The 95,251-nt window shown below is 68.5% G+C and carries 93 protein-coding genes, 1 tRNA gene and 1 riboswitch (1 of these 95 only partly in view); of the genes, 31 read left to right on the top strand and 63 right to left on the bottom strand.

The annotated features are described in order from the left end of the window. Window positions 1-391: 391 nt before the first annotated feature. The gene (locus tag QRN21_RS12820) at window positions 392-1,738 is read left to right on the top strand and encodes a CoA transferase (RefSeq protein ID WP_285364298.1); all 1,347 of its coding nucleotides are present in this window, start codon (window positions 392-394) and stop codon (window positions 1,736-1,738) included. Here the strand turns inward: QRN21_RS12820 and QRN21_RS12815 are convergent. From QRN21_RS12815 to QRN21_RS12800, 4 genes are all read right to left on the bottom strand, one after another. Continuing rightward, a complete protein-coding gene (locus QRN21_RS12815; RefSeq protein ID WP_285364297.1) occupies window positions 1,723-2,520 on the bottom strand; it encodes a DUF4184 family protein in 798 nt (265 codons plus the stop codon). The two genes, QRN21_RS12820 and QRN21_RS12815, sit on opposite strands and share 16 nt — an antisense overlap. Window positions 2,521-2,614: 94 nt before the next feature. Next, window positions 2,615-3,916, bottom strand: a complete 1,302-nt coding sequence (gene tyrS, locus QRN21_RS12810; protein ID WP_082586687.1) for a tyrosine--tRNA ligase — start codon at window positions 3,914-3,916, stop codon at window positions 2,615-2,617. 52 nt (window positions 3,917-3,968) lie between these two features. Next, a complete protein-coding gene (locus QRN21_RS12805) occupies window positions 3,969-4,817 on the bottom strand; it encodes a hypothetical protein (protein ID WP_285364295.1) in 849 nt (282 codons plus the stop codon). Continuing rightward, window positions 4,814-5,458, bottom strand: coding sequence for a SatD family protein (locus tag QRN21_RS12800; RefSeq protein WP_053096866.1), 645 nt, complete (start codon window positions 5,456-5,458; stop codon window positions 4,814-4,816). Before QRN21_RS12800 ends, QRN21_RS12805 begins: the two co-directional genes overlap by 4 nt. 59 nt (window positions 5,459-5,517) lie before the next feature. Between QRN21_RS12800 and QRN21_RS12795 the strand changes: the two genes are divergently transcribed. After that, a complete protein-coding gene (locus QRN21_RS12795; RefSeq protein WP_285364294.1) occupies window positions 5,518-6,117 on the top strand; it encodes a DUF1349 domain-containing protein in 600 nt (199 codons plus the stop codon). Window positions 6,118-6,167: 50 nt separating this feature from the next. Here QRN21_RS12795 and argH read toward each other — a convergent pair whose 3' ends face one another. From argH to infC, 23 genes are all read right to left on the bottom strand, one after another. Further along, the gene (gene argH, locus QRN21_RS12790; protein ID WP_056280181.1) at window positions 6,168-7,598 is read right to left on the bottom strand and encodes an argininosuccinate lyase; all 1,431 of its coding nucleotides are present in this window, start codon (window positions 7,596-7,598) and stop codon (window positions 6,168-6,170) included. Beyond that, window positions 7,598-8,527, bottom strand: coding sequence for an ornithine carbamoyltransferase (gene argF, locus QRN21_RS12785; protein ID WP_056280178.1), 930 nt, complete (start codon window positions 8,525-8,527; stop codon window positions 7,598-7,600). The genes argH and argF overlap by 1 nt, the downstream gene beginning before the upstream one ends. Further along, a complete protein-coding gene (locus tag QRN21_RS12780; RefSeq protein WP_285364293.1) occupies window positions 8,524-9,735 on the bottom strand; it encodes an acetylornithine transaminase in 1,212 nt (403 codons plus the stop codon). Before QRN21_RS12780 ends, argF begins: the two co-directional genes overlap by 4 nt. Continuing rightward, complete coding sequence (argB, locus tag QRN21_RS12775; RefSeq protein WP_053096875.1) at window positions 9,732-10,649, bottom strand: acetylglutamate kinase; 918 nt, start codon at window positions 10,647-10,649, stop codon at window positions 9,732-9,734. Before argB ends, QRN21_RS12780 begins: the two co-directional genes overlap by 4 nt. Beyond that, window positions 10,646-11,803, bottom strand: a complete 1,158-nt coding sequence (argJ, locus tag QRN21_RS12770; protein ID WP_285364292.1) for a bifunctional glutamate N-acetyltransferase/amino-acid acetyltransferase ArgJ — start codon at window positions 11,801-11,803, stop codon at window positions 10,646-10,648. The genes argB and argJ overlap by 4 nt, the downstream gene beginning before the upstream one ends. Then, window positions 11,800-12,852, bottom strand: a complete 1,053-nt coding sequence (gene argC, locus QRN21_RS12765; protein WP_285364291.1) for an N-acetyl-gamma-glutamyl-phosphate reductase — start codon at window positions 12,850-12,852, stop codon at window positions 11,800-11,802. Before argC ends, argJ begins: the two co-directional genes overlap by 4 nt. A 244-nt stretch (window positions 12,853-13,096) precedes the next feature. Continuing rightward, window positions 13,097-15,247: a bifunctional hydroxymethylpyrimidine kinase/phosphomethylpyrimidine kinase gene (thiD, locus tag QRN21_RS12760; protein ID WP_285364290.1), complete on the bottom strand. Its 2,151-nt coding sequence runs from the start codon at window positions 15,245-15,247 to the stop codon at window positions 13,097-13,099. Next, complete coding sequence (gene thiM / locus QRN21_RS12755) at window positions 15,244-16,092, bottom strand: hydroxyethylthiazole kinase (RefSeq protein WP_285364289.1); 849 nt, start codon at window positions 16,090-16,092, stop codon at window positions 15,244-15,246. Before thiM ends, thiD begins: the two co-directional genes overlap by 4 nt. Beyond that, window positions 16,083-16,176, bottom strand: a riboswitch (TPP riboswitch). It overlaps the preceding gene by 10 nt. Before the next feature lie 21 nt (window positions 16,177-16,197). Beyond that, the gene (locus tag QRN21_RS12750) at window positions 16,198-17,160 is read right to left on the bottom strand and encodes an NAD-dependent epimerase/dehydratase family protein (RefSeq protein WP_285364288.1); all 963 of its coding nucleotides are present in this window, start codon (window positions 17,158-17,160) and stop codon (window positions 16,198-16,200) included. Window positions 17,161-17,222: 62 nt separating this feature from the next. Then, on the bottom strand, window positions 17,223-17,939 hold the full coding sequence (locus QRN21_RS12745) for a DUF402 domain-containing protein (RefSeq protein ID WP_285364287.1): 717 nt from the start codon (window positions 17,937-17,939) through the stop codon (window positions 17,223-17,225). A 132-nt stretch (window positions 17,940-18,071) separates the two neighbouring features. After that, complete coding sequence (pheT, locus tag QRN21_RS12740; protein WP_285364286.1) at window positions 18,072-20,576, bottom strand: phenylalanine--tRNA ligase subunit beta; 2,505 nt, start codon at window positions 20,574-20,576, stop codon at window positions 18,072-18,074. Beyond that, entirely contained in the window at window positions 20,576-21,616 is a 1,041-nt protein-coding gene (gene pheS, locus QRN21_RS12735; protein WP_053096893.1) for a phenylalanine--tRNA ligase subunit alpha, read from the bottom strand. The genes pheT and pheS overlap by 1 nt, the downstream gene beginning before the upstream one ends. Window positions 21,617-21,664: 48 nt before the next feature. Further along, window positions 21,665-22,606, bottom strand: a complete 942-nt coding sequence (locus QRN21_RS12730; protein ID WP_285364284.1) for an amino acid ABC transporter permease — start codon at window positions 22,604-22,606, stop codon at window positions 21,665-21,667. Further along, window positions 22,603-23,259 carry an amino acid ABC transporter permease gene (locus QRN21_RS12725; protein ID WP_053096897.1) on the bottom strand — a complete coding sequence of 219 codons (657 nt, stop codon included), beginning with the start codon at window positions 23,257-23,259 and terminating at the stop codon, window positions 22,603-22,605. Before QRN21_RS12725 ends, QRN21_RS12730 begins: the two co-directional genes overlap by 4 nt. A 59-nt stretch (window positions 23,260-23,318) precedes the next feature. Continuing rightward, a complete protein-coding gene (locus QRN21_RS12720) occupies window positions 23,319-24,227 on the bottom strand; it encodes a glutamate ABC transporter substrate-binding protein (protein ID WP_053096898.1) in 909 nt (302 codons plus the stop codon). A gap of 46 nt (window positions 24,228-24,273) precedes the next feature. Next, complete coding sequence (locus QRN21_RS12715) at window positions 24,274-25,023, bottom strand: amino acid ABC transporter ATP-binding protein (protein WP_372984152.1); 750 nt, start codon at window positions 25,021-25,023, stop codon at window positions 24,274-24,276. Between the two features lie 352 nt (window positions 25,024-25,375). Next, entirely contained in the window at window positions 25,376-26,356 is a 981-nt protein-coding gene (locus tag QRN21_RS12710; protein WP_285364281.1) for a TAXI family TRAP transporter solute-binding subunit, read from the bottom strand. Further along, on the bottom strand, window positions 26,353-27,729 hold the full coding sequence (locus QRN21_RS12705) for a sensor histidine kinase (protein ID WP_053096902.1): 1,377 nt from the start codon (window positions 27,727-27,729) through the stop codon (window positions 26,353-26,355). Before QRN21_RS12705 ends, QRN21_RS12710 begins: the two co-directional genes overlap by 4 nt. A 6-nt stretch (window positions 27,730-27,735) precedes the next feature. Then, entirely contained in the window at window positions 27,736-28,404 is a 669-nt protein-coding gene (locus QRN21_RS12700) for a response regulator transcription factor (protein WP_053096904.1), read from the bottom strand. Window positions 28,405-28,480: 76 nt separating this feature from the next. Beyond that, window positions 28,481-29,293: a TrmH family RNA methyltransferase gene (locus QRN21_RS12695; protein ID WP_285364279.1), complete on the bottom strand. Its 813-nt coding sequence runs from the start codon at window positions 29,291-29,293 to the stop codon at window positions 28,481-28,483. Between the two features lie 102 nt (window positions 29,294-29,395). Next, window positions 29,396-29,782, bottom strand: a complete 387-nt coding sequence (gene rplT / locus QRN21_RS12690; RefSeq protein WP_045252681.1) for a 50S ribosomal protein L20 — start codon at window positions 29,780-29,782, stop codon at window positions 29,396-29,398. 32 nt (window positions 29,783-29,814) lie between these two features. Then, complete coding sequence (gene rpmI, locus QRN21_RS12685; RefSeq protein WP_017828564.1) at window positions 29,815-30,009, bottom strand: 50S ribosomal protein L35; 195 nt, start codon at window positions 30,007-30,009, stop codon at window positions 29,815-29,817. Window positions 30,010-30,081: 72 nt separating this feature from the next. Next, window positions 30,082-30,732 (bottom strand): translation initiation factor IF-3, encoded by a 651-nt coding sequence (gene infC, locus QRN21_RS12680; protein ID WP_072591506.1) that lies wholly within the window; start codon window positions 30,730-30,732, stop codon window positions 30,082-30,084. A gap of 231 nt (window positions 30,733-30,963) precedes the next feature. Between infC and QRN21_RS12675 the strand changes: the two genes are divergently transcribed. Next, the gene (locus tag QRN21_RS12675; protein WP_053096908.1) at window positions 30,964-31,362 is read left to right on the top strand and encodes a DUF1844 domain-containing protein; all 399 of its coding nucleotides are present in this window, start codon (window positions 30,964-30,966) and stop codon (window positions 31,360-31,362) included. 48 nt (window positions 31,363-31,410) lie between these two features. On the opposite strand, the gene QRN21_RS12670 is transcribed toward QRN21_RS12675, so the two are convergent. Both QRN21_RS12670 and priA read right to left on the bottom strand, forming a co-directional pair. Beyond that, window positions 31,411-32,238, bottom strand: coding sequence for an SseB family protein (locus QRN21_RS12670; RefSeq protein WP_285364277.1), 828 nt, complete (start codon window positions 32,236-32,238; stop codon window positions 31,411-31,413). Next, entirely contained in the window at window positions 32,222-32,968 is a 747-nt protein-coding gene (gene priA / locus QRN21_RS12665; RefSeq protein ID WP_053096912.1) for a bifunctional 1-(5-phosphoribosyl)-5-((5-phosphoribosylamino)methylideneamino)imidazole-4-carboxamide isomerase/phosphoribosylanthranilate isomerase PriA, read from the bottom strand. The genes QRN21_RS12670 and priA overlap by 17 nt, the downstream gene beginning before the upstream one ends. 591 nt (window positions 32,969-33,559) lie before the next feature. Here priA and QRN21_RS12660 point away from each other — a divergent pair. Further along, on the top strand, window positions 33,560-34,642 hold the full coding sequence (locus tag QRN21_RS12660; RefSeq protein ID WP_201778473.1) for a MinD/ParA family ATP-binding protein: 1,083 nt from the start codon (window positions 33,560-33,562) through the stop codon (window positions 34,640-34,642). Between the two features lie 75 nt (window positions 34,643-34,717). Here QRN21_RS12660 and hisH read toward each other — a convergent pair whose 3' ends face one another. The 4 genes from hisH to QRN21_RS12640 form a co-directional block, all read right to left on the bottom strand. Then, window positions 34,718-35,359 carry an imidazole glycerol phosphate synthase subunit HisH gene (hisH, locus tag QRN21_RS12655; protein WP_053096916.1) on the bottom strand — a complete coding sequence of 214 codons (642 nt, stop codon included), beginning with the start codon at window positions 35,357-35,359 and terminating at the stop codon, window positions 34,718-34,720. After that, window positions 35,356-35,973 (bottom strand): imidazoleglycerol-phosphate dehydratase HisB, encoded by a 618-nt coding sequence (hisB, locus tag QRN21_RS12650; RefSeq protein ID WP_053096918.1) that lies wholly within the window; start codon window positions 35,971-35,973, stop codon window positions 35,356-35,358. Before hisB ends, hisH begins: the two co-directional genes overlap by 4 nt. Then, window positions 35,970-37,064 (bottom strand): histidinol-phosphate transaminase, encoded by a 1,095-nt coding sequence (locus QRN21_RS12645; RefSeq protein WP_285364273.1) that lies wholly within the window; start codon window positions 37,062-37,064, stop codon window positions 35,970-35,972. The genes hisB and QRN21_RS12645 overlap by 4 nt, the downstream gene beginning before the upstream one ends. Before the next feature lie 91 nt (window positions 37,065-37,155). Beyond that, a complete protein-coding gene (locus QRN21_RS12640) occupies window positions 37,156-37,518 on the bottom strand; it encodes a LysM peptidoglycan-binding domain-containing protein (protein WP_053096921.1) in 363 nt (120 codons plus the stop codon). A gap of 282 nt (window positions 37,519-37,800) precedes the next feature. Between QRN21_RS12640 and lexA the strand changes: the two genes are divergently transcribed. Continuing rightward, on the top strand, window positions 37,801-38,487 hold the full coding sequence (gene lexA / locus QRN21_RS12635) for a transcriptional repressor LexA (protein WP_056280140.1): 687 nt from the start codon (window positions 37,801-37,803) through the stop codon (window positions 38,485-38,487). A 55-nt stretch (window positions 38,488-38,542) separates the two neighbouring features. After that, a complete protein-coding gene (locus QRN21_RS12630) occupies window positions 38,543-40,408 on the top strand; it encodes a prolyl oligopeptidase family serine peptidase (RefSeq protein WP_285364271.1) in 1,866 nt (621 codons plus the stop codon). Here QRN21_RS12630 and smpB read toward each other — a convergent pair whose 3' ends face one another. The 3 genes from smpB to ftsE all read right to left on the bottom strand — a co-directional run bounded on the left by smpB (window position 40,409) and on the right by ftsE (window position 42,934). Then, window positions 40,409-40,885, bottom strand: coding sequence for an SsrA-binding protein SmpB (smpB, locus tag QRN21_RS12625; RefSeq protein WP_053096927.1), 477 nt, complete (start codon window positions 40,883-40,885; stop codon window positions 40,409-40,411). It lies immediately after the preceding gene. Between the two features lie 85 nt (window positions 40,886-40,970). Continuing rightward, a complete protein-coding gene (gene ftsX / locus QRN21_RS12620) occupies window positions 40,971-41,885 on the bottom strand; it encodes a permease-like cell division protein FtsX (protein WP_056280135.1) in 915 nt (304 codons plus the stop codon). Beyond that, the gene (gene ftsE, locus QRN21_RS12615; RefSeq protein ID WP_053096931.1) at window positions 41,882-42,934 is read right to left on the bottom strand and encodes a cell division ATP-binding protein FtsE; all 1,053 of its coding nucleotides are present in this window, start codon (window positions 42,932-42,934) and stop codon (window positions 41,882-41,884) included. The genes ftsX and ftsE overlap by 4 nt, the downstream gene beginning before the upstream one ends. A 139-nt stretch (window positions 42,935-43,073) precedes the next feature. Between ftsE and QRN21_RS12610 the strand changes: the two genes are divergently transcribed. Both QRN21_RS12610 and QRN21_RS12605 read left to right on the top strand, forming a co-directional pair. Next, window positions 43,074-44,501, top strand: a complete 1,428-nt coding sequence (locus QRN21_RS12610; RefSeq protein WP_056280132.1) for a DUF2510 domain-containing protein — start codon at window positions 43,074-43,076, stop codon at window positions 44,499-44,501. A gap of 21 nt (window positions 44,502-44,522) precedes the next feature. Next, window positions 44,523-45,569 carry a DUF2510 domain-containing protein gene (locus tag QRN21_RS12605; protein WP_285364269.1) on the top strand — a complete coding sequence of 349 codons (1,047 nt, stop codon included), beginning with the start codon at window positions 44,523-44,525 and terminating at the stop codon, window positions 45,567-45,569. A gap of 12 nt (window positions 45,570-45,581) precedes the next feature. On the opposite strand, the gene prfB is transcribed toward QRN21_RS12605, so the two are convergent. Further along, window positions 45,582-46,691: a peptide chain release factor 2 gene (prfB, locus tag QRN21_RS12600; RefSeq protein WP_053096937.1), complete on the bottom strand. Its 1,110-nt coding sequence runs from the start codon at window positions 46,689-46,691 to the stop codon at window positions 45,582-45,584. A 108-nt stretch (window positions 46,692-46,799) separates the two neighbouring features. On the opposite strand from prfB, the gene QRN21_RS12595 reads away from it, so the two are divergent. Then, window positions 46,800-48,032: an MFS transporter gene (locus QRN21_RS12595; RefSeq protein ID WP_285364304.1), complete on the top strand. Its 1,233-nt coding sequence runs from the start codon at window positions 46,800-46,802 to the stop codon at window positions 48,030-48,032. After that, window positions 48,029-48,583 carry an NUDIX hydrolase gene (locus QRN21_RS12590; protein WP_053096941.1) on the top strand — a complete coding sequence of 185 codons (555 nt, stop codon included), beginning with the start codon at window positions 48,029-48,031 and terminating at the stop codon, window positions 48,581-48,583. Before QRN21_RS12595 ends, QRN21_RS12590 begins: the two co-directional genes overlap by 4 nt. 50 nt (window positions 48,584-48,633) lie before the next feature. On the opposite strand, the gene QRN21_RS12585 is transcribed toward QRN21_RS12590, so the two are convergent. From QRN21_RS12585 to QRN21_RS12555, 7 genes are read right to left on the bottom strand one after another with little or no spacing between them, the layout of a single operon-like run. Beyond that, window positions 48,634-49,044 carry a hypothetical protein gene (locus tag QRN21_RS12585; RefSeq protein WP_285364268.1) on the bottom strand — a complete coding sequence of 137 codons (411 nt, stop codon included), beginning with the start codon at window positions 49,042-49,044 and terminating at the stop codon, window positions 48,634-48,636. Next, window positions 49,041-49,475 carry a TadE family protein gene (locus QRN21_RS12580; protein ID WP_233277342.1) on the bottom strand — a complete coding sequence of 145 codons (435 nt, stop codon included), beginning with the start codon at window positions 49,473-49,475 and terminating at the stop codon, window positions 49,041-49,043. Before QRN21_RS12580 ends, QRN21_RS12585 begins: the two co-directional genes overlap by 4 nt. Further along, a complete protein-coding gene (locus tag QRN21_RS12575) occupies window positions 49,468-49,875 on the bottom strand; it encodes a TadE/TadG family type IV pilus assembly protein (RefSeq protein WP_285364266.1) in 408 nt (135 codons plus the stop codon). Before QRN21_RS12575 ends, QRN21_RS12580 begins: the two co-directional genes overlap by 8 nt. Window positions 49,876-49,887: 12 nt before the next feature. Further along, entirely contained in the window at window positions 49,888-50,100 is a 213-nt protein-coding gene (locus QRN21_RS12570; RefSeq protein WP_285364308.1) for a hypothetical protein, read from the bottom strand. A 19-nt stretch (window positions 50,101-50,119) separates the two neighbouring features. Beyond that, a complete protein-coding gene (locus tag QRN21_RS12565) occupies window positions 50,120-51,049 on the bottom strand; it encodes a type II secretion system F family protein (RefSeq protein WP_222839455.1) in 930 nt (309 codons plus the stop codon). A gap of 5 nt (window positions 51,050-51,054) precedes the next feature. Next, window positions 51,055-51,912, bottom strand: a complete 858-nt coding sequence (locus tag QRN21_RS12560) for a type II secretion system F family protein (protein ID WP_053096949.1) — start codon at window positions 51,910-51,912, stop codon at window positions 51,055-51,057. Beyond that, window positions 51,909-53,090, bottom strand: coding sequence for a TadA family conjugal transfer-associated ATPase (locus QRN21_RS12555; protein ID WP_285364264.1), 1,182 nt, complete (start codon window positions 53,088-53,090; stop codon window positions 51,909-51,911). The genes QRN21_RS12560 and QRN21_RS12555 overlap by 4 nt, the downstream gene beginning before the upstream one ends. A 120-nt stretch (window positions 53,091-53,210) precedes the next feature. Between QRN21_RS12555 and QRN21_RS12550 the strand changes: the two genes are divergently transcribed. Further along, window positions 53,211-53,292: transfer RNA gene (locus tag QRN21_RS12550), tRNA-Leu, on the top strand. Between the two features lie 66 nt (window positions 53,293-53,358). Continuing rightward, a complete protein-coding gene (locus QRN21_RS12545) occupies window positions 53,359-54,129 on the top strand; it encodes a DedA family protein (RefSeq protein WP_053096952.1) in 771 nt (256 codons plus the stop codon). A gap of 27 nt (window positions 54,130-54,156) precedes the next feature. Here QRN21_RS12545 and ku read toward each other — a convergent pair whose 3' ends face one another. After that, entirely contained in the window at window positions 54,157-55,011 is an 855-nt protein-coding gene (ku, locus tag QRN21_RS12540; protein ID WP_053096954.1) for a non-homologous end joining protein Ku, read from the bottom strand. Between the two features lie 58 nt (window positions 55,012-55,069). Here ku and ligD point away from each other — a divergent pair, with 58 nt between their 5' ends. Beyond that, entirely contained in the window at window positions 55,070-57,046 is a 1,977-nt protein-coding gene (ligD, locus tag QRN21_RS12535) for a non-homologous end-joining DNA ligase (protein WP_285364262.1), read from the top strand. 3 nt (window positions 57,047-57,049) lie between these two features. Here ligD and QRN21_RS12530 read toward each other — a convergent pair whose 3' ends face one another. The 5 genes from QRN21_RS12530 to murI form a co-directional block, all read right to left on the bottom strand. Next, on the bottom strand, window positions 57,050-57,970 hold the full coding sequence (locus QRN21_RS12530; protein WP_285364261.1) for a cation diffusion facilitator family transporter: 921 nt from the start codon (window positions 57,968-57,970) through the stop codon (window positions 57,050-57,052). An 86-nt stretch (window positions 57,971-58,056) separates the two neighbouring features. After that, the gene (locus QRN21_RS12525) at window positions 58,057-58,632 is read right to left on the bottom strand and encodes a dihydrofolate reductase family protein (protein WP_285364260.1); all 576 of its coding nucleotides are present in this window, start codon (window positions 58,630-58,632) and stop codon (window positions 58,057-58,059) included. A gap of 56 nt (window positions 58,633-58,688) precedes the next feature. Then, complete coding sequence (gene rdgB / locus QRN21_RS12520) at window positions 58,689-59,282, bottom strand: RdgB/HAM1 family non-canonical purine NTP pyrophosphatase (protein WP_053096959.1); 594 nt, start codon at window positions 59,280-59,282, stop codon at window positions 58,689-58,691. Continuing rightward, window positions 59,282-60,016: a ribonuclease PH gene (gene rph / locus QRN21_RS12515; protein WP_042536503.1), complete on the bottom strand. Its 735-nt coding sequence runs from the start codon at window positions 60,014-60,016 to the stop codon at window positions 59,282-59,284. The genes rdgB and rph overlap by 1 nt, the downstream gene beginning before the upstream one ends. 45 nt (window positions 60,017-60,061) lie before the next feature. Continuing rightward, a complete protein-coding gene (gene murI / locus QRN21_RS12510; protein WP_053096961.1) occupies window positions 60,062-60,895 on the bottom strand; it encodes a glutamate racemase in 834 nt (277 codons plus the stop codon). A gap of 75 nt (window positions 60,896-60,970) precedes the next feature. Between murI and QRN21_RS12505 the strand changes: the two genes are divergently transcribed. Beyond that, entirely contained in the window at window positions 60,971-62,296 is a 1,326-nt protein-coding gene (locus QRN21_RS12505; protein WP_285364258.1) for a nicotinate phosphoribosyltransferase, read from the top strand. 20 nt (window positions 62,297-62,316) lie between these two features. Here the strand turns inward: QRN21_RS12505 and QRN21_RS12500 are convergent, their stop codons facing one another. The 3 genes from QRN21_RS12500 to QRN21_RS18035 are packed head-to-tail and all read right to left on the bottom strand — an operon-like array spanning window position 62,317 to window position 65,922. Next, window positions 62,317-62,583 carry a DUF3039 domain-containing protein gene (locus tag QRN21_RS12500; RefSeq protein ID WP_053096965.1) on the bottom strand — a complete coding sequence of 89 codons (267 nt, stop codon included), beginning with the start codon at window positions 62,581-62,583 and terminating at the stop codon, window positions 62,317-62,319. A 40-nt stretch (window positions 62,584-62,623) separates the two neighbouring features. Beyond that, entirely contained in the window at window positions 62,624-64,189 is a 1,566-nt protein-coding gene (locus tag QRN21_RS12495; protein WP_053096967.1) for a hypothetical protein, read from the bottom strand. After that, a complete protein-coding gene (locus QRN21_RS18035) occupies window positions 64,165-65,922 on the bottom strand; it encodes an ABC transporter ATP-binding protein (RefSeq protein WP_350223954.1) in 1,758 nt (585 codons plus the stop codon). The genes QRN21_RS12495 and QRN21_RS18035 overlap by 25 nt, the downstream gene beginning before the upstream one ends. 251 nt (window positions 65,923-66,173) lie before the next feature. On the opposite strand from QRN21_RS18035, the gene QRN21_RS12485 reads away from it, so the two are divergent. From QRN21_RS12485 to QRN21_RS12470, 4 genes are all read left to right on the top strand, one after another. Beyond that, window positions 66,174-66,866 carry a phosphocholine cytidylyltransferase family protein gene (locus QRN21_RS12485; protein WP_053096968.1) on the top strand — a complete coding sequence of 231 codons (693 nt, stop codon included), beginning with the start codon at window positions 66,174-66,176 and terminating at the stop codon, window positions 66,864-66,866. A gap of 80 nt (window positions 66,867-66,946) precedes the next feature. Continuing rightward, the gene (locus QRN21_RS12480) at window positions 66,947-67,921 is read left to right on the top strand and encodes a hypothetical protein (RefSeq protein ID WP_285364257.1); all 975 of its coding nucleotides are present in this window, start codon (window positions 66,947-66,949) and stop codon (window positions 67,919-67,921) included. Between the two features lie 108 nt (window positions 67,922-68,029). After that, window positions 68,030-69,619 (top strand): acyl-CoA carboxylase subunit beta, encoded by a 1,590-nt coding sequence (locus QRN21_RS12475; protein ID WP_372984169.1) that lies wholly within the window; start codon window positions 68,030-68,032, stop codon window positions 69,617-69,619. After that, window positions 69,616-69,849, top strand: coding sequence for an acyl-CoA carboxylase subunit epsilon (locus tag QRN21_RS12470; RefSeq protein ID WP_308418038.1), 234 nt, complete (start codon window positions 69,616-69,618; stop codon window positions 69,847-69,849). Before QRN21_RS12475 ends, QRN21_RS12470 begins: the two co-directional genes overlap by 4 nt. A gap of 198 nt (window positions 69,850-70,047) precedes the next feature. On the opposite strand, the gene QRN21_RS12465 is transcribed toward QRN21_RS12470, so the two are convergent. The 5 genes from QRN21_RS12465 to QRN21_RS12445 all read right to left on the bottom strand — a co-directional run bounded on the left by QRN21_RS12465 (window position 70,048) and on the right by QRN21_RS12445 (window position 75,704). Beyond that, a complete protein-coding gene (locus tag QRN21_RS12465; protein WP_053096975.1) occupies window positions 70,048-71,247 on the bottom strand; it encodes an ROK family transcriptional regulator in 1,200 nt (399 codons plus the stop codon). Window positions 71,248-71,545: 298 nt separating this feature from the next. Further along, the gene (locus QRN21_RS12460; RefSeq protein ID WP_053096976.1) at window positions 71,546-72,556 is read right to left on the bottom strand and encodes a hypothetical protein; all 1,011 of its coding nucleotides are present in this window, start codon (window positions 72,554-72,556) and stop codon (window positions 71,546-71,548) included. After that, window positions 72,553-73,782: a sensor histidine kinase gene (locus QRN21_RS12455; RefSeq protein WP_056280093.1), complete on the bottom strand. Its 1,230-nt coding sequence runs from the start codon at window positions 73,780-73,782 to the stop codon at window positions 72,553-72,555. Before QRN21_RS12455 ends, QRN21_RS12460 begins: the two co-directional genes overlap by 4 nt. Beyond that, on the bottom strand, window positions 73,772-74,434 hold the full coding sequence (locus QRN21_RS12450) for a response regulator transcription factor (protein WP_053096978.1): 663 nt from the start codon (window positions 74,432-74,434) through the stop codon (window positions 73,772-73,774). The genes QRN21_RS12455 and QRN21_RS12450 overlap by 11 nt, the downstream gene beginning before the upstream one ends. Before the next feature lie 40 nt (window positions 74,435-74,474). After that, window positions 74,475-75,704 (bottom strand): class I SAM-dependent RNA methyltransferase, encoded by a 1,230-nt coding sequence (locus QRN21_RS12445; protein WP_285364256.1) that lies wholly within the window; start codon window positions 75,702-75,704, stop codon window positions 74,475-74,477. Window positions 75,705-75,727: 23 nt separating this feature from the next. On the opposite strand from QRN21_RS12445, the gene QRN21_RS12440 reads away from it, so the two are divergent. Next, window positions 75,728-76,366 (top strand): Maf family protein, encoded by a 639-nt coding sequence (locus QRN21_RS12440; protein WP_053099183.1) that lies wholly within the window; start codon window positions 75,728-75,730, stop codon window positions 76,364-76,366. Window positions 76,367-76,444: 78 nt separating this feature from the next. Continuing rightward, window positions 76,445-78,211, top strand: coding sequence for an acetyl/propionyl/methylcrotonyl-CoA carboxylase subunit alpha (locus QRN21_RS12435; protein ID WP_056280083.1), 1,767 nt, complete (start codon window positions 76,445-76,447; stop codon window positions 78,209-78,211). A gap of 72 nt (window positions 78,212-78,283) precedes the next feature. Here the strand turns inward: QRN21_RS12435 and QRN21_RS12430 are convergent, their stop codons facing one another. Then, complete coding sequence (locus tag QRN21_RS12430; protein ID WP_171821928.1) at window positions 78,284-79,738, bottom strand: NAD(P)H-quinone dehydrogenase; 1,455 nt, start codon at window positions 79,736-79,738, stop codon at window positions 78,284-78,286. Window positions 79,739-79,786: 48 nt separating this feature from the next. Here QRN21_RS12430 and QRN21_RS12425 point away from each other — a divergent pair, with 48 nt between their 5' ends. From QRN21_RS12425 to QRN21_RS12415, 3 genes are read left to right on the top strand one after another with little or no spacing between them, the layout of a single operon-like run. Then, complete coding sequence (locus QRN21_RS12425; RefSeq protein ID WP_285364255.1) at window positions 79,787-80,620, top strand: purine-nucleoside phosphorylase; 834 nt, start codon at window positions 79,787-79,789, stop codon at window positions 80,618-80,620. Next, window positions 80,617-82,287, top strand: a complete 1,671-nt coding sequence (locus QRN21_RS12420; RefSeq protein WP_285364254.1) for a phospho-sugar mutase — start codon at window positions 80,617-80,619, stop codon at window positions 82,285-82,287. The genes QRN21_RS12425 and QRN21_RS12420 overlap by 4 nt, the downstream gene beginning before the upstream one ends. Before the next feature lie 5 nt (window positions 82,288-82,292). After that, window positions 82,293-82,556, top strand: a complete 264-nt coding sequence (locus QRN21_RS12415) for an HPr family phosphocarrier protein (protein ID WP_072591532.1) — start codon at window positions 82,293-82,295, stop codon at window positions 82,554-82,556. An 8-nt stretch (window positions 82,557-82,564) separates the two neighbouring features. Here the strand turns inward: QRN21_RS12415 and QRN21_RS12410 are convergent, their stop codons facing one another. Next, window positions 82,565-84,487 carry a BglG family transcription antiterminator gene (locus QRN21_RS12410; protein ID WP_285364253.1) on the bottom strand — a complete coding sequence of 641 codons (1,923 nt, stop codon included), beginning with the start codon at window positions 84,485-84,487 and terminating at the stop codon, window positions 82,565-82,567. A 165-nt stretch (window positions 84,488-84,652) separates the two neighbouring features. Here QRN21_RS12410 and QRN21_RS12405 point away from each other — a divergent pair, with 165 nt between their 5' ends. From QRN21_RS12405 to QRN21_RS12370, 8 genes are all read left to right on the top strand, one after another. Continuing rightward, window positions 84,653-84,970: a PTS sugar transporter subunit IIB gene (locus QRN21_RS12405; protein WP_053096993.1), complete on the top strand. Its 318-nt coding sequence runs from the start codon at window positions 84,653-84,655 to the stop codon at window positions 84,968-84,970. Beyond that, complete coding sequence (locus QRN21_RS12400; RefSeq protein WP_053096995.1) at window positions 84,967-85,248, top strand: HPr family phosphocarrier protein; 282 nt, start codon at window positions 84,967-84,969, stop codon at window positions 85,246-85,248. The genes QRN21_RS12405 and QRN21_RS12400 overlap by 4 nt, the downstream gene beginning before the upstream one ends. Next, window positions 85,245-86,930: a phosphoenolpyruvate--protein phosphotransferase gene (gene ptsP, locus QRN21_RS12395; protein ID WP_072591533.1), complete on the top strand. Its 1,686-nt coding sequence runs from the start codon at window positions 85,245-85,247 to the stop codon at window positions 86,928-86,930. Before QRN21_RS12400 ends, ptsP begins: the two co-directional genes overlap by 4 nt. Further along, window positions 86,927-88,561, top strand: a complete 1,635-nt coding sequence (locus QRN21_RS12390; RefSeq protein ID WP_056280068.1) for a PTS mannitol transporter subunit IIBC — start codon at window positions 86,927-86,929, stop codon at window positions 88,559-88,561. The genes ptsP and QRN21_RS12390 overlap by 4 nt, the downstream gene beginning before the upstream one ends. Before the next feature lie 67 nt (window positions 88,562-88,628). Next, the gene (locus QRN21_RS12385; RefSeq protein WP_056280066.1) at window positions 88,629-89,060 is read left to right on the top strand and encodes a PTS mannitol transporter subunit IIA; all 432 of its coding nucleotides are present in this window, start codon (window positions 88,629-88,631) and stop codon (window positions 89,058-89,060) included. Beyond that, the gene (locus QRN21_RS12380) at window positions 89,060-90,217 is read left to right on the top strand and encodes a mannitol-1-phosphate 5-dehydrogenase (protein WP_056280064.1); all 1,158 of its coding nucleotides are present in this window, start codon (window positions 89,060-89,062) and stop codon (window positions 90,215-90,217) included. Before QRN21_RS12385 ends, QRN21_RS12380 begins: the two co-directional genes overlap by 1 nt. A gap of 85 nt (window positions 90,218-90,302) precedes the next feature. Beyond that, window positions 90,303-91,622, top strand: a complete 1,320-nt coding sequence (locus QRN21_RS12375; RefSeq protein WP_285364251.1) for a flavin-containing monooxygenase — start codon at window positions 90,303-90,305, stop codon at window positions 91,620-91,622. 10 nt (window positions 91,623-91,632) lie between these two features. After that, on the top strand, window positions 91,633-92,382 hold the full coding sequence (locus QRN21_RS12370; RefSeq protein WP_285364249.1) for an alpha/beta hydrolase: 750 nt from the start codon (window positions 91,633-91,635) through the stop codon (window positions 92,380-92,382). Window positions 92,383-92,401: 19 nt separating this feature from the next. Here the strand turns inward: QRN21_RS12370 and QRN21_RS12365 are convergent, their stop codons facing one another. The 3 genes in view from QRN21_RS12365 to QRN21_RS12355 are tightly spaced (at most 29 nt apart) and all read right to left on the bottom strand, a layout consistent with a single transcriptional unit that may run on beyond the window. Next, window positions 92,402-93,259: a carbohydrate kinase family protein gene (locus QRN21_RS12365; protein ID WP_053097007.1), complete on the bottom strand. Its 858-nt coding sequence runs from the start codon at window positions 93,257-93,259 to the stop codon at window positions 92,402-92,404. Between the two features lie 29 nt (window positions 93,260-93,288). Beyond that, window positions 93,289-94,392 (bottom strand): polysaccharide deacetylase family protein, encoded by a 1,104-nt coding sequence (locus QRN21_RS12360; RefSeq protein ID WP_285364248.1) that lies wholly within the window; start codon window positions 94,390-94,392, stop codon window positions 93,289-93,291. A 3-nt stretch (window positions 94,393-94,395) separates the two neighbouring features. After that, a protein-coding gene (locus tag QRN21_RS12355; protein WP_285364247.1) for an adenosine deaminase crosses the window boundary here: on the bottom strand, window positions 94,396-95,251 show its 3' portion. 260 nt of this gene lie beyond the right edge of the window; 856 of the gene's 1,116 nt are visible here — the last part of the coding sequence; its start codon lies beyond the right edge, outside the window; the stop codon is at window positions 94,396-94,398.

Below are 95,251 nucleotides of genomic sequence, written 5' to 3'. Positions count from 1 at the left end.
TGCTCCCACGACCCAGTCATCACAACCAGGCCCGAAGGGCAACTTCTCTATCTTAGCCATCCCGTCCCGCTTGTCAAATCAGCGCGCCGCGCGGATCTTGGATCCGCTGCGCAGCTCTTGACAGCCGCAGATGGGGTGGATCTCCCATCCTAGACGCAGGCGTCTGTTCTCACAAGTGAGTGGATCGGGAGGTGGTTCTCCGCTTGAGGGGGGTGAAGCTCTCGGCTCCTCCGCTTCCCTGTGGGGCGAACAAGTAATAAGTTACGTGGGTTCTGGGGTTCTGGCAAATCGGGCCACCACCCCCGGGCGTGTCGCCGCACCAGGTGGCAACACTTTTCCCAGTCCAGCGCCGGTATTCCGCCGAGATCACCGCCACGAGTACGATCGCAGCGTGACCCAGCTGCCGAATCGCGCCCCCTCCGCTGCTCTGTTGGACCGCGTGTGGTCCGCCCTCGGGCTCGCGCCGGTGGAGGTCGATTCCGGCGCCCCCTTCGTTCACGCCGTGCCTCTCGAGTCGCGCCTCGCGACGGCGGATCTGGCCTGGGCGAGCGTTCGGGCCGTGTGTCTGGCGGCCGGCGTCGACTCCCTCCCCGACCCCGATCGCATCGCCGTCGCGTACCGGAGCGATCGGGTGCTCACCGTCGACGGACGCGCCCCCGATGTCTGGTCCCCGTACTCGGGGTTCTTCCGGGCGTCCGACGGGTGGATCCGCACCCATGGCAACTACCCCCACCACGCGATTCGCCTTCTGACCGGTCTCGGGCTCGGAATCGACGCAGCGGGCGAAGACGTCCGAGCGGCCATCCTGACTCAGTCGGCCGCCGACGCTGTCGATCGGATCGTCGATGCGGGCGGACTCGCCGTGCCCGTGCTGCCGGAGGACCCCATCCACGACGCTCAGCTGCGGTCCGCTCCCCTGCTCCAGGTCGATCGGATGCCCTCCCCGAGCGGCGAGGAGCCGCGCCGGCGAGACGGCGACGATCGTCGTGCACCACTCACCGGCACCCGCGTGCTCGATCTCACCCGGGTGATCGCCGGTCCCGTCTGCACCCGCACGCTCGCACTGCTGGGAGCAGACGTGCTGCGCGTCGATCCCCCGCAGCTGCCCGAGCCCGAGTGGCAGCACTTCGACACCGGTCACGGGAAGCGATCGACGCTGCTCGACGCCGGAACCGAGCGTTTCGACGAACTGCTCGCCGAGGCTGACGTCGTCGTCCTCGGGTACCGACCTGCAGCCCTCGCGCGACTCGGCCTCTCCGCATCCGCCCTGATCGAGCGGCACCCGAGTCTGGTGATCGCGGAGCTCAGTGCGTGGGGCGACGACCACCCCTCTCGCGCGGGGTTCGACAGCTTGGTGCAAGCGGAGTCCGGGATCGCCATGATCGAGACGCCGGACGGCGACCGCCCGGGGGTCCTCCCCGCGCAGGCCCTCGATCACAGTGCCGGGTACCTGCTCGCAGCCTCGATCATCTCGCTGCTCGAGCGGCGCCGTCGAGAAGGTGGTGGCTGGGTGGTGCGCACGTCGCTGCGTCGAGTGGCCGCCGAGCTTCTCGGAATGCCACGGTCCTCGGGATCGCGATCGGTACCGACGTCGGAGCGGGAACGGGTGCTGGACCTCGCCGCCCACACCGCGACGTTCGACGTCGCAGGGCAGACGATCACCACGGCGCGATCGGCGCTTCCCGGCCTCGACCTCGCCGCCCCCCATCACTGGGGATCCGATCAGCCGCGCTGGTGAATGCGTCGGAACACCGGCAGCGACAGACAGAGCACGAGAGTGAGCACACCCCACAGGGCGCACGCCGGCGGCAGCATCCGGTAGGCCAGATGCTGGTAGGTGAACTCCTCGGTGAACGGCCCGTAGCCGGCGTAGCCGAGGGCCCACGCCGTGATCAGCACCACGGGAAGTGACAGCCACCAGGCGATTCGGACGCCCGACGGCAGCACGCGATCCACGCTTTCGCGGGGATCAGCGCGGTTCACCCGGAGAATCCCCCAGATACCGATCACGAGCAGGCCGATCACGCTCGAGCCGTACTGCAGCCACTTGTATCCGGTGAACGGCCCCCACACATCGTCGAGCGCGGGAAGAACATCGACGCCCCAACGCCCCTCGTGCGTGAAGAGATCCCAGACGATGTGCGACAGCACTCCCAGCACCAGCGATGCGGCGAGCATCGCCGGGTACAGCCGATCTCGAGCACCGACGCCGACGGCGGCTCGGGCCGCTTCGACGCCGGACTGCGACCAGTCGACAGGAACCCGGTGAGCCAGCCAGAGCGGAGAGAGCTCACCGAGGGCCGGGCGCAGCACGACGCGCCACAGCAGGAACAGCACGAAAGCGACCAGCGCGGTCCACACGACGTTGCCGAATGAGTGGGTGAACGAGTACGGGAGGCCGACCCCGCGGATGAACAGCGGAAGGTCGGGCGTCATGGCGCCGATCGCGATCGCAGCGGGCACGAGCGGCGTGCGAATGAACGGGAGGGCGACCACTGCATGACTCGGCGTGAACGGCATCGGCAGGCTCCTGTCGAGTGTGAACGGTGGAAGCGTGACGGCGGCCGTCCGAGGACTCTCAGACGACCGCCGTCAGGCGATCAGGGTCGGATGTTCACGCGAGGAAGACACCTGCGAGGGTCTTCTTGCCGCGACGGAGCACAGAAACCCCACCGGGCAGAGATCCCTTGACGGTGGCTGCATCGTCTTCCACACGCGATCCGTCGAGCGACACTCCACCCTGGCTGATCGCGCGTCGCGCTTCGGACGAGCTGGAGACCAATCCCGTGGCGACGAGCGCATCGACCACCGATGACCCGGAATCGACCGTCGCGTTCGGCAGCTCTTCGAGCGCCGTGCGCAACGTCGACGCGTCGAGAGCAGTCAGGTCGCCCTGTCCGAACAGTGCCTCGGATGCCGCGATCACCGCAGCGGCCGCATCGATGCCGTGCACGGTGGCGACGACCTCGAGCGCGAGACGCTTCTGTGCGGCGCGACGGAAGGGCTCGGACTCGACCAGCGCCTCGTACTCCTCGATCTCGGCGCGGGTGAGGAAGGTGAAGACCTTCAGCCTGCCGATCACGTCGGCATCCGCGGTGCTCAGCCAGAACTGGTACATCCGGTACGGACTGCACATCTCGGGGTCGAGCCAGATGGCGTTCCCCTCGCTCTTGCCGAACTTGGTCCCGTCGCTGTTCGTGATCAGCGGTGTGCCGATCGCGTGCGCCGACGCACCCTCGGCACGACGGATGAGGTCGGTGCCGCTGGTCAGGTTCCCCCATTGGTCGGAGCCGCCGGTCTGCAGGACGCAGTCGTACTGACGGTAGAGCTCGAGGAAGTCCATCCCCTGCAGGATCTGGTAGCTGAACTCCGTGTAGCTGATGCCCTCGTCGGAGTTCAGTCGCGCGGCGACCGCATCCTTCTTGAGCATGGTCCCGACGCGGTAGTGCTTGCCGATCTCCCGCAGGAAGTCGATCGCCGACAGCGGCGCCGTCCAATCGAGATTGTTGACGATGCGGGCGGCGTTCTCGCCCTCGAAGCTCAGGTAGCGCTCGACCTGCGTCCGCAGGCGTCCCACCCACTCCTCGACGGTCTCGCGAGTGTTGAGCGTGCGCTCGGCCGTGGGGCGCGGGTCGCCGATCAGACCGGTGGAGCCGCCGACGAGACCGAGCGGCTTGTGGCCGGCGAGCTGGATGCGGCGCAACGTCAGCAGCTGCACCAGGTTGCCCAGATGCAGGCTGGGAGCAGTCGGATCGAAGCCGCAGTAATACGTGATCGGGTCCCCGGCGAGAAGGGCGCGCAGCGCCTCCTGGTCAGTGGACACGTGGACGAGGCCGCGCCACAGCAGTTCGTCCCACACGTTCTCGAACGTGGGGTCGATCGCCGGCGGGGCGGTCGTCAGAGCGGAATTCGACACGCGCCCCAGGCTATCAGCGGTGAGGGTCGGTGAATCGCCGGGCCGCCGTGGATCAGGTGTGCGCCGCCCACCACACGAGGAACGCCGCGCCCAACCCGATGACCCAGCTGACGAGACTGCCGACGAGGAAGTACTCGGCCCTGGCACCTGTCTCACCGTCGCGGGAGATCTCAGGGAAGCGCACGATCCCCTTCGCCGCCAGCATCGCGGCGAGGATCGGATACGCCGCAGCCAGGGTGAGCAGCATCACCAGGATGCGCTCGAGCGGGCCGATCAGTCGACCGCCCTTGAATCCCGCGCGCGGGTCGCGCAGAGCCGTGGCTTCATCCGGTCGGCCCGGCTTGTCCGCCATCGTGGCGTCGGTCGACTCCCTGCCGCCGATCGCGTCGCCGGGCGTGGTGGCCTCGGGCGCCGCAGGTTCCGCGTCGACCTCGTCGCGCATCGCCGATCGACGCAGTTCAGCCGGTCGCCAGGTGTGCTCACCGTCGAGCGCCGCGCGCACCACGAGGTTCGCCGACTCGAGGAGGAAGACCCCGGTGCCGAGCGTCAGGATCGCAAGATCGAACGGGACGTCGCCGAACGGTGAACGGAGGTTCCACACGGTGCCGATCAGGCCGGCATCAGTGCGCGCCCCCAGCCATACGACCGATCCGATACTCAGGAGACCGAGCAGCACCGCGGGCCAGAACCCGAGCGGTGCGCGGCGCTCCGACGGCATGCACCAGACCCAGATCGCTCCGACCACGAGCCCTGCGAGCATGGGCAGCAGCGCGTCGCTCACGCTGCCGAGCAGCAGGAACATCACGGCCACCGTCAGGTACCCGACCCATCGATGCGGAGCGAACTGGCGGACGAGATCGGCGGATCCGACCGCGAGCAGGATGAATCCGGCGACGATCATGCGCTCGCTCCCCTCAGCGCGACCGCACCTTCGATGAGTGCGGCGCTGCCGGCGTTGCGCAACGACTTCGAGACGCTGGGCTGCGAGATGCCCTCTTCGGCGGCGAGGTCGTGCTGCGATCTGCCGACCATCCGTCCGTAGGTGAGGCGGCGCTCGCGCTCGTTCATGGCGCCGACCAGCTCGTCACGGACGAGGAGGTAGGCGTTCGATGCTGCGATCACACTCTCCATGACCTCATCCTGCCCCGGGGCTCCGACAATCCAGATCCGGGTGCGCGGCACGGTGCGTGCCTCTCTCGCGTGGACGGTCTCGATCGCCGCGCGCGCCGCATACCACCCCGGCCCGTCGGCGAGCTCGCCGTGGACGGAGTCGACGGTGCGCACCTCGCCGATCCCGATGCCGAAACGGAAGGCGATGCCGTCGGGAAGAGCGAGCTGGATCATGAGAAGCGACACCAGAGCGTCTTCGAGCCGAAGATAGACACCCTGCTGCTCATCCCCCACCGTGGGGGTGAGCGGGTGATGTGCCAGAGGCAGGTCGGCCTCCACCCGAGCGATCGTGTCATCGAGCACGCGCTGCGCCGCCGTGCGATCGTCGAGCTTGCGCGATCCCACGATGTCGGCGAGTACGGCGATGACCATGTGATAACCGTATCACGAATAACTGTTATTTATGCCCTATTAGGTTATATACTTGGAACATGCCTGAATCAGACATCATCCGGTGGGACGAAGGTTCCTGGACCCACTCACCCGCCGCACTCACCACGATCTCCGCCGACGGGGTCGAGCACCTGGACGTGACCGCCGCGGAAGGCAGCGACGCCTGGCGACACACGGCGTACGGATTCGTCCACGACACCGAGCACGCGCTGCTGGCTCCCCTGGCCGTGGGCGAGGCGATGGACGTCTCATTCCGCGCGCCATGGGACGGCCAGTTCGACCAGGCAGGAGTCTTCGTGCGCATCGACGACGAGCACTGGATCAAAGCGGGCATCGAGTACGCCGACGAGCACCTCGGACTCGGCGCCGTCGTCACCGACATCCGCTCCGACTGGTCCGTCGGATACGTCGACGACTGGCACGGCCGAGAGATCACCGTCCGCGTGAGCCGGTGGCCGGACGCGGTGATCGTGCGCGCACGCGCGGACGACGAGGACTGGCGACTGGTTCGCGTCGCTCCGTTCACCGGCGACGCCGCTGCATCCGCCGGCCCGTTCCTCGCCGGTCCGACGCGCGCGGGGCTCGTCGTGCGCTTCACCCGGTGGACGAGGTCGACCGCCGAGGTCGCGCTGCACTGAGGTGCCCCGCCGGTCGCCGCACATCGCGTCGACCGGCGGTGCACAACCGACTACAGGCCCAGGGCGTGCGCCGCAGCCTGCGCTCTGGCGACGAGCTCGGCACGCTGCTCGGCGACTCGGACGGGAGCCGTTCCCCCGGCTCCGGCGCGCGATGCCACGGAACCCTCGATCGTGAGAACCTCACGCACCTCGGGGACCAGATGCGGAGAGACCGAGAGCAGCAGCTCGTCGGAAGCGTCCTCGAGACCGATCCCCTGTTCTTCGCAGGCCCGCACGAGCGCGCCCGAGATCTCGTGCGCGTCGCGGAACGGCACCCGGCGCTTCACGAGCCACTCGGCGACATCGGTCGCGAGCGAGAATCCCTGGGGGGCGAGTGCCGCCATCCGCTCGGTGTCGAAGCGCAGCGTCGCGATCATGCCGGCGAACGCGGGAAGGACGACCTCGAGGGTCTGGACCGAATCGAAGACCGGCTCCTTGTCCTCCTGCAGGTCGCGGTTATAGGCCAACGGGAGGCCCTTGAGCGTCGCCATGAGCCCCGACAGATTGCCGATCAGGCGCCCCGACTTTCCGCGAGCGAGCTCCGCGATGTCGGGGTTCTTCTTCTGCGGCATGATGCTCGACCCCGTCGAGTACCCGTCGTGCAGCGTGACGAAGCCGAACTCACGTGTGTTCCAGAGGATGATCTCCTCGCTCAGACGCGAGATGTCGACACCCGTCATCGCCGCGATGAAGGCGAACTCGGCGACGACGTCGCGTGCCGCGGTGCCGTCGAGCGAGTTCTCCGCCGGTCGATCGAGTCCGAGTTCCGATGCGACCAGCGCAGGATCGAGTCCGAGGGTCGAGCCCGCGAGCGCTCCCCCGCCATACGGCGAGACGCCTGCGCGACGACGCCAGTCGACGAGACGCTCGAGCTCGCGCACGAGCGGCCAGCCATGGGCCTGGAGGTGGTGCGCGAGGAGCACCGGCTGCGCGTGCTGCAGATGCGTGCGGCCGGGGAGGATCGCGTCGGGGTGGGCCTCGGCCTGCGCGACGAGCGCGTCGATGACACGGAGGATGTCGCGCGCGATCACTCGAGCGTGATCGATCAGGTACATGCGCACGAGAGTGGCGATCTGATCGTTGCGGCTGCGTCCGGCGCGCAGGCGTCCGCCCAGTTCGGGACCGAGCTCGGCGATCAGCGCCTGCTCGAGCGCACCGTGCACGTCCTCATCGGAGGGGACGGGCTGCAGCGTGCCGTCGGCGACCTTGCGCGCCACGGCATCGAGCCCCTCATGCATCCTGGCCGCCTCAGCAGGTTCGAGGTAGCCGGCAGCCGCGAGCGCCGTCGCGTGCGCATGCGAGCCCGCGATGTCGTACGGGGCGAGGATCCAGTCGAAATGCGTCGATCTGCTGAGCTCGACGAGCTCGGGCGACGGCCCGCTCGCGAAGCGGGCGCCCCACAGTGCGCCTTCGTTCGTGCCTTCGTTCTTCGAGTCGACCATCACGCGTCCTTCTTGCCGAGCAGCCAGACGAGCAGGGCCTTCTGCGCGTGGAGACGGTTCTCGGCCTCATCCCAGACGACGCTCTGCGGTCCGTCGATGACCTCGGAGTCCACCTCGTAGCCACGGTCGGCGGGAAGGCAGTGGATGAAGATGGCCTCGGAATCGGCGATCTCCATCGTCTCGGGGGTCACCTTGTAGCCGCCGAGATCGCGGATGCGCGCGAGCTTCTCCTCCTCCTTACCCATCGACACCCAGGTGTCGGTGACCACGACGTCGGCGCCGGCCGCAGCCTCGACCGCATCCGTGAACAGCGTGATCGAGCCGCCGGTCTCCGCAGCCCGGCGGTCGGCCGCCTCGACGACGTCGGCGCGCGGGGCGTACTCCGCAGGTGACGCGATGCGCACATGCATGCCGGCAGTGACACCGGCCAGTGCGTAGGAGTGCGCCATGTTGCTCTGCCCGTCGCCGAAGAACGTCAGGGTCAGCCCCTTGAGCTCGCCCTTGTGCTCTCGGATCGTGAGCAGGTCGGCGAGCAGCTGGCACGGGTGGAAGTCGTCCGAGAGGGCGTTGACGACTGGCACCGTGGTGCCGGCGGCCATCTCCTCGAGCCCCGCCTGCGCATAGGTGCGCCAGACGATCGCCGCGACCTGGCGCTCGAGAACCCGCGCGGTGTCGGACGGCGTCTCCTTGCCGCCGAGCTGGCTGCTCGCGGTCGAGATGATCAGCGGCGTGCCGCCGAGGTCGGCGATGCCCACCGCGAAGGAGACGCGGGTGCGGGTGGACGACTTGTCGAAGATCACCGCGACCGTCTGGGGACCGGCGAGAGCCTTGTTCGCCCAGCGGTCCTTCTTCAGCTCGATGGCGAGATCGAGGATCTCCGCCTGCTCGGCGGGGGTCAGATCGTCGTCACGCAGCAGGTGGCGGGTCATGCGAGGGCCTTTCCGGATTCGGCGAGGGATGTCTGTACGTCAGCGAGCGAATCGGCGAAGAGCTTGCGGAACTCGGCGAGTTCAGCGTCTCCGATCGTGAGAGCCGGGGCGATGCGCACCGTCTCGGGGTTGGCGGCGTTCACGATGAGGCCGCGCTCCTGAGCAGCGGCGACCACGTCGTTCGCGACGGGGGCGCCGAGTGCCACTCCGATGAGGAGCCCGCGGCCACGCACTCCCGTGACGAGGGGCGAGTCGATGTCCGCGATGATCTGTCGGATCTCCTCGCCGCGACGCGCAGCGTTCTCGACGAGTCCGGCGTTCTCGATCTCGGTGAGCACGGCGTCGGCCACGGCGGTGGCCAGCGGGTTGCCGCCGAACGTCGATCCGTGCGAACCCGGCGTGAAGAGCGAGCTCGCCGCACCGTAGGTGACGAGAGCGCCGATCGGGAAGCCTCCGCCGATGCCCTTCGCGAGCGTGATCGCGTCAGGAGTGATGCCCTCGTGGCTGAAGCCGAACCAGGCCCCCGTGCGTCCGGCACCCGTCTGGATCTCGTCGACGATCAGCAGAGCCCCGTGCTTCAGCGTGAGCGAACGGGCGGCCTGCAGATAGCCGTCCGGAAGCTCGACCACGCCGGCCTCGCCCTGGATCGGCTCCACGATGACGGCGGCGACCCGGTCGTCCATCGCGGCTTCCAGAGCCTCGACGGTCGCCGGGATGTGCTCCACTCCCCCGGGCATCGGCTCGAACGGCGCGCGCATCGCAGCCTTGGCCGTCAGCGCGAGTGACCCCATGGTGCGCCCGTGGAATCCGTTCTCGAGCGCGAGGATGCGCGGCTTGTCCGTTCCCCCGTGGAGTCGGGCGAGCTTGAACGCCGCTTCGTTCGCCTCGGCGCCGGAGTTCGAGAAGAACACGCGGCCGTCGATCCCGGCGCCCGCGAGGCGCTTCAGCCGTGCGGCGAGCGCGAGCTGCGAGGGCGTCGCGAAGTAGTTCGACACGTGCGCGAGAGTCGCGGCCTGTCTCGACACGGCCTCGACGAACACCGGATGCGCGTGACCGAGCGAGGTCACCGCGATGCCGGCGAGGAAGTCGAGGTGGCGCTTGCCCTCGGAGTCCCAGAGGTAGGACCCCTCTCCTCGTGTCAGCATCGCCAGGCGCGGGCCCGCGTTGAGGACCAGATCGCTCGCTGCGTCATCCTGCCAGTTGCTCATGCGTTCATCCCTGCGCTTCCCAAGACCACTTCAGTTCCGATTCCCTTGCTGGTGAAGAGTTCGACGAGCACCGAGTGCGGCACGCGTCCGTCGATGATCGCGGCGGCATCCACGCCGCCTTCGATCGCATCCAGGCAGGCCTTCATCTTCGGGATCATGCCGGATTCGAGTGTCGGCAGCATCTCGATGAGAGCCTCCGAGGTGAGGTGCGACACGAGCGAGTCGCGGTTGGGCCAGTCGGCATAGAGCCCCGGCACGTCGGTGAGGATGACGAGCTTGCGAGCGTTGAGCGCCACGGCGAGGGCGGCCGCCGCGGCATCCGCGTTCACGTTGAGCGACTGGCCGGGGTGATCGAGGTCGGGCGCGATGCTCGAGACGACGGGCACGCGTCCCGCCGCGAGGTGATCGAGCACGGGCGTCGGGTCGACCTCCACGACGTCGCCGACGCGTCCGAGGTCGATCTCCTCGCCGTCGATCACGACACCGCGACGACGACCGCCGAACAGGCCGGCGTCCTCCCCGCTCAACCCGGTGGCGATCGGACCGTGCGAGTTGATCTTCGAGACGAGCTGCGGGTTCACCTGGCCGGTGAGGACCATGCGCACGACGCTGATCGCCTCGGTGTTGGTGACCCGGTAGCCGCCCTTGAACTCGCTCGGTATCTCGAGTCGCTGGAGCATGTCGGAGATCTGCGGTCCGCCGCCGTGCACGACGACCGGCAGCACGCCGACGTAGCGCAGGTACGCGATGTCCTGTGCGAACGCCTCCTGCAGCTCGTCGGAGACCATCGCATTGCCGCCGTACTTGACGACGACGATCTGGTCGCGGAACTTCTTCAGCCACGGGAGCGACTCGATGAGCGTCGCGGCCTTCACTGCGGCGACGTCCGGGGTGGTGTCCTGAATGTCGGTCATGAGGCGTAGGCGCTGTTCTCGTGCACGTAATCGTGGGTGAGGTCGTTCGTGAGGATCGTCGCGGTGGCATCGCCGACCTTGAGATCGATCACGAGATGCGTGGCACGTGGAGTGAGGTCGACCTCCTCGCGCGGACGGTCGGGGCCGCCCTCGCTGCACACCCGGACGCCGTTCATCCAGACGTCGACGTCGTACGGGTCGAACTGGGCGTTCGTGGTGCCGATCGCTGCGAGCACCCGCCCCCAGTTGGGGTCGTTGCCGAAGATGGCGGCCTTGAAGAGATTGTTGCGCGCGACGGAGCGGCCGACCTCGACCGCCTCCGCCTCGGTCGCGGCGTGCTGCACCTCGATGGTGATGTCGTGGCTGGCCCCCTCGGCGTCGCGCTGCAGCTTGACCGCGAGCTGCTGGCACAGCTCTGCCAGCGCGGCGGAGAAGTCCTTGAGGTCGGGCACCACCTCGGAAGCGCCGTTCGCGAGCAGTGTGACCTGATCGTTGGTCGACATGCATCCGTCCGAATCGAGGCGGTCGAACGTCGTGCCGGTGGCGAATCGCAGCGCGGCATCCGCCTCGAGAGGCTCGAGCACGGCATCCGTCGTGATGACGACGAGCATCGTGGCGAGCCCGGGAGCGAGCATGCCCGCTCCCTTGGCCATGCCGCCGATGGTCCAGCCGTCTCGGCTGACCACGGCGGTCTTCGACACGCTGTCGGTGGTCATGATGGCCTCGGCCGCGACATCGCCGCCGTCTGTCGACAGCTCGGCGATCGCCTGTTCGGTGCCCGAGAGGACCTTCGCGCGGAAGACCTCGTCTCCGACTCCGATGAGGCCGGTCGAGCACACGAGCACGTCGCCGGCGCCGACGCCGAGCAGCTCGGCCGCCTTCTCTGCGGTCTGGTGCGTCGTTTGGAAGCCGAAGCTGCCGGTGAAGCAGTTCGCGCCTCCGGAGTTCAGCACGACGGCCTCGACCACGCGATCGGCGACGGCCTGCTGCGACCAGATGATGGGGTTCGCCTTGGCGCGGTTGCTGGTGAACACGGCCGCACCGACCTTGCGCGGGCCGCGATTGACCACGACGGCGACATCGGGCTTTCCGGTCGATTTGAGACCTGCGGCGACTCCGGCCGCTTCGAATCCTGCGGGGGCGGTGACGCTCACGGCGCGACTCCGTTCACTGAGAGGGCGCGGGACTCGGGCAGCCCCAGCGCGAGGTTCATGGATTGGACGGCAGCGCCGGCGGTGCCCTTGACGAGGTTGTCGACCGCGGTGACCACCGTCACGCGGTTCGCCGCGCGATCGATCGCGAGACCGATCAGGGCGGTGTTCGCACCGAGGACATCGGCCGTGCGCGGGAACTGACCGGCGGGCAGCAACTGCACGAAGGTCTCGTCGCCGTAGGCGTCCTCCCAGGCGGCGCGGATCTCCGCATCGCTGACATCGCCGACGATCGGCGCGGTCGAGGTGGCGAGGATGCCCCGCGACATCGGAACCAGCACAGGCGTGAACGAGATGCGGATGCCGTCGGCTGGGGAGCCGGATGCCGCGGCGAGCGCCTGGCGGATCTCCGGGATGTGCCGGTGCGTGCCCCCGACCGCGTAGGGATTGGCTGTGCCGAGGATCTCGCCGGCGAGCAGGTTGGTCTTGAGGCTCTTCCCCGCTCCGGACGGGCCGACGGCGAGCACCGAGACGATGTCCCCCGCGTCGATCACCCCTGAGGCGACCCCGGGGGCCAGGCTCAGGCTCACGGTCGAGGCGTTGCAGCCGGGAGCGGCGATGCGCTTCGCCTCGCGCAGCGTCTCGCGCTGCTTGACACCGCCGACGAGCAGCTCGGGAACGCCGTAGGCCCACGGTTCGTGGAAGTCGCCGCCGTAGAACGCGTCCCAGGAATCCTGCGACGTCAGTCGGTGGTCCGCTCCCGCGTCGATCACGAGCGGGGTGTCGCCGAGCGCGTCGGTGTACTGCCCGGACTGCCCGTGCGGCAGAGCGAGGAAGACGATGTCGTGCCCGGCGAGCGTCTCGGGCGTGGTGTCCTGCAGGGTGAGGTGTGCGAGCGACCGCAGGTGCGGCTGATGCTGCACGAGCGGTTGACCGGCGTTCGAGTGCGCCGTCACCGTGCGGATCTCGATGTCGGGATGAGACGCGAGGAGGCGCAGGATCTCGCCGCCCGCGTAGCCGGATGCGCCGGAGACGGCGACGGAGTACGTCATACTTCTACCTTAACGGTCGGACCCCTCGGCGAACGCGGGGTGCAGTGTCGGGAACCGGGGCGGCGACACCGGCACTCGACCGCCGTGCGTACGCAGGCAGAAGCGCAGGGTCGCCTAGAGTCGGCGACCGCTGCGGCGTCGGCGCACGGCGATGACGCTCGGAACGAGCGTCAGAGGAGCGGTGGCGGCCGAAGGCATGCCGCGACGATAGCGCGCTCGTCGCGGCATGCGCAAATCGGGTCCGTCATCCGCCGGACGCGTGGAGTGCCGGCGCCGCGAAGAAGGCGAGTTCGTGCGCGCTGGAGACCTCGAAGGCGCGGAGCATCCGTCGCCGCCCCGCGGCATCCGACTCCGTCGCCGCATGCATCACATGGTCGATCGCCTGCTCCGTCGCCTTCTCGAACGCGGGATCGGCATACGTCGCGAGCCACGACGCGTAGGGATGCTGCGGGTCTCGGGCGTACGCGTCGAACTCCCCCGCGTGCAGGCGGGTTCCGAGATCGGTGTACAGCCAGAAGCACGGCAGCACGGCCGCGATGAGCTCGGCGTAGTCGCCGCCGAAGGCCACGGAGCGCAGGTGGTCGAGGTACGCGACGGTCGCAGGCGCCGGATCGACGGCGAAGGTCGCCGCTTCCACTCCCGCGCCCGGGGCCAGCCACGATGCATGGAGCTCGAGCTCTCCGGTGATCGCCCCCTGCGCCGACTGAGCCCAGAACGCCTGCTCGTGCGGTGTGGGCGCGATCCGCGCGGCCGCTGCGAGCACTCGGGCGTACTCCCGGAGATAGAGGGCGTCCTGTCGGAGGTAGAAGAGGAACCGCTCGCGGTCGAGAGTCCCGTCGGCCAGAGCGCGGATGAAGGACAGCTCGTCGATGTCGGCCCGCACGTGCGCGATCCGGTCCCACCACCGATCGCGGAGGTCGGCACGCTCGGGTGCGGCCTCGAGTCCCCCTCGTCGCCAGAGGCCGCCGAAGTGGTTCACCGGTCCGTGACCGCTCCCGATGTCGAGCGCATCGCTCTGCCTCAGGGATTCCCGCAGCCAGGTCCTCGCCGATTTCACCGCGTCGACAGGGGACTCCCCTCCGGCGAGGCGGGTGGCGAGGGCCGACGACAGGGAGCATCCGGTGCCGTGCGTGTTGTGTGTCCTGATGCGCGACCCGGGATAGCCGTGTCTGACGCCTCCGGCGACATCGATCAACGCGTCCGGAACGTCGTCGCCGTCGAGGTGCCCTCCCTTGACGAGCACCGCCCCGCCGATGCGGGCGGAGAGCTCGGCCCCGGCCTCGAGCGCGTCGTCCCACCCCGTGATCGGACGATCGGAGAGCGCGGCGAGCTCGGCGAGGTTGGGCGTCACGACATGAGCGCGCTCGAGGAGCCCGCGGAGTGCGCGCTCGGCATCCTCATCGAGCAGGCGATCACCGCTGGTCGCGACCATGACCGGGTCGAGCACGACGATCGGCGGACGGACGGCGTCGAGCCAGGCGGCGACGGTGGCGATCACCTCCGTGTTCGCCAGCATCCCGATCTTCACCGCGTCGATGACGATGTCGTCCGAGATGGCATCGAGCTGCTGCCGGAGGAACTCGGCAGGAGGCACGTGCACCGCTCGGACTCCCCTGGTGTTCTGCGCCGTGAGCGCCGTGACAGCCGCCATGCCATAGCCCCCGTTCGCGGCGATCGACTTGAGATCGGCCTGGATCCCCGCCCCGCCCGACGGGTCGCTCCCCGCGATGCTGAGCACGCGAGGTGTGCCCGATGCCCTCCATCGGCTGAGGAATGCCCGGGCCGTCCTCGTCGGATCGGCGGCGGCGCAGACGGCGGAGACGACGGCGAGCCCCGCCGCACCCGCATCCCGAAGGCGTTCGATGTCGTCGATTCCCACGCCGCCGATGGCGACGCATGGCAGTGCGGTCCTCGCGGCGAGCGCACGGAAGCCGTCGATTCCCAGGGCCGGCGGGTGATCCGGCTTGGTGGCGGTGGGACGGATCACGCCGACGCCGAGATAGTCGACCGTTCCCGCCGGCAGCGCGGCCACGGCGTCGAGATGCTCCGACGTGTTCGCCGTCAACCCGATGATCGCCTCGGGTCCCAGCCGCTCGCGTGCCCGCAGCACCGATACGTCGCCCTGGCCGAGGTGCACGCCGTCGACCCGCGCTCCCCTGGCGCGAGCGATCAGCGCCGCCTCGACGCGGTCGTTCACCACGAGCAGTGCACGGCCGTCGATCACCCGAGAGAGCTCGATCAACTGATCGGCGGTCTCGGCATCCGTCGCGCCCTTGTCGCGCAGCTGGACGATGCGCACGCCCCCGTCGACGGCGAGTCGCACCGTCTCCGCGACGCCCCGCGCGCCGCAGAGGGTGGGATCCGTGACGAGATAGAGGGAGAGGTCCGCGATCACAGCGCGTGCTCCTGCACACGCGCGGCGAGGGCGAGGTCCTCCGGCTGCACGGCGGCGAGCGCGTCGGGCAGTGCGACGGCGAAGCTGCCGGGGCCCGGGGCCCGCGCCGCGGCGCGCTCGGCGGCGATCGTGTACACGAGGCTCGCCGCCGAGACGGCGGTGAGCGGATCCGCAGCCGTCGAGCGCGCCGCACCGAGGAACGCCGCCATGACGGCGCCCAGCGCGCATCCGCCGCCGGTGACACGGGTGAGCAGTTCATGACCGTTCGCGATGCGGAGCAATCGTGCTCCATCCGTCACCAGGTCGACCGGTCCCGACACCGCGACCACCGCGCCGTGCCGCGAAGCGAGTGCGAGTGCCGCTTCGGCCGCGGCATCGGTCGTGTCCGTCGCATCGACGCCGCGCCCCCCAGCGCTGAGCCCCGCGAGGGCGAGGATCTCCGAGGCGTTCCCCCTGATCGCCGTGGGGCGTGCGTCGGCCAGCTCGTGCGCGAGTGCCGTGCGCACCGGCAGCGCGCCGATCGCGACGGGATCCAGCACCCACGGAGTACCTGCGGCGAGGGCTCCTGCCGCGGCTTCACGGCTCGCCGCACGCTGCTCCGGAGTCGGCGTACCGAGGTTGATCAGCACCCCGGAGGCCACCCCGGCGAACATCCCCGCCTCACCGACGATGTCGACCATCGCCGGCGCCGCGCCGAGGGCGAGCAGCACGTTCGCGGTGAAGCCCGTGACGACGCTGTTGGTGATGCAATGGGTCAAGGGTGGGCTGTCGCGCAGCCCTGTCAGGAGCTCAGCCGCCGAGGTGGCCAAGGTCGATTCGGAATCAGGACGCAGACGATCGCTCAACGCGACATCCCTTCGCTAGTACGAACTAGATCAGGTTCGACGGGTCTGTTCTCAGCCGCGGATGCGGCACCCCGTGTCACTGATCGCAGTCTAGCGAGGCCCCGATCAGTCGATCAGCTGCAACAGCGCGAGTTCGTCGGCGCGAGTGAGCCCTGCCCGCCGGTCCCGATCGACGCCGCGCGCCTGCTCGTCATCGACCACGGCGGCGATCGTCTCGTCGAGCGGACGAAGCCGACCTCCTGCCGCGCGGTAGCGGGCGTTCGACCTGGTCATGAATCCGGTCATCTCGCTCGGCAGCCACAGCGGCAGCGACCGCTCCCCCGCCCAATACGCCACACCGTGCTCGACGAGCCAGGCGTCAGATGCCGCGACCGTGTCTCCCCGGTGCCCCGCACGTCTGCGCACGGCGTCGAGGACCTCGCTCAGCCGATGCCGATCGCCGATCGTGTTGATCACGCCGGTGGCCCCCGTGGTGGCGACGAACTCGGACAGGTCGTCGACGTCGATCACCTGCACGTCGCGCCCCTCGACAGGCGGAAGCAGCACCGGGCCGTCCTCGGCACGCAGAAAAGCGGCAGCCCAATACCCGAAACGATCACTCGGGTCGTCCGCCCCGACGATCAATCCCGGGCGCACGATCAGGGTGCGGTCGCCGAGTGCACGGACAGCGTCCTCGGCAGCCACCTTCTGCCGGCCGTACTCGTCGTCTCCCCTCTCAGCCGGCGGATGCAGCGTCGCCGACTCGTCTGCACCGACCGTCTCCTCGTCGGAGTATGCCGACATCGACGAGACGTACGTCCAGCGGCCCGCTCGCTCACCGAGTGCCGCGACCGCAGCGGAGACGTGGGCCGCGTTCGACGAGACGTCGATCACGTGATCCCACTCCCGACCGGACACCGCATCGTAGGCGTCCCTGGCGTCACGATCGGCCAGCACCAGGCTCGCGCCCTCCGGTGACGGTCGTCCTCCGCGCGCCAGACACATCACCGTCGCCCCGCTCAGGAGCAGCCGTCTGGCGATGCGGCCGGACAGCCAGCCGGTGCCGCCGAGGATCAGAACATCCGTCATGACCCCATGCCACCATCTTCGCCGCGCGAGGGAAAGAGTCTTCCGCTCAGGGCGGATGCCGGTCAGCCCGTGCGAAGATCCGACAGGCCGGACAGTTCCGGGACCGTCCACGAGGGATCCGGGCGCCAGTCGCGCCATTCGGCGTCGAACGGCCAGTCACCGTGATGGAAGGACTCGATCGCCGCGTCCGCGTGTCGTTCGATCTGCGCGGCCTGCTCAGAGGTGAGACGTCCCTGCTCGACGGCCGCGATCACCTCGTCCTCGTCCTTGAGGTGCACCTGACCGTCCGCCTGGATCTCCACGTCGAGGATGTGATCCGATGAATACGTGTCGCGGTCGGTGCGCAGATGCGCGTTCTCGAGATTCACGTACCACCCGGCGAACTCCCACTCGGGACCGCTCACATCGCTCCAGAACAGCCACACCGACCACGCCGCACCGGCCGGAGCGATGCGGAGGATGCCGTTGCCCCACCACTCCTCCACGATCCGGGTACGCGGATCGAGCCACCGACGCTCGAGCGGAACGGTCCGGATGCGCTCGCCCGCCGGAGTGCCCTGCCCCTCCTGGAGCGTGCCCGGAGCGAGCCATGCCACCAGACCGCGTTCATCGTCGCGGACCACCCGCATGGGCGTGATGGTCGACGCATCGCCGGGCTGCCAGCCGGGCTTGCGGTAGTGCCAGGAGATCTGGTCGCCGGGTTCGAGGAACGGCGCTTCACCCATCGGTCGGACACCATCGGGAACCGCCGCGGGAGTGCTGTGGGGCAGGATGCTCATCCCGACACGGTACCTCGCAGGTCCACCGCGCTCAGGTCGGCTCGGCGGCGTCGGCAGCATCCCGAGAGCACACGCGCACGCGGACCGCACCGTTCGAGTGCGGTCCGCGTGCGGGTCGGTTCAGGCGGAGCTTCAGTCGCGCAGGGTCGCGTCGAAGCGCTCAGCTGCGACAGCGACACCCGCGAGCTTCGCCTCTGTCGCCTCGGCTGCGGTGAGCGTGCGGTCGTCCGCGCGGAAGCGCAGCGCGAAGGTGAGACTCTTCTGACCATCCGCGACGCCGTCCCCCCGGTAGTCGTCGACGAGACGGATCGACTCGAGAAGCGCACCGGCACCCTCGGTCAGCGCAGCGCGCACGTCGCCCGCCGGCACATCAGCGCCGACCACCAGCGACACGTCCTGTGTCGCAGCGGGGAACGTCGACAGCGAGGCGGCGACCGCACGGTTCCCGCCGAGAGCGATGACCTCATCGAGGTCGAGCTCGAGCACGGTGGCACGACCGGGAAGGTCTGCTCCGGCGGCGACCTCGGGGTGGAGTTCGCCGACGTATCCGATCTCGACGTCGCCGACGGAGAGCACGCCGGTGCGTCCGGGGTGCAGCGCCGCGCGCTGCCCCTGCACCACATCGAGGTCGACTCCGGCTGCAGCCGCGATGACTCTGGCGGCGTCGAGCGCCTCGGAGAGCCCGTAGGGCTCCGCGGCGCGTCCCGGTTGCTTGGTCACGACGTTGCCCGTGAACAGCGCCGCGACATGACGGTGCTGCGGTGGGATCGACGCGTTCAGTTCGGCGAGCGTGTCGTCCGACGGACGCTCGCCGAGCGGCGGCACCTCGTCCGTGCCGTACTCGACACCCGGCTCGGGCAGGAACACGACTCCGGTCTCGAACAGCGCGAGGTCCGTGAGGCCGCGCGAGATGTTGCGGTGCGCGGTCTGCAGAAGCCCGGGGATCAGCGATCGACGCAGGAACGGAGCGGAGCCGTCGAGCGGGTTCGCGAGCCGGATGCTGGGCAGATGCTCTCCCGACGCCGAGCCGTGCAGGTCGTTCTCCGCCTCCGTCGTGAAGGGGAACGAGGGCGTCTCGACGAGACCGGCAGCCGCCAGCGCGTCGGCGACGCGGCGACGACCCTGCTGGTGTGCGGTGAGACCGCGGCCGGACGGCGGCGTCGGCAGCACGGACGGGATGCGGTCGAGACCGTGGATGCGAGCGACCTCTTCGGCGAGAGACCACTTGTCGGTGAGGTCGGGACGCCAGGTCGGCGGGATCACGGTCCACCCGGCATTCGACCCGGAGACCTCTGCGCCGATGGTCGTGAGCGCGCCGACGATCTCGTCGTCGGAGTAGTCGACGCCGATGAGCCCCTGCACGAATCCGCGCGGGAGGTCGATGTCCGCGACGAACACCTCGGCGAACAGAGCGCCGCCCTCGTCGGTGAGCGTGCCGCCGGCGAATTCGACCATCAGGTCGGCTGCACGGCGGGCGGCCACGAACGGCACGAGCGGGTCGACACCGCGCTCGAACCGCTTGGATGCCTCGCTGGGCAGCTTGTGACGGCGTGCGGTGCGGGCGATCGTCACAGGGTCGAAGGTCGCGGCCTCGATCAGCACGTTGTGCGTCGTGTCGCTCATCTCGGTCGTGCCGCCGCCCATGACGCCGGCGAGACCGATCGGACCCGACTCGTCGGTGATCAGGAGGTCCTCGACGTGGAGCTTCCGCTCCTGGCCGTCGAGGGTCGTCATCGTCTCACCGGCCGTCGCACGACGCACGGTGATGCCGCCGGAGAGCCTGTCGAGGTCGTATCCGTGCAGCGGCTGCCCCAATTCGAGCATCACGTAGTTGGTGATGTCGATCAGGATGCCGAGCGAGCGCATGCCGGCGAGCGACAGCCGCGCGATCATCCACGGCGGGGTCGGCCGCGCGGGGTCGACGTCTCGGACGACGCGCGTGACGAACTCGCTCGCGCCGACGCGGCCGCGTACGGGGGCTGCATCGTCGACGATCGCCGTGTGACCGGCGCCCGGCTGGAGCTCGGTGAAGTCGCGCTCGGCCGGGTCGCGGAACGGTGCTCCGGTCGCGTGGGAGTACTCGCGGGCGACACCGCGCAGCGAGAACGCGTACCCGCGGTCGGGCGTGACGTTGATCTCGACCGCGACATCGTCGAGTCCGAGCAGGTTGATGGCGTCTGTGCCGACGGGGGCATCGATACCGAGGTCCGCGAGGACGAGGATGCCGTTGTGCTCGTCGCCGAGCCCCAGCTCACGCGCAGAGGCGATCATGCCGTCGGACACGTGCCCGTAGGTCTTGCGGGCGGCGATCGGGAACGGCCCCGGCAGCACTGCACCGGGAAGCGTCACGACGACCTTGTCACCCGCGACGAAGTTGTGCGCGCCGCAGACGATTCCACGGATTCCGCCGTTCGCCTCACCGACATCGACCTGGCACCAGTTGATCGTCTTGCCGTTGGACTGCGGCTCGGCCTCGAGCGAGACGACCTGTCCGACGACGACGGGACCCGAGATCTCGAAGCGGTGGACGTCCTCCTCCTCGAATCCGACGGTCACGAGCGCTGCGAGGACATCCTCCGGTGTCGTATCCGCTGCCAGATCGACGTACTCACGCAGCCACGAAAGCGGGACGCGCATCACACCACCATCCCGTACTGCTCGCTGAAACGGACATCGCCCTCTGCCATGTCCCGCATGTCCTGCACATCGCTGCGGAACATGAGTCCCCGCTCGACGCCCATTCCGAACGCGAAGCCGCTGTAGACGTCGGGATCGATCCCCGCCGCACGGAGCACGTTCGGGTTGATCATGCCGCAGCCGCCCCACTCGATCCAACGGGCGCCGCCCTTGAAGGTGGGGTGCCAGAGGTCGAGCTCGGCCGACGGCTCGGTGAAGGGGAAGAAGTTCGTGCGGAAGCGCGTCTTGGCCTCGGGGCCGAAGAGCTGACGCGCGACATGGTCGAGCGTTCCCTTGAGATGCGCCATCGAGATCCCCTTGTCGACGACGAGTCCTTCGAACTGGGTGAAGACGGGGAGGTGCGTCGCGTCGAACTCGTCGGTGCGGTACACGCGGCCGGGGCAGAGCACGTAGATCGGCACCTCGCGGTCGAGCATCGAGCGCACCTGCACGGGGCTCGTGTGCGTGCGCATGACGAGGTGGCGCGACGGCGGGTCGACGTAGAAGGTGTCCTGTTCCTGACGGGCGGGGTGGTCGACGTCGAAGTTCAGAGCGTCGAAGTTGAACCACTCGTGCTCGAGCTCGGGTCCTTCCGCGATCTCCCAGCCCATGCCCACGAAGATGTCCGAGATCTGCTCGCTCAGCAGGGTCAGCGGATGCCGGGCGCCGACGCGTGTGCGCGAGGGGATCGCCGTGATGTCCAGCCGCTCGGCCTCGAGGCGCTCAGCGACCTCCGCGGCGGCGAGCTCCTCCTCCTTGGCGGCGAGGGCCTTGGTGACCTGACCGCGGCCCTGGCCGACGAGCTTGCCGAAAGCGGCCTTGTTCTCGGGGGCGACCTGACGCATCGAGGCGTTCAGGACGGCGAGCGGCGATCCGTCGGCGACGTGCGCGGCGCGAGCGGCTTTCAGTTCGGTCGTATCGGCGGCTGCGGCGATCGCTTCGAGCGCGGCCGCCACGGCGGCTTCGACCGCTTCCGGGGTGATTTCGGGAGACTCAGACACGAGACAGGAGTCTACCGGCGCGAGGCGGTCGCCCCGCGCCGGTGGACATCACTTCGGATCGGAGCTGTCCAGCCCGCCTACACCACCGGTGCCGCCGAAGCCGCTGCCCCCGCGCTGCAGGGTGATGAGCTCGGTGTCGGTGCCGTCGCCGTGCTGGCGGGGATCCTCTGCCGCGTGGATCGCCTTCACCTTCGGCGAGCGACGGGTCTGGATCTCGACCCACTTCGCGATGCCCGACAGGATGAGGCACATGACGATGTAGATGCCGCCGATGACGAAGGCCGACTGCAGGATCGGGCGACCCTGCTGCGACGTCAGCTGCTTCGCGTAGTACAGCAGCTCGGGGTAGGTGATGATGAAGCCCAGAGCGGTGTCCTTCATCGTGACGACCAGCTGCGCGACGATCACCGGGAGCATCGCCCGGATCGCCTGCGGCAGGAGGATGAGACGCATCACGCCGCTCTTGCGGAGTCCGATCGCGTAGCCCGCCTCTTTCTGCCCCCGAGGCAGGGACTCGATGCCGGCCCTCAGAACCTCGGCGAGCACGGAGCCGTTGTAGGCCATCAGTGCGATCACGACGGCCCAGTAGGGATCCATCTTGATTCCGACCACGGGGAGCCCGTAGTAGAGCAGCATCATGAACACCAGCACCGGAACGGCACGGAAGAGCTCGGTGACGGCTGTCACGGGGATCCGCACCCACGCGTGCTCGGAGAGCCGCCCGATGGCCAGCACGAAGCCGAGGACGACGCTGAGGACGGCGGCGAGCGCGAAGGCTGCGAGCGTGTTGCCCAGGGCCTTGAAGATACCCATCCACACGTTGGAGAACGTGAACACGTACCACTTCTCCGCCGAGAACTGGCCCGTCTCCACCATGCGGAGCACGATGAAGCCGATGGCGGCCAGGACGAGGACGACGGTGGCGACCGCGATGACCCGGTTGCGGGCGATCGCCCGGGGTCCGGGGACGTCGTACAGTACAGAGCTCATCGCGCGATCCTCCAACGGTTCTCGAGATATCGCTGCAGCCAGCTCAACAGCAGCACCAGGGCGACGAACACGACGGCGACCCAGAGGAGGACCTCCATCGGGTTGCCCGGACGGTCGGCCGAATCGTTGATGGTCGACCGGAGAGCCGCGAGCTCGGCGACCGAGAACCCGGCTGCGACGGTCGTGTTCTTCAGGAGCGCGATGAAGACGCTCATCATCGGCGGGACGACCGAGCGGAACGCCTGCGGCAGGATCACGAGACCCATCACCTGTCCGAAGGGAAGTCCGATGGCCCGCGCGGCCTCGGCCTGACCGACGGGCACCGTGTTGATACCCGCCCTCAGGACCTCGGCCACATAGGTCGCCGTGTAGATGCCGATGGCGAGGATGCCGAGCACGAGGTTCGACAGTTCGGGCAACCCGAGTTGCGGGTACCCGAAGATGAAGAAGAAGAACACGAGGGTGAGCGGGGTGTTGCGCACGGTGTTCACGTACACCGTGCCGACGCCGCGGGCGATGGGCACCGGGGAGACACGCATGGCCCCGACGATCAGACCCAGGATCAGTGCGATGATCCCGCCCGCGAAGAACACGATCAGCGTGTTGCTGATCGCCTGTCCCCACAGGTCGAGGTTGCCGAAGATGACGTCCACGCCACCCTCCCTTCTTCAGAGTGAATGGGCGGCCCCCCTGAGGGGGCCGCCCATGTCGATCAGTACGCGTCGACCTCGGGCTGTTCGACCTCGATGCCGCTGGAACCGAGGTTCGCGTCGAAGATCGCCTGCCAGATGTCGCCACCGTCGGTGAAGAGCTCGTTGATGTGCGTGCGCAGCGCGTCGTCGCCCTTCGTGAGGCCGACACCGTAGCGCTCCTCGGTGAAGAGGCCGCCGGTCACCTTGACGTCATCCGGGTACTGGGCCGCGTAGCCGATCAGGATCGCCTGGTCGGTGGTCACGGCGTCGACCTTGCCGTCGATGAGGTCCTGGACGCAGGCGGAGTACAGGTCGTACTCCTGCGTCTTGATCTCGGGGAAGTTCGCCTTGATGTTCTGGATCGGCGTCGAGCCGGTCGCCGAGCAGACGGTCTTGCCGTTGAAGTCCTCGAGAGCCTCGGCGTCGTCCGCGTCGGCGGCGACCAGGAGTCCCTGACCGGTGATGAAGTAGGGACCCGCGAAGTCGATGAGCTCCTTGCGCTTGTCGTTGATCGAGTAGGTGCCGACGTAGTAGTCGATGTCACCGTTGGTGATCGCCTGCTCGCGGTTCGCCGAAGCGATCGGCTTGAACTCGATCTTGTCCTCGTCGTAGCCCAGGGATGCGGCGATCCACCGTGCGATGTCGACGTCGAAGCCGGTGCGCTCTCCGGTCGTGACATCGAGGTAGCCGAGCCCGGGCTGGTCCTCCTTGACGCCGACGATCACCTTGTCGCGCTCCTGGATGGCGTCGAACGTCGGGCTGCCCTCGAGCTGGACGTCGTCAGCGACCTCGAACCAGGTGGAGTCCTCGCTCTCTTCGCCGCCGGTTCCGGCGCCGGGGCTGGACGGGCTGCCGCTGTTGCAGGCCGTCAGCGCGAACAGTGCAACCGTCGCGATCCCGATTCCTGCCAGTGTCCGTGTGCGTCGCATGTGCGTCTCCTTCGTGTGCTGTGTGTGCAAAGGTCTGTGAGGCTCGTCAGTGCGTGAGGAGCTTGGAGAGGAAGTCCTTGGCGCGGTCGCTCTTCGGGTTCGTGAAGAACTCCTCAGGCGTCGCCTCCTCGACGATCTTGCCGTCGGCCATGAACACGACCCGGTTGGCGGCCTTGCGAGCGAAGCCCATCTCGTGGGTCACGACGATCATCGTCATGCCGTCGCGGGCGAGCTCCACCATGACGTCGAGGACCTCGTTGATCATCTCGGGGTCGAGCGCGCTGGTCGGCTCGTCGAAGAGCATGACCTTGGGCTGCATGGCGAGAGCGCGGGCGATCGCGACGCGCTGCTGCTGTCCGCCGGAGAGCTGTGCGGGAAGCTTCGAGGCCTGCTGGGCGACGCCGACGCGCTCGAGAAGCATCATCGCCTCCTTGTCGGCATCGGCCTTCTTCATGCCGCGGACCTTGATCGGGCCGAGCGTCACGTTCTCGAGGATCGTGAGGTGCGCGAAGAGGTTGAACGACTGGAACACCATGCCGACGTCTGCGCGCAGATGCGCGAGGCCCTTTCCCTCAGCGGGGAGCGCCTTGCCGTCGATGCTGATCGTGCCGCTCGTGATCGTCTCGAGGCGGTTGATCGTGCGACACAGTGTCGACTTGCCCGAGCCTGAGGGACCGATCACCACGACGACCTCGCCGGCGTTCACCGTGAGGTCGATATCCGTGAGCGCCTGGAAGTCGCCGTAGTGCTTCTGGACGTTGTCGACAACGACGAGGGGCTTACCGGTGGTCATCATTTCTCCAAACTAGCCAGGTCGCTCACGTGGCTCCACAGTGATGCGTCGACATTTACACGTTCGTAACCACGCGATGGGGCCGATCCCGCCCGATAACCGGAGTGCCCCACGGTCCGCCCCCGCGGACCGTGGGGGCGTCCCTGCTGCTCCGTTCCTCCCCCGAGTAGAACGTGGCAGCAAGCCTCCGACCGGATCCGATCGCAGGACGACTCCGGAGAATGGCCGAGTCCGCGCCTCAATGAGGGGCGTGGGCTCTGTGGCATCTGAATTCTCCGTTGAATCGAGCGCGATCGACCCCCACATTGGCAGAGTGACATGCCGGTATGAGACTTCTTGAGGATTTCTTGAGGCCTCAGTCCCGCTGGTCCCGGTAGTACTCGACGGCCCCCGGATGCAGGTCGACCGGCCCCGTGAAGATCGCCTGCCTGCGGTCGAGCAGGGACGCGACCGGAACCCGCTGCGCGATATCGGTGCGGACCGTGAAGAGGCTCGTGAGGACGTCCCGTACGACGCCGTCCGGAGTGTCGGACGAGGTGACCAGATAGTTCGGCACCGCCATCGTGGGCGCGGACTCGTCGAGTCCATAGAGCGCGACGGGGAAGTCGGACGGCCGATACGCATCGGAGTATCGAGCGTTGATCGTCGTGACCCATGTCTGCTCGATCGGCACCAGCCGCACGGGCGTCGTCGTCGCGAGCTCCGCGATGCCCGGTGTCGGGATGCCGCCGACCCAGAAGAATCCGTCGATCTCGGATCTCTCGAGCGCGCTGATCGACTCACCGAGATCGAGCCGGGGATCCGTGATCGTCGCGACGTCGACGTCGGCGGCGTCGAGTGCTCGCGCCGCGATCACATTGACGCCGGAATTCTCGGCCCCGAGCGACACCGTCCTGCCCGCAAGGTCGCTGAGGGCGGCGATGTCCGAATCCGCGCGTACGACCACGTGGAGGTACTCGTCGTACAGGCGAGCGACAGCCTGCACCGGCATGGGCTCGTCGAACGCTCCCACTCCGGCGACGGCGTCGGCAGCGGCATCCCCTTGCGCGAAGCCGAGGAGGGCCTCCCCCGAGCTCACCCGCAGGAGGTTGTCGACGGACCCGGCGGTCTCGGCTGCCGACACGCGGATGCCCAAGGACTCCGACAGCTCCCGAGCGAGTTCGTCGCCGTAGGCGTAATAGACCCCGTTGGCTCCCCCGCCGGCGATCTCGTAGGCAGAGTCGTTCCACTCCGTCGATCGAGCGCTGCACGCGCTGCTCGTGGCGGCGAGCAGCAGCACGAGTGCCGTCGCCACCCCTCTGCGCCACCATGCGCGGCGGCTAGCCCGCCCGCTCATCCCTCAGCTCCGTCCGGCAGCATCAGCGACACCAGCAGCCCGCCGTCGTCCGGCGTATCGACCCGCAGCTCGCCGCCGATCGACTCCAAGAGGTCGGTCGCTATCGCGAGGCCGAGCCCTGACCCCGGAACCCCGCCGCTGTCGTCGCTGCGCCAGAATCGGTCGGCGGCGTTCGCGGCCTGCTCTCGCGTCAGGCCGGGGCCGTGGTCGCGGACTGTCAGCACGCAGAGTCCACCGCTGCGGTGCGCGTCGACCTCGACGGCCGACTCGGCGGGCGAGAACTTCACCGCATTGTCGATGACGGCGTCGAGCGCGCTCTCGACGATCGTGCGGTCGGTGATGCTCATCACCGGGCCCACTCCTGTCGAGAGCATCCGGACGCGTCGCTGTGACGCGACCTCGCTCCAGGCGTCTGCGCGGCGGGCGGCGAGCGTGGTCAGATCGACGGCTGAGATCATCGTGTCGGCGCGCCCGCCGCGCGCGAGTCCGAGGAGCGTCTCGAGGATGCGAGCCATCCGGCGCCCTTCCTCCCTCGTCTCCTCGACGTCGTCCTTCCAGTCGGCTCCGAGACCGGTCGAGAGGTGCTCGACACGCAGCAGCAGCGCGTTGAGGGGATTGCGGAGCTCGTGCGAGGCGTTCAGGGCGAACTCCTGCTGACGCGTCATGACGCGCTCGATCTCATCCGCCATGCCGTTGAACACGCGCGTCATCCGGCGTAGCTCAGGAGGCCCCGTGTCCTCCGCGACCCTCGCATCCATCTCGCCGCGTTCGATCGCGATCATCGCCTCATCGAGACGTCGGACCGGAGAGAGCACCCACCGGGCGAGTTGGAAGACGAGGAGCACGCCGAGTCCGATCGAGACGATCGACACGACCGTCAGCACAAGAATCTGCTGCAGGATCTGGGTCCGTGGCGCCTCGACGTCCGCGGAGAGCATCACGGCGCCGATCACGTCGCCGTCGTCGAAGACCGGCTCGACGAGCGAGGACTCTGCCGCGATCCAGGGGAACACCGGCTCGGGCGCCTCGGCGCGGCGCCCCGAGAGCGCGAGGCCGACCCGTGCGGCATCGTCCTCTGACAGGACTTCGCCGCCGCCGTCGCGCGCTGACCACACCCCACCGGAAAGATCGAAGACGATCACATCGATCCCGTACACCTCGTGGAAGCGGGCGACCTCGGCATCGATCACCGTCGCGCTGCCCGACCGCAGCGCCTGCCGCGCGCTGGTCACGAAATACCCGAGGTCACCGAGCTGCTCGGTGTAGAAGGCCTGCTGGATGCTGCGGGTCGCGCTCCACGCCGTGGCGCCGCCCAACGACAGCAGGATCGCGACGAGCGGCACCAGGAAGACGACGACGAGACGTCTGCGCATCGAACGCTACCCGGCCAACCGATAGCCGACACCGCGCACGGTCTCGATCAGATGCCGCTGACCCGCCTTCTTGCGGATCGCGCCGACGTGCACCTCGAGCGAGTGCCCGAAGCCGCGCCAGTCGGTGTTCCAGACCTCGCGGATGAGTCTCTCCTTCGGCACGGCGACGCCGGGGTACCGGGCGAGCACCGCCACGATGTCGAATTCCTTGCGAGTGAGTTCGATGGGAGCGCGTCCGATGATCACCTGCCTGGCGACGAGGTCGATCTCGATCTCGCCATCCTGCAGACGTACGCGCGCCTCGGATTCCGGCCGCACGGGTCGAGAGCGTCGTGTGACCGCCTCGATCCGGGCGAGGAGCTCGTGGACGTCGTAGGGCTTGACGACGAAATCGTCAGCGCCGGCACGCAACCCTCTGATGCGCTCCGTGACCTGGTTGCGTGCGGTGACGATCACGATCGGCACCTCGGAGCGTGCGCGGATCCGACGGCAGAGATCGATGCCGTCGACATCGGGCAGACCGAGGTCGAGGAGCACCACCTCGGTGTCCGCACCCAATTCCTGCAGCGCGGAGGCTCCGTCCGCGGCTCGCACGGTGGCGTACCCGGATCGCGCGAGGAAGGCCTCGAGTGCAGCGGCGACACGCTCGTCGTCCTCCACGATCAGAATCTGCATCGACCCTGGGTCCCCTTCTCCGCTCGAGCAGGGACAAACCTACCAGCAGGACGGCCGGCCGCTCGTCCGCCGGAGATCAGGCCGAGGATGCCGCCCGCTGCGCGAACGCGCTCTCGTACAGGCAGACGCTCGCTGCCGTGGCGAGGTTCAAGGATTCGGCGCGGCCGAAGATCGGCAGCTTCAGCACCTGGTCGGCCTGCGCGAGCGCCTCGTCCTCGAGACCGCGCGCCTCATTGCCGAACAGCCACGCCGTAGGCTCGGCGAGCACTCCGTCCGCCCGGGCATGAAGAAGATCCTCGCCCTTGACGTCCGCGGCCAGAATCCGGAGTCCCGCGGCGTGAGCCTTCTCGACCACATCCGAGAGCTCTGCGCCCACGGACACGGGCAGATGGAACAGCGAACCTGTCGTGGCGCGCACGACCTTCGGGTTGTAGGGATCGACCGTGCGGCCCGTCAGCACGACGGCGTCGGCTCCCGCCGCATCGGCGGCCCTGATGATCGTGCCGAGGTTTCCTGGGTCCCTGATCTCCTCGCAGATCGCCACCAGACGGGGGGATGCCGCGAAGATGTCCCGCACCGACGTGGGCGCCTGCCGGACGACGGCCACCAGCCCCTGCGGAGTGACCGTGTCGGCCATCGCGTTCAGCACGTACTCCGTGACGTACTCCACGTCGACGCCGGCATCCGATGCCTTCGCGCGGATGTCCGGATGCTTCTCCCAGCCGGTCGGGGTCGCGAACAGCTCCACGATCGCCTGAGGACTGTAGGTCAGCGCCTCGCGAACCGCCTGGGGACCTTCGAGGAGGTAGAGCCCTGTCTCGGCGCGCGCGCTGCGCTTGGTCAGCTTGGCGACGGCACGGACTCGGGGCGAACGGGGGTTCTCCAGCACGTTCACAGTCTAGAGAACGGCAGGACCGTTCCTGCGCAAACGCCGGACGAACGACAGAGGACGCCCTCCCGAAGGAGAGCGTCCTCTGTGGTGAAGAGCTGCTTACGCAGCCGACTTCGGAGCGTTGACGTCGGAAGGCAGAGCCTTCTTCGCCGTCTCGACCAGCGTCGTGAAGGTCGCTGCGTCGTTGACCGCGAGGTCGGCGAGCATGCGACGGTCGACGGTGACACCCGCGAGACCGAGGCCCTGGATGAAGCGGTTGTACGTGATGCCGTTCTGGCGTGCAGCGGCGTTGATGCGCTGGATCCAGAGACGACGGAAGTCGCCCTTGCGCTTGCGACGGTCACGGTACGAGTAGACCAGCGAGTGGATGACCTGCTCTTTGGCCTTGCGGTAGAGGCGCGAACGCTGACCGCGGTAGCCGGAGGCGCGCTCGAGGATGACCCGACGCTTCTTGTGGGCGTTTACCGCCCGCTTGACTCTTGCCATTTTCCTGTGTTCCTATCGTGCGTTCGGGCGCGTCAGCGACCGAGAAGCTTCTTCGCGACCTTGGTGTCAGCCTTCGACAGCACCTGGTCCTGGTTGAGGCGGCGGGTGCGACGGCTCGACTTGTGCTCGAGGTTGTGGCGCATTCCGGCCTGCTGCTTCTTCAGCTTGCCGCTGCCGGTGATCTTGAAGCGCTTCTTAGCACCCGAGTGGGTCTTCTGCTTCGGCATCTTCTCTTCCTTCGTATGGCGCCTTCTCAGGCGACGGTGTCAACCCGCGGTGCGGGAGTCTGGGGGCGGGTGTTATTCCGCTGCGGCCTCGGCCGGCTCGTCGGCGTCGGTCTTGGCTTCGCGGGCGGCCTGCTTGTTCGCTGCGCGCTGGGCGTCGCGAACCGCATTCTGCTCCTGCTTCGCCTCGGACTTGCTCTTGAGCGGAGCCACGATCATGACCATGTTGCGGCCGTCGATGGTCGGGTTCGACTCGACGGTTCCGAGCTCGGCGACATCCTCGGCGAACTTGCGGAGGAGACGGACGCCCTGCTCGGGACGCGACTGCTCGCGACCACGGAAAAGGATCATGGCCTTCACCTTGTCGCCGGCCTTGAGGAAGCCCTCGGCGCGCTTGAGCTTCGTCGTGTAGTCGTGCGCCTCGATCTTCAGGCGGAAGCGGACCTCTTTGAGGATGGTGTTCGCCTGGTTGCGGCGAGCTTCCTTCTCCTTCTGGGCGGCTTCGTACTTGAACTTGCCGTAGTCCATGATCTTGACCACGGGCGGCTTCGAGTTGGGCGCGACCTCGACGAGGTCGAGATCTGCTTCCTGCGCAAGGCGCAGCGCCGCCTCGATGCGGACGACGCCGATCTGCTCACCCGCGGGACCGACGAGGCGGACCTCGGGGACGCGGATGCGCTCATTGGTGCGGGGATCGCTGATGCGTAGCTCCTTAGACGATGGGATTCGGCCACCAGGATGCTGTCAGCACCCCGGGCGAAATCAGAATCGTCCCACCCACCGGCGTTCAAACGCCGGCTCCGCACCCTGCCTGCCGGACCCCGTCTGACGACGCGATCCGGTGGAGTGCAAGACCCGGTAGCCTGGAACGGCAAGCGCGGGTGGGAAGTGAATCCTCTTTCGTACCGGAGCATGACGCTCCGGAGCCCGACAAAGTCTAACAGAAGGCAAGGCGAAGTGACGAACCAGGCATCGGATGAGGCTGCACGCGAGCGCGAAGAGCGCTGGGCACGGCAGGAGGAGGCGGCGTCCTCCGCCACGCGGGACATCGCCGATGTGCCGGCGGTCGAGGTCATCACGACCGCAGCCGTCCACCTCATGAGTGCCGCGGCGGTCAAGCTCGGCCTCGCCGACGACCCGCACGCGGCGGAGCAGCTCGACCTCGATGAGGCGCGCAAGCTCATCAACGCCCTCGCCGGGCTGATCACCGCCGGCGCACCGGAGATCAGCGACATGCACGCGCGGTCCCTCCGAGATGGGCTGCGCTCGCTGCAGCTCGCGTTCCGCGAGGCGTCGACCATTCCCGACCCGATCGGCAAGGGTCCGGGCGAGAAGTGGACAGGCCCGGTCAACTAGGGACTGCCGGCCACTGCGGCTGACCGGTCGGTGGCAGCACCGAGCCGGTCAGGCCGAGCGACGCAGCTTCACGGTGAGAGAGTCGGCGAGCACCGCGATGCGATCATCCGCCGCCCACCGCTGCGCCAGGCGCGCGAGCACGGCATCGAGCACCTCGCGCTCGAGCCCGTCGACCAGCTCGAGGATGACGATCAGTTCCGGTCCGCGTAGACGGGCGTCCGGGTCTCCGGCCGCGACGGCGACGTCGATCACTGCGAGTTCATGCGCGACACTCTCCTGCAGAGCAGTGAAGACCTCGGGCGAGAGGAAACTCGGCTCCCACCGATGACCCTGCGCGACTGCCCACACCGCGGGACGACGGAGGACGAACTCGGTGTCGGACGTCGGGTCGAGAACGATCAGATCCGTGTCCTCCGCCGACGCTGCGAGAGCGGCGCGCACGGCTTCCACCGGGATCGGACGGGCCGTCGCGTCCCAGCGCTGCATCGCCTCGACCGACGAGAACACCGGCTGCACGCGACGACCGTCGGGAGCCGCGACCGTCACGATCGAGAGCTCCTGAGTCTTGTCGACAGCGAGACCGCTCGGCGCCACGCCCTCCTCGCCCTTCTCGGCGATGAGCGGGATCAGGACCCGCGCCGAACGGAACGCGTCGACGACCTCGGTCTGAGCACCGTCGCCCGCCCGAAAACGCAGCAGCGCGTCGAGCAGAACCGGGTCGGCCGATCCGTCGTCGGCGGCATGAGGGTTCGACTGGAAGCTGCGGCCTTCCCAGGGCACACCGGCCGAGTCGCCCCGATCGCTGGACGGGTGCTCGTGCGACCCATGACGGTCGTGGGGACCGTGGTCCCCGGCGTCGTCAGTCCCCTGCGACATCCAGCGCCTCAGCCAGCGTGAACGCGCCGGCGTAGAGTGCCTTGCCGACGATGGCGCCTTCGACGCCCAGCGGCACCAGTTCGCGGAGCGCCACGATGTCATCGAGGTTCGAGATGCCTCCGGATGCCACGACGGGCTTCGGGGTGCGGGCTGTGACCTCGCGCAACAGCTCGAGGTTCGGCCCCTTGAGGGTCCCGTCCTTGGTGACGTCGGTCACGACGTAACGGCTGCAGCCGGCATCCTCGAGGCGCTCAAGCACCTCCCAGAGGTCGCCGCCCTCCTTCGTCCACCCGCGAGCGGCCAGCGTCGTACCGCGGACGTCGAGCCCGACAGCGATCGCTTCGCCGTAACGGCTGATCACGTCGGCGGCCCACTCGGGGTTCTCCAGCGCGGCCGTGCCGAGGTTGATGCGGGTCGCACCGCTCTCGAGAGCCGCCTCGAGCGTCGCGTCGTCACGGATGCCGCCGGACAGCTCGACGTTGACGTTCTTGAACTGCTTGATGACCTTGCGGAGGATCGGCGCGTTGCTGCCGCGTCCGAAAGCGGCATCGAGGTCGACGAGATGGATCCACTTCGCCCCCTGTGCGACCCACTCCCCCGCGGCGTCGAGCGGGTCGCCGTAGCTGGTCTCGGTGCCGGCCTCACCCTGAGTGAGGCGGACGGCCTTGCCCCCGGCGACATCGACGGCGGGAAGCAGGGTGAGAGCGGGAGACTGCGCGAAGTCGTTCATGACGTCCTCAGGTGAGATGGAGAGACCGATTCGTCGGCACGAGAATCGACACTAGCCCGCGTATCGGCCCGCTCCAAAACGATGACAGCAGAGAACCTCCCGTGCCACGCGGTAGCCTCGATGACGCCCCTGTTTCGGTGTGTGAGGAGATGTTCCATGGTGCGCGATGCGGAAGCGCGAGGAGGCGGACCCCTGCGACGCGGGAATGCGCTGCCTCCCGAGACTCCGGATGAGCGCGCTCAGATGCCGACTGGACCCGACGCGGAGCCCACAGCCCCGCACCCCCGACCGGCACCCCAGCCCGCCCCCGCGCCGGGAACACGAGCCGCAGCGGCATGGGCAGCCGCCTCCGCCGCAGCTCCTCCTTCCGATGATGCGCGACCGGCCACGCCCGCTGTGCCGATCTCCGCACCGCCTTCGGTCCCCGCTGCGCCACCCGCCGCCCCTGCAGTACCGCCCGCGCCCTCAGCCGCATCGCCCGCAGCCCATGCGGTACCGACGACGCCGGCACCTTCCGGAGCGCCCGCTGCGACCGGATCGCTTTCGACCGCATGGTCGGAACAGCAGAGCTCTTCGACTCAGGACAGCACCGTGCGGCCCGCCGTTCCGGCGGCCACGGCGCCGCGCCCCCAGTCTTCCGACGTACCGCCCGCTCCGCCGCTGCCGGTGCCCGCCTCGGCCCCGTCCGCGCCCAACGCCGCCGCTGCAGAGTCGGCGTCCTCGGCATCCTCGCGTCGTCAGCAGCGCGAGCAGGGCGTGGGGCGTCGCTCGTTCCTTCAGGAGGAGCGCCGTGAGGAGCCAGCGCGTCAGGGCGGACGCGGGCTGCTCAACCGCGTCGGGTTCACCCTCGGCCCGAGCGCTCGCGAACGCGCCGTCCGCGACGACGAGCACGCGGTGAGCCGCCACTGGCCGGGCCCCCGCACCGTCGCTGTCGTCAATGGGAAGGGCGGGGCGGGAAAGACACCGGCCACCGTGCTGCTGTCGGCGGTCTTCGCGCAGTACGGCGGCGCCGGGGTTCTCGCCTGGGACAACAACCAGACCCGCGGCACCCTCGGCTGGCGCACCGAGACGGGGGCGCACGATCGCACACTGCTCGAACTGCTTCCGCAGACCCAGCGCCTGCTCGGAGCCCAGGGACAGTCAGCCGACCTCGCGCACTTCGTGCATCACCAGCCGCAGGAGAAGTACGACGTCCTGCGGTCGAAGCCCGTCCGACTGGCCCACGAGAATCGGCTCCGGCCGAGTGACGTCGACTCCATCCACGCGATCGCGGCCAAGTTCTACCGTCTGATCATCATCGACTCCGGCAACGACGAGTCCGATCCGATGTGGCTGCGGATGATCGACCTCGCCGACCAGATCGTCGTGGCGACGACGACACGTGACGACCATGCCGAGGCCGGGGCGCTGCTGCTCGAGGCACTCGAAGACCGCGACGAGCGATCCGCACGGTTGGCTCGCGAGTCAGTGGTCGTCGTCAGCCAGGCGGACCCGAAGGCATCCCCCGCCGAAGTCGCAGACGTCATCGCCGGATATCAGCCGCTCGCGCGCGAAGTCGTCGGCATCCCCTTCGATCGGGAGATGGTCGACGGTCACCTCCGTCTTCGCGCACTCGCGGCGCCGACGCAGCGGTCGTGGCTCTCTGCCGCGGCCGCCGTCGCCCGAGGCTTCTGAGCCGTTCGGCAGTGGACCCGGCGGATCGGTCGTCCGAGGTTCGGATCGACGGCGGCTCAGCGGGCTGCCGACGCGTCAGGACCGAAGGCTGTCGACCCAGTTGCGGAGCAGCTGGATTCCGGCCTCGCCGGACTTCTCAGGATGGAACTGCGTCGCGGAGAGCGGCCCGTTCTCGACCGCAGCGAGGAACGGATCGCCGTACGTCGACCACGTGAGCACCGGCTGAGGGAACGGCGGGATGACATCGAGCTCCCACGACTGCGCGGCGTAGGAATGCACGAAGTAGAAGCGTTCGTTCTCGATGCCCTTGAACAGCACCGATTCGGCGCCCGGCTCGACCGTGTTCCACCCCATGTGCGGCAGCACCGGCGCGTTGAGCTCCGTGACCGCTCCCGGCCATTCGCCGAGACCCTCGGAATCGTGCCCGCGCTCGACACCGTGCGCGAACAGAACCTGCATGCCGACGCAGATGCCGAGCACCGGGCGCCCGCCTGCGAGCCGGCGATCGATGATCTCGTCGCCGCCGTGCGCGTAGAGCGCATCGCGCACGGCCTGGAACGCGCCGACCCCCGGCACCACGAGACCGTCTGCCTCGAGCGCTTCCTTGCGGTCGCGCGTCAGCACCGCATCAGCACCGGCGGCGATGAGCGCCTTGACAGCCGAGTGGACGTTGCCGGATTCGTAATCGAAGACGGCGACCCGGGGAGCCCTGCTCACAGTGCGCCCTTCGTCGACGGGATGCCGTCGACCAGAGGGTCGAGGGCCTTGGCCTGGCGGAACGCCCGAGCGAATGCCTTGTACTCGGCTTCGGCGATGTGGTGGGGGTCGCGGCCCCCGAGAACGCGTACGTGCACCGTGAGTCCCGCGTTGAAGGTGATGGCCTCGAACGTGTGGCGCACGAGCGAACCGGTGAAGTGGCCGCCGATGAGGTGGTGCTCGAAACCGGCAGGCTCCCCCGTGTGAACGAGATAGGGACGCCCCGAGATGTCCACGACAGCCTGAGCGAGCGCCTCGTCGAGCGGCACGAGAGCGTCGCCGTATCGCGAGATGCCGGACTTGTCGCCCAGCGCTTCACGGATGGCCTGACCGAGAACGATCGAGATGTCCTCCACGGTGTGGTGTGCGTCGATCTGCGTGTCCCCCGAGGCGCGCACCGTGAGGTCCGTGAGCGAGTGCTTCGCGAAAGCCGTCAGCATGTGATCGAAGAACGGCACCGACGTGTCGATACGGCTCGCACCGGTGCCGTCGAGGTTCAGCTCGAGCTCGACGGTGGACTCCGACGTGCTGCGCACACGCGTGGCGGTGCGCGGGGTCTGGGCGGGGCTGCTCATGAAGCCGATCCTATCGAGGCGAGGGCATCGAGGAATGCCGTGGTCTCCGGCTCGGTGCCCGCGGTGACGCGGAGGTGCCCGGGTATCCCGACGTCGCGGATGAGAACACCCTGCTCATAGAGCTGCTGCCAGACCTTCTGGGGCTCTGCGACACCCCCGAACAGAACGAAGTTCGACCAGGACTCATGCGGGGTGTACCCCAGCGCCTCGAGTGTCGCGGAGATGCGATCCCGCTGCTCGACGATCTCCTCGACCATGCCGAGCATCACGTCGGAGTTGCGCAGAGCGGCGACGGCTGCGGCCTGAGTGAGAGCGCTGAGGTGGTACGGCAGGCGCACGAGCCGCAGAGCGTCGATGAAGGCAGGATCCGCGGCGAGGTACCCCACGCGGGCACCCGCGAAGGCGAAGGCCTTGCTCATCGTGCGGGAGACGGCGAGCCGCGGTCGTCCCTCGAGAAGGGTCAGAGCCGATGCCGCGTCGTGCGGCGCGAACTCCTGGTACGCCTCGTCGACGACGACGATTCCGTTCGACGCCTCGTACACGGCTTCGACGACGTCGAGGCCCAGCGGCGTGCCTGTCGGATTGTTCGGCGAGCACAGCAGGATGACGTCAGGATCGACATCTCGCACCTGCGCTGCCGCCTCTTCGGGGGTGATCGTGTAATCGGGCTGCCTGGTGCCGGCGACCCAACACGCTCCGGTGCCCTTCGAGATCAGCGGATACATCGAGTAGGTCGGGGCGAAGCTGAACGCCGTGCGGCCCGGCCCTCCGAACGCCTGCAGAATGTGCTGAAGGACTTCGTTCGACCCGTTGCCCGCCCAGATCTGAGCCGGTTCGAGACCATGACCGAGATACTCCGCGAACCCTTCCCGGAGCGTGGTGAACTCGCGATCCGGGTAGCGGTTGACATCGCGGAGCGCGACCGCGATGTCGTCCAGGATGTCACTGGCGACCGCGTCGGGAACCGGATGCGTGTTCTCGTTGACGTTGAGTGCGATCGGAAGAGGCGCTTGCGGCGCTCCATAGGGCGTGAGCCCTCGGAGGTCGTCGCGAAGAGGGAGGTCGGCGAGTGATGCAGTCACCCTTCCCATGGTAGGCCGCCTTCGCTACACAGACGCTCGTGGTGACGGAGTGTGAACGCGCTTCCGCGCCGCACCGCTCGATCGAACGGCCCTCACGGGTTCATTCCGAATACTGCGCCGGAATCGCCAGCTCCTGGCCGATCTGCAGCTCGCCGCCGCGCAGCAGGTTCAGACGCGTGATGTCGCCGATCACGTCGCGCGGATCCGCGCCGGGGGCCACGCTCTCGGCGATCGACCACAGCGTGTCGCCGGGCATCACCGTCACCGTCGCGAACGATGCCGTGGCGGTCTGCTCGCCTGAGGCCATCGCACTGCCGCCGCTGAGTGCGGCGAATGCGATCCCGGCTGCGAGCGGCACGGCCGCGACAGCGAGAACGACACGTCGACCGCGCGCCGTCAGCTTGAGCCGCGTCGCCGGACGAGCCGGAAGGACTGCTGCACTGCTGAAGGTGATGGTGCTCATGTCGTGCTCCTCTGCATCTACCGCGTGGGCGGTGAAGTTGGCGTAGCGTTCGCATTCGCGCCTCGGCCGGGAGCCGTGAATGCGAAGCTACGTTCCGAAGTTATCTTCGAATTCGAACATCTGTCAAGCGTTCTTCGAAACAGAAGTCCGGGAATCGGCCGACACGCTCGAACAGATCTTCCACTTCGGCGCGATTCTCGGATACGGTTTCGATGTCAACACCCCACCACGGGCCTCCGACATTCGAACTGAGACGCCGGAATCGCACACCTGAGGAGCACCATGAGCGACATCTCCGCCCCCGACGCCGACGTCCCGCGCACCCGTCGCCGCAAGAGCCTGAGTCCCAAGCAGATGGCGATCCTCGAGGTCATCCAGACGTCGATCAGCCGTCACGGGTACCCGCCGAGCATGAGAGAGATCGGCGACGCCGTGGGCCTCAAGTCGCTGTCCAGCGTGACCCACCAGCTCGGCCAGCTCGAGCTGAGCGGATATCTGCGACGCGACCCCGGCAAGACCCGTGCCATGGAAGTGCTCATCGACCTCCCCGGCACCAGCGGAGAGAATCCCGCCGATGTGGCGACCCCCGTGGGCGATGCGGCGCTCGTGCCGCTCGTCGGCCGCATCGCCGCAGGTGTCCCGATCACCGCCGACCAGCAGGTCGAGGAGATCTTCCCGCTCCCCCGGCAGCTCGTCGGCAAGGGCGACCTGTTCATGCTCAAGGTGTCCGGCGAATCGATGATCGATGCGGCGATCTGCGACGGCGACTGGGTCGTGGTGCGGTCGCAGAGCAGCGCCGAGAACGGCGAGATCGTCGCCGCCATGCTCGACGGCGAGGCGACGGTGAAGGTTCTCCGTCGACGCGACGGCCACACCTGGCTGCTGCCTCGCAACTCCGCATTCGAGCCGATCCTCGGCGACGAGTCCGTCATCCTCGGCAAGATCGTCGCCGTGCTGCGCGCGGTCTGACTCCCCTCCCACCCTGCCGGTGACGGCGGGCGTCGACGCACCATAGGCTCGAACCATGTCGTCGCCGTTCGGTACCTGGACCTCTCCGTTCACCCCCGACCGGATCGCCGCGTCGTCTCCGCGGATCGATGGCAGCGCCTTCGTGGCTGACGAGATCTGGTGGGGTGAGTCGATCCCTGCCGAGGGCGGTCGCCTGACCGTGCGAAGTTCGACGGGTGCCGAGATCCTTCCCGCGCCATGGAGTGCTCGGTCTCGCGTCCACGAGTACGGCGGCGGGGCGTGGACCGCGGATGCCGACGGCACGCTGTACTTCGTCGATGCCAAGGATCAGCGCGTGCACCGCATGCCCCGCGGCGGTGTCCCCGTTCCTTTGACACCCCCGGGCCCGGCGCACGGCGGTCTGCGTCTGCAGAGCGGCCGCCTGTTCGCCGTGCGGGAGGATCTGTCCGTCTCCCCTCACCGACGCGCCATCGTCGAGATCCCGACCGACGGGTCGGCATCCGACCGGCCTGCGCTGTTGAAGACCCTCGTCGAAGGCGAGTCGTTCTACGCTCATCCGGCACTGTCTCCCGACGGTTCTCGTGCAGCGTGGGTCGAGTGGTCCGGCGATCGGATGCCGTGGCAGCGAGCGTCGTTGGTGATCTCGGACGGCACCGCGCGCACAGAGCTGTCCACTCGCGCCGCGCTGCAGCCCGAGTGGACGGCTGACGACGAGATCGTGTACTCCGACGATCCCTCGGGCCGCTGGGCTCTGCACCGACAGCGTGTCAGCGGAGCCCAGGCGGTCGGCACGGCGGAGCAGATCATCGACGACGACGCCGACACGGGATACGGCCTCTGGGTGCTCGGCAATCGCTGGTACCGCCCGCTCGCCGACGGTCGCGTCGTGGCTGTGCGCACGAACGGTCGCGACCGGGTCGTCGTCATCGACCCCGACGGCGGCGCCCACCGCATTCCCCTCCCCGCAGACGGCCACGTGAGTGTCGACGATGTCGCGGCCTCCCGCGTGCTGCTCTCCGGAAACAGCTCGACGACAGAACCCGGGGTCTGGTGCGTCGACGTCGACACGGGTCGCGTCGAGGCCGTCGCGGGAGCTGCGCCGACCGATCCTGCGTGGATGCCGCCCGCATCCGAGGTCCTGGTCGACGGCTCGCACGGGCCCGTCCATGCCTTCGCGTACCCGCCGACGAATCCCTCGGCCCACGCTCCGGCCGCGGATGACGAGCTCCCGCCCTACATCGTGCTCGTCCACGGCGGCCCGACCGCGCATGTGACCGGCGCGGCGTCCGCCGCCGTCGCGTTCTGGACGAGCCGCGGCATCGGCGTGCTCGACGTCAATTACGGCGGATCGACGGGCTACGGCCGTGCGTACCGCGAACGGCTGGACGGCGGATGGGGCGTGGTCGACGTCGACGACGTGATCGCAGCGGCCCGCGGCCTCGCCGATGCCGGGCTCGCGGATCCCGCCCGCATCGCGATCAGAGGCGGCTCGGCGGGCGGTTGGACAGTGCTCTCGTCGCTGGTGCGGGGAGGGACGTTCGCCGCGGGGATCAGCCGATACGGAGTGGTCGACCTGCAGATGCTGAGCGCGCACTCCCACGACTTCGAGGCGCACTACATCGAGGGGCTGGTGGGTCCGCTGCCCGAGGCGGAGGCACTCTACGTCGCGCGTTCGCCCCTGACGCACGCCGACCGGATCGACGTGCCTGTGCTGCTGATGCAGGGTGCGGACGACCGTGTCGTGCCACCGACACAGTCCGAGGCGATCCGCGATGCGCTGGCGACGAGTGGTGTGGAGCACGAGTACGTGCTGTACCCGGGTGAGGGCCATGGCTTCCGGTCGAGCGAGACGATCATCGACGCCCTCGAGAGGGAGCTCGCTTTCCTCGGACGCGTGTTCGGATTCACGCCCGCGCGCTGATCACTCCCCCACGCGGTTGCGCAGGCGCATCGCGCGCTCGGCTTCGCGGGTGTCCTGACGCTCGCGGAGGGTCTGGCGCTTGTCGAACTCGCGCTTTCCCTTGGCGAGAGCGATCTCGACCTTGGCGCGACCGTCGGAGAAGTACAGCTTCAGCGGGATCAGCGTGTAGCCGCCGGCGGAGACCGCGTGCTGCAGCTTCGCGATCTCCTCACGGTGCAGCAGCAGCTTGCGGACGCGCTTCGCCGAATGGTTGGTCCAGTGGCCCTGCGAGTACTCCGGGATGTGCACCGAGTCGAGAAAGACCTCGTTCCCCTTGACGAACGCATATCCGTCGCTCAGGTTCGCGCGCCCCTGGCGCAGTGACTTCACCTCGGTGCCGGTGAGCACCATCCCCGCCTCGTACGACTTCTCGATGTTGTAGTCGTGACGTGCGCGACGATTGGTCGCGACGACCTTCTCCCCGCGTTCCCTGGGCATGATTCTCTCCTGATCCGCGTCGCGCAATGGTTCCGGTGCCCGTCACGGGCGCACGACAGCCTGTCAGTCTATACCGGCGCGCGGGTCAGGTGCGAAGCCAGCGACGGATCGCGAAACCCGCCGACAGCGCGGCGAGCACGACGCCGATGCCGATCAGCACCGGGACGACGACGGCAGCGTCCTGCATCGACACCCAGGTCGTGATGAACGGCACGCGTCCTCGGAGGTAGCCGTCGACGCCGAAGTGGACGCCGGCGACGACGGCCGCGCTTGCGAGGGCCGAGCCGAGGAAGGCAGCGAAGACGCCCTCCAGGACGAACGGCGTCTGGATAAAGCGGTTGGACGCCCCCACCAGGCGCATGATCCCGATCTCCTTGCGTCTGGCGTACGCGGAGAGCCTGATGGTCGTGCCGATCAAGAGGATGGCGGCGATCAGCATGAGCGCTGCGATGCCGACCGCGATGTAGGTCGCGACCGTCAAGGCGGAGAACAGGGGTTCGAGGTACTGGAGCTGATCCTGGACCTGCTCCACCCCCGCGACACCGTTGAACGCCTCGGAGATGACCTGCGACTGGCCGGGATCCTTCATGGTGACGAAGAAGACCTCGAACGCCTGCTCGGGCGAGATCACGCTCGCCTGGTCCTCGCCGAGCTGATCGACGAGCTTGGCGTAGGTGTCTTCCTTGGAATCGAAGCTGACCTCGCTGATGAGAGGAGCGAGCGCCTCGCCGTCGAGCTGTGCTCGCACGGCGTCGACCTGCTCCTCCGATGCGCCGCCGTCGACGCAGGTGTCCTGCTCCGAGATGTCGGAGCACATGTAGACGGCGACCTGCGCCCGCTCGGTCCAATAGCCGCGCATCGTGCCGATCTGCGCCTGCATCAGGATCGCGGCGCCGACGAAGGTCAGCGAGACGAATGTCACGAGCACGACGGAGATGACCATCGAGATGTTGCGACGAAGCCCTCCGAGGGCCTCCGCGAGGATGAGTCCGATTCTCACGACGTCGGCCCCACTTCTTCCGTGCCGTCGTCGGACAGACCGAGTCGATCGGCCACCCCGAGCTCGGCGACGTCGACCTGCGGCAGCACGATGGGATGCGTCCGCGCCGCGAGGGCGACCGCCGGCTGCTCGTCTATCACCGGCGGCTCGATCGGCGCCGCCTGAGCCTCGGGAGTCTCGGATGCGGTCGGGACGGCGTCTGCGGACGCCGATTCCGCCTTGCGCTGCGCGCTGAGCTCCTCAGCGAGCGCGGCGCGGACCAGCGAGAGGTCGGCGGTCTGGCGCTGCACCTCCTGCACAGCAGTGAGTGCAGCGGCCGCGGCGGCGCCGCGCACCTCCTCGGGAACCAGACGCGGGATGTTCGACGTGTCTCCGTAGCCGCCGTGCACCTCGTCTCGCACCATCTCGCCATCGCGAAGTTCGATGACCCGACGCTGCATCTGGTCGACGAAGCCCGCCTCGTGTGTCGCCATCAGCACGGTGGTGCCTCCGGCATTGATCCTGGCGAGGAGCTGCATGATGTCGACCGACGTCGCCGGGTCGAGGTTTCCGGTCGGCTCGTCCGCGAGCAGGACCTGGGGGCGATTCACGAGCGCCCGTGCGATCGCGACGCGCTGCTGCTCGCCGCCGGAGAGCTCGTGCGGCATCCGCTTCTGCTTCCCGTCGAGTCCGACCAGCGCGAGCGCCTCGGGCACGGCCTGCTGGATGAAGCCGCGCGACGAGCCCGTCACCTGCAGAGTGAAGGCGACGTTCTGGTAGACGGTCTTCGACGGCAGCAGTCGGAAGTCCTGGAACACGGATCCGATGTGGCGGCGGAAGTACGGCACCTTCCGGTTCGCAAGCGAACGCAGATCGCGGCCGAGCACGGCGACTCGACCCGTCGTCGGCACGTCCTCGCGGAGGATGAGTCGCAGACAGGACGACTTGCCCGACCCCGACGCGCCGACGAGGAAGACGAACTCCCCGCGCTGCACTTCGAAGTCGACATCGGACAGAGCGGGCCGCGAGGTCCCGCGATAGCGTTTCGTGACGTTCTCGAACCGAATCATGGCGGTTCGAGCCTAAGCGCGCACCCTCGTCTGCCTGCGAGCGACACCCCGCTCGACCCCCCTGCGTGTCGCACTCCACTGCTATACATGGAGGTGCCGATCCGTGCCGTCAGCATGGACGATACTCCGAGGGGGAACCATGACGACGCCTGCAGGCTGGTATGACGACGGATCCGGGCGTCAGCGGTGGTGGGACGGCACCCAGTGGACCGAGCACTTCGCCCCCATCGTGGAATCCGCCCCGTCTGCAGCAGGCGAGTCGGCCGGCGGTCTGACCGGCGAAGCGACCACGGACCGGGGTTCCGAGTCGGCTGACGTATCGGGCCACTCCTCGTCCGACGCGATTCCCGATTCGGCAGCAGCCGCGGAGACGGCCGCTGCGATCGAGTCGGTCGCCGCGGTCGAGAGCCAGTCGTGGAACACGCCCGCACCCTCCGACTCCCGCGCCGACGCGGAGACTCCGGCCGAGCCGTCCGCCCACCAGGACGCGGGCGCCGCGCCCTCATACGGCGCGCCCGTGACCGATGCCCTTGTCGACGAGGCCGGCACCACGCATGAGCAGGGTTCCACCTCTCCGGAGTCCCCGACGCCGACCGACGACATCGTGCCCCCGTATGCGAACACCGCGGGTCCCTCCGAAGGTGGTGCACCCTCCTACCCGGGCACCGCAGCCCCCTCGTATCCCCAGGAGTACCCGGTCGCGCCCGCATACCCGGGTTCGGCGGCACCCTCACCCTCGTACCCCGGCGCCGCCGCGTACGCTCCCGCCGGACAGCAGTATGGTGCGCCCGCCGGATACCCGCCCGCATACGGCGCCACGACCCCGGTGGCTCCGGCCCGCCCGTCGGTCCTCGGGCTCGTCGGGCTCGGACTCGCGGCGCTCGGAACGATCCTGTCGTGCATCCCGGTGATCTTCTGGCTCGGATGGCTACTGCTCGGCGTGGGCTTCATCGTCTCGCTCATCTCGCTCTTCCTCAAGGGCAGGAAGTGGCCCGGCATCTCCGGACTCATCCTCTCGATCATCGGCGCGATCATCGCGGTCGTCATGTTCTTCGTCATCGTCTTCGCGACGGTGTCCGAGGCCGTGCGCGATCTGCCGTCCGCGCCGCCGTCGAGCGATTCCGACACCGGAATCGACGACGGCACGACCGACGACGGCACGGGGTCCGCGCAGGTCGAAGAGGGCACGATCGGCGACACCGTCGCACTCACCTTCCTGGGCGGGAGCGGCGAGATCACTGTCACCGAGGCGCGCTGGGCGACCAGCGACGGCTCGAGCGTCCCCTCGACCAACGGCGGTTACGTGACCCTCGAGACGACGTGGACCGGTGTCGAGGGCACGACGGCCGCGAACCCGCTGTTCACCTCTCTGGAGACGGCAGAGGGAGTCGAGGGTCAGGTCGACTTCTTCGTGACGGGCGCACCGAACGAGCTCCTCGACCCGGGGCAGACGGTCAGCGGCCCGATCACCTTCGACATCGCCCAGAGCGAGTCCTACGTCTTCGTCGTCACTGACGAGGCCGGACGCGACATCGCGCGCATCGACGTCGCTCCGTCGGCCGGCTGAGACCCGAGCGGAACGGCGATCATGACGGTCCCGGCAGGGTGGTACGACGACGGAGCGGGCCGGCAGCGCTGGTGGGACGGCGCAGTCTGGACTGAGCACACCGTGACCACCGAGACGTCGTCCGTGGCGAACACGCCACAGGAGCACGGCCAGCATGCCACGGAGGAGCCCCCGGTCGCCGCATCGGCGGACCCGATCTTCGAACCGCCCTATGCCTGGCAGTCGTCGAATCCCTCCCCCGCGGCCTCCGCAGAGGTGCCGCAGTACGGGCGCGCGTCGATGCCCGCGACCTCGGCAGGCGTCGTCGCCTCCCCCGATGCGACGGCAGGGTTCGGGTCGTACGGCCCTGTGCCTCCGAAGGCGAACACGAAGGTCTCTGTGCTCGGCATCATCGGTCTCGGCATGGCCGCGCTCGGAGTGGTCCTCTCGTGCATCCCGCCGATCTCGATGGCTGGTGGGGTTCTGCTCGGGATCGGATTCGTGCTCTCGCTGATCTCCCTGTTCCTCCGGGGTGCGAAGTGGCCGGGAGCGGTGGGCATCGCGGTGGCCGTGCTGGGTGGTGTCGTCGCGATCGCCATGATGCTGCTGACCCTGGGCTCCTCGGGGCTGTCGTCGATCGTACCGACGTCCACCTCGACCCCTCAGGCGACCCAGAGCACAGAACCCGACGACACCGCCGAAGGCTCTCCCGGCAGCGCGGGAACCGAGACCGTGACGGTCAACGAACTCGAGGTCGGTCACTGCATTCCGCTCATCGAATGGGAGGAAGAGGTGTACGAGCTTCCGATCGTTCCGTGTGACGCGCCGCACACCGACGAGGTCTATTTCATCTTCGATGTGCCAGAGGGCGAATTCCCCGGGGACGACGAACTGCAGACCATCGCGGCCGAGAGGTGCGACGTCGCTTTCGAGGAGTTCGTCGGCATCCCCTACGCCGATTCGGAGCTCGACAACTACTGGTTCGTGCCGACTGAGTCGTCATGGAAGCGGATGAACGACCGCGCAGTCCAGTGCATCGTGATCAGCTACGACGAGATCACGGGCACCCTCGAAGGCGCCGACCGCTGAGACGAGCGTCGCTCAGTCCTCGTCTTTGCGCTTGCGCCAGCGGATGCCGGCCGAGATGAACCCGTCGAGATCGCCATCGAACACGGCAGCCGGGTTGCCCGACTCGTGTCCGGTGCGGAGGTCCTTCACGAGCTGCTGACCGTAGAGGAAGTACGAGCGCATCTGGTCGCCCCAGCTCGCCGTGATGTTTCCGGCGAGCTCCTTCTTCTTCGCGGCTTCCTCCTCCTTCTGCAGCAGCAGGAGTCGGGTCTGAAGCACGCGCATCGCGGCAGCACGGTTCTGGATCTGCGACTTCTCGTTCTGCATCGAGACGACGATGCCGGTCGGAAGGTGAGTCAGGCGCACGGCGGAGTCGGTGGTGTTGACGGACTGCCCGCCGGGACCCGACGAGCGGAAGACGTCGACTCGGATGTCGTTCTCGGGGATGTCGACCTCGGTCGCCTCCTCCATGAGAGGGATGACCTCGACGGCGGCGAAGGACGTCTGCCGCTTGTCCGCCGAGCCGAACGGGCTGATACGGGCGAGGCGGTGCGTCCCTGCCTCGACCGACACCGTTCCGAATGCGTAGGGAGCGTCGATCTCGAACGTCGCCGACTTGATGCCGGCACCCTCGGCGTACGAGGTGTCGAGAACCTTGACGGGATACTTGTGGCGTTCGGCCCAGCGCAGGTACATGCGCATGAGCATCTCGGCGAAGTCGGTGGCGTCGTCGCCGCCTGCACCCGAGCGGATGGTGATGATGGCGGAGCGCTCGTCGTACTCGCCGTCCATCAGCGTCTGCACCTCGAGCTGATTGATGATCTCGGTGAGCGCGTTGAGCTCGGCGCGCGCTTCGACGGCGGAGTCCTCATCGCCCATCTCGTTCGCCAGGTCGACGAGAACCTCGAGATCGTCGAGTCGACGACCGATGCCCTCGACTCTGGCGAGCGCCGACTGGCGGTGGCTCAGAGCACTGGTCACCTTCTGGGCGCGTTCGGGGTCGTCCCAGAGGTCCGGCACGCCGGCTTCCTCGCTGAGGCGCGCGATGTCGGAGCGGAGGGTCTCGACATCGATGACCTCGCGGATGTCACCGTAGGTGAGTCGCAGGGCCTGGATGTCGGCGGAGAGATCGAGTTCGAGCATGTCGCGTCCAGCCTAACGTGCCGCCCCTGCGGGCGGGGACGGCGTTCGAACGGGAGTAGCGTGAATCCGGTGAGCAGCGCATCCACGGTCCTCAGGCGATTCGGACCGATGGTGTACCTCCCGACCGTGCTGTTCTCGCTCGGTGAAGGCGCGGTGATCCCTCTGATCCCGGTGATCGCTGCGCGGATGGGCGCCGACGTCGCCTTCGCCGCCCTGGTGGCATCCGCCCTCGTCGTGGGTCAGCTGTGCGGCAACCTTCCTGCGGGCTGGGCCGTCGCGCGCATCGGCGAGCGCTTCACGATGGTGATCGCGGGTGCGATAGCGATCCTCGCCGGCGTCGGAATGGTGTTCGCCCCCTCGCTGGGCGTGCTGGCCGCCTCCGTGTTCCTCCTGGGGTTCTGCGCGGCCGCCTTCGGCCTGGCGCGTCATGCGTTCATGACGACGAGGGTTCCCCTCGCGTTCCGTGCTCGCGCGCTCTCGCTGCTCGGTGGCAGCTTCCGCCTCGGAATCTTCATCGGGCCGTTCGTCGCCGCTGGGCTCCTGCAGCTGTTCGGTTCGGAATCAGCCGCGATCTGGTTCTTCCTGGGCTGTCTCGTCGTGATGGTGCTGCTCGTGCTGCTGGGCCCCGATCCCGAGAAGACGATCGCCCCGACGACCCCTGTGCGCACCGCCGCACTCGCGGATGATTCCGGCGAACCGGTCACGGGCTCGATTCCGACGACCGCGCGCGCGGGCATCTTCCGCACGATGTGGCAACAGCGCAGCGTGCTCGGACGACTGGGACTCGCCGCCGCGTCGCTGTCCGCGGTGCGATCGGCACGTCAGGTCGTGCTTCCCCTGTGGGGACTCTCACTCGGACTCGACGCCTCGACCATCGCCCTCGTCGTCGGAATCTCGGGAGCGATCGACTTCGCCCTGTTCTACGCCAGCGGCCAGGTGATGGACAGGTTCGGGCGTCTGTGGGCGGCTATGCCGGCGATGGTGCTGATGGGCGCGGGGTTCCTCGCCCTCTCCTTCACGCACGACCTGGAAGCCGCGGTCCTGTGGTTCGGCATGTTCGCCGCCGTGCTCGGGGTGGGCAACGGGCTCTCGAGCGGCATTCTGCTCACACTCGGCGCCGATGTCGCGCCGAAGGTGGAGCCCGCCGCGTTCCTCGGCTCGTGGCGCACGCTGACGGATGCCGGCGGAGCGGCCGCTCCGCTGCTGGTGTCGGCGATCGTCGCGATCGCGTCACTGCCGATCGCCGCAGCGGCGATGGGTGCGATCGGCCTGATCGGCGCGGGTGGATTCATCCGCTGGATCCCGCGTTTCGTTCCGCGCAGCACACAGGAGGAGTCATGACCGCTGCCCTCCGCGCAGACGTGCGCCGCCTGGTCGTCGCGGCTCCGTCGTCGACGGATCACGATCGCGATGTCGCGGCCGACTTCGCGACGTTCTTCGCCGACGATCATGGGCCGGTCTCCCGCGACGACGGTCCCGATCACGCGACCGCTTCGGCGCTCGTGTTCGACCGCTCACTCACTCGCACGCTGCTCGTCTTCCACGCCAAGGGGCAGTTCTGGGTGCAGCCAGGCGGACATCTCGAACCCGACGACACCTCTGTGGCGGATGCCGCTCTGCGCGAGCTGCGGGAGGAGACCGGTGTGGACGTCTCCGCCAGCGCGGAACCGCTCGTGTACGACCTCGATCATCACGCGCTGTCCTCGGCGTTCGGTCGGTGCGCATCCCATCTCGACATCGGGATCGGCGTCGTCATCAGCGACGATGCCGACCTGATCGTGAGCGACGAGTCGGAGGACGTGCGCTGGTGGGCGATCGACGCGCTGCCGTCGCAGGTGCCGCAGGGCTTCGCCGGGCGGGTGCGACGACTGCGCGATCGTCTGGTGAGCTGACGTCGCATCCGGCGGAGGTCGCCCTCGTGCAGGTCGACCCGAGCGAACGATCACCCCAGAGCGGTGCGACTCGTCCCCGTCGCCTCGAGGCGCACCCCGTCGGTCACGAACAGTGACACGAGCGGCGGATGCCACAGGGTCGAGACGGTCACGCGTGCTGAGTGCCCGTCGGGGCTCGACGCTGAATCGAGGTCCACGGGTGACGGCAGCGCGGCGAGCAGTGCGTCGACCTGCTCTCTGACCCCCTGATCGGTGAGGTCCGCCCGTGCCGTCGTTCCGTCCACAGCCAGGGTGAAGCCGTCCGCTCCGGCGAGCGCTGCGGCGTCAGCGATCGCATCCAGCCGCTTCTGCGAGATGTAGAGGTCGGTCGCGCAGACGCTCACGAAGATGAGTGCGAGCGCCAGCAGGGCATAGCCGAGCGTCAGCAGCAGCACGCTTCCGTCGTCACCCGCCCCTCTCATCCCGTGCCCCACAGGCGAGAGACCTTCTGGACCGCCGACCCCTCGACTCGGATCGCGGCCGCCGAGTCCGATCCGAAGACCGCCGGCATCAGTGGCAGGGACACCGACGTCGTGACCGTGACGGTCACGACGGCGCCTGCCGACGGACACTCCGTCCCGACGGGCACGCACGCCACAGACACCTCGGTCGATTCCTCATCGATGCCGTACTGATCGGTGACGTCGGCGAGCACGAGCTCACTCCGCACTGCTGCAGTGGCGGCATCCGGTGCGAGCACGATCGTGCGCGCGACGTGGCGCGCGGCCGCCCCGACTCCCAGTGTCTGCTCCTGAATCGCGCCCAGCGCGATGATCAGGTAGACCAACGGCACAAGCAGGATGACGCCCACCGTGATGAATTCGAGTGCCGCCGAACCCTCGTCATCAATCATCGAAGGACTCTTCCGGCGCATGCGCCTGCACCTCCAACGCGAAGGGCACCCCGAGCAGCCCGATCACGGGGAGCGTCGTTCGGACGCGCACCTCGATCGTCGCGCGATCCAGTGCCGTCGATCGAACGGCCGTCACATCGTGGGCGTACTCGGCCCCGACCGCGAGGGTGATCGCCGCGCGGGCGCGCTCCACGCCCTGTTCCATGGGCGTGTCTGCCAGGGCCGCGTAGTGGGCCCCTTCGACCGCCGCGTCGTGCACGACATTGCGCACGTAGACGGCGAGCGCGAGCTGCATGACAGCGAGAGTGAGAAGGGTGAGGAGCGTGCCCACGAGCACGAACTCCACGGGACTCGATCCGCGTTCATCGCCGAGAAGGCGCCGCGGTGGATCGACAGTCATCAGGGAGACCTGTCAGAGACCGGAGACGCGTTGGATGGCCTGCTCGAACAGTGCGCTGAGCGCCGGGCCGGCGACCGCCCAGATGAGCACCACGAGACCGGCGGTCATCAGTGTGACGAGCACCCATCCGGGTACGTCCCCCGATTCGTCGCCGACGAGATCGTCCATGAGATCGGGGGGGAGCGAGGCATCCCTGGTGGTGCTCCGTGGTCGAGAGGTGTTCATGTCGTCCTTTCGTGGTCGCTCAGCCGATGCCGAGTCGCAGGATGAAGAGACCGGGGTAGATGGCGAAGAGCACGGACAGCGGGAGGATCAGGAAGACGAGCGGGAGGAGCATCAGGATCTCCTTCCGACCGGCCTGTTCGATGAGGACCCGCTTGGCGTCCTCGCGAGCGTCCCCCGCCTGCGCATGCAGGACGGCCGAGAGCGGCGCGCCATGCTCGAGCGCGGCGGTCACCTGGTCGATCGCACGGGAGAGCCCCGGAAGCTGCAGTCGCGCGGCCATCTCCGTGAGCGCGTCGGCGAGCGGCGACCCCGTGCCGACAGCGAGCACCACGCGGCGGAACTCACCGGTCAGTTCGCCGGAGCCGACCGCGGCCACCCGACGCAGCGAGTCCAGGAAGCCTTCACCCGCCGACAGGCACAGCGCGAGGAACTCGAGAGTGGTCGGCAGCTCGTCGGTCAACCGGGCGCGACGCGAAGCGACGCGAGCCGTGAGCCGCATGTCGTATGCGAACCCGGCTGCGGCTCCGAGGATCCCGGGCAGCAGGGCGATCGGCGGGCTCATCCGGCCCGTGATCGCGAACACGATCACAGCGATCGAGCCGATGACGATGCCGGCGAGCACCCAGCCGAGCTGACGCCCGCGGAAGGCCCCCTGCTCCAGAGGAATCCCCGCCTGCTCGATCCTCCGATGCAGAGCATCGCCGCCGCCCACAAGGCGTTCGAAGAGGACACGTGACCGAAGCCAGAATGCGCGGTCACCCGCGGAGAGCACGCCGACTCGCGGGAGCGCGTTCCCGGGCAGGTCTTCATCGGCGACCGCATCGCGCACATAGGGCGCGATGCGCAGAGCCAGCGGCGCTGCCGACCACCGTGGAAGCGACGCGAGTATGCAGAGCAACCCCATGCCGAGTGTTCCGCCGCCGAGCACGGCGACGGCGATCGCGGACATCGGGTTCACCCGAACCACCGCCCCGGCTCGGCGAGCCGACCGATACGGATCATCAAGCGATAGGCGATCACCGACACGGCAGCTCCCCCGCAGATCACCAGCATCCCTTCACCGGTGCCGTAGGCGGCCGCGCCCTCAGGGCGCAGCACCAGCAGGCCGAGGATCACCCAGGGCGCGACGGCACCGAGCACGGCAGCGCCTCGGATCCATGACTGTCTGGCTTCGACCTCGCCGCGCAGCACGGCGTCCGCGCGCACCGACGACGACAGCGCGCGGAGGACGCCTGTGAGCTCGGTGCCGCCGACCTGTCGCGCCATGCGGAGCGTCTCGATGATCCGATCGGCGATGGGATCAGCCAACGCCGCCTTCAGCCGGTCGAGGCTCGTCTCGAAGCGGCCCGTGGCGCGCAGGTCTCTGGCGAACACGGCGAAGGCCGGCCGCATCATCGTCGGCGATGACTCGGCCAGACTCGCGACGGCGTCCGGCAGTGACAGTCCGACACGGATGGATGCGATCAGCAGGTCACAGACGTCGGGCCAGAGCTGGCGACGAAGTCTGCGCAGCCGGAGGCGTCGGGAACGCACGAAGACGATCGGCACGACGGCCGCGGTCGCGCCTGCCAAGCCCGCGAGGACCGGGATGGCTGTGAAGAGCCAGACAGAGGAAGCGGCGGCGAGCGCGACCGTCAGCATCACCAGCAGGAGCGTGCGCGGGCTGACAGACGCCATGCCGCCCTCTTCGAGAAGGCGAGTCAGACGGCCTCGGTGCCGGACCCTTCCTCCATCTTGAGGCGGAGGCCAGAGCCACGGCGATGCGCACAGCAGCAGACCGGCGGCGAGCATCGCACCGAGCAGGACCGTCACAGAGTGCCTCCGCGACGCCACGCCGTCTGTTCAGTGGACGCCTCGTCGCCGCGGATGTACACGGTTCGCGTGATGATCCGGCCGTCGACCACCGCGCCCGTCGGCGCGATGACCTCGTGCACCCGTCGCACTCCGGTGTCGTCACGCACGCAGTGCACCACGAGATCGACCGCGCCGGCGAGGGCCGGCACGATGAACGATCGATCGATGTTCCGTCCCGCGAGGAGCGGCAGAAGCGTGAGCTTGTCGAGCGCCTCGGCCGCGGAGTTCGCGTGCACGGTCGCAGCACCCGGCACGCCTGTGTTGAGTGCGAGGACCAGGTCGAGCGCCTCCGCATCTCTGACTTCGCCGACGACGAGGCGATCGGGTCGCATCCTCAGCGCCTCCTTCACGAGCCTGCGCAGCGTGATCTCCCCCGTTCCCTCCAGACTCGCCTGACGCCCCTGCAAGGACACGACATCCGGCCCCTGCACCGCGAGCTCGAAGGTCTCCTCGACGGTGATGATCCGCTGACGGTCGGCGCACGAGTCGAGCAGCGCACCGAGGAAGGTGGTCTTGCCTGCGTGGGTGGCACCGGACACGACGACGCTCCTGCCCGCGCGCATCGCGTCACGCAGCATCGCGGCCAGGTCCGGAGTCAGCGCCCCGTGGTCGACGAGCGCCTCGAGGCTTCGATACCGGGGCAGGAACTTGCGGATGTTGACGGACCACGATCCGCGGACGACGTCCGCGATCGCGAGATGCAGTCGCGCGCCATCAGGAAGAGACGCATCCACGAACGGCTGACTGATGTCGACACGGCGCCCTGTCGACTGCAGCATCCGCTCGATGAGATCGCGCAACGACGATTCCGTGAGACGCATCTCGATCCGCTCGGCGACCCCTCCGCGTGCGACGTGGATGCTCTCGGGGCCGTTGAGCCAGATCTCCTCGATCTCAGGGTCGTCGAGGAGCGACTGCAACGGACCGAAGCCGCTGACCGCCGCGAGCACGTCACGCACGCATGCTGCTTCGTCGTCGATCACCGCCGCGCCCCGCGCCAGCGCCAGATCGTTGAACTTGCGCACCTCGGCGAGCGTGACCGAGCGCGCTGCCGAGGAGTCGAACGTCGGGTCCGTTCCTTCGGCGCGGAGCCGCTGACGAACGCGCTCGGCGACGAGGACGGAGGGCTGGATCACCCGAGCATCCTCGCAAGGATCGGGTGACACGCGCCGGAGTTATCCACAGCGGCGGCGGTGCTCCTGCGGGCGGATCCCCAGCAACGCACGATCCCCCGATCAGTAGACTTATCCCAGCGCGCGGGAGTGGTGAAATTGGCAGACACGCAGGATTTAGGTTCCTGTGCCCTAGGGCGTGTGGGTTCAAGTCCCACCTTCCGCACCGATCTGTCGCACCCCCTGCGATCGACGACTTGACCGCCGCATAGCGCACGACGACGGGAAATCCATGCATCACGCCGCTCTCATCCCCTGGCTCGACCCCGCCACGATCATCGGCTCGGCCGGCCCCTGGGCGCTTCTCGTGGTGTGCTTCATCGTCTTCGCGGAGACGGGCCTTCTGGTCGGGTTCCTGCTTCCTGGCGACACGCTGCTCGTGATCTCAGGACTCCTGTCGCACCCGATCGCGGGCTCGGAGCACGGGGTGTTCGGCATCAACGTGTGGATCGTCGCGCTGCTCATCGGGCTCTCGGCGTTCGTCGGCGGTGAGGTCGGCTACCTCATCGGCCACAAGGGCGGACCCGCCGTCTTCGAACGCAAGGAATCGGGCCTGTTCAGCAAGAAGAACGTCGAGCGGACGAACGCCTTCTTCGAGCGTTTCGGCGGCATCACCGTCATCCTCGCCCGCTTCGTGCCGATCGTTCGCACCTTCGCCCCGGTCGCCGCCGGCGTGGGCCACATGCCGTGGCGCCGCTACACGCTGTACAACCTCATCGGTGCGATCCTCTGGGGCTTCGGTCTGACGATGTTCGGGTACGCCATCGGCTTCATCCCGCCGGTCGCGCACTTCGTCGAGAGCTACATCGACCTGATCCTGCTCGCTGCCGTCGGCGGCACGGCACTCATCACGCTCTGGCACTACCTGTCCGAGCGTCACAAGGCGAAGAAGGAAGCCGCGGCCGGCGAGGGTGAGACAGACGCCACCGAGGCCGAAGGACTGGCCCTCGACCCCGAGGTCTTCGACCGTGCTCCGGACTTCGACGGAGACGGCAAGCACTGATCTCGGTGCAGAAGAAGGCGCGCTGTCTCAGCCCGCCTTCTTCTTGCTCGGGCTCTTCTTCGTGCTCGCCTTGTCGCCGGTCGACTCCGACCGAGCGGCCTTGGTGCGAGCCACACTGGCGCGCAGCGCCTCCATCAGGTCGATGACCTCACCACTCTTGGCATCGCCCTCGGCCTCGCCGAAGGTGTCCGAGACATCGAACGTGTCGCCCGCCTCGATCTTCGCATCGATCAGAGTGCGCAACTCCTTCTGGTACTCGTCGACGAACGACTCAGGATCGAAGTCAGCCGAATAGCTGTCTACGAGGGATGCCGAGAGCTCGAGCTCCTTCTTCGAAATCCTCACATCCTCGTCCAGCACCGGGAACGCCGCCTCACGCACCTCGTCGGCCCACAGCAGCGTCTGCAGCACGAGCACCTTGCCACGCACACGGAGTGCGGCCAGTCGGGTCTTCTGTCGCAGCGTGAAGCGCACGATCGCCGTGCGGTCGGTCTGTTCGAGCGTCTTGCGCAGCAGCACGTACGCCTTCGGTGACTTGGAGTCCGGTTCGAGGTAGTACGGCTTGTCGAGGGTCAGCAGATCGACCTGGTCGGAGGGCACGAACTCGACGACGTCGATCTCGCGGCTCTTCTCCGCCGGCAGCGCCGCCAGATCGTCCTTCGTGAGCACGACCGTCTGCCCTTCCTCGACGTAGGCGCGATCGATGTCGGCGTAGGCGACGGTCTCGCCGCACACCTCACAGGTGCGCTGGTACCGGATCCGGCCGCCGTCCTTCTCGTGCACCTGGTGCAGCGGCACATCATGGTCCTCGGTGGCGGAATACACCTTGACGGGCACGTTCACGAGGCCGAAGGTGAGCGCACCTTTCCAGATCGTTCTCATGACCCCAGTGAACACCAGCCGCGCGGCTCACGGCCAGTACCTTGACTACGCTGGCGTCATGGTCGCAGAGGCGCAGAACGTGCAGATCGATGGCCGCCGGCTGCGCATCACGAACCTCGACAAGGTCGTCTACCCCGAGACCGGCACCACGAAGGGCGAGATCATCGCCTACTACACGGCGATCGCGCCGCACCTCCTCCCTCTGCTCGCGGGCCGCCCCGTGACCCGCAAGCGCTGGGTGGAAGGGGTGGGGACCGCGGATGCTCCCGCCGACGCGTTCTTCACGAAGCAGCTCGAGCCGGGAGCTCCGGAATGGATCCCCCGACAGCCGATCCGGCACTCGGACGGCCCCAAGGAGTATCCCCTCGTCCAGGACGTTCCCACGCTGGTCTGGCTCGCGCAGGTCGCCGCGATCGAGCTGCACGTGCCGCAGTGGCGCTTCGCCTCCGACGGCATGCCGGGAAAGCCGGATCGGCTCGTCCTGGATCTCGACCCGGGCCCGGGGGTCGGGCTCGCCCAGTGCGCCGAGGTCGCACGGATCGCTCGCAGCCTGCTCAGCGACATCGGACTCGATCCGGTGCCCGTGACCAGCGGAAGCAAAGGGATCCACCTCTACGCCGCCCTCCCCGGGCAGCAGACGAGCGCAGAGATATCCGCGGTCGTGAAGGAGATCGCCCGTCTGATCGAGACCGGGCATCCGGATCTCGCCACGAGCACGATGGCCAAGGCCGCGCGCGGCGGCAAGGTCTTTCTCGACTGGAGCCAGAACAACGGCAAGAAGACGACGATCTCGCCGTACTCGATGCGTGGTCGCGCGCACCCCTGGGTGGCGGCTCCGCGCACCTGGGACGAGCTCGACGACCCCGACCTCGCGCAGCTCGACTTCGCGACGGTGCTCGAGCGTGCGGGTTCCGGGCAGGACCCCATCGCTCCGCTTCTCGCCGCCCAGGAGGGCCCCCCGGACACCACCTCTGCGCCGGGCCCCCGCGTCGACGCACACGGCGCGAACTCGCATGCGAGCCGCCACCGCCCGCGGACGACCGGTGCGGCACCGCCGGCCTCGTCGTCTCCCCCCTCCGTCTCCCCCATGCTGGCCGAGAACGGCACGCCCGCGATCGCCCGCACTCTGAGCTCGCCGTCGTGGGTGGAGGTGAAGTGGGACGGCATCAGGGCCATCGGAACCTGGGCGGACGGACGGATGCTGCTGCATGCCCGCAGCGGCACCGACATCACGGCCCGCTACCCCGAGCTGACTGCCGACGGCGCGCCGTTCCTGCCCGTGTCCGATGCGATCATCGATGGCGAGATCGTCGCCTTCGATGCGCAGGGCAGGCCGAGCTTCTCGATGCTGCAGAACCGCATGCACCTGACCCGGCCCCGCGAGATCGAACGCGAGGTCGTGCGCACGCCCATCGTCTACATGGCTTTCGATCTGCTCCGACTGAACGGTCACGACCTCAGCACCATGGCGCTGTCGGAGCGACGGACCCTCCTCGAGGAGGTCGTCGCCGACCTCGATGCGCCGGTGCAGGTCCCGCCCGTGTTCGACGATCTCGACGCCGCTCTCGCGGCGAGCGACGAGTTCGGCCTCGAGGGCGTCGTCGTCAAGGACCCGTCCTCGCGGTACCGTCCGGGCCAGCGCTCACCGGCCTGGCTGAAGATCAAGCACACCCGCATGCAGGAGGTCGTGATCGTCGGTATCCGCCCCGGCAAGGGCGACCGGGAGGGCACGTTCGGCTCCCTGCTGCTCGCGGTCCCCGAGTCCGGACGGCTGCGCTATGTCGGTCGCGTCGGCACGGGATTCACCGACCGGATGCTGCGCGACCTGCTGAGCCGGCTCGCTCCCCTGCGCACCGAGTCCGCGCCCCTCGAGGACGTGCCCGCGCTCGATGCGTCGGATGCGCTCTGGGTCCGACCTGAGCTCGTCGGCGAGGTCGAGTTCGCGAACTGGACCCCGGACGGCGTTCTGCGTCACTCCCGTTGGCGGGGACTCCGGCCGGATAAGACTCCCGACGAGGTGATCGTCGAGTCCTGACCGTCAGGCGTGGTGCGGTTGGCAGTCGGACTGCTCCGCGGGCTCGATCTGGAAGGTCGAGTGAGCGACGTCGAAGTGGTGCGACAGACACGACTGGAGGTCGCTCAGCAGCTTCGCCGAACGTCCATCGGCGAGGAGAGCCGGGTCGACGCTGACGTGCGCACTGAACACCGGAGCACCGCGAGTGAGCTGCCAGACGTGCACGTCATGCACGCCGACGACTCCGTCGTAGTCGAGGAGGTGCTGTCGGATCTCGCTGACCGCAGTGCCCTGGGGCGCTGATTCGGAGAGCACCGAGAACACCTCGCGGATCAGCGCGATGGCTCGCGGGATGATGAGCACGGCGATCATGATCGACGCGAGCGCGTCGGCGGGCATCCATCCGGTCGTGACGATCACGATCGCTGCGATGATCACCATCGCCGACCCGATCAGGTCGCCCATCACCTCGAGGTAGGCGCCGCGGACGTTCATGCTGGTGCGCTGCGCGCGGCTCAGCAGCCACATCGAGATGGCGTTCGCGACAAGACCCACGACGGCGACGATGAGCATCAGCCCGCCGACCACCTCGGTCTCCCCCGGGTTGATCAGACGACCGATGGCCTCCACCCCCACCCACCCGGCGAGGAGGATCAGGATGATCGCGTTGATGAGCGCCCCGAACACCTCGGCGCGCTGGTATCCGAACGTGCGGCGGTCGTCGGCAGGTCGGGCGGCGACGGCCGCCGCGATGAGCGCGATCACCAGAGCCGAGGCGTCTGTGAACATGTGAGCCGCATCCGCCAGCAGCGCGAGAGAACCGGTCAGCAGTGCACCCACGATCTGCACGACCATGATCGTCGCGGTCAGTGTCAGCGAGATCGCCAGAAGACGGCGATGGTTCGCGGAGCGGATGCCGCCCGCGGCGGGCGCATGATCGTGCATGTCTCCAGGCTAGACCGGCTCGCACACCCGCCGGCGTGACTCAGCCCAGTCGGGAATGGTGATGATTCTCAGTAACCGCGGGGCCGTCAGCGCTGGCGAGAGTACTCGAGCACGACGCACCCGTTGTCGAACGAGCGCACCTGGTCGAGACGGAACTGGGTCGGGGCGAAGGGGTGGCTCGCCATCGGGATGCCGGACCCCGCGATCGTCGGGTACTTCTTGACGATGAGGCGATCGATCTCGTCGAGGAGCACCCCGGCGAGCCCGGCCCCACCCGCGAGGTAGATGCCGAGGCCGGGTTCCGCCTTGAGCGCGCGGACCCGCGCGACAGGATCGGTGCGCACGATCTCGACGTTGGCTTCGCCCGGATCGTCCAGCGAGCGACTGAACACGACGGTCCGCAACTGCGAGTACGGGTCTGTGATGCCGACCTGCAGTGCGGGTTCGTAGGTCCGACGCCCCATCACGACGGTGTCGAAGCGGGTGACCGCTGCGCTTGCGCCGCCCCGCGCCGCGCGCACATGCGCAGGCTGGATGTCGGGGAGTTCCGTGCCGAGAGCGTCGGCGAACGCAGCGGTCACGGGGAAGAAATCGACCTCGTCGTCCGGGCCGGCGATGAATCCGTCGAGCGTGACGCCGACGTAGTAGGTGAGTTCTCGCATGTCGTCAGAGTAACCACTACGCATGAAGTACGTCAACCGTAGTGAATACCGCCGACTCAGAGAGCGGCGAGCAACGGCAGCAGTTCCGCGAACGCGCGCGCACGGTGCGACTGCGCCTGCTTCTCGCCTGCAGTGAAATCGCCGACCGTGCGCTCCGCCCCCTCGGGCTGTCCGTCCGGGACGAAGATGGGGTCGTAACCGAATCCGCCGCCTCCGGATGCTTCGCGCGCGAGACGTCCCGGCCAGTTCCCGACGACCACGTGCTCGGCTCCGTCCGGAGTCACGAGCGCGATCGTCGAGTTGAAGTGAGCAGCGCGGTGAGGATCCGCGATGTCGCGCAGCTGGTCGAGCAGCAGCTCGAGGTTCGCCGCGGCATCCTTCTTCTGCCCCGCCCAATAGGCCGAGAAGACACCGGGCGACCCGCCCAGCACGTCGACGCAGATGCCGGAGTCGTCGGCGAGCGCCGCGAGTCCCGTGTGCGCCGACGCGGCGCGAGCCTTGATCAGCGCGTTCTCCGCGAACGTGACGCCGTCCTCGACGGGCTCCGGTCCGTCATACGCGATGATCTCGAGATCAGGGCGAGCGGATGCCACGATCTGCTGGAACTCCGCGACCTTGTGCGGATTGTGCGTGGCGAGGACGACCTTCATCAGCCCGCGAGCGCCTTCAGCTGGTGATCCTTCAGGTCGGCGCAGCCCGCGACGCCCAGGTCGAGCAGGGCGTCGAGCTCGCGCTTGTCGAACGGCGCTCCTTCAGCCGTGCCCTGCACCTCGACGAAGAGCCCGCGGCCCGTGACCACGATGTTCATGTCGGTCTCGGCGCGGACGTCCTCGACATATGCCAGATCCAGCATGGGCTCGCCGTCGATGATCCCGACCGAGATCGCAGCCACGGAGTCGAGCAACGGCGTCGCGTTCTTGCCGATGAACTTCTTCTCGCGTCCCCACTCGATCGCATCTGCGAGGGCGACGTACGCTCCGGTGATCGCGGCGGTGCGGGTGCCTCCGTCGGCCTGCAGCACGTCGCAGTCGATCACGATCGTGTTCTCACCCAGCGCCTTGGTGTCGACCACTGCGCGCAGAGCACGGCCGATCAGCCGCGAGATCTCGTGCGTGCGCCCGCCGATGCGCCCCTTGACGCTCTCCCGGTCGTTGCGGCTGTTGGTCGCACGGGGCAGCATCGAGTACTCCGCCGTCACCCACCCCTTGCCCTTGCCGGTCAGCCAGCGAGGAACGCCATTCGTGAATGATGCCGTGCACAGCACCTTGGTTCCGCCGAAGCTGATCAGAGCCGAGCCCTCGGCGTGGCTGCTCCACCCGCGCTCGATCGTGATCTCGCGGAGCTGGTCGGTGGAACGGCCGTCGGCGCGGACGATGCTGGTCATGGGATTCCTTCGGTGGAGGCGGATGAAGCGGATGCTGCGGTCGGGCTACTGTCCGGGGACAGGCTCCGGAAGCGTGATGACACCGGTCTGCACGAGCTGCACGTCGCGCACCTCCCGGCCCATCAGGCGGTTGGCGAGGGCGGTGAACTCGGTCGTCGAGTCCCCCGTCGCCTCGTAGACGTACGTGGCCGTGGCGTCGGGAGACGCGAGAAGATCGCCTCGCACGAGCTGGCGATAGACATCCCCGGCGGTCTCGTCATCACTCGAGACGAGGGTCACCCCCTCCCCCATCACGTAGCTGATCGCGCCACGCAGGAAGGGGTAATGGGTGCAGCCGAGAACGAGTGTGTCGACATCCGCCTCGCGGAGCGGCGCGAGGTACTCCTCGGCGGTGGCGAGCACTTCAGGCGTGCCGGTGATGCCCCCCTCGACGAACTCGACGAAGCGCGGGCACGCCGCGGTGAAGACCTCGAGCCGTTCGTTCACCTCGAGCATGTCCTGGTAGGCGCGGGAGCCGATCGTCCCCACGGTGCCGATGACCCCGACGCGGCCGTTGCGAGTCGTCGACACGGCTCGTCGCACTGCCGGGCCGATCACCTCGACGACCGGAATGTCGTAGCGCTCTCTGGCGTCGCGCAGCATGGCCGCCGATGCCGTGTTGCAGGCGATCACGAGCATCTTGACGCCCTGGTCGACCAGGGAATCGAGTACTTCGAGGCTGTAGCGCCGCACGTCCGCGATCGGCTTGGGGCCATAGGGCGAGTGAGCCGTGTCGCCGATGTAGACGAACGATTCCCGGGGCAGCTGGGCTCGGATGGCCCGGGCCACCGTGAGTCCGCCGACACCGGAGTCGAAGATTCCGATCGGGGCGTCGTTCATGACTACCCAGCCTACCCGCGTGCGGCGCGCGTCACGCTCAGCGACCCGGACGGCTCCCCTCACTAAGCTGAGCGGATGACGACGTCCACGGCGCTTCTGACCGATCGTTACGAACTGACCATGCTCGCCGCCGCACTGCGCGACGGCACCGCATCACGACCGAGCGTGTTCGAACTGTTCTCACGCAGGTTGTCGGGAGGACGACGTTTCGGAGTCGTCGCCGGTACCGGTCGGCTCCTCACGCTGCTGCGACAGTTCCGCTTCGAGGATGACGAACTGCGATTCCTGCGTGACAACCAGGTGGTGGATGCCGAGTCCCTGACCTACCTCGAGAACTACCGCTTCACCGGCTCCATCCGTGGCTACCGCGAGGGCGAGCTGTACTTCCCCGGCTCCCCCATCCTCACGGTCGAGGGCAGCTTCGCCGACGCTGTCGTGCTCGAGACCCTGGCTCTCAGCGTGCTCAACCACGACTCCGCCGTCGCCACCGCCGCCTCCCGCATGAGCATCGCGGCGGGCGAGCGTCCGCTGGCCGAGATGGGCTCTCGGCGTGCCGCAGAGCAGTCCGCCGTCGCAGCCGCGCGAGCGGCCTACATCGCCGGTTTCCGGGCCACGAGCAATCTCGAGGCCGGACGACGCTGGGGTATCCCCACCATGGGCACGGCCGCGCACTCCTGGACCCTGCTGCACGAGACCGAAGAGGAGGCGTTCCGCTCGCAGATCGACTCTCTGGGAACCGACACCACCCTGCTCGTCGACACCTACGACATCCGCGCCGGGGTCGAGACGGCCATCCGCGTCGCAGGTACGGGACTCGGCGGCGTGCGGATCGACTCGGGTGACCTGCCGATCGTCGCCGCCGAGGTGCGGGCGCAGCTCGACGAGCTTGGTGCGACCGGGACACGCATCACGGTCACGAGCGATCTCGACGAGTATGCGATCGCCGCGCTGGCCGCGTCGCCCGTCGACGCTTACGGCGTGGGCACGTCGGTGGTCACGGGATCCGGATACCCCACCGCGAGCATGGTCTACAAGCTCGTGGCGCGGCAGGACTCGGACGGCGCATGGATCGGCGTCGCGAAGGCGTCGACCGACAAGGCATCTCACGGCGGGCGCAAAGCAGCGTTCCGCACCCTCGTCGACGGGGTGGCGGAGGCAGAGACCGTGGTCGTCTCCGACGGATTCGAGGAACTCGACACCCCGGCCGAGCATTCGGACGGGCGGGCGCTGCAGACGACCTTCGTCGAGAACGGCGAGATCGACGACTCGTTCGAAGGACCCGAGGGAACGGCCTCCGCCCGAGCGCACCATCTGCGGGTGCGGGAGGAGCTTCCGGTCAGAGCGCTCGCCCTGAGCAAGTCCGACCCGGCGATCCCCACCGTCTACGTCGACGCGAGCTGACGCGGCGGAGGCGGTTCAGTTCAGCCGACCATCGATTCGTAGATCTCCTTGCACGTGGGGCAGATCGGGAACTTCTCCGGATCACGGCCCGGCGTCCACTTCTTGCCGCACAGCGCACGCACCGGCTTGCCGGTGATCGCCGATTCGAGGATCTTGTCCTTCTTGACGTAATGGGAGAAGCGCTCGTGGTCGCCCGGCTCGACATTCTCCTCGCGGAGGAGTTCTTCCAGTTCGCGATCAAGCGTTGCCACGCCGCCCTGATCGGGGCTGTCCAGCGGAGTACTCATGCCGAGAGTCTAGCCTCGGACGCACCCGGTTGGGCGGTCGTCACGCGGTCTCGACGAACTCCATCAGTCGCTCGCCCTCATGCTCGAAGATCCGCCCGCCGACGCCGACACCGATCGCGAAGAGCGCCACCCCTGTCGCGAGTCCGGCCCAGAACGTCGCGGGGGCGAACTGCGATCCCTCGAGCATCGTGAGCACGAGCAGCCAGATGGTCGGCACGCTCACGAGGATCGCTCCGAGGAACGCCGCAGCAGGACCGTACGCGCCACGCGACGTCGGCCGCTGAGGCTGCTGGAACGGGCTGTCTCCGGGACGCGACACGGCGTACGGCGCGATGACAGAGACGATGCTCGAGAAGCCGAGCGCCGACAGCAGCAGGCTGGCCCCGAGGCCGGTGAGGGGCAGAAGGAGACGCCAGTCATCGATCCAGAGCATCGTGAGAGGCACAGCGATCGCGAGCACGGGAACGGCCACGAGCATCACCGGGACGAGTCGGCCCAGACGATCGGGGATGCCGCGCACGCCGCTCGCCACGTGCGTCCACAGTGCGGTGGAGTCGTAGGCGACATCGTTGTGCGGCAGCCAGCCGAAGAACAGGGCCATCACCGGAACGGGCACGAGAGCGGCGATCTCGAGCGGCACGCCCGCGACGAGGAGTGGCAGGACGGACAGCACGCCGGCGATCGGGACCACGATGAGATTCATGATGTAGCGGCGGTCACGCAGCCAGTAGACGAGGCTGCGAGACGCGATCGCACCGAAGGCGTTCGACGGAAGCAGGCCGAACCAGCCGAGACCGGAGCGCTCGCGAGAGGCCACAGGACGCTCGGTCGTGGTGAGCAGTCTGCGAACCAGCCACGACCACACCGCCCAGAGCACCACCGCGGTGAGGAGGGCCACGATCCCGCTGATCCAGTTGCCGGCATCGTCATCCGTCGCGAACGAGAACAGGAACCTCGACGATGCGGCGAAAGGGGTGAACCCGATCGTCGCCGTCAGTGCCCCCACTGCGGCGGGGACCTGCCCGTCCCACTTGAGCGAGGCGAGGAACACGGCCACGGGGAATGCGATCACGATCACGGCCAGCGCGAAGAGGGCGGTGAGCTCGCGCGATCGACGCTCCGGCAGCAGCAGCGCGTTCACCGCCATGCCGATACGCGCCGCAAGCACCGTCGAGAACAGGCAGACGACGCTCATCAGCACCGCGATGAACCACGGCGCTCCGAGCCTGATCGCCACGATGCACACGCTGATGTTCACAGCGATGAGAGCCAGGCTGGGAACGCTGACCAGTGAGGCGAGCGCGAGGATCCATGGCATCTGCCGCTCGTCGACCCCGAACACGGCGAATCTGCGGGGATCCAGCTGATCCACGGCACCCACGAGGATGGGACCCACCAGGAATCCCAGGAGCAGTGCCGCGCTGCCGAGGACGATGACCGTGCGCGCGACAGCGACGGGTGCGTCGTCGAGGCTGAGGATCGCCGCGCAGACCACACCCGTGAGAATCGCCACGACGGCGAGCATGATGAGCGTCCGTACCCGACGTTCGCCGCGGAGCGATCCGATCAGGAGCGCGGCTCTCAGTCGGAGAACGTGTGCAGCCACTCGAGCCCCTCCACCTCGCCGATGCCACCGGACAGCTCGACGAACCGCGCTTCGAGCGTCTGGCCTGCGCGGACCTCGTCGATGGTGCCCTCGGCGAGCACTTCTCCCCCGACGATGATCGCGACGCGCGAGCAGACCCGCTCGACGAGATCCATCCCGTGGCTCGAGAGCACCACCGTTCCGCCGTGCGCGACATAGGCGCGCAGAATGTCGAGGATGACCGCGGAGGACACCGGATCGACGGCCTCGAACGGCTCATCGAGCACCAGGACCCTCGGCGAGTGGATCATGGCTCCCGCGAGCATGATCTTCTTGGTCATACCGGCCGAATAGTCGGAGACGACGCGATTGAGCGCCTCTCCGAGATCGAATGCGCGCGCGAGATCGGCGACGCGCTTCTCGATGACCGCCGAGGCGAGCCCCCGCAGGAGCCCGTAGTAGTAGAGCAGCTGCCGCCCGGTGAGTCGATCGAACGTGCGGAGCCGGTCGGGCAGCACACCCATCATGCGTTTCGCGGCAAGAGGCTTCGCCGACTGATCGATGCCGCAGATCACGATGTCGCCTGCATCGGCGCGCAGCAGCCCGGCGACGATCGACAGGGTCGTCGTCTTGCCGGCGCCGTTGGGACCGACGATGCCGTAGAACGAACCTGCAGGCACCGTCAGATCGATGCCGTTGACCGCGGTGTGATCCCCGAAGTTCTTGACGAGGCCCCGAATGCGGATGGCCTCCGCACCGGAGGCCGCCTCGACTCCGGTGACAGCCTCCTCGGTCGCGTCCGCATCGGACACCGGCTCGGAGATCTCGGATGTCGTGCTCTCGTCGGCGGATGCCGTTTCTGCAGACGCGGTGGCGTCGGCGACGTCCGCCGTCGCGTCGTCGACCGGCGTGGCGTCGTCGACCGGCGTGGCGTCGTCGACCGGCGTCGCGTCGTCGACCGGCGTCGCGTCGACAACCGGTGCGGCGTCGTTCATAGGGGTCTCCTCCGCCGGAGCGGGCAGATCTGTCTTCGCCCCCTCGGGTGCGGCCTCAGGCTCGTCTCCCTGAACGTGGGCAGGAGCCGGCATCTCGATCTCGATCGCCGCTTCGCTCTCGACCCGGGCGTCTGCCTCTGACTCGGCCTCGGCCTTGGCCTTGGCCTTGGCCTTGGCAGCCTTCGCGGCAGCTGTCTTCGCCGCAGCGGACTTCGCGGCCGCGGCCTTGGCCGCCGTGGTCTTCGCCGCGGAAGTGCGTGCTGCGGACTTCGCCGACGCGCTCTTCTCCACCGCAGCCTTGGCGGCGACCGTCTTCGCCGCGGCCGCCCTGGCTGCCGGAGTGGATCCCTGCGCGGCTGAGGTCTTCGCAGCAGCGGTCTTCGCCGCAGCCGTCTTCGCGGCTGTGGTCCTCGCAGCGGTGGTCATGGCAGCAGCGGATCGCGCCGATGACGTCTTCGCCCCAGCCGCGCGGGCGGTCGTGTCGCGGGTCGCGTTCTTGGCGGCAGTCGTGCGAGCGGCGGTGGTCTTCTTCGATGCCGCCGATCGCGGAGCGCCGCTCTCGGTGGTCCGGTCGATCTTCAGCGCCGGTTCTGCGACCACCTCGACGGTGACCGCGGCCTTGTCCGCCGCAGCTTTGGAGGGAACGCGGGCTCCACTCGTCTTCTTGGCAGGCGTCGTGCGAGCGGAAGTCTTCTTCGGAGCGGCGGGCGTGGCGTCGACCGCCTGAGCAGCGGGATCGTCGGGGGAAGAAGCAGTCACCGTCCTACGGTATCAACGGGGGCAGGATTTCTTCGGGTCACCGCAACATTTCGCCGACCTCGTGAGCCCGTTGGACATTTCACTCCGGATCTGGACGAATCTGAGTGTTGGGTGTGTACTGGATCACGAATTGGCCACAGCGATGTCAACCCCCGCGGGTTCTCAGGCGGGATCGCTAGCATGGCTCTCGGCACGACGAAGTGTCCGGTCGGTGAACCGACCATGAACACATACTTCATTTAGGAGCACTCGTGACTCTTCAGACCGTCATCCTCGCAGCAGGCATGGGCTCACGCCTCGGCCGCGCGCTGCCGAAGCCGCTCACGGAGTTGAGCGACGGCCGCACGATCATGCGCCAGCAGCACGACAACATCCGCGCCGCCTTCGGATCGGACGCCCGCATCACCGCCGTCGTCGGGTACCGCGCAGAGACCATCATCGAGGCGTTCCCGAACGTCAATTACGTGCACAACGAGCGCTACGACGAGACCAACACGTCGAAGAGCCTGCTGCGCGCTCTCGGTGCCACCGGCAAGTCGGGCGTGCTCTGGATGAACGGCGACGTGGTGTTCGACCCGATGATCCTGGGCCGCGCTGCGGCGTACATCGAGCGCGACCAGTCCTTCGTCACGGTGAACACCTCCAAAGTCAGCGACGAGGAGGTGAAGTACACGGTCACGGCCGAGGGCTTCATCAACGAGCTGTCGAAGACCGTCAAGGGCGGTCTCGGTGAGGCTGTGGGCATCAACTACATCTCCTCCGCAGACAAGAAGGCGTTCATGCGCCAGTTGCAGCGCGTCGAAGACCAGGACTACTTCGAGCGCGGCCTCGAGCTCGCGATCGCCGAAGACGGCCTGCTCCTCGAGCCGATGGACGTCTCCGATCTCTACGCGGTCGAGGTCGACTTCGCCGAGGACCTCGAGCGGGCGAACCTGTTCGTCTGATCGCCTTCCACGAAAGCCCGGCCCCGTCAAGGGAGCCGGGCTTTCGGCTTTTTCGCGGCCTGGCTTCCTAGGATCGATCCATGGCCCCCAAGGTGCACAAGATCCACTCCCTCCCCGACGACGCCGCGTGGGACAGGGGGGTGCCGCCCGTCGGCTCGGCCGAGCATCCGCTGATGGTCCGCGGGCTGGACCGCGTTCTCGCGATTCAGCGCCCGCTCGTGCTGGCGCATATCCGCAGCATCCGCCTGCGCAACCCGCACGCTTCGCCCGAGCAGATCATCCGCATCCTCGAGCGGCGCTATCTCGCGGCGGTGACCACGGGCGGCGCGGCGGTCGGAGCGACCGCCGTCGTGCCGGGGATCGGCACCGGCATCACGCTCGCCCTCTCCGGAATCGAGACGGTGGGCTTCGTCGAATCGACGGCGCTCTTCGCGCAGTCCGTCGCAGAGGTCCATGGCATCGCGGTGTCGAACCCCGACCGGGCCCGCGCGCTGGTGATGACCCTCATGCTCGGCAAGGAGGGCGTGGCCCTCGTCGGACAGCTGGCAGGCGAGGCCACCGGCCGCAGCGGCTCGAGGTCGTCGTACTGGGGCGAGATGGTGACGAAGTCGTTGCCGCGCGCTGCCGTCGGCCCCCTCGTGGATCGACTGAAGAGCATGTTCGTGAAGCAGTTCGCGGCGAAGGGCGGTGCCTCGTTCATCGGGAAGGCACTGCCGTTCGGCGTCGGCGCGGCCGTCGGAGGCGCGGGCAACCACATTCTCGGACGCCGCGTGCTGACGACGTCGCACCACGCATTCGGAGCGGCACCTCTGGACATGCCGCTCGAGCTGGAGCCCGTCGCCGGCGCGGAGAAGATGGAGCTGCGAATGCTGCACGGTGCCCAGTTCGTCGGGGGCGCCGTGGCCGGAGCGGCCGGATCGGCGGTCCGCGGCGTCGGCTGGGCGGGACGGAAGATCGCGTCGGTCGGACGTGGCCGCAACAAGGACGTCGGCGAGATCGAGCAGGCCGGCACCCACGACCTGCCGGGCACGCTCGGTGCCGAACACCGCGAGTGACGGCCACCCTCGGGACACGCGGGGTTCACGAGAGCCGCCAAAGGATCTGACGACCCGTTGTAGCGAGCATCCAACGGACGGGGCCACCGCGACGATAGGGTGGAATCCGTGACGGACAAGCCCGAACTCTCGACCACCGCCGGCAGAATCGCAGACCTCCGCGCTCGCTACAACGAAGCCGTTGTCGACGCCGAGAAGGTCGCGCAGGAGAAGCAGCACGCCAAGGGCAAGATGACCGCCCGCGAGCGCATCGAACTGCTCGTCGACCCCGGAAGCTTCGTCGAGTTCGACGAGTACGTGCGCCATCGCACCACCGCGTTCGGCATGGATCGCAACCGGCCCTACGGCGATTCCGTCGTGACGGGTGTGGGCACGATCCACGGCCGCACGGTCGCGGTGTACTCGCAGGACTTCACCACCTTCGGCGGATCTCTCGGCGAGGTCTCCGGCGACAAGATCATCAAGATCATGGAGTTCGCGCTGTCGGGCGGTATGCCGATCATCGGCATCCTCGACTCCGGCGGAGCCCGGATCCAGGAGGGCGTGCTCGCCCTCAGCAAGTACGGCGAGATCTTCCGCCTGAACACTCGGTCGTCGGGGGTCATCCCGCAGATCTCGATCATCATGGGCCCGGCCGCCGGTGGAGCCGTCTACGGCCCCGCTCTGACGGACTTCGTGATCATGGTCGACAAGACCAGCCAGATGTTCGTGACCGGTCCGGACGTCATCAAGACGGTCACCGGCGAGGACGTCGGCATGGAGGAGCTCGGAGGAGCCCTCACGCACAACACTCGCTCGGGTGTCGCGCACTACCTCGCCGAGGACGAGGACGACGCGATCGACTACGCCCGCACGCTCCTCGGCTTCCTCCCCGACAACAACATGGCGGAGATCCCCGCGTACGAAAGCGGCTTCGAGTGGGAGACCACGGATGCCGATCGCTCTCTGAACACGATCATCCCCGACTCCCCCAATCAGCCGTACGACATCCACACGGTCATCGAGCACGTCGTCGACGCGGGAGACTTCATCGAGGTCCAGCCGCTTTTCGCGCCGAACATCGTGATCGGCTTCGGCCGGGTCGAAGGGCGCTCGGTCGGGATCATCGCCAACCAGCCGTCCCAGATGGCCGGAACGCTCAACATCGAGGCGGGTGAGAAGGCCAGCCGATTCGTGCGGTTCTGCGACGCGTTCTCGATCCCTATCGTCACGCTCGTCGACGTGCCCGGGTATCTCCCCGGTACCGATCAGGAGTGGACCGGCGTGATCCGCCGCGGCGCCAAGCTCATCTACGCCTACGCGGAAGCGACCGTGCCGCTGGTCACGGTCATCCTGCGCAAGGCCTACGGCGGCGCCTACATCGTGATGGGATCGAAGCAGCTGGGCGCCGATGTCAACCTCGCCTGGCCGACGGCGGAGATCGCCGTGATGGGCGGCCAGGGTGCGGTCAACATCCTCTACCGCGGCGAGATCAAGCGTGCCGAAGAGGCCGGCGAGGACGTCGCCGCCGTGCGCACGCGGCTCGCGAACGAGTACACCTACAGCGTGACCTCGCCGTTCCTCGCCGCCGAACGCGGCGAGATCGACGGCATCATCGAACCGGCGAACACCCGAGTCTCGATCGCCAAGGCGCTCCGAGCCCTCCGCGGGAAGCGCGCCGAGCTGCCCCCCAAGAAGCACGGGAACATCCCGCTGTGACCGAGCCCGCGACGTCGGACGAGCGCCAGCTCCCGACGATGGAGATCACCCGGGGCGTTGCGACCGAGGAGGAGCTCGCCGCTCTCATCGCCGTGGTGAGCGACGCCTACTCGCAGGAGGCCGCGGATGCCGTGGCCGAGGAGCCTCGCGTATCGGCGTGGGCCCGCACCCAGCGACCGCTGCGACGCGCACTGCGACGAGACATCCCGTGGGGCCGCTTCGCACGCTGACGCCCTCGTATCGGAGAGTCTGCGAGACCCGGAGCCCCCCAGCTACCGGGCCACGCAGACGACCCTCCGATTGATGCGGGGCCGTCGCCCCTGGCACCTGTAAACCCCAGACGGCGCATCTCTTCGATAATACATCGACTGGAGTAATCACTGAGCGCGCTTCAACCGATATACCGGTATGCGAATTGATGGCTCCGTTCAATCCTCGAGGTAGAGGTCGGATGCTCGAGGCGTGAGCACCGCGTCGAGCACGACGCAGGCGGCCCCCACGGCACCGACATCCTCTCCCACCACCGCGCTGTCGACGCGCAAGGCCCGAACCGACCTCGTCGCACTGCGACGGTTCAGCTGCTCTGGGATCTCGCGCAGATAGACCTCGGACAGAGGGGCGCAGAACGGCCCGCCGAGCACCACACGATCGACATCGAGGATGTTCGTGAGCACCGAGATCAGCACTGCGAGATGTTCGGCAGAGCGACGCAGAACGCCCAGTGCGCGGATCTCGCCCGCGGAAGCGAGCTCGCACAGACGGGCGAACCGCTCCTCCACTCCGCGCGCACCTCCGTCGTCCGGCTCATCGCGGAACACCCCGGCCGCCTCCGCCTGCTCGACGATCGCCTGCGGGGTGCATACCACTTCGACGCATCCTCGCGAGCCGCACGCGCAGGGCGGCCCGTCTGGGTCGACCATGATGTGGCCGATCTCGCCGAAGTTGTGGGTGCTGCCTGTGACCACAACCCCCTCACGCGCTGCGGCGGCCCCGAGCCCCGTGCCGAGGTAGACGAACAAGAACGAGTCCTCGGCTGTCGCGGAGCCGGTCCACAGCTCCCCCACTGCGGCGGCAGTGGTGTCCTTCTCCAGCGTGACTTCGAAGCCCGTCGCTTCTGCGAGAACGGAACGCAGCGGCACCCGATGCCATCCGTCGAGCTTCGGGGGGTCCACCACCGTGCCCTTCGCCGCGTCGAGCGGCCCGGGGGCAGCGACGCCGACCCCGGCGACGAGTGCGCGATCGATGCCGGCCTCGTCGACGAGGCCATCGATCGTCTGCGCCATCGTCTCGACGATGCGGTGCGGGTCCCGGTCGTGCGTGCGCACGACTCGTCGTGCGATCACCGCACCGGACATGTTCAGCAGCACGAAGGTGATCACCGACGGGTCGAGATGCACCCCCACCGAGAAACGACTCTCCGCGACCAGGCGCAGCGTGACTCGCGGCTTGCCGGGCCCGTTGATGGTCCGCCCTGCTTCGGTGATCAGCCCCTCGTCGAGAAGGCGACGGGTGATGTTCGTGATCGTCTGCGCCGAGAGGCCGGTCGCATCGACGAGCTCGATCCGGCTGAGTCCCTCTCCGGACCGGCGGATGGCCTCGAGGATGACGGACTGGTTGAAGTCACCCATGCGGGGGAGATTGGTTCCGCGACGCATTCCCATGCCTCATCATCTCGCACCGGCGTCGATTCCGTGTCCCCCAAAATACCTACAGACAACGACTTGACTAACCATGAGACTGAGTAAGACGCTTCGCGTTCGGCTGGTCTCTCTGTCCCAGGGTAGATAGACGCAGACCGGCCACCAGCGGACGGTTTTCGGGTAACTGGTCCGCATGGCGAGGGGCTGGCGGATTCGCCGCCCCTCGCCCACTCTGTCTGACCTCGACTCTGACCCCCTCCCCCGGCCAGAGCCGAGGACAGGGGCCTCACTGGCGTGGAGCGTCTCTCGGGATCTCGTGCCACACGTCGACGGCATCGTCGTCGCTCTGCCCGCCGGCGCCGGCCCGGCCGACCACCGTCACGGCCGTGTGAGCATCCCTGGCCGCTCGGATGATCCACCGCTCCGCATCCGCATCGCGCAGCACCCGGGCGAGCTCGTCGCGGATCATCGCGCGTCGTCCCTCATCGACGTCGTCCAAGCCGCCCTCGTCGAAGACGGTGACGACGGCACCGCGGCGACGCGCGTCCTCGATCGCATCCCGCACCGCATCGTTGAGCAGATCGGCTCCCCGGAGTTCGTCGCGCAGGCGACCTTCCGCCAGACGCGCCTGCAGACGCTCCTCCTCGCTCAGCGCGCCACGCGATGCGACGGTGCGACTGAGCACCGGCCCCGCGACCGCCAGCGCGAACTGCGTGCGCAGACGACGTTCCTTCTGGCGCACCTGCTGGGTCGCGTGCCAGGCGGACACCGCCTGCTGGATGCCGGCGAGGCGCTCGGTGTCGCGGACGGCTCTGTCCCAGAAGATCACCAGGAGGTGAGCGATCGCGACCCACACGAGCGAGCCCACCAGGCCGAGGGACAGCGCCACGAAGACACCCAGATACACCGACGATGTGGCGACGAGGACGAGCACCACCAGCCAGCCGATCACGAAGCGGCGCCGGACGATGCACACCACGCCCATCAGACCGAGCGCACCGATGTACCAGGTGGCGAACGGCGCCGTGCGTGTCAGCGGATCGAGTGACAGCGTCACGAGAATCGGAATGAGGACGCTCGAGACCAGCGTCAGCAGCGCCGCCCAGAGCGGCATCCGCACCGAGATCGCCGAGTCCCAGAGGATCGCGACGTTGACGACGACGAGGTACAGCGCGATCGCCGCGACCATCAGCAGCGGCGCGGAGGGCTGCTCGATCCACCACACCCCTCTCGCGGCGAAGTACATCGCGAAGCCCACCGCGAGTGACGTCGCGACACTGCGCACCGTGCGATTCATGGCCGCTCCCAGCCCAGCGTCACGGTGGTGCCGCACTCTCTCGAATCGATCTCGGCGGTGCCCGCCACCCCGGCCATCCGTGCGAAGATCGACGCTCTGATCCCGAGGCGGTCGGCGCCGATCGCCCCGATATCGAATCCTGGGCCGGTGTCCGTGATCGTCACCGTGATCCCCTCGTCACCGCGGCCCTCGACGAGGATGTGCAGCCCGCGCCCACCCGCATGGGTGACCGCGTTGCCGAGCGCCTGTCTGGCGGCGAGCACGAGTGCTCTCGCCGCGCGCCCGGGGATCAGGCCGATCCCTCCCCGTTCCTCGACGATCGCATCCGCCCCGAGCTCGGACAGGGCACGACGGAGCTCGACGACGATCTGAGCGGCGCCCACCGGTTCGTCGCTGCCCTCCTGGGCCACCGCGGCCTCGGTGTTCGCCAGGCGGGTGAGAGCCTCCCGGGCCATCCCCACGGCGAGGTCCTGCGCCCGATCGCCTTCGGCCCGTTCCGCGGCGATCAGCGCTGCGAGGACGCTGTCGTGCATGAGCGCCGACATCGCCGCACGCTCCTCCTCGGCTGCGGCGGCTGCCGCTGCGCCCGCGTACGACGCGACGGCTCGGGCACGGGCCTCATCGACACCCGCGGCGACCGAGCGGAACATCCATCCCAACGCGATGATGACGCATCCGAGGATCAGGGTGAACGACACGTCGAACGCCGTCGTCACCCAGAAGTCTCGCGAGAAATCGCCTTCGACGAGGCGGACATAGCCGTAGACGAACGGCAGGCACACCGCCCAGACGAACTGCAGCCACAGAGGGAAGGCGAGCATCGCAGCCACGACGCCCACGTTGACGAGGAAGAAGATCCACGGCTGGTCGGCGGCTCTGCCCACAGGGTCGACCAGACTCGGCCAGGCGGCGAGCGCGAGTGTGTACACGATGGCGAACGCGCCGGACGCGGTCCTGACGCCACGTCCGATGACGCACGCGACGAGCATGACGATCAGCGGCACGAAGACCACGAGCAGCATCGTGATGCGCGCGGCATCCGATCCCGTCGTCGTGACCCCCGCGATCAGTGCCTGTGCGCCGAGAACACCCGATCCGATCGCGACGACCGTGGCGAGGATGCGCTCCATGCGTTTGCCGGTGAAGCGCTCGAACTCGGTCTCCACGCTGCCGGGCGAAGGGATCTTGCTCCATGCCTCCCGGATGCTGAGCGGGTCAGCGGCCACTCGGCGCCCCGTCTGCGGCGACGATCCCATCCTCCATCGCTCGCCGCAGAAGGTCGACCTTCGTCGGGGCCGGTCGCCCGACCTCCACGTACTTGACCCGGATCCGGGTGATGTTCTCCTTGGCGGTCGAGTACGCGACGCCGAGGCGCTCGGCCACGGCCTTCAGCGGCAGGCCGGTGGCATACAGCCGGAGCACCTCCCGCTCGCGTGTCGACAGCTGGGCGTCCGCGAAGTCGCGATCCCCGTCGACAGCGCTCGCCCACTCGACGTTGTTGAGGGCTTCGCCCTGCGCGACGGTGCGGATGGCGTCGAGCACGTCGTCCAGCGCAGAGGATTTGCTCACGACGCCGGCGGCACCGGCAGCGAGCGCCTCGCGCACGGCCGCCGGTCGATCGGCGACGCTGTGGATCACGACGCTCGCGCCGTCGGCGACGAGAGACCGGACGTTCTCGGTCACCGTGGTGCCGTCTCCCAGGGTGAGGTCGAGCACCACCACGTCGGCAGGCTGCGACGACGTCGTCGACCTCCACTCGAGGTAGGACACGACGGTGCTGCCGGAGAAGACGACGGTCTGCTCTCCGTCACGAGCGCACGCCGCCTCGAGACCGAGGCGGACGGATTCGTGATCGTCGATGAGTGCGACCCTGCTCATCCGCCCAGCCTACTGAGTACTCAGCCCCCGCAGATCACGATCACCGGGTGAGCAGCGCGACGACCTCGAAGTGATGCGAGTGCGGGAACAGGTCGAAACCGCGCAGCGTCCCCACGTTCCACCCGTGTTCGCGGAAGGTTCCGAGGTCCCGCGCCAACGCCACAGGGTCGCACGCGACGTAGGCGATCGCCTCGGGGGCAAGAGAGTTCAGTGCATCGACCACCGCGCGTCCGGCACCGGCACGCGGCGGATCGAGTACGACCGCTCCTGCTCGCGTGTCGGAGGGGAGACCGGCGAGATAGCGGTCGACCCGTGCTGTGACGGCATTCACGGCGAGGGGCGCGAGGTTCTGCTGCGCGTGAGTCGTCGCCCGCCTGCTGGACTCGACGGTGACGATGTCGGTGCCACCGAGGTCTGCGAGCGATGCGGCGAAGAGCCCGACTCCTCCGTAGAGGTCGAAGTGCGTCGCCTCCGGATCGACGTACCCGTCGAGGATGCCGTAGACGGCGCCGTCGAGCACCGAGGCGGCTCGCGGGTGCACCTGCCAGAATCCACCGGCGTCGACCTGGAACCGGCGATCGCCCACCTGCTCGTAGACGACTTCGGGCGCCGGGCGGCGGTGCTGCCCCCTGGCCGGTCGCTCGTCGAGGCGATCTCGTCGGATGACCCGCACCTGGCCGTCGCCCGGTTCGACCAGGTCGACGCTGCCCGCCTCGCCACCCGCGAGACGGAGGGCCGCCTGTGCGACCGCCGGACGCGCGAGCGGGTGGGAGCTGACCGGGATCACCCGGTGGCTGCGAGCGGCGTAGGGTCCGACGCGCCCCTGGTCGTCGACGTGCAGGGTCACCCGGGAGCGCCAGCCGGTTCCGTCGGTCGAGTCCACGGCCTCGATCTCGGGAGCCTCGAGACCGGGTCCGGCGAAACGATCGAGCGCCTCGGTGAGCACCTGACGCTTGAGCACGCGCTGATGCGCGAGATCGATGTGCCCCAGGTCGGCGCCCCCCGGCCGGTCCTCGGGCGCGCGGGAGACGTCGGCCTCCGCCCAGATGTGGGGGCGACGATGCGGCGAGGCGTCCAGGACCTCGACAGTCTCGGCACGCCAGAAGCTCTTGGACTCACCCGTGGAGTCCTCGGTGAGCCGCGCGCGGACCCGCTCACCGGGGATGGCGTCGGAGACGAAGACGACCCGGCCTTCGTGTCGGGCGATGAACGTGCCGCCGTGCGCGATGCCGGTGATGTCCAGATCGAGCAGGACTGGGGAGGAAGTCATCCTTCGAGGATACGGTGGTGAACATGCGCGTCTGCCTGGCCTCCACCTCTCCCGCCCGCCTCATGCTGCTGCGTCAGGCGGGTATCGAGCCTCTGACCCAGTCGCCGGGAGTGGATGAGGATGCGGTCGCCGCCGCTGCCGCGGCCGAACGGGGCGCGGAGCTGACTCCGGCGGACCTCGTGCTCCTGCTCGCTCGGGCGAAGGCGGCGGACGTCGCGCAGCGCCTCTCTGCGGACGGCGAGTTCGACGGCATCGTGATCGGCGGAGACTCGATGTTCGAACTAGGCGGGCGCGTGTACGGCAAGCCCTACACGCCCGAGGAGGCGACCAGACGCTGGCAGGAGATGCGCGGGGCCACCGGCATCCTGCACTCGGGGCACTCGGTCTTCCGTGTCTCGCCGGGCACCGACCCGGTCGAGGCCACCGCCACGGCCGAGGCTTCGGTGACCTTCGCCGATGACGTAACGGATGCCGAGATCGCCGCCTACGTCGCCTCGGGTGAGCCCCTGCTCGTCGCCGGTGCGTTTACGGTCGACAGTCTGGGCGGCGCCTTCATCACCCGCGTCGACGGCGACCCGTCGACGGTGGTCGGGATGTCGCTGTCGACCGTGCGCCGCCTCGCCGCCGATCTCGGCGTCACGTGGACCGACCTCTGGTCGTAGAGTCTCGTCGACGTTTCTGCCTCTTTCTTGTGGAGAGTCGTCAAAGCGAACGGGAGCCTTCTCGCTAGGCTGGCAAGCATGCCTGATATCGCCAAGGTGCTCATCGCCAACCGCGGCGAGATCGCCGTCCGCATCATCCGTGCCGCTCGCGACTCGGGGATCGCCTCCGTCGCCGTGTACGCCGACCAGGACCGCGACGCTCTGCACACCCGCCTCGCCGACGAGGCCTATGCCCTCGGCGGCGCCACGAGCGCCGAGACCTACCTGCAGATCGAGAAGATCCTCTCGGTCGCCCGCCGCGCCGGCGCCGACGCCGTGCACCCCGGATACGGCTTCCTCGCCGAGAACGCCGAATTCGCCCGCGCCGTCATCGGTGCGGGGATGACCTGGATCGGGCCTTCCCCCGACGCCATCGAGGCGCTCGGCGACAAGGTCACCGCCCGCCACGTCGCCGAGAAGGTCGGCGCGCCGCTCGCTCCCGGAACGCCGGGACCCGTCTCCGGGGCCGACGAGGTCGTCGCCTTCGCGAAGGAGTTCGGTCTGCCGATCGCGATCAAAGCCGCGTACGGCGGCGGCGGTCGCGGCCTGAAGGTCGCCCGCGAGCTCGACGAGGTCGCGGAGCTCTTCGAATCCGCCACCCGCGAGGCGGTCACCGCCTTCGGACGCGGCGAGTGCTTCGTCGAGAAGTACCTCGACAAGCCGCGGCACGTCGAGACCCAGTGCCTGGCGGATGCCGAGGGCAACGTCGTCGTCATCTCGACGCGCGACTGCTCGCTGCAGCGCCGCCACCAGAAGCTCGTCGAGGAGGCACCCGCGCCGTTCCTCACGGACGAGCAGAACGACCTGCTCTATTCCGCGTCGAAGGCCATCCTCAAGGAGGTCGGCTACGTGGGCGCAGGCACCTGCGAGTTCCTGATCGGCGCCGACGGCACCGTCTCGTTCCTCGAGGTCAACACCCGTCTGCAGGTCGAGCACCCCGTCTCCGAGGAGGTCACCGGCATCGACCTGGTGCGCGAGCAGTTCCGCATCGCCGCCGGCGGCACGATCGACTACGACGACCCGAAGCCGACCGGACACTCGATCGAGTTCCGCATCAACGGCGAGGACCCCGGTCGAGGGTTCCTCCCGCAGCCTGGTCCGATCCACGTCTTCAAGACCTTCGGCGGACCCGGCATCCGCCTCGACTCCGGCGTCACCGCGGGCGACTCGGTCTCGGGCGCCTTCGACTCGCTTCTCGCGAAGATCATCGTCACCGGCAAGGACCGCGCCGAGGCCCTGGAGCGCTCGCGCCGCGCCCTCGAGGAGTTCGAGGTCGCAGGTCTGCCCACCGTGCTCCCGTTCCACCGCAAGGTCGTGAACGACCCCGCGTTCACCGCGGAGAACGGCGAGTTCGGCATCTTCACCCGCTGGATCGAGACCGAGTTCGAGAACGACATCCCCGCCTGGGACGGCGAGCTCGAGTCGCCCTCCGCCGGCGAGAACCGGCACACCGTCGTGGTCGAGGTCGGCGGCAAGCGCCTCGAGGTCAGCCTTCCCGATCGCGTCGCGGTGGCGGCCGGCACGGCAGGACGACCGGCCGCGGTTCCGCCGTCCCGCCGCAGCCACGCGACCTCGGTCAGCGCCGGCGCATCGGGAGACGCCGTCAAGTCGCCGATGCAGGCCACCGTCGTCAAGGTCGCCGTCGAAGAGGGGCAGCAGGTCGTCAAGGGCGATCTGGTCGTCGTCCTCGAGGCGATGAAGATGGAGCAGCCGCTGCAGGCTCACAAGGACGGCACGATCGGCAACATCGGCGCCGTCGCCGGTGCGACGGTCTCGGCCGGACACCAGCTGCTCACGATCAGCTGACCGCCCTCGCACACGAGAAAGGCGCCCCGCTGCTGCGGGGCGCCTTTCTCGTCTGATCCGCGCCGGGGCGATCTACGAGATGTTCGCGTTGACGAGGTGCATCGCCCTGCTCGCGTCGGTGATGCTGCTCGACAGCGACGGGTATGCCGCGAAGACGCGGGAGACCTGGTCGACCGTCAGACGACGCTCCACGGCGACCGCGATCGGGTAGATCAGCTCGGAGGCCTTGGGCGCGACGATCACGCCGCCGATCACGGTGCCGGATCCCTTGCGTGCGATCAGCTTCACGAAACCGTCCTTGATGCCCATCATCTTGGCCCGAGGGTTCGCGGCGAGGGGCAGCTTGTAGACGAGGCCGTCCGCGACGCCGTCTTCGACGTCCTTCTCGGAATAGCCGACCGTGGCGATCTCGGGCGCCGTGAAGATGTTGGAGGTGATCTTGATCAGCTCCAGAGGGATCACGATGTCGCCCAGCGCGTGGAACACGGCCGTGCGGCCCTGCATAGACGCGACGGAGGCGAGCGGGAAGAAGTTCGTGCAGTCGCCGACGGCGTAGACGTTGGGCACAGAGGTGCGCGCGACGCGGTTGACCCGCACGTGCCCGGTCTCGTCGAGCTCGACTCCCGCGTCTTCGAGACCGATGCCAGCGGTGTTCGGGATCGAGCCGACCGCCATGAGGCAGTGACTCCCCTCGACCGTGCGGCCGTCGGAGAGCGTCGCACGCACGCCGTCCTCGGTGACCTCGACCTTCTCGGCGCGGGCCTTGGAGAGCACCGTCATCCCCCCGCGCTTGAAGACCTTCTCGAGCACGTGCGCGGCATCCTGGTCCTCACCCGGCAGCACCTGCTCGCGGCTGGAGATCAGCGTGACCTTGGCGCCGAGGTTCATGTAGGCGGACGCGAACTCGGCGCCCGTCACACCGGAGCCGACCACGATCAGGTGCTCGGGAAGCGCCTTCATGTCGTAGAGCTGCGTCCACGTGAGGATCCGCTTGCCGTCGGGCTTGGCCGAATCCAGCTCGCGCGGCGACGCGCCCACCGCCACGATGATCGTGTCGGCCTCGACGCGGTCGAAGTCGGTGCCCTTCTGCCCGGTCGAGACCACGATCGCCGTCGGTCCCTCCAGACGGCCGTGGCCGGACAGGATGCGCACGCCGGCCTCGAGCAGCGTCGTGCGCATGTCCTCGGACTGCTGGCCCGCGAGCGCGATCAGACGTTTGTTCACCGCGGCGAGGTTGATGGCGATCTCGGGCTTGAGCGGCTTGCCGTGCTCGCCCTTGGCGTAGAACTGCACTCCGAGGTCGGAGGCCTCCGAGATCGCGACCGCGGCATCCGCCGTGGCGATCAGGCTCTTCGAGGGGACGACATCGGTGAGCACTGCCGCTCCGCCCACGCCCACACGCTCGACCAGGGTCACCTCGGCTCCGAGCTGAGCGGCCGCGAGGGCCGCCTCATAACCGCCGGGACCGCCGCCGAGGACGGCGACGCGCTGTGTGCGCTCAAAAGGGGTGGAAGACATGATCTCCATTCTTCCGCAATCCTGGCCCCGGAGCCTGCACCTTCCTAGAGTGGATCCATGTCTGAAACACACAGCAACCCCCTCGACGACCCGAATGCGAACCCGTTCGAGGTCGCAGCCGACGCAGCCGCCGACATCGCGCGCCTGACCGGAGTCGAGAAGCACGAGATCGCCCTGACCCTCGGCAGCGGCTGGGGCAAGGCCGCCGACATCATCGGCGAGACCACGTCGACCATCCCCGCCACCGAGGTCACCGGCTTCTCGAAGCCCGCTCTCGAGGGCCACGTGGGCACCCTGCGCAGCATCCGCACTCCCGATGGCAAGAACGTCCTCGTCATCGGTGCCCGCACCCACTACTACGAGGGCCACGGCGTGCGCCGTGTCGTGCACTCGGTGCGCACCGCCGCGGCCACGGGCGCCAAGATCATGGTGCTGACGAACGGCGCCGGCGGAGTGCGCGAGACGTGGACTCCCGGCCAGCCCGTGCTGATCAGCGACCACATCAATCTCACGGCCGACTCCCCTCTCGAGGGCGCGACCTTCATCGACCTCACCGACCTCTATTCGACGCGTCTGCGCGACATCGCCCGGAGCGTCGACCCCACGCTCGACGAGGGCGTGTACACGCAGTTCCGCGGCCCGCACTACGAGACGCCGGCCGAGGTGCAGATGGCCAAGCACATCGGCGGACACATCGTGGGAATGTCGACAGCGCTCGAGGCGATCGCCGCTCGCGAGGCCGGTATGGAGATCCTCGGGTTCTCGCTCATCACCAACCTCGCCGCCGGCATCCAGAAGACGCCGCTCAGCCACGCTGAGGTCATCGAGGCCGGTCGAGAGGCCGAACCGGTCATCTCGGCGCTGCTGGCCCGAGTGGTCGAGGCGCTGTGAACGACGAGCGTCTCGCGCAGGCGCGCGCGTGGATGAGACAGGACCCCGATCACGAGACCCGCGACGAGCTGGCCGTGGTCATCACGCGGGCAGCCGATGGCGACGAGTCGGCCGCCGCCGACCTCGATGATCGTTTCAGCACCCGACTCGCGTTCGGCACCGCCGGTCTCCGCGGAGCCCTGGGGGCCGGCAGCAACCGCATGAACCGCGTGCTCGTCGCGCAGGCGGCCGCCGGGTTCGCTTCGTACCTGCGCGAGAAGTCGCACGGCCGCACGCCGACCGTGGTGATCGGCTATGACGGACGCCGCAACTCCCGCGTGTTCGCGACCGACTCCGCCGAGCTGTTCGCCGGAGCAGGGCTGCGCGCGATCCTGCTGCCGAGACTGCTGCCCACGCCCGTGCTCGCGTTCGCGGTGCGTCACCTGGGCGCGGATGCCGGTGTCATGGTGACCGCGTCGCACAACCCGCCGAACGACAACGGATACAAGGTCTATCTGGGCGGCGCGGATCAGGGCTCGCAGATCGTCGCACCCGCCGATGCCGAGATCGCCGCGCACATCCAGCGAGTCGCCGATGCGGACGACGTCACGTCGTTGCCTCGCTCCACCGACTATGAGAGGGCCGGCGAAGCCGTGGTCGACGCGTACGTCGCCGCGACAGCGGCGGTCGCTCCCGCACCAGCGGGCGCGTCCGATCTGCGCTGGGTCTACACCGCTATGCACGGGGTCGGCTGGGAGACGCTGTCGAAGATCGTCGCGGCCGCCGGATACCCTCAGCCGATGGTCGTCGGAGAGCAGCTCGAACCCGACGCGACGTTCCGCACCGTGTCATTCCCCAACCCGGAGGAGCCGGGGGCGATGGACCTGTCCTTCGCCCGGGCCCGCCGCGTGCAGGCGGACTTCATCATCGCCAATGATCCGGATGCCGACCGACTCGCCGTGGCGATCCCGGATGCGTCGTCGGAGGGCGGATGGCGGCGACTCACCGGCAACGAGGTCGGGCTCCTCCTGGGCGCTCGCGCCGCCAGGGCCGCCGAGGGCACGCCGGGTGCATCGCTCGCGTGCTCCCTGGTCTCATCGCCCGGCCTCGGCGCCGTCGCCGCCCATCACGGGCTCGACTTCCACGAGACGCTCACGGGCTTCAAATGGATCTCCCGCGCCCCCGGCATCGTCTTCGGCTTCGAGGAGGCACTCGGCTACCTCGTGAATCCCGAGACCGTGCGCGACAAGGACGGCATCTCGGCGACCGTCGCGATCCTCGGACTCGCCGCCGAGGCGCACGAGCGCGGACGCTCTCTCGCCGACCTGCTGTCCGAGCTCGGTGACACGTACGGTCACTTCGCCAGCGGTCAGGTGTCGGTCCGCGTGCAGGACCTCTCGGTCATCGGCACCGTGATGCTCTCGCTGCGCACGCTGCCGCCGACGCACTTCGGCAGCCACGCGATCGCCTCCGCGGAGGATCTGCTGCACGCCGACGCAGGGCAGCCCTCGGGCGACGTGCTGCGGTATCGACTCACGGACGGCTCGCGCATCATCGTCCGTCCGAGCGGCACCGAGCCGAAGCTCAAGGTCTACATCGACGCGGCCGCGGACTCCGCAGAGCGCGCCACCGCCACCGTCGCCGAGCTCGAGGCCGCGGTGCGCCTGCTCCTGGAAGAACGCTCGTAGGCCGCATGCCGAGAAGACATGTCGTGATCAGCGCGCACAACGGGGTGCACGCGCGCCCCGTCGCCGAGCTCGTGCGGCTCGTGCAGGCGCATTCGCACGCGGTGACCCTGCGGACGTCGTCGGGCGCGGTCGTGGACCTCAGCAGCGTTCTCGCGCTGATGGACCTCGCACTCGCGCCCGGCGATGCCGTGGTGCTCGAGACGGCGGACTCGGCCGGCGCCGACGCCGTGCTCGACACCCTCGCCGGCGTCCTCGACCCTCGGGGCTGACCCGGCGGTCACCCGTCGATGACGGCGACGAGCTCGTCGAGGAACGCCTCGAAGGTGGTGCCCCGGCGGAGGATTCGCTGCACGCTCTCCCGTTCGCTGAACACCTCGACGAGCTGCTCGAACACCGTCTGGAACGCGGCGCGGTCGCTCTCGCTGAAGGCGGCGAGAGCGACCACCTGCACGCGGCCCTCACCCCACGCTGCCGACCCGTCCGTCACGCCGATCGCGATCGCGGTGCGCGTGGCGGTCATCTGGAGCGCGTGCGGCACCGCGAGCGCGTCTGTGAACGCCGTCGACGACATCCGTTCGCGGAGGATGGTGTTCTCGACGTAGTCGTCGCCGATCAGCCCCGCATCCACGAGGAGACCGCCCAGTCGCCGGATGATCGCCTCCTCCCCCGCATCGGGCAGCGGATAGACGAAGGCGTCGGCATCGAAGTATCGCGCGAGCTCGCCACGGAGCCTGGTGAGGCGTCGGCCCCGCCGGACGCGTGCCGCGGCCTGCTGGATCCGGTCGACATCGGCATCCGTGAGGAACGGCTGGATGCGGACGTAGCGATCGCCGGCAGCGCCCGGCTCGATCGTGCTGAGCACCAGGTCGGTGTCGAACGACGCCCAGTCCGGGTCGACCTTGGTGATGACGCTGGTCACCTCGATCGCGGACCCGAGCGAGCGGTCGACGCTCGATCGGAGCAGCTCGTGCAGCTCGTAATACCCCGGGCACACGATGGTCGCGGTGAGGATCGACTCGGCCTTGCGGCTGCGCTCGAGTCGTCCGCCGACGTGCATCGCGATGTAGGCGATCTCGTCGTCGTGGATCGGCGTGCCGAGGCGATCGTGCAGTCCGCTGGCGATCGAGACGGCGACCTCGAAGATCATCGGATACGAGGTCTTGAGCGAGCGGGTGAGCGGATTGCGGGTCAGCGCGCTCTCCTCGGCGCGACGCATCAGGTTCTGCACGTGCAGGGCGAGGCGCAGCACGAAGGTCTCGTCGACCAGGTCGACTTGGAAATCCTCCGCCGCCCTCGCGATCTCCGCACGCACGGCCGCCTCGACACCCGGGTCCACGCCGCTGCGGGCGACATCGCCCGCAGCGTCCTCCCCCGGAGCCACGATGCGCGTGAGGACGAGGGACGCGAGATGCCCGCTGTCCCCGTCGCCCAGCGCGACCGAGAAGTGCTGCTGGGCGAGCCGGGCGATCACAGCCCCGACCCGCGGGATCTCCTCCCGCGCACCGGCAGGACCGGCTTCGAGCGCGTGGCCGGCCGCAACCCTCTCGGCGGCGATCGCGATGTGCAGAAGGACATCGGAGATCGCGAGCTCGTTGACGTAGTAGCCCTGTTCTCCGAGTTCGCGCACGAGCTCGGACTTGAACGGCCCGACGGCGTCGGCGGCGATGACTCCTCCGGCGAGCGCTCGGCGGAACGTCTCGGGGTGGAACGACGCGGCATCCATCTCGTCATGTGCGAGTCGCGACAGCAGACGACGCTGTGCCGCCTCGTTGCCTCGCAGTCGCACGATCTCGCGGTCTCTCTCGAGTGCGAGATCGGTGCCGTCGAGCAGTGTGCGGACGCGGGCGAGGTCCGCCTCGAGAGTGGCTTCGCTCACATGGAGCGCACTGGCCGTGGCGAAGACGTCGACACCTTCCGGCACATCGAGCAGGGTGCGGACGAGGCCGTGCAGTCGGTCACGCGGGGCGGAGTCGCCGCTCTGCCGCGTGCGCAGTGCGTCGCGAGCCCCCGGCCCGGCGCGGTATCCCGCCGGGCCCGACTCGACGGCATCCGCTCCACCGGTTCTCGCGTTCAGCGCGGCGACGTACGAGCGGATGCTGCGCGGGGTGACCCCGAGCTGATCGGCGAGACTGGCGGCCGTCACCCACTCGCCCTGACGGAGCAGGGACGACAGGAGCTGATCCTGACGCTGTCGCGACATGATGCTCCCTCCTCCGTGCCGACCGCACTGTCCTGACGTGACTTCCATGATGTCAGCAAGCGGGGAGCGGTGCTCCGAAACTGAGGTTCCGCAGGGGCGGAAAGGAACCTGTTGGCGAGCACACCCCCCTTGTTCCCAGACTGTTCTCAGGAAAGGTGAGCATCGATGAAGATCCTCGTGGTGTGCGGCGCTGGCGCGTCGAGCACGTTCGTCGCGCAACGACTCCGCCGGGCGGCTTCCGAAGCCGGCCTCGACTGGGACGCCGCAGCCGGCATGGAGCAGTCCGTCGCCGGCAGCGACCACGACCTCATCCTCATCGGCCCTCATCTCGCCGATCGCCTCGAGGCGATCCGCCAGGCGGCGCCCGCTCAGGTGGCCGTGCTCCCCGACGACGTCTTCGCCGATCGGGACGGCACCCGCACGCTGGCACTCGCACAGTCGATCGTCTCCAGCGCCAGGAACACCCCGAAAGGAACATCATGACCGTCTCTCGCACCGTCCGCATCGGCTCATCCCATGGACTCCACGCCCGTCCGGCGAAGCTGTTCGCACAGGCGGCGAAGGACTCGGGGATTCCCGTGACCATCGCGAAGGACTCGGGGAAGGCGGTCAACGCGGCCAGCATCCTCGGCGTGATCGCGCTGGCGATCGAGCACGGCGACTACGTCACGCTGACGGCCGACGGCGACAGCGCGGAAGGCGTGCTCGACACGCTCACCGAGCTGCTCACGACCGACCATGATCAGGACGCCGGAGTATGAGCGAACTGCGTGGAGTCGGCATCGGTCTCGGAGTCGCCCAGGGCGTCGTCGTCCGGATGACCGAGGCGCTGCCCGCCCCGGAGAACACCCCCAGCGGTCAGGGAGCCGACACGGAGCGCACACGTGTCCGCGAGGCCGTGACGGCCGTCGCACAGGAGCTGACGGCCCGCGGCGAGGCCGCCGGCGGCTCGGCGCAGGAGGTGCTCGAGGCGCAGGCGATGATCGCCGAGGACCCGACGCTGCAGGACGAGGTCGACGCACGCATCGACGACGGCGCGACGGCCGAATGGGCCGTGCATGACGCGTTCGCCGGTTTCCGGGCGACGCTCGAGGCCGTCGGGGGCTACCTCGGCGAGCGCGCCGCCGATCTCGACGACATCGCGCAGCGGGTGCTCGCCCGACTTCGCGGCGTGGATGCGCCAGGGGTCCCCGACCCCGGGCATCCGTTCGTCCTCGTCGCTCGCGACCTCGCCCCGGCCGACACCGCGCTGCTGAACCTCGATCAGGTGCTCGCCCTCGTCACCTTCGACGGCGGACCCACCTCGCACACCGCGATCCTCGCCCGCGAGAAGGGCATCGTCGCGATCGTCGGAGCGGCATCAGCCTCGGAGCTCGCGACCGGCAGCCCGGTCATCGTCGACGCCGCAGCCGGAATCGTCACCGTCGATCCGACCGACGACGAGAAGGCGCGCGCCGAGCAGCGCGCCGCCGCCCGCCGCTCGGCGGATGCCGCACCACTCACTCCCGGCGCCCTCGCCGACGGCACGCCGATCCCGCTGCTGGCGAACCTGGGGAAGCCTGCAGACGCATCCGATGCCGTCGAACGCGGGGCCGAGGGCGTCGGGCTGTTCCGCACCGAGTTCCTGTTCCTCTCGTCGGCGCAGGCGCCGACGGTGCAGCAGCAGCGAGAGTCCTATCGGGAGCTGCTCGCGGCCTTCCCCGGCAAGAAGGTCGTCGTGAGGATGCTGGATGCCGGCGCCGACAAGCCGCTGGCGTTCCTCAACGACGCGCACGAGGAGAACCCGGCCCTGGGCCTGCGGGGGCTGCGTGCTCTGCGGGCGAGCGAGGACATCCTGCGCGAGCAGCTGACGGCCCTCGCCGAAGCGGATGCCGCGACCGAGGCGGACCTCTGGGTCATGGCGCCGATGGTGGCGACCGTCGAGGAGACGCAGTACTTCACCTCGCTCGCCCGGGAGTACGGCCTGAAGACCGCCGGTGTCATGGTCGAGATCCCGTCCAGTGCGCTGCTCGCCGACCGGATCCTCGCGCACGCCGACTTCGCCTCGATCGGCACGAACGACCTCACGCAGTACACGATGGCCGCCGACCGTCTACTCGGCTCCGTCGCGGCGTTCCAGGATCCGTGGCACCCCGCCGTGCTCCGTCTCATCCGTGAGGTCGGCACGGCAGGTGCCCGGCTCGGCAAGCCGGTCGGGATCTGCGGTGAGGCCGCCGCCGATCCGATGCTCGCCGTCGTGCTCGTCGGGCTCGGCGCGACGAGCCTCTCCATGGCGCCGTCCGCCCTGGCGGACGTGCGTCACACCCTGTCGCAGCACACTCTCGACGAAGCCCGCAACTTCGCCGAACTCGCACTGGCGGCGGACGACGCCGCCGGTGCTCGCCTCGCCGTGGCTGACGCCGCGGCGCCCCTCCCCCCTCACCAGAAAGAGACGACATCATGACGACGACGTCACCCGCCGCCACGAAGGCAGGCGGCCTCCGAACGGGCGTGCAGCGCTTCGGCACGTTCCTCTCGGGCATGATCATGCCCAACATCGCCGCGTTCATCGCGTGGGGATTCATCACGATGCTCTTCATCCCGGCCGGATTCTTCGGGTCCGAGAGCCCGTTCGGCTGGCACTGGGCCGGTGTCGCCGAGACCATCGGCGGCGGCGGCGATTCCGCAGTGGTCGGCTGGCAGGGCGCCATGACCGCGGTGGCCGAAGGCGCCGACGGCAACATCTTCGCGTACGTGGGCCTCGTCGGACCGATGGTCACGTACCTGCTGCCGCTCCTCATCGCCAACACCGCGGGCCGCATGGTCTACGGCGAGCGCGGTGGAGTCGTCGCGACGATCGCGACGATGGGTGTCATCGTCGGCACCAACATCCCGATGTTCCTCGGCGCGATGATCATGGGGCCGCTCGCGGCCTGGATCACCAAGCAGATGGACCGGATGTGGGACGGCAAGATCCGCCCCGGCTTCGAGATGCTGGTGAACAACTTCTCGGCCGGCATCCTGGGCATGATCCTCGCGATCGTGGGATTCTTCGCCTTCGGTCCCGTGATGCTCGGCATCAGCGCGGTTCTCGGCGGTGCCGTCGACTGGCTGGTCGCGCTGAACCTGCTGCCCCTCGTGTCGATCATCGTGGAGCCCGCGAAGGTGCTGTTCCTGAACAACGCCATCAACCACGGCGTGTTCACTCCGCTCGGCATCGAGCAGGCGGCCGAGACCGGCAAGTCGATCCTCTTCCTGATCGAGGCGAACCCCGGTCCGGGCCTCGGTCTGCTGCTCGCGTTCTCGTTCTTCGGCGTCGGTGCGGCCAAGGCGTCTGCGCCCGGAGCGGCGATCATCCAGTTCTTCGGCGGCATCCACGAGATCTACTTCCCGTACGCGCTGAGCAAGCCGACCACCATCCTCGCCCTGATCGCGGGTGGCGCGGCCGGTGTCACGACCAACATGGTGCTCGGAGGCGGCCTGGCGTTCCCGGCAGCCCCCGGCAGCATCATCGCCGTGACCGCGGCCGCCGTCGGCCCCGGCGTCCCGAACCTGCTCGTGGTCTACCTCTCGGTGATCATCGCCGCGGTCGTCACGTTCCTCATCACCGGCGTCATCCTGCGGGCCTCCCGCAAGCGCGACCTCGAGGCCGAGGGCGACAGCTTCGGCGACGCGATCGCACAGACCGAGGCGAACAAGGGCAAGTCCTCCGCCGCGATGGACGCCCTTCGCGCCTCGTCGGGTACGGGAACTGCCGGAGCAGCCGCTGCGGCTGGCACGGGCGTCGCCACGGACCGTCGCATCGAGAACATCGTGTTCGCCTGCGACGCCGGAATGGGCTCATCGGCCATGGGCGCGAGCGTGCTGCGCAACAAGTTCAAGAAGGCAGGGGTCGAGGGCGTCACCGTCACGAACCAGGCCATCGCGAACCTCGACGGCAGCGCCGACCTGGTCATCACCCAGCAGCAGCTGACCGACCGGGCGAAGGCGCAGTCGCCGAACTCGGTGCACGTGTCCGTCGACAACTTCATGAACTCTCCGAAGTACGAAGAGGTCGTCGAGATGGTGCGCGAACAGCGCGACACCGACGCGTGACAGACCAGGCGGGGCGGGTGCTGCGGCATCCGCCCCGCCTCCACATACTCAGAAAGAAGGAATCACCATGAGCGTTCTCACCCTCGATCAGGTCCGCATCCACTCCGGAAGCAGCACGCAGGAGGAAGCCCTCCAGGAGGCGACCGACATCCTCGTCGCGGCAGGCGCCGTCACCCCCGCCTATGTCGACGCGATGCGTCAGCGCGAGCAGACGGTCTCGACCTACATGGGCAACGGTCTGGCGATTCCGCACGGCACGAACGACGCCAAGGATGCGATCCTCGGATCCGCGCTGTCTGTCGTCCGCTACGACGGCGGAGTCGACTGGGACGGGGAGGCCGCGACGTTCGTCGTCGGCATCGCCGGCCGTGGCGACGAGCACCTCGAGATCCTCTCGCAGATCGCGATCCTGTTCTCCGATGAGGACGACGTCGCGAAGCTCAACGCGGCGCAGACGCCCGACGAGCTGTACGCCCTGCTCTCGGCGGTGAACGACTGATGAAGGCCGTGCACTTCGGCGCGGGCAACATCGGCCGCGGATTCGTGGGGCTGCTCCTGCACGAGGGTGGATACGAGGTCGTGTTCTCCGATGTCGCCGACGCTCTCGTCGACGCCATCAACGCCGTCGATTCGTACACGGTGCACGAGGCCGGACCCGGCGGCACCGACCACGTGGTGACCGGCTTCCGGGCGGTCAACAGCAGGACCGATCCGGATGCCGTGGCCGACGAGGTCGCGACCGCCGATGTGGTCACGACGGCGGTCGGACCGACCGTGCTGCGCTTCGTCGCCCCCACGATCGTCGCGGGCCTCGCCCTGCGCCCTGCCGGAGCCGCTCCCCTGCAGGTCATGGCCTGCGAGAACGCGATCGGGGCGACGGACACCCTCCGGGCGGAGATCGAGAAGGCGGCGGGCGCGGACGCCGAGGAGCTGCTGTCGCGTGCGGTGTTCGCGAACACCGCCGTCGACCGCATCGTCCCCGGTCAGCCCGCAGACGGCGGCGTCGACGTCACGGTCGAGCCGTACTTCGAGTGGGCGATCGAATCCCAGGCCTTCGGCGGCGCGCTGCCGAACATTCCCGGCGCTCATTTCGTCGACGATCTCGCCCCGTACATCGAGCGCAAGCTCTTCACGGTGAACACCGGCCACGCCGCGACGGCGTACTTCGGCGCACGGGCCGGCATCGAGCGCATCTCCGACGCCCTGGCCGACCCCGACATCGTCGCACGCGTCTCGGCCGCTCTCGAGGAGACCTCCGCGGTGCTGGTCGCCGAACACGGGCTCGACCCGGCCGAACTGGCCGCGTACCGAGCGACGATCCTCGAGCGGTTCCGCAATCCGGCGCTCGTCGACACCGTGCAGCGGGTCGGCCGTCAGCCGTTGCGCAAGATCTCCCGACACGAGCGCTTCATCGGACCGGCGGCGATGGCTGCCGAGAGAGGGCTCTCCACGATCGCGCTGGTCGGCGCGGTCACCGCAGCGCTCGAGTTCGAGGATCCCGATGATGAGCAGGCGGTCGAGCTGCAGCAGCTCCTGCGCACGGAGGATGCGCTGGCGTTCACCTCGTCCGCAACGGGGCTCGACCCCGAGCATCCGCTGTTCCCGGCGGTCCGCGACGCAGTCGTCTCCCGTCAGACAGCACTGAACGCCTCCTGACGACGTCGCACGCCGTGTTCTGCGCCCTCTGCCGATACGATCGGCGGAGGGCGCAGTGGCGAGCACAGCGAGGTGCGGGAGCAGCATGAACAGATACGCCGTCATCGGTGCAGGTCCGTCGGGCCTCGCCGCCGCTCGGGCGCTGACGAAGCGCGGCGTCGGGATCGACGGGTACGAGGCCTCGACCGGTGTGGGCGGCCTGTGGGACATCGACAACCCCCGCAGCACGATGTACGAGTCCGCGCATCTGATCTCCTCGCGCACGACGACCGAGTTCGCCGAGTACCCCATGCGTTCGACCGTCGACTACCCCGACCATCGGACGCTGCGACAGTACTTCGAGGACTATGCCGAGCACTTCGGTCTCACCGGGCTCTTCCGGTTCGAGACGACCGTCACGCGACTCGAGCCGCGGGACGACGGCTGGGATCTCACGAGCTCGGGGCCCGACGGCGAAGAGACCCGGTGGTACGCCGGCGTCGTGCTCGCGAACGGCACGCTCGCCGAACCGAACGTGCCGACCTTCGTCGGAGAGTTCAACGGCGAGATCATGCACACGAGCGAGTACAGGTCGGCCGCACAGCTCACCGGCCGGCGTGTGCTGCTGATCGGGGCGGGGAACTCGGGGTGCGACATCGCGGTGGATGCCGTGCACCACGCCTCCTCGGTCGACATGAGCGTCCGCCGCGGCTATTACTTCGTCCCGCGCTATCTGTTCGGCAGGCCGAGCGACACCCTGAATCAGGGCCGTCCCCTGCCCGCGCGCGTCAAGCAGGCGGTCGACAGCCGGGTGCTCCGGGCGTTCACCGGCGACCCTGCGCGCTTCGGTTTCCCGAAGCCCGACTACCGCATCTACGAGGCTCATCCGATCGTCAACACGATGATCCTCAATCACCTCGGGCAGGGGGACCTGCGTATCCGCCCCGATGTGGAGCGCCTCGACGGCACGACCGTGCGCTTCCGGGACGGGACGTCCGACGACTACGATCTGCTCCTCCTCGCGACCGGATACCGGCTCGACTACCCGTTCGTCGACCCACAGCACCTGCACTGGAGCGGAGCGGCACCACGGCTGTTCCTCCACGTCTTCCCCGCATCGTTCAACGGTCTCTTCGTGATGGGCATGATCGAGGCGTCCGGCATCGGCTGGCAGGGGCGGTACGAGCAGGCGGAGCTGCTGGCCGCATACCTGGACGCGGCGGAGAACGATCCGCCTCGGGCCGTGCGATTCCGCGATCGGGTGACCTCCGAGCCGTGGCCCGATCTGACCGGCGGCTACCGATACCTGCGCCTCGACCGCATGGCCTACTACGTGAACAAGGACGCATATCGGGGTGCGGTGCGACGCGAGCGGTCGGCGCTCGAGCTGCCGCACCCCGAGCACGCTCACATCCGCACCCCGTAACGTGGGGCGAGTGCAGAAGAAGCGTGGTCGTCGTGTCCTGAAAGTGATCCTCTGGGGAGTCGTCGGCGTCCTCGTGATCGGCATCGTCGGCATACTCGCCTGGAGCCAGATCGGCGTCATGTCGGCCGAGAACGATCCGCTCGCCAGCGTCGAGGACAACTCCGCCATCCATGTCGAGGACACAGAGCAGGGAATCGTGCTCACCCCGGCCGACGGCGAATCAGACCTCGGCCTGGTGTTCGTGCCCGGTGCGAAGGTCGATCCGTGGGCGTACGCACCGATCCTGCAGAGCCTCGCCGAAGAGGGCGTCACGGTGGTGATCACCCGCCCGTGGCTGAACCTCGCGTTCTTCGATCTGCGCGGTCTCGACTCGTTCACCTCTGCGGCCCCCGACATCGATGACTGGGCGGTCGGCGGACACTCGCTGGGCGGCGTGCGCGCGTGCCAGCTCGCCGCGGATGCCGAGGCACTCGTGCTGTTCGGCTCCTACTGCGCGACGGACGTGTCGGACACCGATCTCGCCGTTCTCAGCATCTCGGGCAGCGAGGACGGACTGTCGACGCCCGAGAAGATCGCCGATGCTCGTGACCTCCTGCCGGCCGACGCCGAGATGGTCGAGATCGAGGGAGCGTCGCACGCGTCGTTCGGCGACTACGGGCCCCAGGCCGGTGACGGCGAGCCGACGATCTCGAGCGACGAGATGCACGCACAGGTCTCTGAGATCCTCGATGCCTTCATGGCGGACGTCGCCGCGCGCTGAGCAGCGTCGACTGCTCCGCTCAGCCGATGACGGGGTCGAGCAGCGGATGCAGGTGCCGTGTGCCCAGCACGGATGCCGCCGCGCGTGAGCCCGCAGCGAGGGCGTCCGGAACGCAGGCCCCCGAGAGCCGGGCATCGAGGACGCCGGCCAGGAACGCGTCGCCCGCGCCATTGGTGTCGACGACATCGACCGGCACGGCTGCGACACGGTGTTCGGTGCCGTCTGCGTCGATCGCGACCGCCCCGTCGGCGCCCAGGGTGCACACGGCGAGCGAGGCGCCGCCAGCGACGCATGACCGGAGGAAGCGCACCGGATCGGCCAGACGGTCGGCGTTGCAGAACACGGCCTGCGCTGCAGCGAGGAAGGGCCGGTGGAACTCGGATTCGCCGTCGTAGTCGTGCACGTCGACCCAGATCGGGCGCCCGGTCGCGACGGCCGCGGGGAGGAGTCGCAGCGGCTCGGCCGCGAGGTCGAGCACGATCACCTCAGCGCCGCTCATCGCGGTGTGCAGAGCTGAGTCATCTCTCCCGTCCGTCGCCGAGGGGGACGCGAGATACAGCGAGACTCGCTTGCCCTCGCGGGTCATGAGGTTCAGATGGCGCTCGGTGGCGTCGCCCGTTCCCCACCGCGCACGCACACCGGCATGTGCGAGCGCATCGCGCACGCGGTGTCCCGGTTCATCCGCCGCGGTGAGGGCGTACAGCAGAGCGGAGCGCCCGAGCGAGGCGAGCGTGAGGGCCTTCCCCGCGCTCGTGCCGCCGACGGTCTCCCAGGTCTCCTCGGCGAACTGCATGTGCGGCACCGGCTCAGGCAATCGATCGAGCACGACGATCGAGTTCCACGATGCCGGTCCGGCTATGAAGACGGTGGCGGTCATGAGTACATCCTGCCGTCCGAGACCGCGGTTCAGCCGATCCGCTTGATGAGGGAGTCCAACCCCATGCCGTAGTCGATCCGCACGACGGGCAGGGCGAGCTTGTCCGTGCCGATCTCGACATACCCGGGCTCGATGGTCCGCGCCATCTCGAACCCGGCCTGAGCGACGCCCTGCTTCGACGTGTCGTCGAAGTGACCGAACGGATACGCGATCACCTCGCGCACCCCGAGCACGTCGGCGGATGCGTTCAGATCGGCGGCGATCTCGTCCGCCGTCCAGTTCACCATTCGGCCCTTGCCGTTGTCGCCGGCCTGATGCATGTCGTGCGTGTGAGATCTGCGAAGGACGTACATCGACGGCGCGGGGTCCTGGCGGTCGGCGGTGATCATGAACGAGGTCGACAGCAGCCCGTGCGCATCGATCACCGGAACCGCGAGGTCGAACCAACTCTGGTCGGCGTCGTCGTCGGTGATGATCACCGAACGAGCAGGCAGCGACAGTCGACCGTCGATGAACGCGCTGAGCTCATCCCAGGTCGGCAGGTAGAAGCCCGTCGTCGCGATGTGGTTCATCTGCGCCTCGAAGTCGCCGATGTACGCGTAGTTGCCGCGGAGCCAGCCGGTCTCGCCCTCGGGGTTCGAAGTGAACTGGTGGTACATCAGGATCGGCACCTGCACGTCCGCCGCGGCATTCGCCTCGGGCGTCGTCCACGCCGCGAAGAGCTCGATCTGCTGATCGACGCACACGACGGGGTCGGCTCCGTTGATCCGCGCGGCGACCGTGCCCCCGGCGGCATCCGCTGCGGTCGAGTACCAGCCGGCGAACACCCGACCGTCCTGCGCCGGTATCGGAAGCGCCACGTACAGTGCATCCTGCCGCTGCAGCATCGGTTCCTGCGGCGCACCGTCGCCGATGAAGCTCACCGCGCACGCGAGCGGGTCGCCGGCATCCGCGACGAGCTGCTGCGCGGGTGTCAGCGGACGCTCGATGGCGTCGCCGCCCGCTCGCGGCACGAGCACCTCGGGCACTCGGGTCGACCATGAGAAGGCCGCGATTGCACCGCCGACGACGATGACGACGGCGCTGACGATCACTACGACGCCGATACGGCGTCGCTTCCCCCCGGAAGCCATGATCTAGATGTCGAATCCGTCGGCGATCATCTCGACAAGCTCCTCGCGCTCCTCGACGGGCAGAAAGGCTCCGGCCGCCGCGTTGAACTGGAAGGTCTCGAGATCGTCGAGATCGTACTCGAACGCCTCGACCAGGAGCGACAGCTCCCGGGTGAGCGAGGTCGCGCTCATGGTGCGGTTGTCGACGTTGACCGTCACGGCGAAGCCGAGCTGGTAGAGCAGGTCGAAGGGATGGTCGGCGAGCGTGTTGCCCCACGACGCGATCGCGCCGGTCTGCAGGTTCGAGGACGGGGACAGCTCGAGCGGGATCTCTCGGTCTCGCACCCAGCGGGCGAGGTCACCGAACTGGACCTGCACCTCGTCGCCCTCCTGCGTGATGACCTGCAGGTCCTCGGCGATGCGCACGCCGTGGCCGAGTCGCAGCGCTCGCCCGTCGATGAGCGCCGAGCGGATCGAGTCCGGCCCGGCAGCCTCCCCCGCGTGGACGGTCACGGGGAAGAAGTTCTCCGCGAGGTAGTCGAAGGCGACGCGATGGTTTGACGCCGGGAATCCGTCCTCGGGACCGGCGATATCGAAGCCGACGACCCCGCGTCCGCGGAAGCCGACGGCGAGCTCGGCGATCTCGCGCGAGCGGTCTGTGTGGCGCATGGCGGTGATCAGCTGACCGACGCGGATGCTGTGGCCGTCGCGATCCGCGGCGTCCTCACCCTCCTCGATCCCCTGCTGCACAGCCTCGACGGTCTGCTCGAGGGTGAGCCCACGCGTGAGATGCTGCTCGGGCGCCCAGCGCACCTCGCCGTAGATCACGCCGTCGTGCGCGAGATCCTGCACGAACTCGCGAGCGACACGGGTCAGGCCC

It is taken from the genome of Microbacterium sp. LMC-P-041 (genome assembly GCF_030209555.1).
Taxonomy (GTDB): domain Bacteria; phylum Actinomycetota; class Actinomycetes; order Actinomycetales; family Microbacteriaceae; genus Microbacterium.
Note: the sequence above shows the minus strand (reverse complement) of the source record. Positions and strands in the feature narration are given on the sequence as shown.

Excerpts from the sequence above, each read along its gene's own strand:
- ftsE (WP_053096931.1), bottom strand. The coding sequence starts at position 42,934 with ATGATTCGGTTCGAGAACGTCACGAAACGCTATCGCGGGACCTCGCGG.
- hisB (WP_053096918.1), bottom strand. The coding sequence starts at position 35,973 with ATGAGCAGCCCCGCCCAGACCCCGCGCACCGCCACGCGTGTGCGCAGC.
- lexA (WP_056280140.1), top strand. The coding sequence starts at position 37,801 with ATGAGCGACATCTCCGCCCCCGACGCCGACGTCCCGCGCACCCGTCGC.
- argF (WP_056280178.1), bottom strand. The coding sequence starts at position 8,527 with ATGACCCGCCACCTGCTGCGTGACGACGATCTGACCCCCGCCGAGCAG.
- QRN21_RS12715 (WP_372984152.1), bottom strand. The coding sequence starts at position 25,023 with ATGATGACCACCGGTAAGCCCCTCGTCGTTGTCGACAACGTCCAGAAG.
- argH (WP_056280181.1), bottom strand. The coding sequence starts at position 7,598 with ATGGTCGACTCGAAGAACGAAGGCACGAACGAAGGCGCACTGTGGGGC.
- rdgB (WP_053096959.1), bottom strand. The coding sequence starts at position 59,282 with ATGAAGGTCGTCCTCGCCACGCACAATCCGCACAAGGTCGCGGAGTTC.
- QRN21_RS12400 (WP_053096995.1), top strand. The coding sequence starts at position 84,967 with ATGACCGTCTCTCGCACCGTCCGCATCGGCTCATCCCATGGACTCCAC.
- QRN21_RS12410 (WP_285364253.1), bottom strand. The coding sequence starts at position 84,487 with ATGTCGCGACAGCGTCAGGATCAGCTCCTGTCGTCCCTGCTCCGTCAG.
- smpB (WP_053096927.1), bottom strand. The coding sequence starts at position 40,885 with ATGCCCAGGGAACGCGGGGAGAAGGTCGTCGCGACCAATCGTCGCGCA.
- QRN21_RS12705 (WP_053096902.1), bottom strand. The coding sequence starts at position 27,729 with ATGCGCAGACGTCTCGTCGTCGTCTTCCTGGTGCCGCTCGTCGCGATC.
- QRN21_RS12585 (WP_285364268.1), bottom strand. The coding sequence starts at position 49,044 with ATGAGAGGGGCGGGTGACGACGGAAGCGTGCTGCTGCTGACGCTCGGC.
- QRN21_RS12380 (WP_056280064.1), top strand. The coding sequence starts at position 89,060 with ATGAAGGCCGTGCACTTCGGCGCGGGCAACATCGGCCGCGGATTCGTG.
- QRN21_RS12780 (WP_285364293.1), bottom strand. The coding sequence starts at position 9,735 with ATGAGCAACTGGCAGGATGACGCAGCGAGCGATCTGGTCCTCAACGCG.
- QRN21_RS12405 (WP_053096993.1), top strand. The coding sequence starts at position 84,653 with ATGAAGATCCTCGTGGTGTGCGGCGCTGGCGCGTCGAGCACGTTCGTC.
- QRN21_RS12575 (WP_285364266.1), bottom strand. The coding sequence starts at position 49,875 with ATGACTGTCGATCCACCGCGGCGCCTTCTCGGCGATGAACGCGGATCG.
- prfB (WP_053096937.1), bottom strand. The coding sequence starts at position 46,691 with ATGCTCGAACTCGATCTCTCCGCCGACATCCAGGCCCTGCGACTCACC.
- QRN21_RS12580 (WP_233277342.1), bottom strand. The coding sequence starts at position 49,475 with ATGATTGATGACGAGGGTTCGGCGGCACTCGAATTCATCACGGTGGGC.
- QRN21_RS12565 (WP_222839455.1), bottom strand. The coding sequence starts at position 51,049 with ATGTCCGCGATCGCCGTCGCCGTGCTCGGCGGCGGAACACTCGGCATG.
- QRN21_RS12645 (WP_285364273.1), bottom strand. The coding sequence starts at position 37,064 with ATGGGAAGGGTGACTGCATCACTCGCCGACCTCCCTCTTCGCGACGAC.
- ku (WP_053096954.1), bottom strand. The coding sequence starts at position 55,011 with ATGAGAACGATCTGGAAAGGTGCGCTCACCTTCGGCCTCGTGAACGTG.
- QRN21_RS12365 (WP_053097007.1), bottom strand. The coding sequence starts at position 93,259 with ATGACCGCCACCGTCTTCATAGCCGGACCGGCATCGTGGAACTCGATC.
- QRN21_RS12415 (WP_072591532.1), top strand. The coding sequence starts at position 82,293 with ATGCCGAGAAGACATGTCGTGATCAGCGCGCACAACGGGGTGCACGCG.
- QRN21_RS12430 (WP_171821928.1), bottom strand. The coding sequence starts at position 79,738 with ATGGAGATCATGTCTTCCACCCCTTTTGAGCGCACACAGCGCGTCGCC.
- QRN21_RS12745 (WP_285364287.1), bottom strand. The coding sequence starts at position 17,939 with ATGAGCATCCTGCCCCACAGCACTCCCGCGGCGGTTCCCGATGGTGTC.
- QRN21_RS12450 (WP_053096978.1), bottom strand. The coding sequence starts at position 74,434 with ATGAGCAGGGTCGCACTCATCGACGATCACGAATCCGTCCGCCTCGGT.
- QRN21_RS12500 (WP_053096965.1), bottom strand. The coding sequence starts at position 62,583 with ATGAGTACTCCGCTGGACAGCCCCGATCAGGGCGGCGTGGCAACGCTT.
- QRN21_RS12630 (WP_285364271.1), top strand. The coding sequence starts at position 38,543 with ATGTCGTCGCCGTTCGGTACCTGGACCTCTCCGTTCACCCCCGACCGG.
- QRN21_RS12460 (WP_053096976.1), bottom strand. The coding sequence starts at position 72,556 with ATGAATCGCACGGTGCGCAGTGTCGCGACGTCACTCGCGGTGGGCTTC.
- QRN21_RS12605 (WP_285364269.1), top strand. The coding sequence starts at position 44,523 with ATGACGGTCCCGGCAGGGTGGTACGACGACGGAGCGGGCCGGCAGCGC.
- QRN21_RS12610 (WP_056280132.1), top strand. The coding sequence starts at position 43,074 with ATGACGACGCCTGCAGGCTGGTATGACGACGGATCCGGGCGTCAGCGG.
- QRN21_RS12480 (WP_285364257.1), top strand. The coding sequence starts at position 66,947 with ATGGCCCCCAAGGTGCACAAGATCCACTCCCTCCCCGACGACGCCGCG.
- QRN21_RS12465 (WP_053096975.1), bottom strand. The coding sequence starts at position 71,247 with ATGGGTGACTTCAACCAGTCCGTCATCCTCGAGGCCATCCGCCGGTCC.
- QRN21_RS12700 (WP_053096904.1), bottom strand. The coding sequence starts at position 28,404 with ATGCAGATTCTGATCGTGGAGGACGACGAGCGTGTCGCCGCTGCACTC.
- ptsP (WP_072591533.1), top strand. The coding sequence starts at position 85,245 with ATGAGCGAACTGCGTGGAGTCGGCATCGGTCTCGGAGTCGCCCAGGGC.
- QRN21_RS12640 (WP_053096921.1), bottom strand. The coding sequence starts at position 37,518 with ATGAGCACCATCACCTTCAGCAGTGCAGCAGTCCTTCCGGCTCGTCCG.
- argB (WP_053096875.1), bottom strand. The coding sequence starts at position 10,649 with ATGACCGACATTCAGGACACCACCCCGGACGTCGCCGCAGTGAAGGCC.
- QRN21_RS12435 (WP_056280083.1), top strand. The coding sequence starts at position 76,445 with ATGCCTGATATCGCCAAGGTGCTCATCGCCAACCGCGGCGAGATCGCC.
- QRN21_RS12570 (WP_285364308.1), bottom strand. The coding sequence starts at position 50,100 with ATGAACACCTCTCGACCACGGAGCACCACCAGGGATGCCTCGCTCCCC.
- QRN21_RS12720 (WP_053096898.1), bottom strand. The coding sequence starts at position 24,227 with ATGCGACGCACACGGACACTGGCAGGAATCGGGATCGCGACGGTTGCA.
- QRN21_RS12385 (WP_056280066.1), top strand. The coding sequence starts at position 88,629 with ATGAGCGTTCTCACCCTCGATCAGGTCCGCATCCACTCCGGAAGCAGC.
- QRN21_RS12730 (WP_285364284.1), bottom strand. The coding sequence starts at position 22,606 with ATGAGCTCTGTACTGTACGACGTCCCCGGACCCCGGGCGATCGCCCGC.
- QRN21_RS12360 (WP_285364248.1), bottom strand. The coding sequence starts at position 94,392 with ATGGCTTCCGGGGGGAAGCGACGCCGTATCGGCGTCGTAGTGATCGTC.
- QRN21_RS12670 (WP_285364277.1), bottom strand. The coding sequence starts at position 32,238 with ATGTCGCAGGGGACTGACGACGCCGGGGACCACGGTCCCCACGACCGT.
- pheT (WP_285364286.1), bottom strand. The coding sequence starts at position 20,576 with ATGCGCGTCCCGCTTTCGTGGCTGCGTGAGTACGTCGATCTGGCAGCG.
- argC (WP_285364291.1), bottom strand. The coding sequence starts at position 12,852 with ATGACGTACTCCGTCGCCGTCTCCGGCGCATCCGGCTACGCGGGCGGC.
- QRN21_RS12595 (WP_285364304.1), top strand. The coding sequence starts at position 46,800 with ATGGTGTACCTCCCGACCGTGCTGTTCTCGCTCGGTGAAGGCGCGGTG.
- QRN21_RS12590 (WP_053096941.1), top strand. The coding sequence starts at position 48,029 with ATGACCGCTGCCCTCCGCGCAGACGTGCGCCGCCTGGTCGTCGCGGCT.
- QRN21_RS12525 (WP_285364260.1), bottom strand. The coding sequence starts at position 58,632 with ATGCGAGAACTCACCTACTACGTCGGCGTCACGCTCGACGGATTCATC.
- QRN21_RS12445 (WP_285364256.1), bottom strand. The coding sequence starts at position 75,704 with ATGACTTCCTCCCCAGTCCTGCTCGATCTGGACATCACCGGCATCGCG.
- QRN21_RS12390 (WP_056280068.1), top strand. The coding sequence starts at position 86,927 with ATGACGACGACGTCACCCGCCGCCACGAAGGCAGGCGGCCTCCGAACG.
- QRN21_RS12750 (WP_285364288.1), bottom strand. The coding sequence starts at position 17,160 with ATGACGGATGTTCTGATCCTCGGCGGCACCGGCTGGCTGTCCGGCCGC.
- priA (WP_053096912.1), bottom strand. The coding sequence starts at position 32,968 with ATGAACGACTTCGCGCAGTCTCCCGCTCTCACCCTGCTTCCCGCCGTC.
- rpmI (WP_017828564.1), bottom strand. The coding sequence starts at position 30,009 with ATGCCGAAGCAGAAGACCCACTCGGGTGCTAAGAAGCGCTTCAAGATC.
- QRN21_RS12505 (WP_285364258.1), top strand. The coding sequence starts at position 60,971 with ATGACGACGTCCACGGCGCTTCTGACCGATCGTTACGAACTGACCATG.
- rplT (WP_045252681.1), bottom strand. The coding sequence starts at position 29,782 with ATGGCAAGAGTCAAGCGGGCGGTAAACGCCCACAAGAAGCGTCGGGTC.
- QRN21_RS12795 (WP_285364294.1), top strand. The coding sequence starts at position 5,518 with ATGCCTGAATCAGACATCATCCGGTGGGACGAAGGTTCCTGGACCCAC.
- QRN21_RS12800 (WP_053096866.1), bottom strand. The coding sequence starts at position 5,458 with ATGGTCATCGCCGTACTCGCCGACATCGTGGGATCGCGCAAGCTCGAC.
- QRN21_RS12530 (WP_285364261.1), bottom strand. The coding sequence starts at position 57,970 with ATGCACGATCATGCGCCCGCCGCGGGCGGCATCCGCTCCGCGAACCAT.
- QRN21_RS12710 (WP_285364281.1), bottom strand. The coding sequence starts at position 26,356 with ATGAGCGGGCGGGCTAGCCGCCGCGCATGGTGGCGCAGAGGGGTGGCG.
- QRN21_RS12375 (WP_285364251.1), top strand. The coding sequence starts at position 90,303 with ATGAACAGATACGCCGTCATCGGTGCAGGTCCGTCGGGCCTCGCCGCC.
- QRN21_RS12545 (WP_053096952.1), top strand. The coding sequence starts at position 53,359 with ATGCATCACGCCGCTCTCATCCCCTGGCTCGACCCCGCCACGATCATC.
- rph (WP_042536503.1), bottom strand. The coding sequence starts at position 60,016 with ATGACCAGCATCGTCCGCGCCGACGGCCGTTCCACCGACCAGCTCCGC.
- ligD (WP_285364262.1), top strand. The coding sequence starts at position 55,070 with ATGGTCGCAGAGGCGCAGAACGTGCAGATCGATGGCCGCCGGCTGCGC.
- QRN21_RS12440 (WP_053099183.1), top strand. The coding sequence starts at position 75,728 with ATGCGCGTCTGCCTGGCCTCCACCTCTCCCGCCCGCCTCATGCTGCTG.
- QRN21_RS12805 (WP_285364295.1), bottom strand. The coding sequence starts at position 4,817 with ATGATCGTCGCCGGATTCATCCTGCTCGCGGTCGGATCCGCCGATCTC.
- QRN21_RS12425 (WP_285364255.1), top strand. The coding sequence starts at position 79,787 with ATGTCTGAAACACACAGCAACCCCCTCGACGACCCGAATGCGAACCCG.
- murI (WP_053096961.1), bottom strand. The coding sequence starts at position 60,895 with ATGAACGACGCCCCGATCGGAATCTTCGACTCCGGTGTCGGCGGACTC.
- QRN21_RS12815 (WP_285364297.1), bottom strand. The coding sequence starts at position 2,520 with ATGCCGTTCACGCCGAGTCATGCAGTGGTCGCCCTCCCGTTCATTCGC.